The 80,786-nt window shown below is 45.0% G+C and carries 61 protein-coding genes (1 of these 61 only partly in view); 11 read left to right on the forward strand and 50 right to left on the reverse strand.

Features of this window, described 5'->3' with window-relative positions; translation table 11 throughout:
* A protein-coding gene (locus OEV42_01545) for a transporter substrate-binding protein (GenBank protein MDH3972938.1) crosses the window boundary here: on the reverse strand, positions 1-3,763 show its 5' portion. Its footprint begins 2,219 nt before the window's first position; only the first 3,763 of its 5,982 coding nucleotides appear in the window; its start codon is at positions 3,761-3,763; the stop codon falls past the left edge of the window.
* Between the two features lie 79 nt (positions 3,764-3,842).
* Complete coding sequence (locus OEV42_01550; protein ID MDH3972939.1) at positions 3,843-6,629, reverse strand: transporter substrate-binding domain-containing protein; 2,787 nt, start codon at positions 6,627-6,629, stop codon at positions 3,843-3,845.
* 147 nt (positions 6,630-6,776) lie between these two features.
* On the opposite strand from OEV42_01550, the gene OEV42_01555 reads away from it, so the two are divergent.
* Positions 6,777-6,950, forward strand: a complete 174-nt coding sequence (locus OEV42_01555) for a hypothetical protein (GenBank protein MDH3972940.1) — start codon at positions 6,777-6,779, stop codon at positions 6,948-6,950.
* 350 nt (positions 6,951-7,300) lie between these two features.
* Here OEV42_01555 and OEV42_01560 read toward each other — a convergent pair whose 3' ends face one another.
* The 5 genes from OEV42_01560 to OEV42_01580 all read right to left on the reverse strand — a co-directional run bounded on the left by OEV42_01560 (position 7,301) and on the right by OEV42_01580 (position 11,927).
* Complete coding sequence (locus OEV42_01560; protein MDH3972941.1) at positions 7,301-7,675, reverse strand: response regulator; 375 nt, start codon at positions 7,673-7,675, stop codon at positions 7,301-7,303.
* 1 nt (position 7,676) lies between these two features.
* The gene (locus tag OEV42_01565) at positions 7,677-8,846 is read right to left on the reverse strand and encodes a response regulator (GenBank protein ID MDH3972942.1); all 1,170 of its coding nucleotides are present in this window, start codon (positions 8,844-8,846) and stop codon (positions 7,677-7,679) included.
* A gap of 178 nt (positions 8,847-9,024) precedes the next feature.
* On the reverse strand, positions 9,025-9,249 hold the full coding sequence (locus OEV42_01570; GenBank protein MDH3972943.1) for a hypothetical protein: 225 nt from the start codon (positions 9,247-9,249) through the stop codon (positions 9,025-9,027).
* Positions 9,250-9,254: 5 nt separating this feature from the next.
* Positions 9,255-9,515, reverse strand: a complete 261-nt coding sequence (locus OEV42_01575) for a response regulator (protein MDH3972944.1) — start codon at positions 9,513-9,515, stop codon at positions 9,255-9,257.
* Between the two features lie 552 nt (positions 9,516-10,067).
* Positions 10,068-11,927 (reverse strand): ATP-binding protein, encoded by a 1,860-nt coding sequence (locus OEV42_01580; GenBank protein ID MDH3972945.1) that lies wholly within the window; start codon positions 11,925-11,927, stop codon positions 10,068-10,070.
* Between the two features lie 123 nt (positions 11,928-12,050).
* Between OEV42_01580 and OEV42_01585 the strand changes: the two genes are divergently transcribed.
* A complete protein-coding gene (locus OEV42_01585; protein ID MDH3972946.1) occupies positions 12,051-12,203 on the forward strand; it encodes a hypothetical protein in 153 nt (50 codons plus the stop codon).
* A 484-nt stretch (positions 12,204-12,687) separates the two neighbouring features.
* Here OEV42_01585 and OEV42_01590 read toward each other — a convergent pair whose 3' ends face one another.
* The 6 genes from OEV42_01590 to OEV42_01615 all read right to left on the reverse strand — a co-directional run bounded on the left by OEV42_01590 (position 12,688) and on the right by OEV42_01615 (position 31,500).
* The gene (locus OEV42_01590) at positions 12,688-13,647 is read right to left on the reverse strand and encodes an ABC transporter substrate-binding protein (protein ID MDH3972947.1); all 960 of its coding nucleotides are present in this window, start codon (positions 13,645-13,647) and stop codon (positions 12,688-12,690) included.
* Between the two features lie 227 nt (positions 13,648-13,874).
* Complete coding sequence (locus OEV42_01595) at positions 13,875-16,385, reverse strand: ATP-binding protein (protein MDH3972948.1); 2,511 nt, start codon at positions 16,383-16,385, stop codon at positions 13,875-13,877.
* 381 nt (positions 16,386-16,766) lie between these two features.
* Positions 16,767-21,434, reverse strand: coding sequence for a transporter substrate-binding domain-containing protein (locus tag OEV42_01600; GenBank protein MDH3972949.1), 4,668 nt, complete (start codon positions 21,432-21,434; stop codon positions 16,767-16,769).
* Positions 21,431-27,376 (reverse strand): AAA family ATPase, encoded by a 5,946-nt coding sequence (locus OEV42_01605; GenBank protein MDH3972950.1) that lies wholly within the window; start codon positions 27,374-27,376, stop codon positions 21,431-21,433. Before OEV42_01605 ends, OEV42_01600 begins: the two co-directional genes overlap by 4 nt.
* The gene (locus tag OEV42_01610) at positions 27,363-31,169 is read right to left on the reverse strand and encodes a transporter substrate-binding domain-containing protein (GenBank protein MDH3972951.1); all 3,807 of its coding nucleotides are present in this window, start codon (positions 31,167-31,169) and stop codon (positions 27,363-27,365) included. Before OEV42_01610 ends, OEV42_01605 begins: the two co-directional genes overlap by 14 nt.
* Complete coding sequence (locus OEV42_01615) at positions 31,162-31,500, reverse strand: hypothetical protein (GenBank protein MDH3972952.1); 339 nt, start codon at positions 31,498-31,500, stop codon at positions 31,162-31,164. The genes OEV42_01610 and OEV42_01615 overlap by 8 nt, the downstream gene beginning before the upstream one ends.
* 9 nt (positions 31,501-31,509) lie before the next feature.
* On the opposite strand from OEV42_01615, the gene OEV42_01620 reads away from it, so the two are divergent.
* Positions 31,510-31,638 (forward strand): hypothetical protein, encoded by a 129-nt coding sequence (locus tag OEV42_01620; GenBank protein ID MDH3972953.1) that lies wholly within the window; start codon positions 31,510-31,512, stop codon positions 31,636-31,638.
* Between the two features lie 149 nt (positions 31,639-31,787).
* On the opposite strand, the gene OEV42_01625 is transcribed toward OEV42_01620, so the two are convergent.
* The 3 genes from OEV42_01625 to OEV42_01635 all read right to left on the reverse strand — a co-directional run bounded on the left by OEV42_01625 (position 31,788) and on the right by OEV42_01635 (position 37,112).
* On the reverse strand, positions 31,788-33,086 hold the full coding sequence (locus OEV42_01625) for a porin (GenBank protein MDH3972954.1): 1,299 nt from the start codon (positions 33,084-33,086) through the stop codon (positions 31,788-31,790).
* Positions 33,083-33,631 carry a cytochrome c gene (locus OEV42_01630; protein ID MDH3972955.1) on the reverse strand — a complete coding sequence of 183 codons (549 nt, stop codon included), beginning with the start codon at positions 33,629-33,631 and terminating at the stop codon, positions 33,083-33,085. Before OEV42_01630 ends, OEV42_01625 begins: the two co-directional genes overlap by 4 nt.
* A gap of 532 nt (positions 33,632-34,163) precedes the next feature.
* Entirely contained in the window at positions 34,164-37,112 is a 2,949-nt protein-coding gene (locus OEV42_01635; GenBank protein ID MDH3972956.1) for a YfiR/HmsC family protein, read from the reverse strand.
* A 555-nt stretch (positions 37,113-37,667) separates the two neighbouring features.
* On the opposite strand from OEV42_01635, the gene OEV42_01640 reads away from it, so the two are divergent.
* On the forward strand, positions 37,668-39,680 hold the full coding sequence (locus OEV42_01640) for a TonB-dependent receptor plug domain-containing protein (GenBank protein ID MDH3972957.1): 2,013 nt from the start codon (positions 37,668-37,670) through the stop codon (positions 39,678-39,680).
* A gap of 446 nt (positions 39,681-40,126) precedes the next feature.
* On the opposite strand, the gene OEV42_01645 is transcribed toward OEV42_01640, so the two are convergent.
* Positions 40,127-41,452 carry a hydantoinase/carbamoylase family amidase gene (locus OEV42_01645; protein ID MDH3972958.1) on the reverse strand — a complete coding sequence of 442 codons (1,326 nt, stop codon included), beginning with the start codon at positions 41,450-41,452 and terminating at the stop codon, positions 40,127-40,129.
* A 255-nt stretch (positions 41,453-41,707) separates the two neighbouring features.
* On the opposite strand from OEV42_01645, the gene dinB reads away from it, so the two are divergent.
* From dinB to OEV42_01670, 5 genes are all read left to right on the forward strand, one after another.
* Complete coding sequence (gene dinB, locus OEV42_01650; protein MDH3972959.1) at positions 41,708-42,853, forward strand: DNA polymerase IV; 1,146 nt, start codon at positions 41,708-41,710, stop codon at positions 42,851-42,853.
* Between the two features lie 144 nt (positions 42,854-42,997).
* Complete coding sequence (locus OEV42_01655; protein MDH3972960.1) at positions 42,998-43,939, forward strand: hypothetical protein; 942 nt, start codon at positions 42,998-43,000, stop codon at positions 43,937-43,939.
* Positions 43,940-44,141: 202 nt separating this feature from the next.
* Positions 44,142-44,525: a hypothetical protein gene (locus tag OEV42_01660; GenBank protein MDH3972961.1), complete on the forward strand. Its 384-nt coding sequence runs from the start codon at positions 44,142-44,144 to the stop codon at positions 44,523-44,525.
* Positions 44,509-45,255, forward strand: a complete 747-nt coding sequence (locus OEV42_01665; protein ID MDH3972962.1) for a hypothetical protein — start codon at positions 44,509-44,511, stop codon at positions 45,253-45,255. Before OEV42_01660 ends, OEV42_01665 begins: the two co-directional genes overlap by 17 nt.
* 43 nt (positions 45,256-45,298) lie before the next feature.
* A complete protein-coding gene (locus OEV42_01670) occupies positions 45,299-46,468 on the forward strand; it encodes a hypothetical protein (GenBank protein MDH3972963.1) in 1,170 nt (389 codons plus the stop codon).
* A gap of 160 nt (positions 46,469-46,628) precedes the next feature.
* On the opposite strand, the gene OEV42_01675 is transcribed toward OEV42_01670, so the two are convergent.
* From OEV42_01675 to dnaE, 22 genes are all read right to left on the reverse strand, one after another.
* Positions 46,629-48,287, reverse strand: a complete 1,659-nt coding sequence (locus OEV42_01675; GenBank protein MDH3972964.1) for an FAD-binding protein — start codon at positions 48,285-48,287, stop codon at positions 46,629-46,631.
* A gap of 29 nt (positions 48,288-48,316) precedes the next feature.
* On the reverse strand, positions 48,317-49,105 hold the full coding sequence (locus OEV42_01680) for a 4Fe-4S dicluster domain-containing protein (GenBank protein MDH3972965.1): 789 nt from the start codon (positions 49,103-49,105) through the stop codon (positions 48,317-48,319).
* A gap of 20 nt (positions 49,106-49,125) precedes the next feature.
* Positions 49,126-49,959 (reverse strand): FAD/NAD(P)-binding protein, encoded by an 834-nt coding sequence (locus OEV42_01685; protein ID MDH3972966.1) that lies wholly within the window; start codon positions 49,957-49,959, stop codon positions 49,126-49,128.
* A gap of 14 nt (positions 49,960-49,973) precedes the next feature.
* Positions 49,974-50,999: a 4Fe-4S dicluster domain-containing protein gene (locus tag OEV42_01690; protein ID MDH3972967.1), complete on the reverse strand. Its 1,026-nt coding sequence runs from the start codon at positions 50,997-50,999 to the stop codon at positions 49,974-49,976.
* 18 nt (positions 51,000-51,017) lie between these two features.
* Entirely contained in the window at positions 51,018-51,914 is an 897-nt protein-coding gene (locus OEV42_01695; GenBank protein MDH3972968.1) for a 4Fe-4S dicluster domain-containing protein, read from the reverse strand.
* Positions 51,886-52,371, reverse strand: a complete 486-nt coding sequence (locus OEV42_01700) for a hydrogenase iron-sulfur subunit (protein ID MDH3972969.1) — start codon at positions 52,369-52,371, stop codon at positions 51,886-51,888. Before OEV42_01700 ends, OEV42_01695 begins: the two co-directional genes overlap by 29 nt.
* Positions 52,372-52,432: 61 nt before the next feature.
* Complete coding sequence (locus tag OEV42_01705) at positions 52,433-54,406, reverse strand: CoB--CoM heterodisulfide reductase iron-sulfur subunit A family protein (protein MDH3972970.1); 1,974 nt, start codon at positions 54,404-54,406, stop codon at positions 52,433-52,435.
* A 10-nt stretch (positions 54,407-54,416) separates the two neighbouring features.
* The gene (locus tag OEV42_01710; protein ID MDH3972971.1) at positions 54,417-55,307 is read right to left on the reverse strand and encodes a CoB--CoM heterodisulfide reductase iron-sulfur subunit B family protein; all 891 of its coding nucleotides are present in this window, start codon (positions 55,305-55,307) and stop codon (positions 54,417-54,419) included.
* A gap of 8 nt (positions 55,308-55,315) precedes the next feature.
* Entirely contained in the window at positions 55,316-55,723 is a 408-nt protein-coding gene (locus tag OEV42_01715; GenBank protein MDH3972972.1) for a 4Fe-4S dicluster domain-containing protein, read from the reverse strand.
* Between the two features lie 2 nt (positions 55,724-55,725).
* A complete protein-coding gene (locus OEV42_01720; GenBank protein MDH3972973.1) occupies positions 55,726-56,283 on the reverse strand; it encodes a Fe-S-containing hydro-lyase in 558 nt (185 codons plus the stop codon).
* Positions 56,283-57,122 (reverse strand): fumarate hydratase, encoded by an 840-nt coding sequence (locus tag OEV42_01725; GenBank protein ID MDH3972974.1) that lies wholly within the window; start codon positions 57,120-57,122, stop codon positions 56,283-56,285. The genes OEV42_01720 and OEV42_01725 overlap by 1 nt, the downstream gene beginning before the upstream one ends.
* A complete protein-coding gene (mdh, locus tag OEV42_01730; protein MDH3972975.1) occupies positions 57,122-58,051 on the reverse strand; it encodes a malate dehydrogenase in 930 nt (309 codons plus the stop codon). The genes OEV42_01725 and mdh overlap by 1 nt, the downstream gene beginning before the upstream one ends.
* Positions 58,052-58,240: 189 nt before the next feature.
* The gene (locus OEV42_01735) at positions 58,241-58,687 is read right to left on the reverse strand and encodes a hypothetical protein (protein ID MDH3972976.1); all 447 of its coding nucleotides are present in this window, start codon (positions 58,685-58,687) and stop codon (positions 58,241-58,243) included.
* On the reverse strand, positions 58,674-59,147 hold the full coding sequence (locus tag OEV42_01740) for a hypothetical protein (protein ID MDH3972977.1): 474 nt from the start codon (positions 59,145-59,147) through the stop codon (positions 58,674-58,676). Before OEV42_01740 ends, OEV42_01735 begins: the two co-directional genes overlap by 14 nt.
* Positions 59,148-59,312: 165 nt before the next feature.
* Complete coding sequence (locus OEV42_01745) at positions 59,313-60,245, reverse strand: hypothetical protein (protein ID MDH3972978.1); 933 nt, start codon at positions 60,243-60,245, stop codon at positions 59,313-59,315.
* 20 nt (positions 60,246-60,265) lie between these two features.
* Positions 60,266-60,643, reverse strand: coding sequence for a hypothetical protein (locus OEV42_01750; protein ID MDH3972979.1), 378 nt, complete (start codon positions 60,641-60,643; stop codon positions 60,266-60,268).
* A gap of 402 nt (positions 60,644-61,045) precedes the next feature.
* Positions 61,046-62,506, reverse strand: a complete 1,461-nt coding sequence (locus OEV42_01755; protein MDH3972980.1) for an ATP-binding protein — start codon at positions 62,504-62,506, stop codon at positions 61,046-61,048.
* 125 nt (positions 62,507-62,631) lie between these two features.
* Positions 62,632-62,871 (reverse strand): hypothetical protein, encoded by a 240-nt coding sequence (locus tag OEV42_01760; GenBank protein ID MDH3972981.1) that lies wholly within the window; start codon positions 62,869-62,871, stop codon positions 62,632-62,634.
* A gap of 12 nt (positions 62,872-62,883) precedes the next feature.
* The gene (locus OEV42_01765; GenBank protein ID MDH3972982.1) at positions 62,884-63,375 is read right to left on the reverse strand and encodes a PilZ domain-containing protein; all 492 of its coding nucleotides are present in this window, start codon (positions 63,373-63,375) and stop codon (positions 62,884-62,886) included.
* Positions 63,375-64,859 (reverse strand): cysteine--tRNA ligase, encoded by a 1,485-nt coding sequence (gene cysS / locus OEV42_01770; protein ID MDH3972983.1) that lies wholly within the window; start codon positions 64,857-64,859, stop codon positions 63,375-63,377. The genes OEV42_01765 and cysS overlap by 1 nt, the downstream gene beginning before the upstream one ends.
* Before the next feature lie 2 nt (positions 64,860-64,861).
* On the reverse strand, positions 64,862-65,815 hold the full coding sequence (locus OEV42_01775) for an acetyl-CoA carboxylase carboxyltransferase subunit alpha (protein MDH3972984.1): 954 nt from the start codon (positions 65,813-65,815) through the stop codon (positions 64,862-64,864).
* 11 nt (positions 65,816-65,826) lie between these two features.
* Entirely contained in the window at positions 65,827-69,303 is a 3,477-nt protein-coding gene (dnaE, locus tag OEV42_01780) for a DNA polymerase III subunit alpha (GenBank protein MDH3972985.1), read from the reverse strand.
* A 121-nt stretch (positions 69,304-69,424) separates the two neighbouring features.
* On the opposite strand from dnaE, the gene trmL reads away from it, so the two are divergent.
* Positions 69,425-69,892, forward strand: coding sequence for a tRNA (uridine(34)/cytosine(34)/5-carboxymethylaminomethyluridine(34)-2'-O)-methyltransferase TrmL (gene trmL / locus OEV42_01785; GenBank protein MDH3972986.1), 468 nt, complete (start codon positions 69,425-69,427; stop codon positions 69,890-69,892).
* Here trmL and OEV42_01790 read toward each other — a convergent pair.
* From OEV42_01790 to pheA, 10 genes are all read right to left on the reverse strand, one after another.
* Positions 69,870-70,151 (reverse strand): integration host factor subunit beta, encoded by a 282-nt coding sequence (locus tag OEV42_01790; protein MDH3972987.1) that lies wholly within the window; start codon positions 70,149-70,151, stop codon positions 69,870-69,872. The two genes, trmL and OEV42_01790, sit on opposite strands and share 23 nt — an antisense overlap.
* A gap of 32 nt (positions 70,152-70,183) precedes the next feature.
* Positions 70,184-70,957, reverse strand: coding sequence for a signal peptide peptidase SppA (gene sppA / locus OEV42_01795; GenBank protein ID MDH3972988.1), 774 nt, complete (start codon positions 70,955-70,957; stop codon positions 70,184-70,186).
* Positions 70,958-71,064: 107 nt separating this feature from the next.
* Positions 71,065-72,792, reverse strand: coding sequence for a 30S ribosomal protein S1 (locus tag OEV42_01800; GenBank protein MDH3972989.1), 1,728 nt, complete (start codon positions 72,790-72,792; stop codon positions 71,065-71,067).
* A gap of 69 nt (positions 72,793-72,861) precedes the next feature.
* On the reverse strand, positions 72,862-73,704 hold the full coding sequence (gene ispH, locus OEV42_01805; GenBank protein MDH3972990.1) for a 4-hydroxy-3-methylbut-2-enyl diphosphate reductase: 843 nt from the start codon (positions 73,702-73,704) through the stop codon (positions 72,862-72,864).
* A gap of 18 nt (positions 73,705-73,722) precedes the next feature.
* Positions 73,723-74,394, reverse strand: coding sequence for a (d)CMP kinase (cmk, locus tag OEV42_01810; protein ID MDH3972991.1), 672 nt, complete (start codon positions 74,392-74,394; stop codon positions 73,723-73,725).
* Positions 74,394-75,698, reverse strand: a complete 1,305-nt coding sequence (aroA, locus tag OEV42_01815; GenBank protein MDH3972992.1) for a 3-phosphoshikimate 1-carboxyvinyltransferase — start codon at positions 75,696-75,698, stop codon at positions 74,394-74,396. The genes cmk and aroA overlap by 1 nt, the downstream gene beginning before the upstream one ends.
* On the reverse strand, positions 75,695-76,558 hold the full coding sequence (locus tag OEV42_01820) for a prephenate dehydrogenase/arogenate dehydrogenase family protein (protein ID MDH3972993.1): 864 nt from the start codon (positions 76,556-76,558) through the stop codon (positions 75,695-75,697). The genes aroA and OEV42_01820 overlap by 4 nt, the downstream gene beginning before the upstream one ends.
* A gap of 34 nt (positions 76,559-76,592) precedes the next feature.
* Positions 76,593-77,606, reverse strand: a complete 1,014-nt coding sequence (gene aroF, locus OEV42_01825) for a 3-deoxy-7-phosphoheptulonate synthase (GenBank protein ID MDH3972994.1) — start codon at positions 77,604-77,606, stop codon at positions 76,593-76,595.
* 164 nt (positions 77,607-77,770) lie between these two features.
* Positions 77,771-78,865: a histidinol-phosphate transaminase gene (gene hisC / locus OEV42_01830; GenBank protein ID MDH3972995.1), complete on the reverse strand. Its 1,095-nt coding sequence runs from the start codon at positions 78,863-78,865 to the stop codon at positions 77,771-77,773.
* Positions 78,865-79,944, reverse strand: coding sequence for a prephenate dehydratase (gene pheA / locus OEV42_01835; GenBank protein ID MDH3972996.1), 1,080 nt, complete (start codon positions 79,942-79,944; stop codon positions 78,865-78,867). Before pheA ends, hisC begins: the two co-directional genes overlap by 1 nt.
* A 158-nt stretch (positions 79,945-80,102) precedes the next feature.
* Here pheA and OEV42_01840 point away from each other — a divergent pair, with 158 nt between their 5' ends.
* Entirely contained in the window at positions 80,103-80,324 is a 222-nt protein-coding gene (locus tag OEV42_01840) for a (2Fe-2S)-binding protein (protein MDH3972997.1), read from the forward strand.
* 200 nt (positions 80,325-80,524) lie between these two features.
* Here OEV42_01840 and OEV42_01845 read toward each other — a convergent pair.
* Positions 80,525-80,786: hypothetical protein (locus OEV42_01845; protein MDH3972998.1), on the reverse strand; the 262-nt coding region annotated here is incomplete at its 5' end.

Below are 80,786 nucleotides of genomic sequence, written 5' to 3' on the forward strand. Positions count from 1 at the left end.
CAAGAGTGTTTGTGGACCAGGTCTGTAGCAATATGGTTTCCTGGTCATCGGCCAGAAAATGATAAAAACCGATGTTACTTCCCGTCAGTTCTTCCACTTCATCAAGAAACTTTCGAAGCAATTCTATGACTGAATGAGTTGAGGCATACTCAATAAGCCGCAATTGAGCAGCCTGCACTTTATCCTCGCGTATGCGTTCCGTTATGTCTCTGAAAGTCCCTTCCAGGGCAACGGGTTCATTTTCCTCGTTGTAAATGAGATGGATATTGCATTCAGTAACAATAACCACCCCATCCTTTTGTTTGAAGTTTAAGTTGTAAGCTTTAACAGTGCCTTCTTCTATTAGGCGGCTCTTTATTTTTTTACGTTCTTCAGGTTCGGCGTAAATATCCCTGGCAACATTCATTCCTTTAAGCTCGGTAATATCGTCATAGTTCAACATTTTTACGGCAGCGGGATTGACTTCGAGAATAGTCCCTTCCATATCGGCCAGCATATAGCCGTCTTCCATTGTCTCAAAGATTCGACGATACTTCTCTTCACTTTCACGGAGCGCCGCTTCCGCCATAATTTTCCTGGTTATATCCGTCGACACTCCCGTCAGTCCCTCTATATTGCCGTCAGCATCATAGAGCGGTTCCAGGATTGTATCGAAATATGACGGTTTATCACCGGTAGTAAATGGTACAATTTGCTCTGTCCCTTTCCCGCTATGGAGTACTTCCTGCTTCAATTTCATCAACGATTCGGCATCTTCCGCCGGAATGAGTTCAAAATCAGTTTTTCCAAGCACATTTTCCGGCGTAAAATCGGCGGCGGGATTATAAACCCATGTATATTTCAAGTCCATATCCTGAGTGAAAACGGTAATATTTGAATTACGGAGGGACAACCTGAAGCGCTCTTCACTTTTTTGCAGCTCCCACCCTGAAATTTTTCGTTCCAGCACAGCGGCTGCCCGTACGGCGACGATCTGTAATATAGTTTCCACCAATGTTCGATTTTCCAGGGGGCCGCATCCCATGACGGCAATTAAGCCGATGGGTTGATTTTTTGAATCCCAGAGCGGGATTCCTGCGTAGCTCTCTGCCTTCATTTTATGAAGGATTTCATCGAGGGGGAATAATGTTTTAATGTCTCTGCCATAATAGCAGAGCTTTTTTCCGAAAACATTTTCACATGGCGTGTGTTTCAGTTCATATTCAATATTGGTCGTTAATTTTCCATGAGCATACAAGGCGATAGTCTGCGCCACTTGAGGATTTTTTAAGGTATCGACAAAGGCATATTCCACATTGAGGGTTTTCGAAAGATATTCCACCAGTGATTCGAGAAAAACCTCACGCCCTTCTTCCCACCCTTTTTGGGCAACAAAGTACAAGGTGTCTTCAATGAGTTTTCGTTCTGTTCTGTTTTCTACAACGGCAAGGACTCTATCAACCTCACCTTTTTCATTATAGAGAGGCGTTGCATAATAATGCTGAAGCTCATTGTTAATATTTAAGTCAAAAGTAACAATCTCACCGGCAAAGGTTTTCTCATATTGCTCACGAAGAAAGGTTGCATGTTCGCCAAAAATATCCTCAAGCTTTAAGCCGATGAAATCCCCGGGATCCAGATTACGCTTGAAGAACTCCCGGCCAGATGTATAGCCGACAGTGAAATCTTTTTCTATAATGGAAAGGTAAGCGGGGTAATTTTCTGAAATGCTGCGGAGAAGTTTTTCACTATCCTGCAATGCCGTTTCCACCTTTTTACGGTCGCTAATGTCGGATTGTATGGATACATAAACTTCACCGTATTTCTTATGACTGAGGGTAGAAATGACAACGAAGCACCAAAAAGGGGAGCCATCTTTCCTGATGTTTAAAACCTCACCTCGCCAAAGACCGTCCTCTTTCAATGCATTCTCTATGTCCAGTGCTGTCTTAAGAGGATCTTCACTGGAAGGATCATTGATAATGGAGACATGTTTACCTATGATCTCATCGGCTTCATATCCGAAGATCTCCAAAAATTTTGGATTAGCGTAACGAATGGTAAGGTCCTCTTTACTAACAAGATAGACTCCTTCACCAATGTTTTTAATTATCTTGTCATAGAGGCGTAACTCATCCTCAACATCTTTGCGGTCCTTAATCTCCAATTCAAGTTCTTTTTCCACCAGCTTTTGCTCGGTAATGTCTGGAAACACCACAATCGCAGCGGTACGCTCTCCCTTATCGTTTAAAATGGGGGTCGCCTCGGCAAGGACCCAACGTTCCTCACCATCTGCACGGCGAATAATGAATTCGTCTCGCGAAGATTCACCGTGGAGAATCGCCCTGGCCAGTGGCAATTGGGCCGGGTCATAAGGGCTTCCATCACCATGATAGATCTTCCATTTATCGGAGTAATCCTCGATGGGGATGTCCATCAAGGAATCTCTCGAACCACCGGGAATGCCGAGGGCGGCTGAGTTTGCCATAATCAATCTTCCATCGGGCATGGCGGCGATGGCAATACCGGCAGGTGTTTTTTCCAGGGCGGCTTCAAGAAATGCCTGAGTTTTGGCAAGTTCCTCTTTGGCCATCTTCCTTTCAATGATCTCATCTTCGAGTGTGCTTGCATAATGGACTGATTGGGGAAACTGTCGAAGTACTTCCTTGATCATCGGTTTTGCCGCCGGGGGCAGTTCCTCGACACCGAACCAGGGTTTGGGCTCAATAGGCGCTTTACTTCGCCAAATGACATCGAACAAGCCGTCTTTCCGTGCACACCCGATGAGCGCCGGATTTTTCAAATGGTGGTTCTTTTCAATCCGGATCTCTCCGGCGGGACTCATGTAATGCTGTCCCGGCAGGCTCTTTATCAGGTCATGAGGGTTGAAGCTGCCCGTCGCTTCAACAGCGTTGCGCCATAACCAGACCTGGCTATAGGCCCTTACAATGGGGTCAGAGCTATGCCGGTCACTGCCCAATCGATGTTGATAACGCTTAATGAAGGCCCTGTTTTCCGGAGTATCCAGGGTTTGGAAATAGCTCCAGCAGGCGAAATGACCTTCACCCTCCGTTGCAATTGCCTGCTGTTCTCCCTCGGCAATGCTGAAGGACATGACCGGCACTTCTTCGGCTCCTATACCTGCTTTGTAAAGCTGACGGAAAAAGGCATAATTGCTGTCTCCATTGAGGGTATTAAAAATCACATGGGGCCGTAAGCTGCCGATTTCCTCTACCATAGACGAGAAATCCTGCCGGCCGAGGGGTACATATCGGTCAGCCAAAAGGGTGCCTCCGCTTTCTTCCACCATACCGGCGATAAACAGGTTGGCCGTACGGGGAAAGACGTAGTCCGAACCAATGAGCAGGCAGCGCCGCTTGCCCTTTTGCAACATCCAGTTCACTGCCGGTTCTATCTGCTGGTTGAGGCAGCTTCCCGTATAAACGATGTTTGGACTCTCCTCCAGCCCCTCGTACTGCACAGGATACCAGAGCAAGGCACCGGCGGCCTCTACCAGGGGCTTGACGGCCTTGCGTGAGGCAGAGGTCCAGCATCCGAAAAGGGTAGTTACCTTATCCTCTGAGAGAAGCTTTCTCGTCCGTTCTTCGAATACAAGCGGACGAGAGGCCCCATCTTCGATAATTGGTTTGACCTCATGTCCGAGCACACCGCCTTGCTCATTGATCTCGTCAATGGCCATGACGGCTGCATCGACGAGGGGTGACTCGCTTGCCGCCATAGTTCCCTGCAAGGAATGGAGAATGCCTACCTTAATTACTGCCATTTAGAATACCCTCTTTTTATCATATGTCCCTATGCGGTTATTTTGAGGAGTAAAAAAATCAACTGTCCCCCCCGGCTATTCACTGTTTTCCACCGAGCAGTTCCAGAATCCGGTCAAAACGAAACTCCTTTACAAGCGCCTGCAGCCCGCAGGCGATTCCGGGGCGCTTACGGCGGATGCGCTCGATCACTTGATCCATAGCTGAAATATCCAGCTTGTGCGCCGTATCTCTTAATATCTTCCTCAGATCAGAGGGCAACTCGGCCAACATGTGTGAAGTAAGGATGATTTCCCTTTCCTCCGCCTTGACTTCCTCTTCCTTTTCATAAGTATAGCGCACCCCCAACTGCTGCGCCATGGTATGGAAGATCTCACAAGCCTGGAAGGGCTTGTGCACTACCTCGTCACAACCTGCTTCCAGGATGACTTTACGCTGTTCATTGTAAGCGCTGGCAGTAATGGCAATGATCTTCACCTCGTCACCACCGGCCATGGATCGGATCTTTGCCGTCGCCTCATAGCCATCCATTACGGGCATACGCATGTCCATCCAGATTAAGTGGGGTCGCCACTGATCGAAGAGAGTGACAGCCTCTTCGCCATTTTCCGCCTCCTTTACCTGGAAACCTGCCTGGAGGAGCAGGCTGCCGAGAAGCAGCCGGTTGTCCCTGTTATCTTCAACAACCAGGATGCGCTGCTCAGGCTGTCCGGGTTCCAGTCCCGGCACGGCCGGTTGGACCGCATGTATACGGGCGGCCGCTGCCGCTTCCCCCAGGGCCACCGGCAATTCAACGCAAAAGAGTGAACCCTTGCCGGGCTTGCTGGTAACACTTATCTTACCGCCCATCAGTTCCACAAAGGATTTACTGATGGCCAGGCCCAGCCCACTGCCCTTGAGATCGGTTCCGGCCTTCCCTGCCTGAACAAAGGGTTCAAAGATACGTTCTATCTGCTCCGCATCGATACCCTGACCACTGTCCTCTACCTCAAGGCGCAACATGACCATGGCGCTGCTACCGGCAACAGGCAAAGTGCCGGCACGCAGCCATAGGCCACCTTTGCCGGCGTATGTGACGGCATTATCGAGCAGGTTGATAAGGATCTGACGCAGCTTGCCCATGTCGGCCTTGATGTATTGCGCCAACCCGGGATCAAGCTCCAGATTAAAGTGCAGTCCGGCGCTCCCGGCGCGCAGCGCCATCATTTGCCCTATATCCTTCAGCATGAGCGGCAGGTCGAATACCAATCGTTCCTGCTCCACATGACCCGCCTCTATTTTAGAAAGATCCAGCACATCATTGATCATATTCAACAAGTGTTCACCGCTGCGGTTGATGATAAATAGTTTATCCTTCTGGTCACCGCCGGCCTGGCATTCCCGCACCAGCATTTCAGAGAAACCGAGAATGGCGTTGAGGGGGGTACGGAGTTCGTGGGACATATTGGCCAGGAAAACACTCTTTGCCCGGTTGGCCGATTCCGCTTCGTTTTTTGCTTCCCGCAGTTGATTTTCCAGCTTCTTGAAGTGATCGATATCGACATGGGCGCCAACCAAACGGGTCGGATTGCCGCCGGCATCGCGGGCTACCACCTTGCCCCGATCGAGAATCCACTTGTAACGGCCATCCTTGCAACGCATCCGAAATTCGACGCTGTAAGGTTCATCACTGGCGTTAATATGCTCTTTTGTTTCGGCAAGTGTCCTTTTCAAATCATCGGGATGTATCATGTCCAGCCAGACGGTCTGACTGTCATTGGCGGAAAAATCTTCAGGTTTATAACCGAGCATATGAAAATAGGTGGGACTGCAATAGGTCTGGTCCGTCACAATGGCCCAATCCCGGATTCCATCCCTGGTGGCGTTAAAGACATAATCCAAACGCTCTTGTTGTGCCTTCAGTACCGCTTCCACCTGTCTTCGTTTGTTCACCTCTCCCGACAAACGGCGATTCCAGTAGAGAAATACAGACAACACAATGGCGGCAGCCAGCAGCGATTGCCACAACAGGGTGTAATCCACACCATGCTCATAGCGTATAGTCATCCAGCGGTTGATGATGGCCTCTCCTTCCTCTTTCTTTATAAAGTCGAGCGCCTTTTGCAGGATGCCCGCCAGGAGCGGCCAGTCACCACGAACGGCCATGGTCTGATTATTGGCATAGGGCGTCTCACCGACAACGTGCACCTCGTAAAGCCCGAGCTTATGGATGTAGTAGCCGGCGCTAAAAGCGTTGCCGATAAAAGCCTGTGCCTTGCCCCTTGTCAGCATCTTGAAAGCATCGGGGATAGTCTTTACGGGCACAAGATTAATTCCGGGATAGTCCCGCCTGAGCCACTCCTCAATTGCGTAGCCTGACATAACAGCGACGTCTTTGCCATGGAGGGCCCCGGGTTCGCCCATATAGGCAACTTCCCTTGAACTGTAAATGTGGATGGGCATGGAAACATAGGGTTCGGTAAAGAGGAAATAGTTCTCGCGCTCTGCTGTGCGCGCCAGGGACGCAAACATATCCAGTTCCCTGTTCTTTACAGCCTCCACCATCTCTTTCCAGCTTAATCCTCGAGGAATCTCGAATCGCACGCCAAGTAAATCTTCCAAACGATGGAGATAGTCCATGGACATTCCCTGCAGATTTCCCTCTTTATCAAGAAATTCCACAGGCGCCCAGTTGGGGTCAATGACCACCTTGATAACGGGATGTGCTTTGAGCCAGCCTCTTTCCTCCTCGGTAAGGTCAACCTGTGGAGCTTTGGAGAGATTAATTGAAACAGGTTCTGCGCCAAAGATATCTCCCGTCATCACGGGAATGAACAGTATCACCAGTGTGATTAACGAGATAATCCCCTTCACTTTTGATATCCTCAATAAGGGTTCCCCTTGATAAGTGATATGCCGGCCACCCCACCGCAAGCAGTGAAGAATAAATGCAAAAACCGGGAGGAATGCACCCCTCAGGCCTTCAATTTCCTTTACCTTGAGTCTCTTAATTTGTTGGAAGCCCCTTAGGGATTCATGGACAGGGCCGTTGCCGCCCCTATGACCGGTTCGGCAGGAATTAATATTGTCCCTCACCACCCATGGGATGTTCCCGGTAAACCTGAAAAGACAGAGGGCAACCCAAAGGGAGCACAGCGCCACCATAGCTTGATAAAAAGGGAAAAAAAACAGCAGGCCCGATACAGCTAAAAGAAATGTCCAATTCTGACGCCGAATCATTGAGGGAAAAACCCTTTTGAATTAAAGTTAGGGCTATTTTTCCTGCAAACCGCAAGTATAAAAGTATGCGGCCCATAGCGAGAAGGGGGGGGACTCTTCTGACTTCCCCCTTATTTAATAGTATATCATGTATTGCGGGAGGGGGAGAAAGAGGAAATCATTTTTATCTCTTGAGATAGTTACAACCTGGAATCTCTCCGCCTAAAAAAATGCCGAAGGTTCGGGAAAGCACAGGTTTAGCAGGAACATTTCATAAGTGAGCATTCTGTGAAATACAGGAGTTTGCATTGGAAACTATGGTCAAAGCGCCCTTTTCCTCTTTAATGAGCCATCTCTTTTTCGATAATTTCCATTAATCTTTTTATTGTAACCGGCTTTGCAACCAATTGATAAGCTCCCAATTCTTCAATACGCTTTATTGTTGCATCATCACCATATCCGGAGATAAAAATGATTTTTATCTTATTATCGATTTCAAGAATTTCCTTTGCCGCTTCAACGCCATCTATTCCGAGGCCAAGACAGATGTCCATGAGGATAAGATGGGGACCCTTTTCTTTTACAGCCTCTATCGCCTTTTCACCCGATTCTACCGGTTCAAAAACATGATAACCACTTTTTTCGAGGTTACTCTTATAGAGCATGGCAATCATTATTTCATCTTCAACAATCAGCACTTTATTCCCTTTGCCCATATCAAACCCTTATTTTATAATCTTTTTCCTTAAATGTAATTTCATAAGCCGTCCCCGCTGAACGGACGATTTCAATATTACCCTGCAACTGTTTTTCTACTATGGAAGATGCAATTTTAAGGCCATAAGAATCCACGTGCTTAAGGTCAAATCCCTGAGGCATGCCAATACCGTTATCAGCAATGGTAATTTTGATCATATCATCTTTCTCCCTGCTAACGGCAACACTGACGGATCCTGCCCTCCCCCCGGGAAAAGCGTACATTAATGCATTTGCCAGCAGTTCATTTATAACAAGTCCGCAGGGAATTGCCGAGTCAATATTCAAAGGGATCTCTGAAAGATCAAAATGAAAAGAAATATTATTATTAAGGGATGAATATCTCTCTTGCATATTAATGGAAAGCTCCCTGATAAACTGACCCAGCTCAATGAGAAAAAGGCTTTTCGACTTGTAAAGCATGTCATGAACAAGCGCCATGGACATGATCCTGCTTTCCGTCTTCTTAAGTATATTTGAAAGTATGTCATCGTCAATAAACTGCGATTGCAACTCCAGCATACCGCAGATCACCTGCATATTATTCTTCGTTCTATGAAAAACTTCTCTTAAAAGCGCATTTTTTTCACCCAAAGCATTGGTGACTTCTTCCTCTGCCTTTTTCCTCTCCTCTATTTCGGACTTGAGGGCCTCGTTTGTTTCAGTGAGAGCCTTCGTCCGGTCAGCAACTATCTGCTCCAGGTCTGCATTGGTTTTTTTCAACTGCTTTTGAAGAAAATGAATGGTAAGATGGGCATTTACCCGCGCCACAACCTCTTCCTGGTGAATCGGTTTTGGAATATAATCGACGGCTCCCACTTCAAAGCCCAGAAGCCTGTCTTTCAAATCCTCCAGGATGGTGACGAAGATGACAGGCACATGCCGGCTCCGCTCATCGGCTTTCAATACCCGGCAAACCTCGAAACCATTGCAGTCAGGCATGCGAATATCGAGGAGTATCAGGTCAGGCAGCTTCTGCTTTACAGCCTGAAGGGCAAGTTCCCCGTTGACGGCCCCCCTCACATGATACCCCTCTTCTCTCAACATATCGATAAGCGTATGAAGGTCGGAAGGTGTATCATCAACAACGATGATGTCAGCCTCTTCTTTCAGGCTATCGTTTTTTTCCACCTTCATCTCCTCTTATTTTTACTACTCTTTTCTCTTTCTGACTTTTCATACTCACCCTTACTGTAATATTGTAACAAATACATATCTCATAGAAAAGAAAAGGCTCAAAATTCTACCTGTCTCGATGAAAGGCAAAGAAACATTTTTATCCGGCAGCGCAGCGCTGCATAATCAGGGGCTAACTATTCCTGTCATTCATCATTTTATTAAGTCTCTCCAGCGCTTTTGTTCGCTCTTCCAGGGCTTCCTCCAGGGCTTTTATATCTTCCCGCATCCGGTGAAGGGTAACATGGGTCTTTACCTTTGCCGGGACTTCTTGAGCCTCTACCGGTTTGCTAATGTAATCAACACCTCCCGCTTTAAAAGCGTTAGCCTTGTCTTTCATATCTTCCAGGGCACTCACAAAAATCACCGGAATTTTTTTTTATCTCCTTTCAGGCGACGGTAAACTTCAAATCCATCCATTACGGGCATACGTATATCGAGAAGGATCAAATCGGGCAGGCATTGCGACGCCGCCTGAAGCGCAAGTTCCCCATTAACGGCCCCTCTCACATGACAACCTTCATTGCGCAATATGTTCATCACTGTCTGCAGGTTTTCAGGAACGTCGTCTACAACAAGAATTTCAGCCTCTTCTATCAAATGGGGTCGTTTTTTTGCAGCCAACTTTCAACCTCCTGTAATTCACTCCTATATTATGCAATAGAATCTGAAAAAGTATTCCCCACTTCCTAATGATTTCTCTCTTTTTTCAGCTTAATAGCCTCATTTTAACTTATTTACAAGCCCACTGCTTGCCGCAGGGTGGCAATTAGATTTCCCCCTTTAGCAAAGGGGGAACAAGGGGGATTTTCTAATTGGCAGACACTCAAATCCCCCCCTCGCCCCCTCTTTGAGCGCCCAGACCCTTTTTCCAATGAGTTCTTCCATTTTTCCGGTTTTCGTGAAGAGTGACTTTCGAGTAAAGATATAAAATCAGGCGCCTGTCGTGCTGAGTTCGTCGAATCGCTTATCCCATTTGAGCAGCAGCCTGAAAAGTTTAAACCTGGAAACCATGCCCGGCTGCATTGTCCGGTTAGGAAATTGTACTGCTGTTCCTCCCCTTTCAAGGGGGAGGTCAGGAGGGGGATGGGTTATTCTTTTTCATACCATTTCCATGTTAAGCCACCTCCACCCCAACCCTCTGCCCTCAAGGGTCTCCATGCCCCTTGAATCTGATTAATCATTATTTTCTCTCTCTCCCAGCAGCTCCAATATCCTCTCAAAATGAAACTCTTTCGCCAGCAACTGAAGCCCATCGGCGATCTCGGGGCGCTTACTTCGGATTTCTTTGATCACGTCATCGGTGGCTGAAATGTCAAGGTTATGTGCAGCCTCCCTCAAGGCCTGCCTTAGTTCATCAGGCAGCTCGGTCAACAGTTCCGAAGTCAGCGTAACTTCCGGCTCGCCCGGCTCTCTTTCCACCTCCTCTTCATAAATATATCGCACACCCAACTGCTTCTCCATTGCGTCAAAAATTTCGTGGCTCTTGAATGGCTTATAAACCATATCATCACAGCCCGTTTCAAGAATGTTCTCACGCTGCTCCTTGAAGGCGCTGGCAGTAATAGCAACAATCTTCACCTTATCGCCTTTCGGCATAGAGCGAATTTTTTCTATGGCTTCATAACCATCCATAACAGGCAAACGCATGTCCATCCAGATGAAATGTGGCTGCCACTGCTCAAAAAGGCTAATAGCCTCTTCTCCATTCCCGGCTTCCCTGATTTCAAAACCTGCCTGCTCCAGCAGACCGCTCAGTAACAATCGGTTTTCAATATTATCTTCAACAACCAGGATGCGCCACTCAGCTTGTCCCGGCGCCAGTCCTGATACGGCCGGTTTGACCACCTCTATGGCTCCTGTCTTTGCTGTATCCGCCAGTGCTACAGGCAGTTGGACACGAAATAGCGCCCCTTTACCGACCTTACTTTCTACGCTGATCTCGCCACCCATGAGTTCAATGAATGATCTGGTGATGGCCAGCCCCAGGCCGGAGCCACTGGTAGCCATCGGAGATTGACCGGCCTGGATGAAAGGCTCGAAGATATTTTGCAGTTGCTCTGATGGGATACCCGGCCCACTGTCTTGCACCTCCATTTGAAGAGTAACCCTGTCATTATCACCCCATATTGATTGCGTTCGGGCACAGAGGGAGAAGCCACCCTCCCTGGTAAACTTAACGGCGTTTCCCAGCAGGTTGATAAGGATTTGACGCAGTTTTCCTATGTCGGCCTTGATGTATCGGACCAATGCCGGATCGAGCTCCAATTGGAAGCGCAGTCCGGCAGACTTAGCCCGCACCCCGAATATGCGGCTGATTTCCTCCATCATTTGCGGCAGATCAAATGCCGACCTTTCAAGTTCCATACGTCCCGCCTCAATCTTTGAGAGGTCCAGAACGTCGTTGATCATGGACAGCAGATGCTCACCGCTTCGATTGATGACGGCAAGCTTCTCCTGTTGATCAGCGCTGGTGTCCCTATCTCTTCCCAACATCTCTGAGAAACCGAGAATAGCGTTGAGCGGAGTGCGCAGTTCGTGTGACATATTGGCCAGAAAGACGCTCTTGGCACGATTGGCGCTCTCGGCGTCGGTCTTGGCCAGTTCCAGCTCCAGTTCCGCGCTCCGCCGCCCGGTAAGATCGTTGAACACTAGCAGACTGCGATCAGACTGGAGTGCCATGTGGAGCTCGACAAAACGCACCTGGCCGTCCCGGCAAGAGACCTCAGCCGTAAGCGGTTCGATACGGTCCAGACCTTGGGCGTGCGCCTTCTCTATTGCTTCGGCCCAACGACGCTGCACCTCCTTCCTGTAATCCGGGTCAGGACAGACCCTTGGCCACAAGATAGCCATACTTGGAACCTCATAGACAGTATAACCAAAGAGTTCCGTAAACCTGCGGTTTATCGACATGACAGCGCTTTCCGGCAGCGGGCTGATGACCAGCATGGGCAAAGGCGATGTCTCCACCAGGCCCCGAAAGCGGGCCTCGCTTTCCAGCAGTGACCGGCGTTCAGTCATAATCTGTCTTCGCATCTCGTTTAGCACATCACCCAGGCGGGCTAACTCGCCCCTGCCCTGCAACCGGGAGCGGGCCTCCCAATCGCCCTTGCCGAGTCTTGAGGTAACCTCCTCCAGGTGCCTCAGCGGCCGGAATAATTGACGTTTCAGCAGGAAGCCCAAAAGCAGGCCGGCAAGAAAGAAGGTGAGCAGCCAACGCAAGAGGTTTTGAAGGCTGAACAGGTTCTGCCAGCTGGCGGCCTTGAGTTGTCCCATATCAACCTCGAGAAAAAGCAGGCCCCGGCGAAGTGAGCGCAGTTCATCCGGATCGGGCGGTAGAGAAATGGGAGCATAGCCCCGTACGGATTGCCGTTTTTGGCCGATTCCGATGACGGTGCGGTTACCATCGGTGGCCTTGCGGAAGAGCTCAGGATCAAAAAAGGGATTAGTCTCAGTCATGGACCGCCCCTGGTCGAGCAGATTGGTAGAAGCGAGAACTGTGCCCCTGTCATCAATCACAGCGAGCTGTCGAATCAGGACCTGCGTACCGCGCGCTGCGACTGAAAGCCGTAACTCCCTGATGCGTTCGGTCATGAGCAACTGTGAGTAATCCCGCGCCAGGGCATAGCACATTTCACGCACATAGATAGTCTGATTACGCTCAATGTCTTTTGTGCGAACTACGGCGTATTCGTAAAGGCGGTCAAGCAACAGCGCCAGAGCGAAAATGGAAACCGCCGCCAGGATCAGGTTCCTGCGCAACGGTCGCGTTTGCATCGGATCAGTCATGTAATTCTTAATTTTCGGGAAGCCAGCTATTGTCGAAAAAACCATCGACGGCCACGGGTTTTTGCAGCATGCCTTGCTTCAACATGAGGTCAACCAATTTCCGGGTCGAATGGGCAAGATCCGGCGACTCGCCTTTCAGCAGACGCCGGTTATCGTCCAGGCCGGGTATGTGCAATCCCTCATAGGCGGCAACGATGGCTTTGGCCGAGATACCTTCTCGTGCGGTCATCTTTTCTGCCGCTTCGAGGGGCCGGTCATTGATGTATTTAACGGCAGAAAAATGCCCATCAATAAGCTGTGCGAGCATATCACCATGTCGTTTAGAGACGTCGGAGCGGGTCACCAACACATCGACGATACGGTCCGGGATAAGTCTGCTGTCAAATAGTACCCTGGCGCCGGCGTTTAGCAGTTGGGTGCGTACGGGCTCAAAGGTAACGACAGCATCCACTTCACCTGTCTCGTAAGCGTGCTGATGCTGGTCAATAGTGAGGTGTACCAGGCTCACGTCGGAGATGGTAAGCCCGGCAGCCTCCAGTGCGCCGTGCAACAGCACAGCGCCGACGGCGCTGCTCTCAACACCCACCTTCTTGCCGCGCAAATCAGCCAGGCTTTTGATACCCGGCCGGCTGAGCAGCACATCGGCGCCTCGCGAAAAATCCATGACCAGCACCACCTTGATATCAAAGCCGTCCTCCTTGACCGACAGGGCCTCATCCAGGGTCAGCGCAGCGGCCTCGAGCATACCCGAACGCAGCGCCCTCTGTACTTCGGTTGCGTTGTTCATGGTCACCATACGAATTGGAAGGTCGTCGTAATAACCCATGGACTGGGCCAGATAGAGGGGCTCGTATCCAAGCCAAATGTTGGTACCTACCCGAAAGGGCTCGGGCGGCGAAGTGCAGACTGTTAATACCAGCAGCAGGGGGGCGAGCAATACCCACCTCAATCCACTATAACCTTTCATAGGCACCTCCCGTTCGATACAATTCCTGAGTATGTAAAAGAATTAAGTTCAACACACGTTTCCCCTACTATAAGTGTAACAAAGAAATTACGGCTGGCAAATCATCAAGCGCTTTCTTTTCTTGTAAACTCAATCACTTGCATTGATGAATAGTTCAAAATTCCGGGATGAAAAATTTTCATTTCAATACCCTGTACCCTGTCTTCTATTTACGAAAAAATAAAAACTCATTCTCTCTCACCCAGCAACTCCAGTACCTTCTCAAAACGGAATTCCTTCACCAGAAGCAACAGCCCCCTGGCAATCTCCGGTTGTTTGTTGCCTATACGCACGATCACGTCATTAACGGCTGAAATATCGAGGTTGTGAGCAGTCTCCTTTAATACCGACCTCAGTTCTTCAGGCAGGTCAGCCAAGATGTCTGAAGTGAGAGTTATTTCCGGCTCAGCCGCTTCTTTTTCCAGCTCCTCTTCATAAATATACCGCACACCTAACTGCTCTGCCATGGCATCGAAAATCTCGTGGCTCTTGAATGGCTTATAGACCACGTCGTCACAGCCTGTATCAAGAATATTCTTACGCTGTTCTTTAAAAGCACTCGCCGTGAGCGCCACGATCTTCACCTTATCACCTCCGGGCAAAGAGCGTATCTTTGATGTTGCCTGGTATCCATCCATGACAGGCATACGCATGTCCATCCAGATAAAGTGAGGCTGCCACTGTTCAAAGAGATGAACGGCCTCCTCACCATTCTCTGATGTCCTCAATTCAAAGCCCGCCTGTTCCAACAGGCTGCTCAGCAAGAGCCGGTTTTCAATGTTGTCTTCAACAACGAGGATACGCCACCTGTTCTGTCCGGGCTGCAGCCCTGATACGGCAGGTTTGACCGCCTCCATAACTCCCACCTCTGAGGCATCGGCCAGGGCCACCGGCAGCTTAACGCTAAACAGCGAACCTTCACCGGGCTTGCTCTCGACACTGATCTCACCTCCCATAAGCTCGACGAAGGACTTTGTAATGGCCAGCCCCAGCCCCGTGCCGTCGGCAGCTTCAGGAGATTTTCCGGCCTGAACGAAGGCTTCAAAAATATGTTCCTCTTGTTCCGGTGCAATACCCGGCCCGCTGTCCTCTACCTCCAATTGCAGGGTGACCATAGGGGGATCGTCGGCCATGGGCAGAGTGCGGGCACGCAGAACAACAACACCCTCTTTGGTGAACTTGACTGCATTGCCCAGCAGGTTGATGACAATCTGTCGCAGTTTGCCGGCGTCGGCCTTGATAAATTGGGGCAAATTCGGACTTTTTTCCAAATCAAAGCGCAGCCCGGCACTCTCAGCGCGCACCTCGAACATACGGCCCATATCCTCCAGCATACGGGGCAGGTCGAAAACTGATTCTTCCAACTCAACCCGCCCCGCCTCGATCTTGGAGAGGTCCAGCACGTCGTTGATCATGCTCAGCAGGTGTTCGCCACTACGGTTGATGATGGCGACCTTCTCCTGTACCGGCGCCGGGGTGTCACGGTCACGCCCGATCATCCCGGAGAAGCCGAGGATGGCGTTGAGTGGGGTACGTAGTTCGTGGGACATGTTGGCCAGGAAGAGACTCTTTGCCCGGTTGGCCGATTCCGAGGCTTCTTTGGCCTTTCGTAAAGATTCCTCAGCCTGCTTTCGTTCCGTAATGTCCCGAACAGCGGCGACTTTGCATCGTCGGTTTTTATAGGGTATTTGTTTAGTATGTATTTCAATGGGGAATTCCAGTCCATCTTTCCGTACGCCCTGTACTTCATAGGGTTCCTCATAACCCTCTAAAATGCGCCCGGTGGCAATCTCCCACGATTCGGCGGTCAACAGAATGCGTACGTCTTTCCCTATTAGTTCAGCCGGCTTATAGCCAAACAACAAAACTGCCGATTGATTGACTTCAATAATCAAATTCTGGTCGTAAATTAAAATGCCTTCAAAGGATGATTCCGAGAGGCCTCGAAAACGAGATTCACTTTTTTTAAGCTCTTTAGTGCGGTCATCGACGAGATCCTCCAAGTGCTCCCTGTATTTATCCAGTTCTTTTTTTGCCAGGTTTATCTGTGTAACACGAACTCTCTCATTGAGAAATAAATAGAGCATATACGCCACCATCATCGAAATTAAGAATCCGGCAACGAGAGAGATAGGGCCAACCAGGCTCTTACTATCAGAAATAAATGTATCCGATGGAGCAATAACCAACCGCCAGTTAGCATCATAAAAACTCAAATCCGTTTCATATTCCCATGAAGAGTTCTTTACATAACTGACGGGGTCCCTGCGATATATCACTTCATTGTTTTCAAATAGAGTGATGCTTAGATCTTTTGCAAGTTGTTTTCCCAACACCGTATCAAGTAATACCTTGACCTTAAAAGACCCACCAATAAACCCGCCAAAAGTATGATCGAAATAAATGGGGAAAAACACAATAAACGCTTTTCCTCCTTGCACCAGCTCAATAACAGGGGTGACTCTTGGAATTCCATCATCTCTAATGCTTAGCAAGGTATTGCGCCTCTTTGGTTCAAACCCCATATCCAGATTAATGGCTTTTTCATTTCCTTTTATGGGCCTGATCCAACGAAGAATAAGGTTGGGATCGACCCATCCCAAGGCTTGGTGTACCGGGTAGTCCTTCAAATGGAGCTGCATATCATGCACCCATTTTTCCTCATTAGGTTCTCCATCAAATCCCCATTGATGCCCCATTCTTCTTAAAGCTGACAGCTGAGGTTCTAAATAACCCAGAATTTCTACTTTTATTTTTTCACCATTTAAAGCAATTTTTTCCTCGAAATTTATTTCGTCTTGTATGACTAAATATCTCCAAAAGAAAAGGCTTAGAAGAAACACACTTGCCCCTAAAAGGATCGGCAATATAAAGATGCCTTTACTTTTAACTCCCTCTATGAGTGAGTCTGCCCGGGTTTCCCGGTGAAACCGGGGATTATTTGGCGGCCGCTTCATTGACATAACAATAACCCTGTAATTTTGACATCCCATAGCAACGGAAGGTATCGCTGAATAAAAACTGCAAAAAAGGCATAAAGGAAGCACCCCTGTTTCTGATTCGTCGTGAAATATTTCTATTCAATCATCACTCCTCCCCGACTTTCCCAACAGCTCCAGTATCTTCTCAAAGCGGAATTCCTTCACCAACCTCTGTAAACCATTGGCAATCTCAGGTTGATTTTTACGAATGCGTGCAAGTACATCATTGGTGGCTGATATATGCAGGTTATGTGCAGCTTCTCTCAATGCCTGCCTTAGTTCTTCAGGCAGGTGAGCCAACATTTCGGAAGTGAGGGGAACCCCGGGCTCAGCCATTTCTACTTGCGGCTCCTCTTCATAAATATAACGCACACCCAACTGCTGTTCCATGGCGTCGAAGATTTCATGGCTTATAAAAGGCTTATACATTACCTCGTCACAGCCGGCATCAATAATACTCTTACGCTGCTCCTTGAAGGCGCTGGCAGTTAACGCCACGATCTTCACCTTATCCCCACCGGGCAGGGATCGTATCTTTGCCGTTGCCCGGTAACCATCCATGACAGGCATGCGCATATCCATCCAGATGAAGTGAGGGCGCCACTGTTCAAATAGAGCGACGGCCTCTTCGCCGTTTTCCGCTGCCCTCATTTCAAAGCCCGCCTGCTCCAGCAGACTGCTCAGCAAGAGCCGGTTCTCAATGTTGTCTTCAACAACCAGGATACGCCACTCACCTTGTCCGGGTGCCAGTGCTGATACGGCAGCTTTGGCCGCCTCAATGACTCCCGCCTCTGAGGCATCGGCCAGGGCCACCGGCAGTTCGACGCGAAACAGCGCCCCTTGACCAGGCTCGCTTTCTACGTTGATCTCGCCGCCCATAAGATCAATGAAGGACTTTGTAATGGCCAGCCCCAGCCCCGTTCCGCTGGTAGCTTTTGGAGATCGTCCGGCCTGGACGAAGGGCTCGAAGATGTATTTCAGCTGCTCGGGCGCTATACCCGGTCCGCTGTCCTCCACCTCCAGTTGCAGAGTAACCCTTTGGGGTTCATCTGTTATTGTTTGTGTTCGGGCACGCAGGGCGAAACCACCTTTATCAGTAAACTTCACTGCATTACCGAGGAGGTTAATGAGAATCTGCCGCAGCTTGCCCACGTCGGTCTTTATGTAGTGGACCAATGCCGGGTCAAGCTTCAGTTCGAAGCGCAGCCCGGCGCTCTCGGCACGCATCTCGAACATGCTGCCCAGATCCTCCAGCATCTGCGGCAGATTGAATACTAATTTTTCCAGATCAACCCTTCCGGCTTCGATCTTGGAGAGGTCGAGCACATCGTTGATCATTATCAGCAGATGCGCGCCGCTGCGCTTAATAATGTTGAGCTTTTCCTTTTGAGTTTCAGTGGTCTGACTATCGCGTCCGAGCATATCGGAAAAGCCGAGGATGGCGTTGAGCGGAGTACGCAGTTCATGAGACATGTTGGTCAGGAAAGCGCTCTTGGCCTGATTGGCAGCTTCAGCAGCCTCCTTTGCCTCAGTCAACTCTTCCGTTCGCTCTTTTACCAAATCCTCCAGGTGCTCGCGATAGCTGCTAAGCTCCTCTTCGCTAATCTTACGCTCAAGTTCAGCAGCGGCGCGTATGGCAACCACCTGCAGTACGGATTCCATTAATTTGACTTCTCTTAAGGGTTTGGTGTCCATTAATGCAATGAGTCCGATTGCTTCTCCGGCAGAATCCCATAAAGGGACGCCGATATAACTCTCTGCATTCATTTCGTCGAGCAGTTTGTCATTGGGAAAGAGAGAGCGGATATCTTTAGGATAGCTGCACAAGCGCTTCCCCATCACATTTTCACAGGGCGTGTATTTCAAGGGGTATTCAATATTCTCTGTAATTTTGCCACCGGCATAAAGGGCCATGGTGAGCGCAGTCTCATGTTCCGTCAATTTGTCTATAAAGGCATAGGCCACCCCAAAGGACTCTGCCAGATAGGTCACGAGCGATTGAAAGAAATCCTCTTTCGTTACGCTCCATCCACGTTGAGCGGTAAAGTAAAGCGTTTCTTCTATACGCTTGTGCTCAGTTATATCCTGTACTGTACCAATACCCCTTAAGGGGCTCCCTTCTTTATCAAACTTAAGTTCAACCCTTTCATTGACCCATTTGACCTTGTCATCTATTGTAATACGGTGTTCTATATTGTAAGGCTCACCACCAAGGGCAGCCTGCCATGAACGATCGACGAAGGCCTTATCGTCAGGATGCACATGTTCAAGAAATTTTTCATAAGTGAGGGCTGTGCCTTTGGTCACACCAAAGATTCGATAAGTCTCATCGGACCATAGCAAGTTATTGTTGGGAATATCCAGGTTCCAACTGCCCAGATGGGCAATGGCCTGTGCCTTATTGAGGCTCCTTTCACTTTGCCGGAGTTGGGCAGTGCGCCCTTCTACCGTACGTTTCAAACTCAGGTTCCAGAATATAACGAGGCTGAATCCAACCAGAACCAGAGCCAGTATCTTCCACATCAGGCTGTAGTCAAAGTCTTTCTCGTAGCGGATTGTCATCCATTTGTTGTTAATCTCATCGTGTTTTTCGCTAGGAATAGCCTCAACAACTTTATTAAGGATACCCAACATCTCCGGCCAGTCGCTTCTTGCGGCAAACCTGATTTCGTCTGCAGGTACACCCGCTGCAGCCGCAATCTTTAGATTTACTATATGCTCCTTGTTGATCATGTAGCTGGAAGTCAGGGCATCCCCGATATAGGCATCGACATAGTTGTTTGAAAGGGCTTTAAGTCCCTCCAATACGGAATCTGTCGGTACAAGACCAATTTTTGGCTCATTTCCCACTAGATACCTATGCATAACAATATCCCGAATAACTGCTGCTTTTTTACCGTGCAACCAGCTCATTCCAACAATAATGGGTGCGTCCTGCCGTGTGATAATGACGTATGGCACCGTAAACAGTGCTTCACTAAAGCGTGCATATTCTTTCCGTTCGGAGGAAGCAAAAGCCATGAATAAATCGATCTCCCTGTTTTTTGCAGCAGCAAGCATTTCAGGAAATGACAGGGGAATGAACTCAAAATCAACTCCTGTGTATTCCCTCAGGATTTGAAAATAATCAACGAGCATTCCCATAGGTTTGCCCTTTTTATCGACTGCGGACAGCGGAAGTGAGTGGGAGGATAGTCCGATACGCACTACCGGATGCGCATTCAACCATTTTTTCTCTTTTTCACTCAGAACAAGCTGTGCGGTTCCCTGCTTCTTTTTGATGTGTGTCCATTCGTTGGCAATGGCATTGAGCCTGGCCTGGCCGATTCTATCCAGTGCTTTGTTCATAATAGAGACGAGTTCAGGCCAATCACGCCTTATGGTTGCGACTCCGTCGGCACTATATTGCTTTGAAAAGTAGACGGGCTTTATGCCTACAAGCATCTGTTTTCCAATGAGGTAATTATGATAACTCAGTCCATAGGCGACATGGGCCTTTCCTCTGAGTACCAGTGTCAACATCTCCTCAGCAGAGTCCGCCTCGATGATTTCTATCTCGTCTTTATAGGGAGCCAAGGCCTTTTCGACGACATAAATACCCTTGAGTACGGCGACCCTTTTGCCGATAAGGTCTTTTTCGCTGTTAATATTAAAGGTAGTATCGGTCCTGGCGAAGATTGCAGGTGTCCCTTTGGCAAGTGTCTTTGAATGAGGAAATCCCATTGATTTTGCCAAAGAAGGGGCGGCAACAAGCAGGCCATCGATCTTTCCCTGCTTTGCCTTTTTAATCGTTGCCGGCCATGCATCGATTTCAATATTTACCTTGAGCCCTGTTAATTTTTCAAGCTCTTCATAAATATCTGTGAGAAGGCCTGAAAGTGTTCCGTCTTCGGCCTCGATAATCAGGGGCTCAATCTCCGGGGTGAATCCAAGCGTTATTTGGGGGTGGGATTTAAGCCAGGCCTGCTCCTCCTGCGTCAGGGTCACCTGTGGCGATATATAATCGGGGATCTCGACACCAAACCAGCGCTCACGGGTCTGGTAATAGAAGCTGGACTTATCCTGCCGCCATATACGCAGATGGGATTCTATTCGGGTGAGAACGTGGGCATGCTTCCCCTTGGGTGCAGCAAAGTGAAACTTCATTGGGCTGAACCGAATGGGACTCCTTTCGATGGAATAGTTTGCCTCATTAGAGTATCCGTAAATGCTATTCACTACACCCGCAACGACACGACCTTCCTCGATGGCAGATAAAACCTGGCGATAATCGTCCATCTCCAACACATTGACGGTGATCCCGAGTTCATCGCAAAGTTTAAGGAAATTGATGCCATTAATGCCGTCTTTGAGAACAGCCACTTTCCGCCCTGCCAGTTCGGGGATGCGGGTAATTTTCTCCCCCTCCTTCACATAGAGCTGCCCCCACATGGTGAGGACATGTTCCTTTGGAAAATCGAGGGAGGCATCACGTTCCCTGGTATAGCCAATGCTTGTAATGAGATCGATATCGCCGCTTAGTATCCGCTCGAACCCCTCGGCCCAGCTTCCCATAACGAATTCAAGTTCCCAGCCTTCCTGACGTGCAATCTCCCGCAGCAGATCGGGATAAATCCCCTGAGCAAGGCCATTTTCATCCTGGAAGACGATGGGCTTATTGTCGAAAATACCCACTTTAAGGGTGATATTGTCCCTGGCAGACACAAGGCCCGGCATGACAATTTGGAAGAACAGCGCCAGAACAAAAAGATAGATATGAATTTTCATTTCAACAGCTCCAGTATTTTCTCAAAGCGGAACTCCTTCAACAGAAGCAGCAGCCCCCTGGCTATGTCCGGTTGTTTGTTGCCGATAAGCTCGATGACGTCATTAGTGGCTGAAATATCGAGGTTGTGCGCCGCTTCCCTCAATGCCTGCCTCAGTTCTTCAGGCAACTGGGCCAATATTTCTGAAGTAAGAGTGATTTCCGGCATAGCAGGTTCTTTCATCTCCTCTTCATAAGTATATCGCACACCTAACTGCTGTTCCATAGCGTCGAAAATCTCATGGCTCTTGAATGGCTTATAGACAACATGGTCACAGCCTGTATCAAGAATATTCTTTCGCTGATCTTTGAAAGCGCTGGCAGTGAGCGCCACGATCTTCACCTTATCCCCACCGGGCAGGGAGCGGATCTTCGCCGTTGCCCGGTAGCCATCCATGACGGGCATGCGCATATCCATCCAGATGAAGTGAGGCTGCCATTGTGCAAAAAGGGCAACGCCCTCTGCGCCGTTTTCCGCTTCCCTGATATGAAAGCCAACCCCTTGGAGCAAACTGCTCAGCAACAGCCGATTATCAATGTTGTCTTCAACCACCATGACGCGCCACTGGGGTTGTCCCGGCTCCAGTCCTGATACTGCGGATTTGGCCGCCTCCATCACTCCAACCTCAGCGGCGTCGGCCAGAGCCACCGGCAGTTGAACACGGAACAGCGCCCCTTCTCCGGGCTTACTTTCTACACTGATTTCACCACCTATAAGCTCTACGAAAGATTTTGTAATGGCCAGACCGAGCCCCGTACCCTCCGTCGAGGCTGGAGAGCGCCCGGCCTGGACAAAGGGTTCGAAAATACGCTCTATGCGCTCTGCGGCGATGCCCGGCCCGCTGTCCTCAACTTCTATCTGTAAATTATGCATGTCGGGACTATCAGCCATGGGCAGAGTCCGGATACGCAGAGCGATACCTCCTTCCTGAGTGAACTTTACTGCATTGCCCAGCAGATTTATGAGGATCTGGCGCAGCTTGCCGGAGTCAGTCTTAATGAAATGAGTCAATTTCGGATCGGTCTCCAGCACGAAGTACAGCCCGGCGCCTTCGGCGCGAACCTCAAACATCCTAGCTATATCAGCCAGCATTTGCTGCAGATCAAAGGCCATCGGTTCAAGCTCTAAACGTCCCGCTTCGATCTTGGAGAGATCGAGCACATCGTTGATCATATTCAGCAGGTGTTCGCCACTACGTTTGATAATACTAAGCTTCTCCTGTTGGTCGGTAGGCGCATTTTGATCACGCCTCATCATTTCGGAAAAACCGAGAATAGCATTTAGCGGTGTACGCAGTTCGTGGGACATATTAGCCAGAAACACGCTCTTGGCCCGGTTGGCGGCATCTGCTGCTTCTTTAGCCAGCTTTAATGATTCTTCCGCCTCTTTACGTAGAGTAATGTCTCTAACAGCTGAGAAAATATAATCTTTACCTTTAAAAGGAACTAATCTGGCATTAACTTCAACCGGGAGTTTTGATCCATCTTTTCGCATCTGAACAGCCTCAAAGACTGCGTAACCTTTCTCTATAAGATTTTTCATAGCTCCCATCACAACTTCCCTGGCAATTTCAGGATCGTCTAATTCAAGGGGCGAAATTTTTAACATTTCCTCAATGGAATAGCCCAACTTCTTGCACCAGGGCGGATTAACATGTAAAAATGGTTCTGGTGAGCCATCGGGCTTAAAACCATGTACCATTAAGCCATCACCCACATTTTCGAAGACCACACGAAACCAATGCTCACTTTCAGCTAATTCTTTAGAACGTTCTTTCACCTTTTCTTCTAAATTTGCATATAGCTTTGCGTTGTCCAGGGCCATTGCCATTTGCGAAGAGAGCAAATTAAGCAGTTCCACCCGTTCAGGGGTAAAAGCCCCTGTGGTCAGCTTGTTTTCCAGATATAAAATGCCACTGACTTTACCCTGGTTGATTAGGGGTGTGCACAAGACGGATTTCGACTGAGGTTGTTGAATTGTGAGATCATCGGTAAAACCACCCTCCGTGGCGGCGTTATTCAGGACCACACTTTCCTTGCTGCGGGCTACGTAATGAATGATACCGGGGGAGACCTCCTCACGCGCTTCCACGTTGAGCGACTGCAGCACCTGCACCTCGCCTTGGTCGATATCACTTTCGGCTTCGATGACCCAATTACCCTCCTTCTCCAAAATCAGGAACCCTTGTTGCGCCCCTGCATTTTGAATAACAATTTGCATCATCTTGGTCATTAGCTTATCTAATACAATTTCTCTGGCAATGGTTTGTGATGCCTTGATGACCGTATCCAGATCAAGAGGTGTTTGCCGCTCATCAGTTACTCCTTCCGTCTCAAAAAGTTTTGGGTATTTAGCTACCAAATATTTTAGTTTGCCTTTAGCCCCCCATTGTCGGTAACAGTTATAGGCTTTTTTCATATACAGAGATGCAATATCCTCATGCTTTTTTCCAAGCCAGAACCTTGCCGCAAGTTCGTTGGCCAATGCCTCATCATTAATAAAACCCATTTTTTGGGCGCCTTGGATTGCCTGATCGTAATGATACAAAGCCTTATCGGTTTCATCTGCCACCCTGGCTTTTTCGGCCATAATTAAGTCGTACTTATGTTGGAAGGTGGACGGAACAAATTCAGCCCAGATTTCAAACCAATGCAAGGCCTTGTCTACCCAGTCCATCGTATCATTACTTTTTTCCGGTATAGTGCATAACCGCAGCTTTGCAAGTGAAAGGTAAAGGTAATACATTGATATGGTGAAGGAACCGGGGTTGGCATTTATGAAATAATCTACTTCATGAGCATATTTGACTAAAGCTTTGTCCCGGTCAAAGTGATAGACCAATATTAGCTTTTGAAGCAAGAAGTTGTGCCTGCCGAAGGTATCCTTTGCAGAGATAGCGTTCGGCAACCATTCGCTTTCATCAAAATAGGCGCCCTTTAATTCATCAGGTTTTGAGGAAAGCTCTATAAAGTTTTCAGCGGATTGTTGATAAAGCGAAAGCCAGTTCAGCGTTGCTTTCTGGCCCGTATGACTCAGGCTGTTCGTAAACCAGGATATTTGACTTTGATACAGATCAAGATTCATACCTGCAGCAAAGGCCGTAAAGGCAAAGAGAATCGCTCCATAGGAACCGTAGAGTAAATCACCGTCCTCAAAACCTGTATGATAAGTGGTCTTTGCCAGTTCAATGCTCTCTTGAATCGGTCTAACCCAGGGAGAATTAAATGTTAGCAACATCATTCCTTTTGTTCGGCATTTCGCCGTAATGGGATTATCCAGCATATTGCGGGTTGCCTGAAGCAGATTTTTGTTAAATTGGATTAAGCTGATAGCCTCATCTGCGGGGGTTTCAGGAGTAATTGAAGCGCATATCAATTCGCAAACATTTCCAAAAAAATGTGGCGACCAGGAATTCAGGCCATTCTCAAGTGTAGAAATTGCGCCGAGATATACGAGGATAGGAAAGAGAGAGGGATCAACGAAATAAGATGTTGACATCTCGGAAACAATAATCGAGCAGGTGGCCGAAGCTCTCTCGTCGGTCATTTTTTCCAATTCTTGTATTCGCTTTATGGGATCGTCGGTCAGTAAGCTCAGAAGTTTGTCGTATAAATTTTGAATGTCTTCATCTGAAGGAGGCCTGGGAACCTTGATATTGAGATCCTTCAAAAGGTCTAAACCTATTTCTAGTGCTTCAGCAAATCTATATTGCGAAGTTTCCGCTTCGATTTGGGTCATACATATGCCCAATTGATCATTGAAGCTTTTTGCATTCGAGCGAATCAGTTCAAGAATATGCGGGATCTGGTCGTAGTGCCCGGTCAAAGAGGCGAGTTCCCCATTTTCATTATGAAGCGATAAGGTCAACTCATAGTCATTTTGCCAGCTCTTTGATTCAAGTAAGCCAATCCCTGTCTCCGCATACTTTTTTGCACTGGTAAAAGCAGATGCGGCCTTTGCCTTCCGAGCTGCCATTAAGTTTTGCTCAGCCAATTTAGTGCGCTCCCCAGGCTCGGTTATCAATTCCACCACATAATTTAGCTGATTAACAATATCAAAAATCCGATCTTGCGTGGATGGATAGTCTTGTAATAATCTGCCTATTTGCAAATGGAATGACTTTAACTCTTTCTCAGGGATCAATGAATAGGCAGCCTGCTGTACGCGGTCGTGAGCAAATTTATAGTGATCATCAATCGTAGATACAATGCCCTCCCGCAAGGCCGGTCCAAGCCATTCTTTAACTACTTGTTCAGGTTTGTTGACTATGATCAACAGCGTAGCCATATCAAATCGGTTGCCGATACACGCCGCCAATTTTATCGTTTCAACTGTGTTGAAAGGTAGCTTCTGCAATTTACCTGTCATTAAATCAACGACGTTTTCTGTAATGTCCATTGCTTTCAGGACATTCATATCCCATTGCCATTGCCTGGAGTTTGAGTCAAAATTCAACACTCCTTCATCATCCAGGGTATGCATTAACTGATGGGTGAAAAATGCATTACCGCCGGTTTTGGAATAAACCAGCTTTGCCAATGGAGCGCTATATTTCCGGTTGCAATGTAGTGTATCAGCAATAAGCGCACTCACATCATTTGCGGTAAGGTTTTGAAGGCTCATGCGTTTCAGGTTGACTTCAGCTCGCTCTAGCTCTGTTATACTCATGGTCAGCGGATGGGATGCATTCACTTCGTTATCGCGGTATGCGCCAATGATTAGAAAAAAAGCCAGATCAGGATCAGAAAGTAATACCTTCTGCAAGTTTAACGAAGCTGAATCGATCCATTGTAAATCGTCTAAAAAGATCACAAGAGGATGATCTTTTTGAGCCATGACCCTGACAAAGCTTTGGAACACATAATTAAAACGATTCTGCGCTTCTTGCCCGCCTAATTCTGCTACGTCAGGCTGTGGCCCGATAACCCGTTCAAGGTTGGGTATAACATCAGCTAACACTTTACCGTTTAGTCCCACAGCTTTTAGTATAGTCGCTTTCCAGGTTTTGAGCTGAGCTTCATTTTCCATCAGAAGATAGTCTATCAAACTGCTGAAGGCCTGACCCCAGGCAAAGTAAGGGACATTTCGCTGATACTGGTCAAACTTACCTTTGATAAAATATCCACGTTTTCCGGTGATTGGCTTCTGTACCTCGTGGATCAACGCACTCTTACCGATGCCGGCATAACCGGCCACCAGAAAAAGTTCGACCGTCCCGTCAGAGATTCTTGTAAAAGAGTCGAGCAAGGATTTTACTTCAGCTTCTCTGCCATATAGCTTCTGCGGGATCTGGAATATGCCTGTATAATCTGACAAGCCTAATTCAAATCCTTCGATAGCTCCACTCTTCTCTAACTGATCGACGCATACTTTCAAATCATGCTGTAATCCAAAAGCAGACTGGTAGCGGTCTTCGGCATTTTTCTCCAGCAGCCGCATAACAATGGCCGAAATCTGTTTTGGAACTTCGCTTCTGCTTTCGTGAGGCGGCTGCGGCCTTTTTGCAATATGGCTGTGAATCATCTTCAGCGGGTCTTCTGAAATGAAGGGGGCTTCCCCCGTTAATAGTTCATAGAAGGTCACACCCAGAGAATACAGATCGGTACGGTAATCGACGAAACGGTTCATGCGGCCCGTTTGTTCCGGTGATATATAGGGCAGGCGTGCCGCGCTGAACAAAGATATTCCGGCGCCCATTGCCGAAGGGTTCATCAGTGAAGCCTTTAGGTTGTCCGCCTTCCAGTTGATATTGCCGGGACGGATATCTCCGTGGATAACTTCTTTTTTGTGTAAATCATCGAGAGTTGCGGAAATAGAAACAGCAAAAGAAAGGAATTCTTTTAACGGCATTGGTGAGGTGCCTGGAAATTTTTTATTTTTATCACTCATATCACTGTTTTCCACCCAGCAGTTCCAGTATTTTCTCAAAGCGGAATTCCTTCACCAGAAGCAGCAGCCCCCCGGCTATGTCCGGTTGTTTATTGCCGATACGGTCGATGACGTCATTAACGTCTGAAATATCGAGGTTGTGCGCAGCCTCCCCCAAAGCCTGCCTCAGTTCTTCAGGCAATTCAGCCAACATTTCTGAAGTAAGAGTGATCTCAGGCTCAGCCTTTTCTACTTGCGGCCTTTCTTCGTAGATATACCGCACACCGAGGTGCTCAGCCATTGCATCGAAAATCTCATGGCTCTTGAATGGCTTATAGACTACATGGTCGCAACCTGCCTCCATAATTTTCTTACGCTGTTCTTTCAAAGCGCCGGCTGTAATAGCAATAATCTTTACTTTATCGCCCTCAGGCAAAGACCGAATCGCTGCGGTGGCTTTGAAACCATCCATAACAGGCATACGCATATCCATCCATATTAAATGAGGATGCCATTCTTTAAAATGGGCAATCGCTTCTTCACCATTGGCTGCATTTCTCGTTTTAAATCCGGCCTCTTCCAGTATGCCGCCAAGCAAAAGCCGGTTTTCAATATTATCCTCTGCAATGAGAATACGCCATTCAGGCTGTCCCGCTTCGAGTCCCGCTACCAAAGTTTTATCCACCTCAAGGCTGCTCACGTCTGCCGCTTCCGCCAGGCTTACAGGCAGTTCAACAGAAAATCGTGCCCCTTCGCCGGATTTGCTCTCAACAGAAATCCTTCCATTCATCAGTTCTATAAAGGATTTGCTAATGGCCAGACCCAATCCAGTGCCTTTAGGCGAGGTACGGGTTTCATCAATTTGAAAAAAAGGCTCAAAAATTCGCTCTATCTGCGCCTCAGGGATACCGGGACCACTATCCGCTACGTCCAATTGTAAGGTGCACCGGGCAGGACTATGGGCTTCAGGCAAAGAACGGGCACTCAGTGAAAAGCTGCCTTTTGCCGTGAAGTTCACTGCGTTGCCCAGCAAGTTAATAAGAACCTGGCGCAGTTTACCTATATCGGCCCTGATATAGCGTACCAGCGCCGGATCAATGTCCAGATTAAAAAGCAAACCTGCACTTTGGGCACGTATTTCAAACATTTGACCGATTTCCGACAACATGGCATGAAGGTCGAAGGGAGAGTTCTCTATCTCCACCTTGCCTGCCTCTATTTTGGAAAGATCCAGAACGTCATTGATCATATCCAGCAAGTGCTCTCCACTGCGTCTGATTATATGAAGTTTTTCTTTTTGAGAAGCCTTGATATGAGAGTCATAACCCAGCATTTCGGAAAAGCCGAGGATGGCATTGAGCGGTGTACGAAGCTCATGGGACATATTGGCCAGGAAAGTGCTTTTGGCCTGATTAGCGGCTTCGGCTTCTTCCTTGGCAATGAGCAGTTCCCTTTCGACTCTTTTCTTTTCCGTAATATCAAGCGACGCAAGAACAAGGCCCGTCACCTTATTTTCTTCATCAAAAACAGGAACTTTGCGGCTGTAAAAAGTATGCACCCTTCCATCGGGAGCGGGTACTTCCTCTTCCTGAAAGTTTTCCTTGCCTTCCTTTATCAGTTTTTCATCAAATTCCCTGATTTTGGCAGCTGCATGAGGAGGGAAAATATCTGCATCGACCTTCCCTATGGCAGCTTCCCTTTTCACGCCTGTCACCTCTTCAAAATTGCGATTTACCAGCAAATGACGTCCATCACGATCTTTCATAACCAAAACAACGGGAACCGTATCGATAACCATTTGCAGGAGTTGCTCACTTTGCTTCAGCGCCCCTTCCACCTTCCTGCGGTCAGTGATATCCTGCATGGAGACGACGGCCCCCAGTTTCCTCCCCTTTTCATCGATCATGGCCTGGCCACTTGCCACAACAGTGCGTTTGGTCCCTTCCCGTGAGGTAATAACCATCTCCTGGTTTTTCACCCTTTCACCTCGAAAGGCCCGATAAAGAGGAACCTCCTCTGTCGACATGGGAGTGACGCCATCAGCCAGAAAAAGATCGTAATGGCTTGCCCACTCATCAGGAGGTAAGCTTTCTACATCTATTCCGTGGAAAGTACGTGAAGCACGATTAAAGAGTGCAAGAAGACCTTCATCATCACAGGCTACAATCCCATCCTGTATGTTCTCTAAAACTGCCTCCACAAAGATTCTTTGCCTGTTAAGTTCCGCCTCGGCAAAACGCCGCTGTTTCACCTCCCGTCGCAGGGACCAGGACCAGAGCAGGGCTGCCGTTAGCACTAAAAGAAATCCCGTACTAACTATTGCAGTGTATTTGAGGATCGTCTCTCTCGAAACGCCTCTGGGATCGACCAGTCCAAACCATTTGTCATAAAGTTCATCATATTTGCCACTGGCTTTAACGATACTAAGCCCCAGCTTAAGTTTTTCCAGAAGTTCCGCATTGCCTTCCCGAACTGCAAAGCCGTAGCCCCGTCCATAGACGTTAAAGCCTGGCCCCCTGGTAACAATGTTATTCAATCCCATTTCCTTAACTTCCAGCAAACCTGTTAAACGTGGAAGAAAAGCCAGGTCTCCCTCACCTGAGGCCAGCAGGCGCAATGCTTCCGCTACTGACTTAACTGCCAGCAAGTCTTGTGTTATCCCTTGCTCAAAAAGATAGTCATGGGTGGCATCGGCCCGCATAACGATTATCCTCTTTCCATACAAATCCTTTTCCCTGACAATCCCTTCATCCCCTTTGCGTATAAAAGCCACTGCATCAGATGTGGTATAAGGCGCCGTAAAGTCGAATACCTTTTCCCGTTCTTCCGAATAGGAGACTAACGGCAGGGCGTCAATTTCACCTTTTTCCAGAGCAGTACGCACTTCTTCCCATGAGCCTACGCGGAATCGCACTTTCAGCCCCATTACCTGGGCTACCGCCTTGAAGAGGTCCACGCTAAATCCATGGGCTTCACCTTTTTTATTGACCAGGGCAAAGGGAGGGTAATCGAGTTCGCTTCCAACCAGTAAAGTTTTCTCCCCAACAAGGTCGCCTGGAATGATCTCTAATTGAAAATTGTGTCCCATCATCTGCTGACTTGTTCTTAGAACCAACCCTTTCTTTTCTCTAAAGTCCGGTGAATTATAGACTGTCTGGTGGCCATCTCTAATTCTTATGGCAATTCCCTGATGCATTCGAAAGGGGCTTTCAGGACCAAAGACAGATTCTGCTCTGAAGACCAGTTCGAAGGCTCCCTCTTTAGCGTGTGGAATCATGAGGGAGTAGCCCATTTTGCCCTGGATGATGACAAATGGACTTGAAAGAACGGGCTTACCGCTCGATAAAGCATCCTCAAGGGCAGCTTTAGGACCGGAAAGGCCTATTTTTAAACCGATGACTCTCCGGTTCGGTTCCAGCGGTGATACATAACGGATGCGTTGGCTGCCATCGATATAATTGATGGTTTGTAAAAAAGGGTTAGCTCTGTTCAAATGGGATACCTTTTTTATGTGTTCATCCTGGCTCCCGGGAATACGGTCTCCATAGGTACTGATGATGTCTGAAATACTTAAGCCAAGACGGTCTTCAAGATTGTTAAAGAGGTAGCCGGCCTCCTCACGGGCAATGTGGGGATTCCTGTCAAGCCAGGCTTTTTCATCGGCTGTCAACGAGTTTTCTGACGGCTCGGAACCCCTGTCTCCATACAAAAAGGAAGGTAAAGAAAAGAAAATTAATGCAGCAACAGTTATTGTTACCCTTAATTGATAGATAGTAAGCCGGCATCGGCCCTTCTTCACTTTAGCGAAATCATGACTCTTTTTAATCATTATTTTTCCTTAATTCATCCAACATTAACAGAATCCGGTCAAAACTAAATTCTTTTGCCAATACCTGTAATCCCTCAGCAATATGGGGGTAATTAGTGCGGATCCGACCTATCACTTCATCAGTGGTTGAAATATCGAGGTTGTACGCAGCCTCCCTCAATGCCTGCTTCAGTTCTTCAGGTAATTCTGCCAACATGTCGGGTGTGAGAGTGATTTCCGGCATAGCAGATTCTTTCTTCTCCTCTTTATAAGTATATCGTACAGCTTCGGGTAATGAACGTATTTTTACCGAAGCCTCGTAGCCATAGGTCACCGTCATGTGCATATCCATCGGGATGAAATGGGGCTGCCATTACTGAAACTGCCCGACGGCCTGCTCGCCCTTTTCAGCCTTTTAGAGCCTGAAGATAAAATGAACAGGCCGGGAAATGATGTCGCTATGATGGTGTGGAATCCGGGTTTCATTTAACAACTAATCCATATTCTTCCCATTAATCAAAAACTGAGAGATTAAAGGGGCAAGTACCGGAATGCCTTCACGCAACGGAATCAAAAGGGAAGGAAAAGCAATTTATAATGGACGAGGTACAGGAAAGATCACTGCTGCCCCGTCGTCATTCAGAAGTCATAGCGCATACGAAACTGCACACGGTCAAGCTCTCCATCCTGTCCGTTTTCCAGCTCCCGTTCGGCATGGACATACTCCATGCCGTACAATACATTGTCAACTGTGGTGAAAATAATATTCATATGCAGGGAATAAGCCTCTTTGTCCACTGTTGCGGGAACGATATTGAGGTCGTTATCGGCATGAACGTAAGCATATGCCAGGTTGGAACGAATGTTGTCACTCCACCAGTGTTGATAGGAAATATGTGCATTGACGATTGTCTGCAGCTTAATTTGCCCCTGTGAATCAATAGCGCCGTCATTATAAGTATTCCCCGCTACATATCGTCCGATGGCATCGCCGTAGGCAATGCCCAATCTGAGATTATCCACACCGAAAGTATTCAAACGCCCCGATGCATAAAGGCCATATCCCCATACATGATCTTCCACGCCTGCCACCAGGGCGCCGTCACTGCGGATCTCGCGAAATAAGCCCGACAGGGAGGCCTCACCCCAATCGCCACGCAAGGTTAACCTGCTTGCAATGTCCGGGTAGCGGTCATCATCGGGAGTTAGCTGAATTCCCGATGTATTGGTAAGCGTCGTTTCCGCCTGTTCCAGCGCTATCCGAAAATCTCCACTTTGAAAGGCTTGCGTAAAACGAATCTGTGGCTGGCGCGCAAAAACATCTGTCGCCGGGAGAACAAATGTATCCGGGTTGCCTGTACCATGGAAGGTGGAGTTTGTCTGGCCCATGGTCAGTTGGCCTATCTCGAGATAAGCGTGTCGCAGGCGTATATTGTGCGAATTGCTGATCTTTTCATTGCCGCTGGAACCCCAGAAATCAACTTCGATGAGAGAAGCTAAATATCCTTCTATCGTCGGTATTCGTGATTTCAGCCAGATTCGGCTGTCGCGGCCATGAAAGTTAAACTGCCCCCTTTCGCCGCTACTATCAAGAGGGACAGCTCCGGGCCAAACAGAGAGATCACCGGAATTACCGCCACCCGGTCCTCCAACACTGGGCCGGTTATAGAGGGCGTCAAACTGTACACGCCCGCCGACAGTCAGAAAGGATCTGATACTATTGTCGGATTTTATCCCGGACTGCTCTTTTTCAAGTTCCTCTATACGTTGATTTTGCTGTTCCAGCTTTTGCCTGAGAAGCTCTATCTCCCTGTCGACATCCTTTGCAATGGCCGTGGTATTTAGATAAAAAAGGGCTAAAAGGGCCGGAAAGCATATTCTGCTGATAGAGCTCAGGTAATATGGCATGGAGTGTCGTTTTTCGGCATATATTTTCATATGAGATCCTTTAGCTCTTTGCTTTCTTTACTCATGTCACGAAACTGATCGTGGCAAGCATTGCAGGCGTTAATCATTTTTCCTGTCACCATTCTGAGCGATGCCGGATCTTCCGACCTTATGGCCTCTTTTACTATCCGGGCCCGCCGGTCAAGATCAGCGGCAAGTTTCTCAAAGTAAAGTTGATTCTTCTCATCAAGATTGAGGTTATTTTTTATATAGTCGGGGTTCTTGATTGTCGACGCCATTTCGGTAAGGAGTGTTGCTATCTGTTTAGCGTTTCGCAGGCGGATGCGGTCCCGCTCGAGCTCACTGTAGAGCCGTTCGAAAACAAGATGTTCCATCTCATGCATTAAAAGCTCCAGCCTTTTGCTTTGTACCTTGTGCAATGAGGCCGGACCCATATTAGAAAGCCGTGGCAAGGTTTCTTTCGGCTTGGAGGGTGTACAGGCCGTTGCTAACGACAGACTGCATACAATTATCAATGCGGGCTTTATGAGACGGAAATATTTGAGTAAGACAGGTATTTTCAAGATTAAGGGCATTTTTTAAACCTCTTTATTTAGTTTTCATCCAGAAAGGGTGCTTTTCCGCAATCTCTGCGTCAATCTTCGGTTTTGCTTGTGCGACGTACAGCAGTACGACTCGGCGAAACCCTTGATTTCCTTGACCTTGCAAAAAATCCCGCCTTTCTGAATTGAAAACAAAGTTTGATTTATTATAATTTCTGGATTGACACTATTTATATTTTTTGAAAATCAGAAATAACCGTCTGGGAGCCTGCCGGACTTAGGGCAAATCTACTGCGAAAAAGCCCTTTTCAAGAAAAATGGAAACTATAAAAAAGGTGCCCATTCCTCACTTTGCTTTCAACGCTTATATCCCTTATTTTAAGTGTAACAAAGGAATAGCTGATAGCAATGGTTTCCAGGGTTAATATCTAAATCACAGAGTCGCTGTGTTTGGTTATTATAGGGAAACTGTCTAATTGTCAGCCGCTCAAATCCCCCCTCTCCCCATAGTCGTCAGGCTAAGAAGTAAATTCAAAAAGTACCAAATACCGCACTTCTGTCGGCCTTATTGCACCTTCTTCTTCAATTTAATCGCTTCATTACAAAGATCAATCATAATATCGAAGCGAAAGGCCGACAGCAGGGAACCAAGCCCATTTGCAGCTTCGGGCATAAGCTTTTTTAACTCAATAATTAGCTTCTCCATCGCTTCATCATCAAAGTCTTTTGCCGCCTTATGAAGTGATTCCAGTTGATCTAAAGGCAAAGCCGACAAAATTTCAGGCGTCAGTTCCTTATGAGATAGGGCAGGCACTTGGCCCTCTTCCTCATAAAGATACTTGACAGCGAGCAGCTTCTCCATCATGTGGAAGATTTCTTCAGGCTGGAAGGGTTTCCATAGTATTTCATCACATCCGGCATTTAAAATTTTCCCCCTCTGTTCTTTAAATGCGCTTGCCGTAATAGCAGCGATCTTTACCTCATGGCCTCCCGCCATGTCCCGTATTTTAGAGGTCGCCTCATATCCGTCCATAACGGGCATGCGCATATCCATCCAGATAAAATGGGGATGCCACTGCCTGAAAATCTCAAGGGCCTCTTTCCCGTTTACGGCTTCACGTATAGAAAAGCCCACGTCTTTAAGCAGTGTTGTAAGGAGCAAGAGATTTTCCGGATCATCTTCCACCACCAGAATACGATAAGACGCTTGCCCCGGCACAAGTCCCGTCACATTTCCAGCGGGAACAATCGTGACAGCCGGCTCTTCTACATGGGCTTTTTCCAGAGGCAGCCCCACTTTGAAAAGGGAACCCTGCCCTTTTTTGCTTTCAACACTCACTTCCCCTCCCATATTTTTAATAAATGAATTGCTTATAGCAAGCCCCAGGCCTGTTCCTTTTACATTACCGCGCCTTTCGCCTGCCTGGATAAAGGGTTCGAAGATACGGCCAAGCATTTCCTCTTCAATACCGTATCCCGTATCTTCCACTTCCAGTGAGAGCCGGCAGAATGAAGGACGATCAATTAATGGCTCTGTTTTAGCACGCAGGGTCACCCCTCCCCTGTCGGTAAACTTAATAGCATTTGCCAGCAAATTGATAAGCACCTGCCTAATTTTACCTGCATCCCCTTTGACAAATCGCTCCCTTAGTGAATCTTTTTCAAGGGAGAAGGTAACTGACTTTTCCATCACTTTGGGGCGGATCATGTCACTCACGTCGTCAAGGAGGCTTTCCACATTAAAAGGCCTCATCTCAAGCTCCGTTTTACCTGCTTCAATCTTGGAGAGATCAAGAATATCATTGATCATGGCAAGAAGATGTTCTCCGCTCCGATTGATAATTCCAACCTGTTCCCGTTGCTTTTCCGTTACTGCGGCATCGCGGGCCATCATTTGTGAAAAGCCTAAAATAGCATTGAGGGGAGTACGCAGTTCATGGCTCATATTGGCAAGAAAAATCGACTTTGCCCGATTGGCCAGATCGGCCTCTTCCTTGGCCGCTTTGAGTTCTTCTTCTACCATTTTCAGGGGAGTAATATCCTGTACGGAGCCAATAGAACGCGAAGGACTGCCGTCTTCTGCATATTCAGTACGACCCAGTTCTCGCACGAACTTAATGCGGTCGTCTTTCATGAGTAATCGATGGACCAATTCATAGGGCTTCTTTCTTTCAACTGAAGAGGTGTAGGCCCTGCTAACCATATGCCGGTCCTCGGGGTGAACAACGTCAATAAAGGCTTCATAAGAGTTGTCAAAAGTCTTTTCGTCAATTTCAAAGATACGATAAGCTTCATCGGACCAGTCAAGTTTATCTGTCTTCAGGTTCAATTCCCATTGACCCAGACTGGCAATGTGCTGCGCTTCTTTAAGCTTTCGCTCACTTTCAATAAGCAGGGCGTTAGTGCGTGTTCTCATACGATAGCTCTGGAAGATGGTTATGGCCAGACCGGCAATGAGTAAAACAACGGCCATGAGGGCATAGAGAAAGTTTTGCTGCATTGAAATAGTATCTGTTTGCCTGGCTAAAACTTCCTCCTGCTCGTCAATGGTTTTTTCCTGTCTCTCTATTTTCTCACCCTGCTCCTCCAATATTGTCGAGCGGGCCTCGATTTCCTTCTCTTGTTTACTGAGGGCTTCTTCACGTGTACGTATCCGCTCCGTCAGTTCTTCATATTTCCTGTGTTCACTTTCAACAAGCGCCTTCTGATCATTGATAATATCTTGCTGTTGTTCATTTTTCCGCATCAATAGATCATACTCTTTATGACCTTCCTCTATAATCGCTTCCTGTTCCTTCGTTTTCTTCACGGCCTCCTGAAGAGCGGCCTTTTCTATATCTACCGCTTCCTTAAGGGCGCCCCTTTCCTGACGGATTTCTTTCATCTTCTCTTCCAGTTCCATTCTTTCGCGCTGAAGGGCATTGATTCGTTCATCCTGTTCATTCAAAGAAAGTTGGGCTTTCCTGTAGAGCTCGGCTACGTCGATCTCTGTTCCGCCGAGAAGGATAATATCGGGATTTATTCCCAGATTCTGGTTGAGAATATTGGCCTTGTTGATCTCGAAGCGAACCCCCTTTTCCTCCGTTTCAAAAAGGTTGATCATAATAATACGCTTGTTGGCTACACTGTCCGAAACGAGCAGGACGTTTCGCCCCTGAGCTTCTTTGAAAATCCGGGGGTAGTCCCCGGCCTTGTCAGCGGAAAGATAAATGAGATGGGCGTCGGCCGGCACATCGCTTCTTGTGGAACGTGTCACCTTTATTGGCTTACCATGAAGTTTTTTGATTTTGGCAACGCCTTTCAGGGAATCATAAATACTGCGGCTGTCATCGATGATATGGATGCGGTAGGTTTTTATATTGGCCTGATTGGCCCATTGGATGTTCTCGGCCAGCCGGAAAAGGTATACGGAAACCAGGTTGGAGCGTGAGGGTACTGCTGTGCCCAGAGGTTGGGCGAAGGAAATGAGCAAAGAAATAACTACAAAAATTTTCAGATAGAGCTGTGAAGACATTATAGGCGGCTCTTTTAAAAGGTTTGCCTTTTTACTTTCCCCAGGCTGTGGAAATATTATTAACAAACTCCTTATCAAGTCGGGGAATCTTTTACACTCCCCTCCTATTTTAGGAGGGGTTGGGGGTGGTAAAAGCTCCACCCCATAAAAAAACCAATTATTGAAGAGCAGCTGATTATTCAACCACCCCTTAAGCCCTTTATGCCCTCTGGGTGCTCCTTATCAAGGCGGGGAATATTAAACCTCTACAGGGAGGGGTTATGAAAAAATGCACAGTCACAAGCTTTATGCCTGGCTTATTGTTTCAATATACAAACAGGAACGAATCCGGATTTTCTATTTATGTTTAATTATATCATTTTTTTCCTCATTGCCGCCCACTTGACAAATCTATTGCTATAAGTTTTATTTATATATACAGACTTTTTCATGACTGTAATTAATCAATCACCCGCCGCAAGCAGCGGGGTATGAGCGCGGAGACTACGTTCCCGCTTTATCCCGAACCGGGGGGAATGCACCCGCCAGGGATTCAATAAGAAGTTTATCTAAAACATGAGCAACTATACAATTATCTGCACAATTCTTTTGTTACTGCTTATTGGACCGATTACAGGCAACGCCCGGGAGGACTTGCTTGATTTGAGCCTTGAAGAATTGGGTAAAGTAACCTTTACTACCTCAAGCCGGATCAAGGTGCCCTTCGATGAAACCATCGGTACAGCCTATTCCATAGACAGGAAAACCATCAGGAAGCGTAATTACCAGAGCCTCAAGGACCTGCTCGAACATATCCCCGGTTTTGTCGTATTGCACCGCGACATCCAGTACGTGGCAGGGGTACGCGGCCTGAACGCCAATGACAACCAGAAGCTCACCCTCATGGTCAACGGCTATGAGATTATCGGCATCAATGAACCTGATTTTCTTAACGGACCCATCAACCTGGACGAGGTGGAAAAAGTGGAAGTAATCGTCGGCCCCTCCTCCTTTTTCGAAGCGGCAAACACCCTGGTGGCAACAGTCAATGTCATCACCCGCAAGGTTGACGGCACGAGTTTATCGGTAACTACAGGCAGCGATGTTGATTATCGCGGCACAGTGGCAGCAGGAAAGGAGTGGCAAGAGGACAAACAGATGAGCACCTTGCTGACTATGGAGCGTAGAATCGGATTCAGCGCTTTTGATGAAAAGATTGAAGATGCCGGTCTGCAAGGTACAAAAGGGCATTCCTGGGTAGCGGCATCGGAGCGCCAGTACCACTTTGTCACCCGGGGTCGCTACAAAGGATGGTCGGGCCAGTTGCAGGCCTATGAAAGCAAACGGCCGCATATTTCCGCCAGAGGCGGTTATGTTATCTCCTCCAGCACTGCTGCACATGACCGGCATCTTTCCGTAGTCGAACAGATCTACTCCGCCAGCCTCCGCAATGAACAGAAGTGGAGCAGCGCTTTAATAAGCCATGCCATTCTGAGGGCAGCGTCGAGGACTGAAACCAAAGACCCGGAAACAGGCGGAGATGGTGAATTGAAGTCCCGTGACTACAATCTTGAACTTGGCGGAATCTATTCGGGCAAAACCCACATCATACAAACGGGTGTGCAAGCTTCCCATGACGACTATGTAACATTCAGAAGTGATGATGGCGATACATTTCTCGACGGTTCAGCCAATGCGCTTGGATTCTATTTCTCCGACACATGGGAGGCATCGGAAAAGCTAAAAACGGTTCTCGGCCTGCGTGCCGACCGGAATACGGTCCTGCCCGGTCACGACTGGTTTCCCGGTGGAAGGGCTGCTCTCGTCTATAAGGCAACTGATAACTGGACAAGCAAGTTAATGTATAACCATGTAGTCAAAATGCCTGCGCCAATGGCCAGCCGGATGGAGCTTTGGGGCGCTAACAACGCCGGCCCCACCACCCCTGCCTGGGCTCAGCAAAACGATACGGCTGATATGCCCGAACGGCTGAGTACCCTGGAGTGGCAAAATATCCTCTATTTCAGCGGCCGCAAGGGAAGGAGCTCATTCACCCTTTATTATCAGTACCTGCAGGACTTTATCTCCTGGGGAGGCCCCTGGACTAACCTGAGCGATTACAAGGGATGGGGTGCGGAAGGAGACGTGCGGTACAGACCAAAGGAAGGAATGGACAACTGGCTCAATTTCAGTTGGCTCGATTCTACTTTCGATGCCGATAACCCCGATGTTGAAAGACACATTCTCGTTGATGACGACCACCGCATGATCGGTTCTCCAAGACTGACCGTCAACGCGGGAACGACCATCACAACTGCCGAAAATGTTTTCCTCTCTCCATCTGCCAGATATATGACGGCACAAAGCGCTTACGACGTTCAGCGTAATAAGTTCAAAACCATTAACAACCGCTATTATTTTGATGTCGGCCTCTTGTGGAATAAAGCCTTTTCCATCGAAAATACGGCTCTCAGGCTTCGGATCAGAAATGTTTTGGACAATCGGGACCATATTTCCGGAAGCTGGCTGAAAGGCGAATATGAACCAAGGGGAATTAACGGGAATATCTCTTTGGACTTTGAATTTTAGAGAGATACTTAACATAAAGCTGGTAATTAGCACTTATAGAAACCCTATTTCCCCCTCTTAACAAACCCTGGCGGGAAATGGATAACTGCTATGGGCAAATGCTCATTTATTCACCTGCCTTTTCACCACACATCTCTTCTTCTATTACCTTCATTAATTTTTTTATGGATACGGGTTTTGAAACGATGAGATGATTTCCTAAATTTTCAATACCTTTTACCCTTCTTTCCGGCAGGCTTTTTAACTTGTCGTGAAAGGCTCTTCCATAGTATCAAGCTTGTCTAAAAGAAGCGCACCGAGCATAGAAACCTCATTTAGACCTTAACGAAATTTTCTATTGATACTGCTTCAGCGCCATGGTCCTTATGTCCGGTGTGGTGATTTTCAGGCGCATAGGCCGCAGACAGCAGGGATAAAAAGACGATAGAAAGTTTTATGGAAAATAATTACTCCATGGCCAGCTTAAGCAAGGTTTTTGCCAGAACAATTGCACCTTTGGCAATTTGATCGGGCCTTGAGTATTCATCGGGAGAATGACTTTTGCCATTACGGCAGGGGATAAAAATGAGTCCCGAAGGAATTAAGGATCCGTCACTTCTTTTCTGTTCGGCAATGACGGCCGCATCATGCCAGGCGCCGCTTACCATTTCAAGAAAAGAGGCCCCTGTTTCGCGGCAGGATTTTTCAATAGATTCCCTGATTTCCATATGCAGGGAATCTATACCGGGCGTAAAAGACAATTCCTCAATGTGAGTTTCAACACCCATTTCTTTTGCTTTTTTCTCTATAAGCAGCCTGGCATTTTTACAATATTCATTCATATTTTCATTGCAGCTTCTTACTTCGAATGAGAAATAAGCAAATCCACTCACTTTGGATATGGCATTTTTATAAACTTCTCCATACTTGTCATTGAGATCATTAATACTGTTGATGACGCCCATGGTCTGAACAAGATCCATCCCTTTATTCAAATGCTCCTGTGCCAGTTCATGGAGGGCGACAAGAATATAACCAAGTGCCAGGTTTGTATCTTTTCTATATTCACTGCCCATAGGCGTTGCTCCCGAATGATCGAATTCACCCATCAAATGTACAAGATAGCGCGCAGGTCCCCTGACGCCGCTTACAATACCAATGTCTTTACTCTTAACTTCAAGGAAGTTACCCTGCTCAATATGGAGTTCCACATAGGCTGATATGGAATCTATTTCTTCCTGTGACAGCGCAGGAACGCCTTTTTTTATACACTCTGAATCGACGCCGCACCTGTGCATCCACTCCTCCAGCGTGTGCCCTTTATAACTCGCTTTAAGGGCCGGCCCATGGAGACAACCGAAAGCCCCCCTGCTTCCCATTGAGGCATAACCGAAAGCGGCCGACTCTTCTCCACGCCAGACCCTTAATCGGAGTCCCTTTTTTAACACTTCTGAAGAACGATGCAACATAATTATAGCTTCGAGACCGGCAACGATACCTGCCAGTCCATCATAATTGCCGCCAAAAGGGACTGTATCAGCATGGGACCCCGTCTCAACGTATTCATTATAATTACCGGGTGTTTCAACAATAAGGTTGCCAATTCCGTCGCATCGGGTCAGCAGTCCTGCGCCTTTTGCCGCCTGAGCAATATATTCTATGACCGATGTCTCTTCAACAGAATAGGCTGTTCGTATATAACCGGCTTCTCTCGTTGAACCGGCAACGCCGATTTTATCGAGTTTCCTGTAATGTCTTTCTATCGATGCAGGTGAAATATTTAGCGCTGCCATTCTTTCGCCATCTCTCCTTTTCCCCCTTTCTTTTTATAGCATATGAACCCCTTTTGTTGAACGAAAAAGGGTAACAATAAAAAGGATAATTTTATAAACCTCTATGGATATCATTTTCTACCTTCATATATTCTCCTAAAAGAGCCGTTGGTTCATGGCTTCCGGTAAAAGCGCCTGATTCCACAGCGCTTCAAAAAAAGTCCCCCCTTTACTGCAGATGAAGCCGGGATTTTTTTGAAAGCGCCCTTAAACAATATGTTACACTATAGATTCATGCCCGACTGTTCAGAGATCGCCCACCGTTCCAGGAGAATGAAAAAAACAAAAAAAATTATACATATCGATATGGATGCCTTCTTTGCCTCAGTCGAAGAGAGAGACCGACCTGAACTTAAAGGCAAAGCCCTTATTGTCGGAGGCGACCCTCAAAGCCGCGGAGTCGTTGCTGCCTGCTCTTATGAAGCGAGAAAGTATGGCATTCACTCGGCCATGCCCTGCTCAAGAGCCTATAAACTCTGCCCTGACGCTGTGTTTTTAAGGCCACGGTTCGATGCCTATAAGGAAGTATCCAATGAAATAAGGAATATTTTTTTCGAATACACCGATCTGGTTGAGCCCTTATCACTTGATGAAGCCTATCTCGATGTAACGGTAAACAAAAAAGCGATTACAAGCGCAACAGAGATTGCCGGAGAAATAAAGAAAAAAATAGTGGAAAAAACAGGAGGGTTGACGGCTTCAGCCGGTGTTTCATTCAACAAATTTCTTGCTAAAGTGGCTTCCGACTATCGAAAACCAGACGGACTTACCGTTATTACACCTGAAAAAGCGCCCGCCTTTATTGATAATCTCCCCGTTGGCAGAATCTTTGGCGTGGGAAAAGTAACTGAAAAAAAGATGCATCATATGGGCATAAAAACCGGAGCTCATCTCAAAAAGCTGGATAAAGAAAAACTTATATCACTCTTTGGCAAATCAGGAGGATATTTCTATAAAATCGTCCATGGTAACGATGACAGGCCCGTCGTGACTCACTGGGTACGAAAGTCAGTGGGGAAAGAAACAACCCTTAAAGAAGATATAATTGATGTTAATGTAATGGGTGATGTTCTTAAGGTACTTGCAGAAAAAATTGAGAAATATCTAAAGCCCCGGGAACGCACTGCCAGGACAATTACTCTTAAGGTTAAGTACTTTGATTTCAAACAGGTGACACGAAGTATAACTGTCAATGAAGCCATTACCGGGGCCGGCCCTATGATGGATCTAATTATGCCCTTACTTGCTTCCACAGAGGCAGGAGAAAAAAAGGTGAGGCTTCTCGGTATGAGCATTTCTAATTTTACCGATGACGGGAGGGATAGTCCGGAAACAGGGCAACTGGCTTTTCCATTTTATTAACAGGATTTATACGAAGATAGACAGAAATCCATTGTCCTTAATAAATAAACCCCTTACTTCGAATAGAACAAGAAATAGTGAAATGTTAATCTTCTTGTTATTATTATATCGAACCTTTATGCCTTTTTATTTTCCAGATGAATTATGAAGCGCCTCATCTCCTCATTCATTCTCCTTATTTTCTCTCCCCTCTTTGCCTTTGCTGAAGAAAGTAATGCGGCGGGAGACAAATCAACAAATAATTTTAAACGTTATACCATAGAATATGAATTGGACGCTTATTACTCAAATACGGGACTCTATGTCAACCTTACCGACTCGCCTGTTCCGGATGCAGGCGACATGACGGAATTAGCGGTTTATAAAAAACTCTTTTACAGTTCCCTTCTTCCCCGATTTTTTGTTGTTGAGGCCTCCCTTTTCCCCATGCCCGTAACGGGTGTCTTTATCAGAAAAAATGATGAGGATTTTTACAACAGGGCCCGTATTAATAGAAACGTCAATCTCGTTAAAGCCGTTACCGCAGGATTTGAAGAACCTTACGCTTTTAATTTGTTTCTCGGAAATGTACTCAAATTTACTCGCCCCGGTGAAAAAGGAAAAAAAGGCAATTTTGGTTACATGGGCTACCTTTTAAGTGTGGGAGATTATCATATTAGAGATAATGAATTGATCTTCGATAAATGGGCTGAGCTGGAATGGAAAGTAAAAGGTGACCAGAAGTTCGAAAGTTACAAGCTAAGCTGGAGTTACCGCATTGGGGCCAAGTTCCACGATCATAAAGACATAAAAGATGTTCTTTATATTGCTCTGAGACGAAGCCGCCTTGATTACAAGGCTTCGGCCGGATCCATTATTGACAATAGCGGGATTGAGTACAGGTATGATATAGACATGAATAGTCTGAGCCCTGTAAGGCACTACTTTATTGTAGATAAAAAACTTCCCTGGAAAGAAAAACATTTAGCTGCCTCCATTGCGCTTGGCTTTATATGGGAAGGCAGCAGAAAATATACGGGCGCCCTGGAAAGAAAAGATAGAAAAGGGGACTTACAGTTTATTATCAGACCAAATATTCATTTTTAGTGACTGCCGCACTTTATTTCAATAAATATTTACTCATAATATTATCTCTAAATCATTAAAACTAAACTACTTTTTTTATGGATCTTCCTATCAGGATCACATTTATTTCATTTGAAGTATTGAATACTAAAAGAATCCTTTTAAATTAAGATTTCTTTTGTTATTATCGGTTAACAATTCAAATTATTTTACAATGATTGATATGAAAAAGTTATCTCATTTATTAATTTTATTGTTTATCCTTCTTTTCTTAACCGATAATTCCGCCACAGCGGCAACAACAGGACAATATGGCGATGTCATTCTCAATAAAAATGCTGCTTCCATGAGGGAAGTTGGCGTCAAGGATGTCTTGTTTCCCCACACGTTCCATCGAATTAGATTTAAATGCAAGGTCTGCCATAATGATATTTTTGTCATGAAGGCCGGAGCCAATGAAATCAACATGAACGTCATTATGGAGGGCGAGATGTGCGGTAAATGCCATAATGGAATCATAGCCTGGGAACCTATCGAGTGTGAAAAATGTCATTCAATGAGACCCGGCTATACGGGAGGTGTAGTACAAAATGCAAAGAGGAAATAAAGTAAAAAATACCGCCTTTAGAAACACTTATAAGGCTTTATTTTTTTTATTTATTTTTTCTATTCCTCTTTCTGTTATGTCCTGCACAAAGCCCCTTGCAAGTTCGAAAAAGCTCGTCTTTACACCTCCCCCTGCTGAAGCTGAACTCATTGGAGGAAAAGATAAAAAAAACATTATTGACCAACGCTTTCTCCCAAAAGACAAATATGGTCTTGTTGACTGGAAAGAAGTTATTAACAGGAACCTCATCAACCCTGCTTCATCTTTAGACCCCGATGAAGCGGCCGGCAAAGAGGAAGAGACAGCCGACTTTGTTATTATCTGGTCAAGCACCATTAAACCGTCCCTGTCATTTTCTCCCATCGTAAAAACCATTCCTATCGGTGGAAATAATTACAAGTTCGAGATGGGAATCGATTTCCAGAGAATACTCGAAAGAATAATATTCAGTAAAGAATCGCCACTTGGCAAAACAAATCCAAAAGGTATTGACTTTATACTGAAACCTAAAGTCGGACTCATGGCCGATGCCTACTTCCCACATAATATCCACACTTACTGGCTTGATTGTAAAAACTGTCATCCATCAATATTTCCCATTAAGGACTCTCAATTGGTTAGAGTCTCAATGACTGAAATATTTAAGGGGGAGTTTTGTGGCAAGTGCCACGGCAAGGTGGCGTTTCCAGTGACCGATTGCGGGCGTTGTCACCTGGAGAACCTGTTATAAATTATAATGACTTTTTTTCTTTTCTTTATGGAGGGTTGATCTGATGAATATTTTTCTGTCTCGTTTTTTGTTATCTCTTATCTTCTTAATTGCTCTTTGTGGCAATTTATTTGCCGAATCAAGCCCTTTTAGAGAAAACTTCACAGCAAAGTATAAGGCTTTAAAGTTTGAGGAGCTTGCGCTTCTTGTCAAGAAAAACAAGGACATCTTACCTTCCGAAATTCTAGCCATGATAATAGAAGCCGATTCTCCGGAAATGGCTTTTGAAGATAAAATCAATCTGCTTGATATTGCAAACACGATGGCATACATGTTTACAAACTGGCATGGATCAAACAAGGAGGTTGAAAAGTATCTAAAAGTAATAGTTCAAATGATTTCAAAAGAGGTAGCGAAGGAGAATGCACGGGTTGCCAAACTGATGAAATGGAAAAAACAGGAAGCCTTTCTTGGCAACTTTGTTATGAAAAAAAATATGAAAGCCATGCAAAAAAAAGGTTTGGCGCCTGTTCTTTACCCTCACTGGACGCATCGCATATGGTTTGAATGCAAGGTCTGCCATGAAGACATTTTTACAATGAAACGATGGAGCAATAATCTCTCTCATAATGCCTTCAAGGAGGGCAAAACCTGTGGAACATGCCATGATGGCAAACTCGCCTTTCATACCGAAAAAGATTGTATAAATTGCCATGTTGCAGGTAAAGCCGAATCAGCACACCTCTATAAAACTGATGCTGTTAACCACGATAAGATCAAAAAAGTAGCAGAGAAGGTCGGTTCAAAATGGTATCCCGAAAAACTAAAAGACGGTAAATTGCCACTTGATAAATTTGGTTTTATTAACTGGGCCGAGTTGGTTAAGGGCAAGTATTTCACCCCTCTGCCTTCACTGAGTAATGAGGTAAAAGAAGAGACAAGGGACAACAAAATTCTCTTTGAAAGCAGAAGCAGGGTAGTAAAAAACGTTCTTTTTGATCATGGCATTCATTCCGACCTGATAAAATGTTCCGTCTGTCATCCTGCCATATTCATAGATAAAGTAGGCGCCAATAATATGAAGATGACCTTTCTTGCCGCCGGTCAGTTCTGCGGTCGCTGCCATGGGAAGGTCTCCTTCCCGATTAAAGACTGCAAAAGATGTCATAATGTAGCTAAAACAGAAACACCGGAGGGTGTACTTATTCATGAGAACAAAGCAAAACAGGGCTAAGGAATTAGCTCTGCCGTAAACAGCGGCTTTTAAGAAACAGGACAACCACCCCTTCTTATCCCGGAAAAGTGCAAACAGCGCTGCTGTCTGAAATTTAAGGCAATAACAAAAAAAGCCGGTCTCTGGAGACCGGCTTTAAAATCAACAAAGCTTAATCTTTTTAGATATTCATTTGTGACCACTGCCTGTTTTTAACTTCTTCCGGCGCATAGTCAGGTAGAACCATTGGACCAACCGGCGCTTCTTTTATTCCCGCCTTATCCAAATCTTTTTCAAAGGTTTCAACATGCTTTAGATTAAGCTTACCCTGTTTAACGCTCTTTGCATGTTCTGAAGCGGCAATTCCTGCCCTACGGCCAAAGACTAAAATGTCAAGCAGTGAGTTACCCATCAGTCTGTTTCTTCCATGAACACCACCGGTTACCTCTCCCGCACTGTAGAATCCGGGAAGTGTCGTATCTCCCTTATCCATAATATGAATTCCGCCATTCTGATAGTGCAGTGTCGGATAAATTAACATAGGTACCTTACTGATATCGATTCCATGTCTGATAAACTGAATATATTTGGCTGGAAGTTCTTTTCTAACGGTTCCTTCTCCATGAAGTTCATCGATCATTGGAGAATCAAGCCATACACCTACCCTGCCTATGGGAGTCATTACCCCTTTGCCAATATCAAGGCATTCCCTGATAATACAGGAAGATTCAATGTCCCGAGGTTCCAAAGGAAAACAGAACTGTTCACCTTCTACATTAAGAAGCTGAGCACCAAGGCCTCTTACCTTTTCAGTAATAAGAAGTCCAACATTCTGCTCGGGGTAAACAGCACCGGTTGGATGATACTGAGTTGAATCCATAAGAACGTTCTTTACACCTGCCCTGTATGCCATAACAAGTCCATCAGCAGTAGCTCCATAGTGATTAGTACAGGCAAAACCCTGAATATGAAGCCTTCCTCCACCACCGGTTGCCATAACAACAGACTTAGCCTTAACGGTAATAAATTCCTTAGTTTCCAGATTGAATAAAATAGCACCGGAGCAATTTCCCTTGTCATCAAGAATCAGTTCTATTGCCGGAGCAAACTCGATAACTTTAATATCCTGAGACCTGTTCCTTGCTTCATCTCTAACTACACGCATGATCTCAGCACCGGTCATATCTCCAGCCGAGTGCATTCTTTTTCTTGATGTACCACCACCATGGCGAGCGCGTAACCTTCCGTCTGACTCTTTATCAAACATGACTCCCAGACCTTCAAGCCAGCTCAAAATAAGTGGCGCATCATTAGTCAGTGCTCCCACAAGCTTCGGCTCATTGGTAAAGTGCCCGCCGCCGATAACGTCAAGGTAGTGATAGTAAGGCGAATCCGGCTCCTGTGTAGCTCCCTGAATCCCCCCCTCTGCCATTACTGTATTTGAATCGCCATGCCTCAATTTTGTCGCAATAACAACCTTGCATCCCGCTTCCTGAGCCATGAGTGCAGCCGCTGTTCCGGCTCCACCGCCGCCAATAACCAGAACATCGGTCTCAATATCACAGGATGAAAGATCGACGTTCTTTACATTAACACGACTTTTTGATTCAAGTATATTAACAACTTCTTCAGGAAGAAAATCACCCTTATTTGGGCCTACTTTAACTGTACGTTTTCCTTCAGGCTTATAATCGGGGTGATATTTATCAAGCCACTCTTTCCGTTGATCGAGAGTTAAAGCAGGAAAGTTATCACCCTTTCTGGCTTTAGCTACCCTCTCAGGTCTCGTCTTTTCAACGGCAGCTATCAGTTTTTTTAGTTCTTCAGGATATCCTGACATGGCAAATCTCCTTATAAAATCTCAATATATTAGAGGCGACTTTTATCTTCAGGCATCCATTCGCCCGGTTTAGCAAGATCGGGTTCCCTCTCTCTTTCAAGATAAAGTTTCTTGAGAGAATCTTCATCAAGGGTAGCAAGTTCATCCAGCATAGGTACGTACTTTTCAGCATTTACATCTTCAACCCTGCTTTTCATATGCGCTGCTGCAGGCGTAAGAATTTTTGCATGAAGCCTTCTAGCCATGAGAGCTGCATTAGGCTGTGAAATCTGTGCAGGGCAACGGCTGGCACATAAACCGCAAAGAATACAATCAAAGGATTTGTGAGCAGCTTTGCTAATGTTACCCTGCTTCATTGCAGCGATATAACCCATAACGTCGATATCCATGGGACACGTTCTTGTGCAGGTAGCACAACCGACACATTTAAAAACTTCAGGATAATGTGTTCTTATAATTTCTTCAGGACTACCTTCAAGACCTTCAATGTCATAAGCTGATCGCTTCATAGGAAAGAAAGGCAATTGAGTAATAATCATATTTGCTTCAGCAACCGTTTGACATGCTAAACCGGTTTTCAGCTTATAATCACCTTCAAATCGATAGAAAAAGCCACAAGCCCCACAGATTCCACCACGACAGCCACATCCTCTTGTATACTGATAACCTGCATACTCTACCGCTTTCATCACGGTCAGCGTCTCGGGAATCATATATTCCTTCCCCATTATAACAAGGGGAATCTTTTTTGCACCTTCCGGCAGGATTGTTTTGTCACCGCAGGCGATAGCAGGCTTTATTTTCTTATCTTTTCCCATCTAATCCTCCAATAAATACTCTAAAAATCATTCGGCATTGCAGCTATCTCTGCCGCCGTAAAAACCGGTCCGTCTTTACAAACATAAATATTGCCAACATTGCAGCGTCCGCATTTACCCAAACCGCACTTCATCCTGTTTTCAAGGGTCGATATGACCTGATCCTCTGTAAAACCGAGCTTTTCCAGTGATTGAAGTGAAAATTTAATCATTATGGGTGGTCCGCATACAATGGCTATGGTATTCTCGCTCGATGGATTCGTCTCTTCCAAAACTGTCGGTACAAAGCCAACCTTCCCTTTCCATTCCGGTGTTTCACCACCAGGATCGACAGTTGTAACCATCTTTACATCTTTTCGTTCTTCCCAGTGTTTTAATTCTTCCTTATAAACAAGGTCGGCTACCGATCTTGCACCGTAAACGATTGTAATGTCGCCGAAATCTTCACGTTGGTCAAGAACGGTCCAGATAACGGAACGAAGTGGAGGAAGAGCAATACCACCGGCAACGAATATCAGGTTTTTACCCTTCCATTGGTCAACGGGAAAAGTATTGCCATAAGGTCCCCTGAACCCGATAGTATCACCTATTTCTAACCTGGAAAGTGCCTCAGTAACCTTACCAACTTTTCTAAAGGTACACTGTATATATCCCTTTCTCGTATCTGCTGAAGCAATGCAGAATGTTGACTCCCCATGGCCAAAGGCGGAATATTCACCAAACTGACCGGTCTTGAATTCAAAACTATCCCGCATTTTTTCATCTTTAAATACAAGTTGAAAGGTTTTAACATCGGGAGTTTCTACGGTTATATCCTCTATGGTCATGAGGTGTGGAACGTAAAGATTGTGCATCTGAAATTTCTCCTTTAAACCGACATCTCTGAGATTTCCGTCATTGCTTCCGTAATGTCCACATTAACAGGACAAACCCTTATACATCGACCACATCCTACACAGCCCTTCTTTTCAAACCTGTCAGGATAGATCTTGAACTTACAGCTAAACCTGTTTCTCCATCTTTGCGACTGATGCTCTCTCGGATTATGGCCTGATGCATGAAGCGTAAAATGATCAAACTGACATCCATCCCAGTTTTTAACTCTTTTGCCTTGATCACCGTATGGTTCGTCAACAAGATCAAAGCAGTGACAGGTTGGGCAAACAAAGGTGCATCCGCCACAGCCGACACATTTGGCAGCCAGATCATCCCAAACCTTATGTTCGAAGTTTTTAGGATCATCGAGCCATGCCTTAATTTTGTCAATGCTCACACCCAGATCGGCTACCTCAGCAATAGGTTCTATTTCAGTAGCCTCATTTCCTTCTAGAAAAATGTCACTGTACCTGGCAACAAGAGCTTCCCCTTCTTCTGTAACTACTTCAGCTAAATAACCGCCCTCTTTTGTCTTTTTAAGAAGGATATCACTCCCCTCAGTTCCATCAGGGGCATAACCTACAGAAGTACAGAAACAACTTTCATCAGCATTATTACATGCAACAGAAATGATGGTTACCTTCTTCTTACGCTCAGTAAAAAGGTTGTCTATGTAATCCCAGGTAAAAACACTGTTTAATGAAATTACAGCAGCTGCATCACAAGGCCTCACGCCCAGAAGTACAGTCTCCTTAATGGTGGGCTTTTCAGGCTCAACATGAACATTCGTGCCATCGAGCTTATATCTCATGACAGTCTCATGTTGTGGAAAGAAAGCATCTTTAGGAGAGTACCTTCCAATTATTTCATCAAGGTCAAGTTGAGACACTTGAGAAACCTCATCATATATCACCATTCCGGCTTCGTTCTTTTTAGGTCCTACGACTCTCGTATCAGCGGCATTCATCGCTTCAACAAGTTTTTTCAGGCCATCTTCTTTCAGCAGCTTAAGTGTCATTATATCTTCTCCGTAAAACTACCTGATAAAATCTTCTTTATCGTCTTCCTTGAAGGAGACAAAAGGTGGTATCTCTTCAGTCTGGTATCCTGCTCTATACCCCTCAAAGGCTTCGTAATTGAGCTTGGACATTTCCTGGTTAATAACATTCAAAGGTATTTCAGCGGGACAGGACCTGTCACATTCGCCGCAGAAGGTACATCTGCCCGACAAATCCATTGCACGCTTAATATTCCATGCGTAGTTTCCTCTGGAATGGGCGCTTGTTTCGATCCACTGTGGTCTGTTCTTCTCGGTAATACAAACATCACAATAACAAAGGGGGCAAACCTTTTTGCAGGCATAACATTTAATGCACCTGTCAAAGTGCTCCATCCAGTAGTTCCACTTTTCACTTTGAGATAATCCCCTGACTCTATCAACCTCATCATAAATACCACCGGTCATTGGTTCTAGGGCATTAGATTCCACTCCCTCGCCAAATAGATGATCAAAGTCGGTAGGCGTATTTACATCGCAAGTGATACATTTTATCGATTTCTCATCATCGCTAAGAGTGTTTCCGTCGTAAACAACTTCCTTATCGACAACACCATCACAGGTAACTCCCAGAATTAGGATATCTTCTCTTTTAAACTGGTTCTCCTGGATGAGAACGTTAATAGTCTTAATGTCGCAACCCTTTGCAACAATGGCTACTTTCCCTTTTTTCATAAAATCAAACTTGCGTGTAAGATATATAACAAGATTGTTGACGCAGGCAGGTGTAAATATCAGTTTTTCACACTCTTCCGGTGTATAGGCAAAATAAGGCTTTGTCTTACCCTTCTTGGTTCCGGCAGCGTAACCAATAATCGTGGTCACATCACCACTTTGTAGAAGTTCCTTAGCCTTGCTGCGCAAAGATTCCATCATACTCCTCTATCCTCTCGTTAATTCTCTGGAATTCATCATATGGGCCAAGTTCCTTTGTTTTTTCAGAAACATCATTTACAACATCAACCCATTTGACAGCCTCAGCCGCAGAAATCCAGGAGAAGTGAAGCCTTCTCATATCAATCCCACTAAACTCTAGAAGGTCTCTAAAAGCAGTCCACCTTCTTCTGGCATGAAAGTTACCTGTATTGTAGTGACAATCACCGGGGTGACAACCGGATACAAGAATCGAATCAGCACCTCTTTCAAATGCTTTAATCAGGAACAGCGGATCAATTCTTCCAGTGCATGGAAGCTTAATAACCCTTACCGACGCATCATAGGTCTTTCTGCTCGTTCCTGCAAGATCAGCACCTCCATAGGTACACCAGTTACAGACGTAAGCAATGATTCTCGGCTTCCATTCCTTTTCTGTTTTTTTGCTTTCTTCAGACATACATTCCCTCTAACAGTTTTCAATACTAAGCCGTTTTACAGCTTTGGTAGTTTTATGCTTTTTAGGCCGCCAGTGAGTTAATTTCTGCAAATATCTGCGAATCCAAAAAGCCTCTAAGCTCAATTGTTTTTGATCTGCATGCAGCATTGCATAGCCCACATCCCATACATACACCGGGATTCACCTCGGCAACTTCTTTAATAAGGTTGCCATCCCTATCTTTTATTTCCTTCGATGTAATCGCTCCATAGGGACAAATATTCAAACAATCAAAACATGCGATACAATTAGCCTCATTAACCTCTGCTGTAATAGGTTCTCTTTGTAGAGTTTCCTGAGAAAGAAGACCAAGAACCTTTGATGCAGCAGCCGAGCCCTGAGCAACACTTTCAGGGACGTCTTTCGGCCCTTGACATGCACCAGCAAGGAAAATTCCCGCCGTATTTGTTTCAACAGGTCTCAGTTTTGGATGAGACTCAGAATAGAATTGATATTTATCGTAAGAAATACCTAGAGTCTGAGCTAGTTTATCAGCGCCTTTTCTGGCCGTCATAGCTGTTGCAAGAACGACCATATCGGCTTCTATTGTGAGTGGCTTTCCGCTAATTGTATCAGCGCCCTTAACAATGAGCTTACCCTCTCTTTCATATACTCTCGAAACTCTCCCTCTATGATACTGAGCACCATCCTCTTCTATTGCACGTCTTACAAACTCTTCATAGTTTTTTCCACCAGCTCTGATATCCATATAGAAGACATGGGCTTTACCATGATGAACCTTATGTCTATAAAGCATGGTATGTTTAGCTGAGTACATACAGCAAATTTTTGAACAGTAACTGACGCCTTTACTCTCATCTCTTGACCCGACACACTGGATAAATACGACCGTTTCGGGAACCTTTCCATCAGAAGGCCTCTGAATTTCGCCTGCCGTATATCCGGCAGCACTAGCCATTCTTTCAAAGGTTAGACCATCAATTACATCTTTAAATTTTCCATAACCGTACTCTCCAAACTTATCGAGAGGCATGGTATCATAACCGGTAGCTACAACTATGGCGCCTACATCTTCATAGATAATCTCATCTTTTTGTTCAAAGTCGATACATTTAGGTCCACACACTTTTTCACAGACCCGGCACTTTCCAGTCTTGTAATAAATACAGCTATCCCTGTCAATAACAGGAACATTTGGAACAGCCTGAGGAAAGGGAACAGAGATGGATTTAGTCATACCCAAACCCATCTCAAATGGATTGGGAACTTTTTTAGGACATTTTTCGATGCATATACCGCATCCGGTACATTCATCTTCTATAACACTTTTTGCTTTTTTTCTAATGCGTAATCTGAAGTTGCCAACAAATCCATCAAGCGCTTCAACTTCAGCATAGGTATAAATCTTGATGTTCGGATTGAGAGAGGCCTCTACCATTTTTGGCGTCATAATGCACTGTGAACAATCGAGCGTAGGAAAGGTCTCTGAAAGCTGAATCATATGCCCACCGAGGGAGCTGGACTTTTCAACAATAACAACTTCAGTTCCTGATGCAGCAATGTCAAGAGCTGCCTGGATTCCGGCAATTCCACCGCCAACAATGAGTGCCCTTTTGGTAACAGGCATAGTAATCTTTTCTAATTCTTCATTGTTCCTGACTTTCTCAATCATCTTTTTGGTCAGGTCAAGCGACTTTACCGTCCCTTCAGCCTTGTCAGGGTGAACCCATGAGCATTGCTCCCTGATGTTTGCCATTTCAACTTTAAATGCGTTAAGACCTGCCGCCTCAGAAGCGTTTCGGAAGGTTTTTTCATGCATATGAGGTGAGCAAGCCGCAATGACAACACTATCGAGTTTATTTTCTTCTATAATCTCCTTCAGCTTCCCCTGCCCCGGTGCGGAGCACATGAACTTGTAATCTTCCGTATAGACAACACCGGGTTGATTTTTCATCTCTTCCGCGACTTTTACAACATCAACCGTCGCAGATATATTAGTTCCACAATGACAAACAAATACACCTGTTCTAGACATATTCTCTCCTTTACACGAACCCTTTTTCTTTTAAAAGAGGTAACGGACTTATACTGTTTGAATCAAAGGAAATGCTATTAATATCTTTTCCAAGAGCAATACTTAAAAGCTGAGTGAAGTAAATAATGGGCATTTCATCGAGATCACCAAAGTGGGACTTCTGTTTAACCTGGTTTCCATCGAGATTGAACTGACATAAGGGGCAGGTTGTTGCAATAATATCAGCACCAGCGGCGACTGCAGATTCAACAACACCAAAAGAACAGTTGGCAACATTTTCAGGATTAGTCATTGCACTGTAAGAGCCGCAACATTCACCCTTATGACTAAAATCAACAACTTCACAACCGAGAGTTTCAAGAAGACCCTCAAATATTGTCGGAGAATAAGGATCATCAAGGCCAACTTCATTATGTGGTCTCAAAAGAAAACATCCATAATATGGAGCTACTTTTAATCCCTTCAACTGAGTAGTTACCTTTTCTTTAACCTTATCGTAGCCAATCTCATCTCTTAATACTTCGAGATAATGAAGGACATTGGTATCCCCTTTGTAATCTGTTTCCAACAGGGAGTTTACAGTATCGAGCTTATTATTATCATTGTTAAATGCATAGTTAGTCCTCTTCAGGACGTTGTAGCAAACGGCGCAGAGAGTAGTCAACTTATCTTCGTTGCCCTCTTTAGTTCCTTCTTCTTTCGCATTTATGAGTACATTAGCAGGACCGGCATAACCCATGGAACTATTGTCAGTAAGTGGCAATGAAGCACCGCAGCAATTCCAATCGGTCAGTTCAACCATTGAAAAACCGAGAGCCTGGGCCGAATATTCAGCACATTGCTGAAGGTCCTTTGCATTCGTATTTAATGTACATCCGGGATAGTATGGAATATTCATCATAACACCTTTTATGGTACGTACTTTCTAAAACCGCTCACGATTGCCTGCTGCGGTGCATTTTTAACAAAATTGACAGGAAGCTTTTCGATGACTTCATCCCTGTTTCCACTGCGCATATCTTCCATCCTGAGTGCTTCCATAACGGCACCGGGATTACAAAACTTGGGACACCTGCTTCCACAAACAAGACAACCGACACAATCCCACCTGGAAGTCGCTTTTTTCAAATCATCGGACAATTCTAACTGCATATACCTCATAACCATTGAAGGAGGTAGATCCATCTTCTCAGCCATAGGGCAACCAGCCGTACATTTACCGCACTGGTAACACTTGCTTACATCTTCCCCACTGAGCTCTTCAATTTGTGCAATGTATTCGTCTTTTGCTACTTCATGGTGACCGTCAGCACTCATCCTTAATCCCTCCTGTAGGAGTCAACTCCCTTTTTGTAAAGATCTTCTCCGGTCACATCATTAGCAACTAACACGGGAAAATCCTCTACTTCAAGTCTGAAAATAGCCTCAGGACCCAAATCTTCATAGGCTACAAGTTCTTTACTTATAATTCTTTTTGCTATAAGCGCAGCCGCTCCACCAACAGCTGCAAAATAAACAGCCTTATGCTTTTTCATTGAATCTACAACTTCGGCTGACCTTGATCCTTTTCCTATCATCCCTTTGAGACCGACTTCAATCAATCTGGGTGTATAGGCATCCATCCTGTAACTCGTTGTTGGTCCGGCAGAACCTATTGGTTTACCCGGCTTGGCCGGTGCAGGACCCACATAATATATGATCTGTCCCTTTGGATCAAAAGGAAGTTCTTTTCCTTCATCTAAAAGCTCCACGAGGCGTTTATGTGCAGCATCCCTGCCTGTATAAATAACACCGGTAAGTGATACTTTATCACCAACTTTCAGAGATTCCACATCGGCATCACTAAGAGGTGTAGTCAGCTTCTTCATTCCTTCCATCAGATGACAACCTCCTTATGACGAGCAGCATGGCATTGAATATTAACAGCGACGGGAAGAGAAGCGATATGGCAGGGATGACTTTCTACCTGAACAGAAAGCGCAGTCACTCTTCCGCCGAACCCCATGGGACCTATACCAAGATCACCGATGAGTCCTTCAAGGTCTTCTTCAAGCTTCGCATCTTCAGGGACTGAACTCCTCTCACCTACGTGGCGAAGAAGCGCTTTTTTTGCAAGATAGGGCGCCTTTTCAAAGGTACCACCAAGTCCAACGCCCACTATAATAGGAGGACATGGATTGGGTCCTGCCTTTTTTACGGCATCGACAACAAAATCTTTAACACCTTCAATACCGTCAGAAGGTTTAAGCATTTTGAGAGAACTCATATTTTCACTTCCACCACCTTTGGGAGCAAAAGTAACCTTCAGTTTGTCACCGGGAACGATTTCGATATGAATGATGGCAGGCGTATTATCTTTGGTATTTACACGATTGATAGGATGAGAAACGATTGACTTTCTAAGAAACCCCTCTTCATAGCCCTGTCTTACACCTTCATTAATGGCAGAGTAAATATCACCGTCAATATGCAAGTCTCTCCCAAGTTCCAGGAAGAATACGGCGAAGCCCGTATCCTGGCACATGGGCGATCTTTCTTCTCTGGCTATACGTGAATTTTCTAAGAGTTGTTCAAGAACGGCTTTCCCGGCATGGGACTCTTCTCTTTCAAGACCATTCCTGAATGCATCGAGCACATCATCACCCAAATCAAAGTTGGCTGACATGCACATTTCTTTTACAAGGGGGGTAATATCAGAAGCTGTTATTGTTCTCATCAGACGTTTAACTTCTCCACATTTCTCTTAACATCATCCAGGGAATGATCAAGTGCTTTTTTCTCATCGTCACTAAGTTCTATCTCAATGACCTTTTCTACTCCATTTTTACCGAGCAGAACAGGAACACCCATATAGTAACCATCAATATGATACTCACCTTCGAGATAAGCCGCACAGGGAAGAATTCTCTTTTTATCCTTTATTATGGCTTCAGCCATCTCAACAGCAGAAGCGGAAGGGGCATAATATGCGCTACCTGTTTTAAGAAGCGCTACAATTTCACCACCGCCTTTTCTGGTACGCTCATTGATTGCTTCAATCTTATCGGCAGGTAAGAGTTCTGTAATTGGGATTCCGGCCACCGTAGAATATCTTGGGAGAGGAACCATCGTGTCACCATGACCACCAAGAACAAAAGCAGTAACGTCTTCTACGGACACACCGAGTTCCATAGCGATAAAGGTTCTCATACGTGCGGAATCAAGCACGCCAGCCATACCAATGACTCTGTTTTTTGGAAAACCGCTCACTTTTTTTGCAACATAAACCATAGCATCAAGAGGATTAGTTACCATAATGATGGTACAATTTGGTGAATACTTGACAATCTCCTCTGTAATCCCCTTAATGATACCTGCATTAGTGGCTAAAAGATCATCACGGCTCATACCCGGCTTTCGTGCAAGTCCTGCCGTAATTATTACGACATCCGACTCCGCTGTTTCTTCATAACCATTAGTACCAACAATAATGGAATCAAAACCTTCAACAGGGCCCGTTTCCGCCAGATCGAGACCGACGCCCTGCGGAAGACCGTCCGCTATATCGACAAGAACTACGTCGCCAAGCTCCTTGGTCGCAGCCCATAGTGCGCAGTGCGCTCCTACATGGCCTGCACCGACGACAGTAATCTTTTTCCTACCCATTTCAGTGCCTCCTAAAATAAAGATCTAAAACCGTAGATGTGTTATTATTTCCGAGAGAAAAAAAGAATGTATACTGTATACAATTATCCGGGGGGTGTCAAGGAGATTCATTACGGGAAAAAACCTAAATAAGCAAAGTCTTTTTTTATAAATAATATCTATTAAAGCATCAGGTTCTGTTGCACCAGACTATTTCCACTTTGCTACTCTTCTGGGATAAAATACATATTTATATTTGTATCCACCGGGAAAGGAAACAACATGCTCATAGGCGGCTTCCATAATGTAAGGCTGTTCTTCTTCTTCTCTGTATATTCTCAGTCCATCTTCAAAGTCTTCATCCGGGTATAGCTTAATTCTAATGTCATTCAGTTGAATCAGGGTTACTCTCCTCACTTCAGGCACACTTGCAGTTTTCAAATGAGCAACCTCTTTTCTGAATATTTCTTTTACTTGCTGATATCTTACAAGCGGTATAGCCATTTTAACGCCAATATACGCTACAGCAAGCAAAACCAGAATTAAAACGATTCCACCGAGCGTTAATTCACCTTTATTCGACTTTAAGTATTTCATGTCAAAATTATTATCATCTTTATTAATGATAGTCAACTTTAAAGTCTTAATATTCTTCAAAAATAAGAACTAAACCACAATCAGGGCATTCTTTAACGCCTTCCGGCGCATGATATCCACATGCCGGACAATTTTCTTCTTCAACAGGGTTTACATCATTGCTTTCAGGATGTGTTGATAAATAATATTCATTTAAACACTTTTCTGCACTTTCAAGGTCATTTTTAGCAATAAACAATAATGATGTGGAGCTGCAGTTACCAGGCTTGCACCCCGGCGCTAAACTGATGCAACTCTCAATACCCTTATCAAGCAGGACACGTCTTAATTCTTTGAGCCACGGACCGTTTCCTTCCTTGACAGGAACTATTTCGCCACCTGATTCCTGGTAAAAGCGCTCTTTTTCTTCGTTTTCCTTCTCTATTTCCAGAAAATCTTTGAGAGGAACATGGCAATCTGCACAGGAATCGACATGAGAAAAATATTCAGCGCCACACTGAGGACATAACCTGGTTTGCATAATTCATTACCTTCCTTTAAATTTCTTATTTCTTCTAACAAAAAAAAAGGAATAACACAATAGGTAAATTGAATTACCGGTTGAAAGGAGGGAGCAGTATCAGAAAAAAACGGCGACTGCCAACGCTAAGTGGCAGTCACCGCATAAATTGAATTGATGTACTGATTATTGGAGACCAATATGACAGTTTTTACAATGTGTCAAATCCCAACTCGACAAAGGAGAGTCTTTATCACCACTGTGACACTTACCACAAAAATCACCGTTCATATTCTTGACCATCGTAATATCATTGGTTCCCGCAATCGGTATAAATATTGAGGGATGGCAATCACTGCACGCCATATTGTCACGTTGATGAGCAGAATGTGAAAATTGTGCAGGTGGAATATGAGCCTGGTCTCTTCTTCTTTGATATCGGTTAAAAATGATTATATCCATAGTTTCCTGAGCTATCTCCTGAGGCGGCACGACAACGCCTCTGGTAATCATATCTTCTGTGGGCTCAATCTTTTTGGACCGGGTATGGCATCTTTTGCAGTCAGCCAGCGGAAAAGCCGTTTTTCCATGGCATCTTCCACACCATTTTCCCGCAACGATCTCCGGCATCAAAACCCTGTTAGCTCCAGCCTGCATCTGGAAAATAGGGCCTCCTGCCGTATCATGACAGCTTTCACAGGAAAGCCACCAGGAATGGACTTGATGAGGGAAGATGACATCATTCATAAAATCACTTTTTGTCTGGAAAAGCACTTTTGAATCAATAACCAATTCATCATCGGGAGTCCATTCAGGATCCAAACTGCCCTTGGGTTCAATCTTCTTTTCATTTACCAGCTTTACCCAATCGGCGAGACCGAAACGATCCCTGGGAAAATTAAGTTCCGAAATACTTGCAGGCTTCCAGTCAAGAAAGCCGGCACTGAGTGTAGAAGGAAGCGTCGGTGCCTTTGATTTTTCAGAGGAAGCGAGTTCTTTTTCCCCTGTTGCAGGATCACTCTTCTCTTTTTCGGCAGCCCCAAGTGGTAAGCTGGAAAAAAGAATTAAAGAAATAATTGAAATAACCCGGAAAAAACATCTATTATTTTTTTTATACATAATAAGCCTCAAAATGAAGGTTATTTTAATTTTTTAGAACTCTGCTTTGCACCGGGAGCCCATCCTTCAACCTGACTATGACATCTGTCACAATAAAGGGGCTCCCAGGCAATAATCCCGTTATGGCAGGCGCCACATTTTTCACCATTCATAATCATATTCATATCGATATTGTTTGCGCCGGCTTTCAATATGAATATATCTTCATGACAAACCTTGCACTTATACCTGATTCTATGAAACCAGTGAGGAAAAAGTACGTCCTTGACACCTGCCTTTCTCATGCTGGAAGCAGATCTGTTCATGATAATGTCGCCATATTCAGCATTGACCGGTATGACATTAACGATAGATAGCGCAGCAATCAAACAAAGAACCATTACTACTTTGCTAAACATAGTCTTCTCCAATTCTCTAATTATATTTGGGGGTTCTTTAGCACTTAACAAGAATAAGTTCCCCTTTTAATGAAACTCAGTTTTGCAACACTGATTGAGATAAGACTGCTTTAAAAAGGGTTCAAAAAAAATTGGATTTTGATTTAAAACAAAAGAAGGGAATCTCTAATCATCGGGGGGATAATGTAAGGCGTCTGGAAAGTCAGGTTCAAGGCAAAAATTGCGGACTATAACAAGTCTGCCTGTAAAAATTGCATGCCGGAATGTCGCTTTTTTGAAGCTGCACATGCCGTTCATAAATGGCAACGGGCGCCCTTAAATGTCAAGACAATAAGCGATGAGAAGAACCGTTTAATCTAAAAGGTTAAATAATTTGATTATGAAATTACTCTGATCTTATAATTAATTACCGCTAAATCGTTGGAGTTCCACCGAAAAAGTACTCCCTTTTCCCGGGTCACTGGAGATGTCGATATTTCCATTCATCGCTTCCATCAGGTTCTTGCAGATAACAAGACCGATACCAAGGCCCTCTACACCACTATTTTCAGCGCCAACACGTTCAAAGGGCTGAAAAAGATCCTTTACCTGTTTATCATCCAGCCCATGGCCTGAATCAAAAATACTAATTCTGACGTTGTCATTCTTTTTGATATTAACCGTTATTTCAACCCTTCCATTTTCACGGTTATATTTAATAGCATTTGACAGAAGATTTATAATTACCTGTTTCAAACTTTTTTTATCTGCAAAAACATAAATATTTTTTTCCTTTTCTTCATAAGAAACAGTAATATTTTTTCCTTCGGCAAGCGGATTTATCAGCCGGCATGAGGCTGAAATTATCTCGTGAACAGATACAGGTTCAATATCCAGTTTCAAACAGCCCGATTCGATTTTAGACAGGTCAAGCACTTCATTGATGAGCGCGAGCAGATGACTTCCCGCTCCCGTAATTTCCTTGCAATAATCCTTTTCTGTTTCTGTTTTTAAATTAGAATTCAGTAATTGACCAAATCCCATAATTGCATTGAGAGGCGTTCTTAATTCATGGCTCATTTTGGAAAGAAATTCTGTTTTTGCCTGACTTGCTTTCTCTACTCTCCCCTTTTCACGTTCAAGCTGAAAAGTTCTCAGTCTTACAGCTTCTTCCAGAACTAAAGACTGTTTCCTGTGTCTGGCTATCATAGATACGAGGCCACCAACACAAAAGAAAGCAAGGATTGAATATAGAGCAGCAGTAATCTGAAGATCGTCTTTTGTAGAATTTATAACTGAATCGAGAGGAACCGTTATATCAAGAACCCCTCTAACATCATTTATTTTCCAGGCTCTATTCGGTGAATCCGGGTGTTGGTTATGACAATCGATACAGCTTTCTCTCATCCTGTCGGCAACAGCATAGCGCAAAACCTTATACCCCTTTTTGCCTTCAAATTGATAAAAGGGCTGATCCGGATCTTTATTTAAGGCCTTCCATGCTTTTCGGGAGAAATCATCCTTAAGACCTCCACCCTCCTTCCTCCATGGAAAAGGATAAGGACTATAAAGACGAGCCGTTGCACCCGAACCGATTTCACCTATTTTTTGACCAAGGAGGATACTAAGCGTTGCAGGGAGAGGTATGGCTCTCTCTTTTCTGTAGTAATCATGAGTAACCTCCAGACCAAAAGATTCTGCCGCTTTAACTACTTCTGAAGAATATAAGGTTCTGAATGCTATAATAGAATCACTATATAATTTGGCGTAATTAAGGCTCGATTTTTCTACCACATTCGATTGGAGCACCTTGACGTGCCATATCATGCCTGATGCAATGACGGTAAAAAAAAGAAAAATAAATATGGCTGTGCGGATTTTCATATTGGCGAGAACTCAATTTATCTAAAATAGCTGAGGTAAAACTAAAAACCCGGAAAGAACAGGACAAAGACTTGTATTTTTTTAACGCATGTAAAAAGCAGGAGGAATATCAATTATTGTCAAATCTACTTTCTCACTTTTTTCACAAAACGCTCTATCCCCCTTGAAATATCTGATATAACTTCCCTACCTCTTTCCCTGACAATCTTGTTTGCTTCCAAAACTACCCTTTCAGCCCCGGAATCGAGTGTATTTTCATCTATTCCACTTTTTCCCTCTTTTGAAAGCTTGTATTTTATAACAGACCTGGCCAGATCTTTTTCTCTATTTTCAATCCACTTTTTTGCTTTATCAAAATTACTCATAATATCCTCGATTCAAATCCACCTGAGACCGGCTAAAACTTTTTCAACCCGGGAAAAACACCATACTATCTCTGCTTTTTTGTCACTAACCTGAAGCTCATCGATAGTAACCTTAACCCTGGTCCCTGCCGCCAGATTGGGTCCCTTATAATTAATGCCAAGCCCTCCGGCAGAGATATCACTAGTTTCACCATAAATAAGCGAGTTTTTATCACTCTCCCCTTCTATCAACTTAAGTATACACCTTTTCTTTATCTTAAAACGTACATGAACTCTTAAATTGACGGGATTCTTTTTTTCTTCTTCTCTCCCCTCTTCGTACTCTTTCCTGGATATTGCCTTAACCATGGTAATAGCATAACCGAGTTCGCCGATCGTCATACCAGGCTCTCCCTCAAGCATATCAAAGAGATGCACTGAATTATCTGCCTTTAGATACCGGATTATCTGAAAATTCTTTTCAGCTCTTCTGTGCCCTGTTTCGATGACGACCTTGTAAAACATCAAATCTTAATTTCCCAGCTTGTCCCCTCCGGTCCATCCTTTAGGATCACCCCCATCCTCTGTAGTTTATCTCTTATTTCATCAGATTTTTGCCAGTTTTTTGCCTCTCTCGCTCTTATCCTCTCCGTAACAAGGACTTTTACTTCTTCCTCATCAATTTTTTGCCCCTCACTTCTTTTCTGCCGGATTTTTTTGAAGAATTGTTCAGGTTCATGGCCAAGAATCCCCATTACCTCTCCAAGCGTTTCAAATCTTCTTTTTCCCTCTTCCAGAATTTCAACAGCCTTTGCTGTTCTTCTAAAATCATGAGAATTGATCCAGCGGTTTATGGCCCTTACCGTATCAAAGATAGCGGCAATGGCTGCGGCTGAGTTAAAATCATCATCCATAGCTTCAGTAAATCTTTCCACCAGGGAATGGATGAGCTCTTCCGCTTCGCCATCATAATCGTCTCCTTCTCTGGGCCCTGATCCTTCATGGCCGGCACTGCCATCGATAATGGAATTCATCGTCTTAAGTGTCGTATAGATCTTTTCAAGGGCTCTTTCCGTTTCTTTCAGATTGCGGTCCGAATAATCGATAGGGCTTCTATAGTGCGTTGTAAGCAGAAAGAAACGAAGCACTTCCGGTTCATAAAGCTTAAGTATATCTCTTATGGTAAAAAAATTACCGAGTGACTTGGACATTTTTTCTTCGTTAACATTAACAAAACCGTTATGAAGCCAATATTTGGCAAAGGGTTTGCCACTGGCGCCTTCCGACTGGGCTACTTCATTTTCATGATGCGGAAAAATAAGGTCTTTTCCTCCACCATGGATATCAAAACTCTTCCCAAGGTGCTTGCAACTCATGGCTGAACATTCTATATGCCAACCGGGGCGGCCTTTTCCCCAGGGCGATTCCCACCAGGGCTCGCCTTCCTTGCTTGACTTCCAGAGCGCAAAATCGAGGGGATTTTTCTTCCTCTCATCCACATCGACTCTCGCACCGGAAATAAGGTCTTCCGTCTTTCTGCCCGACAGTTTTCCATATTCACTAAAGCTCTCAACAAGGTAATAAACATCACCATCAATAACATAGGCATGCCCCTTTTTGATAAGATCTTCGATAATGTGAATGATTTCATCAATATGTTCTGTAGCCTTCGGTTCACAGGTAGGAGGTTTGTTACCAATATCGAGCATGTCATCATGGAAACTCTTTATGTAGCGTCTTGTAATTTCACTATAATGAACACCCTCTTCGTTGGCTCTTTTAATAATTTTGTCATCAATATCAGTAATGTTCCTCACATACGTTACATGATAACCCTTAAATAGAAGATATCTGAATATCATATCAAAAACAATACTCGCTCTTGCATGTCCCATATGACAAACATCATATACGGTAGGACCGCAAACATACATGCCCACCCTATTTTCTTCCATGGGGACAAAGGTCTCTTTTTTCTTTTTTAAGGTATTGTAAATTCTAAGTGTCATTTTTATCCTTTAAAATGGCCAAGTTGTCTGAACTTGTTATAACGTCTTTCAAGCAGTTCATCTACAGAGAGACACTCCAGGTCTTTCATTGCAGCCAGGATATTCTCTTCCAGAAATAAAGCCGCCTGCTTATGATCACGGTGAGCGCCCCCAACCGGTTCGGGGATAACATTATCAATGACCCCCAGATCTTTCAGGTTTGCAGCGGTAATTTTGAGAGCCTCAGCGGCGTCGCCTGCCTTTTCTCCACTTTTCCAGAGAATAGCGGCACAACCTTCAGGTGAAATAACAGAATAAATGGAATTTTCCATCATCTGCACACTGTCTCCCACTCCAAGAGCAAGCGCGCCACCACTGCCACCTTCACCGATGACAATGCAAATAATGGGTACCTTAAGCATAGACATTTCTCTTAAATTCCTGGCAATGGCTTCTCCCTGTCCTCTTTCTTCAGCACCTATTCCCGGATAAGCGCCCGGTGTATCGATGAAAGTTATTATCGGTTTATTGAACCTTTCCGCCATTTCCATCACCCGCAGCGCTTTCCTGTATCCTTCCGGGTTGGGCATTCCAAAATTCCTGTAGATCTTTTCATTGGTATTCCTCCCCTTCTGGTGACCAATAACGAAGACCGTTTTGCCCTTGAGCTTTCCCATTCCTGCCACGATGGCAGGGTCATCCTTGAAATTTCTGTCTCCATGAAGTTCCATAAAATCATCAAAAAGAAGATCAATATAGTCAAGTGAGTAGGGACGGTTTGGATGACGGGAGAGTTGCGTTCTCTGAAGACTCGACATATTGGAAAAGATGTTTTTCCTTAACTTATCAGCCTTTTTTTCAAGTTTTTTTAATTCTGAATCGGCTTCGCTGCTTTCGCCTGCCAATAACTTTAATTCTTCAATCTTCTTTTCCAGCTCTATGAGCGGTTTTTCAAATTCCAGTGCCTGAATATTCACATTAAACTCCATTATTGAAAAGTAACTACCTTATATCCGAAAAGTTTCTCCACATCTCTTAACATTTCATCACTGGGGCTGATCCCGTGCCCTTCAGACAATGAAATAACGGTCTCACTCCTGTTAGGAATGACGACATGAATGAAGGGTGTGCAAGTACCTTTATGCATAGCTATAATTTCTTTAAGCTGATGAATTTGTTCTTTTTCAAGTCCCGGGGTAGTTAACCTGAAATGAACGCTTTTTGTCTTTGTTTCTCTCACTTCCTTCAGGGGCGTCACCTCGGAAGCAATCAATTTCACACTATCTTCACCAACATCTGTTCTCCCTTTAAAGAGCAAGGGTTCTTCACTTTTTAGATGATAGGAAGATTCTTTAAATGTTTCCGGAAAGACAACAGCCTCTATGGTTCCTTTCATATCCTCAAGAGTTACAAAAGCCATTTTATCCCCTTTTTTAGTCACCATTTCCTTAATAGCAGCAACAATACCGCAAATACTGACTTCCGTACCATCAGATACATCACAGATATTTACCGTATCGGCGGTGGCATAGCGTTCCATATCTGCACTACAACTCGCTAAAGGATGCCCCGTTATGTAAAAGCCGAGACTTTCTTTCTCAAAAGTAAGCAATTCATTTTCAGGCCATTCTTCCAGGTCAGGCAGGGCAGTATGGGTGTGCGTCTCGCGCTCCTGGGCCTGAAAAGCACCAAACATATTTGACTGACCACTCAGCCTGTCTTTCTGTAAAACTTGTGCACCCTCCATGGCCTCTTCCAGAACATTGATCATTTGCGACCTTTTTGCGCCTGTCTTATCAAATGCTCCACACTTGACAAGGCTTTCAATAACCCGCTTATTGACCTTTCTAAGATCAACATTTTCACAAAATTCAAAAATGGAATCAAATTTACCATTTTTTTCCCTTGCCTCGATAATTGCATCGATAGCTGCCGACCCTACATTTTTTACACCCCCCAATCCAAATCGGATGGCTTCTCCCACGACAGAGAAGAATTTCATACTGCTGTTTATTTCAGGAGGAAGCACCTCTATTCCCATATCCCTGCATTCATTGATATTTTTCAGCACTTTATCCGTATTTTCCATATCTTCGGTAAGGAGCGCAGCCATAAACTCGACAGGATAATGAGCCTTCAAATAGGCGGTTCGATATGATACAAGGGCATAAGCGGCACTGTGCGACTTATTAAAACCATATTCGGCAAATTTGGCCATAAGATCAAAGACCTTCTCCGCCTTATTAATATTAACCTTATTAGCCTTGGCTCCTTCAAGGAATTTTTCCTTCTGCTTGGCCATTTCCTCGGCCTTCTTTTTACCCATTGCTCTACGAAGAATATCGGCGTCACCAAGTGTAAAACCTGCCAAAACAGAAGCGATCTTCATGACCTGCTCCTGATATACGATTACGCCGTATGTATCCTTAAGAATCGGTTCCAGTTGCGGCAGATCATAGATAATATCCGTTTTTCCATGTTTCCTTTTTATAAAATCATCAACCATGCCGCTGCCGAGAGGACCGGGCCTGTAGAGAGCCACAAGAGCAATGATGTCTTCAAAAGTGCTCGGTTTCATCTTGACAAGCAGTTCCTTCATACCGGAACTTTCAAGCTGGAAAACACCTGTCGTCCCACCCAATGTGAGAAGCTCATAAGTTTTCAAATCATCCATGGGCAGGTCATCAATATCAAAGTCAGGGTTCTTGCCGGACCGGATAAGATTTACAGCACCTTCAATAACAGTAAGCGTCTTTAGTCCAAGAAAATCAAATTTAATCAACCCGATTTTTTCAACATCATTCATTGTAAACTGGGTCGTAATACTGCCACCTTTTTGATCTTTATAAAGGGGAAGGTATTCTACGAGAGGAAGATTTGAAATAACGACGCCAGCTGCATGGGTTGAGGCATGTCTCGTCAAGCCCTCCAATACCCTTGCCGTATCGAGAAGGTTTTTATAGAGGGGATTTTCATCCATCGCTTCCTGGAGCTTCGGCTCCTGGCGGATGGCCTCATCGAGTTTAATATTTAAGGCATTAGGTACAAGTTTGGCCAATTTATCTACTTCACCATAAGGTACAGCCATTGCCCTGCCCACATCTCTGATGACAGCCTTTGCCTGCATAGTACCGAAGGTTATGATCTGAGCTACATTTTCTTTTCCATACTTGTCGCTTACATACCTGATAACTTCATCCCTGCCGTTAATGCAAAAATCGATATCAATATCAGGCATGGAGACCCTTTCAGGGTTAAGAAACCTTTCAAATAGAAGGTCATAGGGGATGGGGTCAATGTCTGTTATTTTAAGGGCATAGGCCACGAGAGATCCGGCGGCTGAGCCTCTCCCCGGTCCAACGGGGATGTCTCTATCTTTGGCATAGCGTATAAAATCGGAAACAATGAGAAAGTAACCGGGGAAGCCCATGCTGTTAATAATCTCTAATTCTTCTTCCAGCCTCTCCCTGTAGACACTCTCCATCTGACTGTGTCTTTCAGCATCTTTTTCTTTCATCCTGTCAAGAATAGCATCAAGTCCCCGCCGGGATTCATCACAGAGGTAGTCCTTGAGTTCCATCTTTTGGGGAGCTTCAAAGCGGGGAAAGTGGTATTCACCGAATTTCATTTCCAGGTTACACCGTTCCGCAATTTCTATGCTTGATTTAATCGCATCCGGAGCGTATGAAAAGGCAGACTTCATCTCTTCGGCCGACTTTAAATAAAAATCATCGCCCGTAAATTTCATCCTCTGTTCATCTTTAATGGTCTTGCCCGTTTGTATACAGAGCAGAAGTTCATGCGCTCTGGCATCTTCCCTGTTGAGATAGTGACAGTCATTGGTTGCAACGACGGGAAGCCCTATTTCTTTCGATATTTCTAGAATGCCCGCATTCACTCTTTTCTGGTCGGAAATGGAATTTTCCTGCAACTCAAGGTAGAAACGGTCCTTATCAAAAATTGATGAATACTCTTTTGCCATTTCTATCGCTTCTTCCTGCCGTCCTCTGTTTATTAAGTGAGGGATCTGGCCATGGAGACAGGCGCTTAATGCAATAAGCCCTTCATTATGCGCCTTAAGAATTTCCAGATCTATTCGTGGCCTGTAATAAAAACCTTCCAGATGACCTGCTGAAACAAGCTTACAGAGGTTAGTATAACCTTTCTGGTTTTTTACCAGTAAAATGAGATGATAAGAAGAGTCGGAAGCCCCTCTGGCGCCGCTCTTATCAAACCTGCTTTTGGGGGCAATGTAAACTTCACAACCGATTATCGGTTTAATGCCATATTTTTGCGCTTTCTGATAGAAATCGACGGCACCATAGAGATTGCCATGGTCAGTCATGGCAATTGCAGGCATTTTATACTTTCTTGCCTTTTCAAAAAGGGGATCGAGCCTTATTGCGCCGTCAAGTAAACTGAACTGGGTATGAAGATGAAGGTGTACAAAATCACTGTGGTGCATTCTTTCTCACCATGTTATAATTGTTTTTTTGACATTTAACAGGAACAAACAGCTGCTTTTTTTATGATTTAAATCAACAAAGAATCATATCATAGAGGCCAGCCATTTTAAAGGAATTTCATTGAATATAGTGCTTGTAGAACCGCAGATTCCTCAAAATACAGGAAACATTGCGAGGTTATGTGCAGCAACGGGAACCCCCTTGCATCTGGTGGGAAAGCTCGGATTCAGAACTGATGACAAGTCTCTCAGGCGCGCGGGCCTGGACTACTGGAAATTACTCGATATTTCTTATCATAACAATTTTGAGGATTTTGAGAAGAAACCTCTCCATGGCAATTACTATTTCTTATCGACAAAAGGGGGGAAAAACTATAGTGAAATTTCTTACAGAAAAGGTGATTATCTGATTTTCGGTTCAGAGACTAAAGGATTACCTTCAAACATAATGGAAAGGTTTAAAGGTAGTACGATGAGAATCCCCATGATCAGGGAAGCAAGAAGCCTGAATCTTTCATCTTCGGTAAGTATCGTACTTTACGAAGCGCTCAGACAAAATGCCTTTATTAATTATCAGCCCTGTCTTTAAGTTCTTTTCCGGGCTTAAAAAAAACCGCCTTCTTTTCAGGCACTCTCACTTTTTCGCCGGTCTTTGGATTTCTTCCAATTCTTTCTCTCCTGGAAATAACTTTAAAACTGCCGAGGCCCCTGATTTCAATTTTATCTCCATTATTTAATGCATTAGACATATCCTGAAAGAGAATATTAACGATTAATTCGGCGTCTTTTTTACTTAGCGTGTCGGCAAGTCTCCCGGACAATTTATCAATCAACTGACTCTTTGTCATATCATACCTCCTCTTAATGTTATATATGACATTTATAATGGGGCTAAATACATTAACTGCGGCATCATGAGTTGTTCATATATTTTACTGGTGGAAGAACTGCCCAGGATATACTCGATCAATCCTTTTTTCTTCTCAGAATACACAACTTTCGGCTCACCTTCAATACCAGCCATTTCCGCCACTTCATCGATTGAATCCTGGAGTGTGCCTAACTGATCAACCAATCCGTAATCAAGCGCCTGCTCACCGGAAAAAATCCTCCCGTCAGCAACCTTAATAACATCGGCTTCATCCATTCCACGTCCCTCAACAATAGCCGACACAAATTGTCTGTGCACATTGCCTATAACACTTTGAAGCAGTCCCTTTTCTTCAGTCGTCATTTCTCTCACAGGAGAGCCGATGTCCTTGAATTTACCACTTTTTACCACGTAATTTTTAACACCTACCTTCTCAAAAAGCCCTTCAACATTTGAAAAGTCCATAATTACGCCAATACTGCCTGTTAAGGTGCCGGGGTTAGAAATAATTTTTTCTGTCGCACTGGCTATATAGTAGCCACCTGAGGCAGCAATTGATGAAAGCGAAGCAACTACCTTTTTTTCTTTTCTCAGCTTAATGAGTTCACTGTAGATCTCCTGGGACGGCGCAACACCACCGCCGGGAGAGTTGATACGAATAATGACACCTTTAACTCTATCATTTTTTCTCGCTTTGCTGATCTGGTCGACAACTTCCTTTGATTGGACAATGACCCCTTCAATTTCAATAATTTCGACCCTTTCGCCAAGCGCCAGTGACACAGTGCCTTCACTGGTGACGGATCTAAAAAGATAGATCAGAAAAAAACAAAAAAGAATCAGAAAGAAAACAAAGAAGGCAATTAAAGGATGCTTTTTAAGAATATTCCTCAATCCTCTTCTTTACCATCCCCTTTAAGTTTATCTTTCAGGAGGTCACCAAAAGTGGCATTTTGATCACCCTGGTTTTTTACATATTCTTTAATAGTCTTCTTTTCCTGGCTCATTTCATAAGCCTTGATGGAAAGAGCAATGCGCCTCTCCTGTTTGTTAACACGCACCACTTCGGCATGAACTTCATCACCAATATTGAAAATTTCCTTAGGGTTTCCATCACCTTTGCTCCCAAAGTCACTCTGGCGGATGAGACCTTCAACACCTTCGGCGATTTCCAGAAAGATGCCGAAATCCGTAATACTCGTCACCTTACCTGATACAACGGTGCCTTTCTTGAAATTTTTTCTGGCACTGTCCCATGGATTTTCCTCAAGCTGTTTCACACCGAGAGAAAATTTCTCATTTTCCCTGTCAATTGCAAGAACTACCGCTTCAACATCATCGCCTTCTTTAAAAAGCTCGGAGGGGTCTTTAACCTTTTTGGTCCAGGACAGGTCCGACACGTGAACCATTCCATCAATTCCTTCTTCAAAACCTATAAAGATACCGAAATCGGTCACACTCTTTACCGTGCCCGACACTTTGCTGCCGACAGGGTAATTTGATTCTATAATATCCCAGGGATTGGGCTCAATCTGCTTGAGACCCAGAGAAACTCTCCTGCTCTCCGTATCAATATCGAGGACAACGACTTCAACTTCATCTCCCACCTTAACGATCTGTGAGGGATGTTTGATCTTTTTAGTCCATGACATTTCAGAAACGTGTACCAATCCTTCAAAGCCATCTTCAAGCTGTACAAAAGCGCCATAATCCATCAAGCTGACGACCTTGCCGTTCACCTTGCTGCCAATGGGGTACTTTTCAACAGCAGCCGTCCAGGGATCGGGCATGGTCTGCTTAAGTCCCAGTGTAAGCCTGACCTTTTCCCTGTCAAACTTTAAAACCTTAACATCAACTTCATCACCTACATTTAAAACTTCAGAAGGATGATTGACCCTGCCCCAGGAAATGTCGGTAATATGAAGCAAGCCATCAATTCCACCAACATCGAGAAATGCGCCGTAATTTGTAATATTTTTCACAATACCTTTTACGCTGACACCCTCTTCAATATTTTCAAGCGCTTCCTTTTTCTTGCCTTCTCTCTCTTCTTCGAGAATAACTCTTCTTGAAACGACGATATTGTTTTTTCCCCTGTCTACGCTGAGCACTCTAAAATCAAAAACCTTTCCCACGAGACTGGCCATGTCCCTAACAGGCCTCAAATCTACCTGGGATCCCGGCAAAAAAGCTTTAACACCTTTTATATCGACAAAGTAGCCGCCTTTTATGACATCTGTAATTCTACCCCTGATAGTAGCGCCACTTTTGCTTGCTTCCTCAACATCAATCCATATCTTCATGGCAAGGGCCCGTTGTCTTGAAAGAACCGGCTTGCCTTCCTTATCTTCACGTTTTACAATAAAGACCTGAACTTCATCACCAGGTTTTACTTCCACGTTGCCGTCTTCATCGAGAAATTCGGAAACTTCAATGGTTCCTTCCGACTTATAGCCAATATCAACAACAACATAATCCTGATTAAGGTCTACAATGGTACCTTTAACAACTTCTCCTTCCTTAAGCCCTTTCAGGCTTTCTTCAAAGAGGTCTGCAAAGCTGTCCTCTCCAGACTGCTCTTTTTCTTTTTCATCGGTACCGTTAAATTCGTTATACATTAGAAATTGCTCTCCCAAATTTTTTGTAATCCTCTTTATAACACAGATATTTATATATTACAATTCTTTTTAAAGGCATAATTCTTCTACCTTTTTTCTCACCTCTTCTATTGCCTCCGATGGTGTCGATGCTCCCGCAGTTATTCCGATCATATCAAAATTCCTCACCCATTCTTCCCTGATTTCCAGGGCAGACTCTATATGATGTGTGTTAGGCTGTATTTCAAGGCAAAGCGACGTTAACCTTTTAGTATTTGCACTGTTGTAACCACCGATAACAATCATACAATCGACTTTTTTAGCGAGGTCAACAGATTCCTCCTGCCTCACCTCCGTTGCATCACATATGGTATTGCAAACGTTGATATCTTCCGCCTTTTCCATACAGACATCAACTATTTTATTAAAATTTTCAAGTGATTGTGTTGTCTGTGCAACAATACCGAGTTTTTTTTGTTTTGAGATCTTTTTTACCTCATCAACCGTTCCGGCAACAATGACCTCCCCCCTGACGTAACTGACAATCCCCCGAACTTCAGGATGTTTCCCATCGCCTACTATTAATACAGTATAGCCTTCATTTGAAAGTTTTTCCGCCATTTTTTGAGCTTTTTTGACAAAAGGACAGGTTGCATCAAGAACATTAAGATCCCTGTTCCTCACCTTTTCCATTACATCGGAAGAAACGCCGTGCGACCGGATAATTACCGTTCCCCCGTTGATATCATCGAGCTCTTTCTTTGCCTTTACCCCTTCTTTTTCAAGATTATTAACAACCTGAGGATTATGAATAATAGGACCCAATGTATAAAGGTCTTCCTTATATGCTTTGGATGCATCAAAAGCAATTTTAGTGGCCCTTTCTACACCAAAGCAAAAACCTGCATTTTGAGTAACAATAATTTTTGTCAATGTTAACCTCTGTAACTACTATATTTTACTATTAATAATATGTTCAATCTTTTCTACAACTTCATCCGGTGAAAGGCCCGTTGTATCGATGCAGATAGCATCATCCGCTTTTTTTAGCGGCGCCTGGGCCCTCTCACTATCTGCCTTGTCTCTTCTTGCAAGATCAGCCAGCGTTTCCTCTTCACTGACCTTATTGTCGTGCTTTTCCTTAAGTTCAAGATATCGTCTCTTCCCTCTCACTTCCAGATCGGCATCGATAAAAAATTTAAAATGGGCATCAGGAAAAACAACGGTACCGATATCCCTTCCATCCATTATAATACCATATTCCGCTGCCATTTCTCTTTGCAGAGTTACCATGGCATCTCTTACGGAAGGAACAGCCGATACAATGGAAGTAAGCATGGAAACTTCCGGCTCTCTGATGAGAGTCGTTACGTCCCTCCCGTCGAGAAAGGTATGATTAAGACCCTCAATTCTTTTAAACCTGATTTGGGCATTTCTTGCCAACACACCCAGGGATTCTTCATCTTCAGGACTAATCAAGGACTCTTTCGACTTCAATGCAATGGCCCTGTACATAGCTCCGGTATCGATATATACGAGCCCCAGCTTTTCTGCCAGCATCTTACTGACGGTGCTTTTACCGGCGCCTGAAGGACCATCTACGGCAATGATCAGCTTTAACATTAGCACCTTAAGCCCCCCCCCCTTAAAAACTCAAGTAGATCAAAAAAGCCAGGAAAGGAGACGTTAACACAATCGCTGCCGTTTATCAGGGTTTCACCGGTCGCTATAAGGCCTGCCACAGCCATAGACATGGCAATTCTATGGTCACCGTGACCGGCAACAGAAGCACCCATTACCTGTTCTGAACCATCAATAACAAAACCGTCTTCCAGTTCTTCAATAGAAATACCGAGTTTTTTAAGTTCCAACGTCATGGCAGAGATGCGGTCACACTCTTTTACCCTCAATTCCTTCGCATCGGTCACTTTTGTCCGGCCTTCGGCAAAAGCGGCGGCAACGGCAAGAAGGGGAATTTCGTCAATTGCCCTTGGAATCACATCACCACCCACCTCTACAGCTTTAAGTTTACTGGAAGAAACTATAATATCGGCCACCGGCTCCCCGGCAACGTCTCTTTCCTTTTCATACTTAATGTCCCCACCCATTTCTCTAAGAATATCCACAATTCCTGTTCTTGTCGGATTGATGCCCACGTTTTTTAGTTCAATTTGCGAACCTTCAATAATCAGGGCAGCGACAATAAAAAAAGCGGCGGAAGAAATATCACCGGGAACAGTCACGTCAGCAGAACCTAGTTCAACGCCTCCTTCAATCTCAAATCCATTATTATCAAGCACGGCACACCTTGCTCCCATGGCATGAAGCATTCTTTCCGTATGATCTCTCGACAAGGACGGTTCATAAACCCTTGTTATTCCCCGGGCTCTAAGTCCAGCCAGTATGATTGACGATTTAACCTGGGCGCTTGCAATGGGTGAATGATAGTCAATTCCCTTAAGAGCGGCGCCGTTAATAGCGAGAGGGAGCTTTTCTCCCCCTTCCCTTCCCCAAATGCGCGCGCCCATTTGTGAAAGGGGATCAACGACCCTTTTCATGGGTCTTTTACGCAGATAGTTGTCTCCCGTAATAACGGTAAAAAAATCCTGGCCGGCAAAGAGCCCCGTCAGAAGCCTCGTCGTTGTTCCCGAATTTCCCGCATCGATCACATCCCGGGGCTCCTTAAGACCATTTAAGCCCACACCCTGAACAACAATCTCTTCCTTTGAATAATCAATCTCCACACCTGCGCTTCTCATGGCATTTAAAGTGCTGATGCAATCTTCACCTTCCAGAAAGTTGGTTATTCTCGACTTTCCCCGCCCAATAGCCGAGAGCATGAGGGCTCTGTGAGAAATCGATTTATCACCGGGAACAGCAATAGTCCCCTTAAGAGCCTTTGCGCTCTTTATTAAGCTATCCGTCATATAGAGTCCCTGGCCCTCTTGGAACACTCAAAATTCTCCATCAAGCCCTGATGATCATCACCATTTATCATGGCTTTAATGCTTTCAAGTTCCGTCATATAAGCATCGATCAGTTCGAGAAGGGCCCCTTTGTTCATAAAACAAATATCCCGCCACATTTCGGGACTGCTCGATGCAATACGGGTAAAATCACGAAATCCACCGGCAGAGTATTTTAGAATGCTTTCATCAAAATCCTTAACACCATCTACTGTATTGACAAGCGCATAGGCAACAATATGGGGAAGGTGACTGATAGCGGCAAGAATTTTATCATGGGACTCAACATCCATAACAGCAACCCTGGCGCCTGTCAGTTCCCACATTTTTTTGACGGTCTCAAGGGCGCTTTCATCAGAAAACAGAGAGGGCGTAAGAATACAACGGCTGCCTCTGTAAAGCTCTGCAAAAGCAGCGTCAGCGCCTGACTTTTCCGTGCCGGCAATGGGATGCCCCCCAATAAAAGAAAGACGACTATCAAGTATCATATCTACATCTCTTACAATATCCCCCTTAACACTTCCTACATCGGTAATAATGGCCCCATCCTTCATATATTGCTGACCTCTCTGTACAACACTGGCAATAGAGCCGACAGGTATGGCAACGACAATAACATCGGCATCTGCCAGGCCTTCCTTGAGAGATTGCGTATAGTTATCGATAATTCCGAGTTCCTTTGCCTTTTGCAGATTCTCAAGTCCCCTCCCGATACCGATGACTTCCCCCACTTCACCTTTTTCCTTAAGAATCATTGCGAGTGAACCACCCATTAGTCCTACGCCTATGACGGCAAGTTTGTTAATTAATGGTTTTTCCATATTTCACTCTCTTCTCTCCTTAAATAATGCAATCTTAAAAATCCCTGTCCACAGCTTCTGCAATACGTGATAACCCTTTCATTAAGCGGTCAAACTTCTTCGGTTTCAGCGATTGCCCCCCGTCACAGAGGGCCTCTTCCGGATTGGCATGGGCTTCTATCATCAGTCCATCCGTTCCTGCGGCAATGGCGGCCCTCGCCATGGGTGCAACGAGGTCCCACCTGCCGACGGCATGGCTGGGATCAACAACAATCGGAAGATGACTGAGTTCCCTCAAAACAGGGATGGCGCTGAGATCAAGGGTATTTCTCGTCGCCGTTTCATAGGTCCTGATACCTCTTTCGCAGAGTATGATATTCCTGTTGCCCTGTGAAGCGATATATTCAGCGGACATAAGAAACTCCTTAATGGTTCCGCTAAGGGCTCTTTTGAGAAGTACCGGTTTTTTAGTAGCACCAACCTCCTTTAAAAGCCTGAAGTTCTGCATGTTTCGAGCACCTATCTGGATAATATCGGCATAGTCAATTAGAAGATCCATATCTCTGGGATCCATAATCTCCGTAATAACAGGAAGGCCCGTTTCATCACCGGCATGGCGAAGATATTTGAGTCCCTCTTCACCGAGACCCTGGAAATCATAAGGTGACGTTCTCGGTTTAAAAGCGCCTCCCCTCAAAATTGTCGCTCCCGATTTTTTTACCTCTTTTGCAATCTCAACAAGAATGGTCCGGTTTTCAATTGAACAGGGCCCTGCAATGACCTGAATCTTTTTTCCACCGATTTTTACGCCTTTAACGTCAATAACACTGTTTTCCGGCTGAAACTCCCTGCTTACCAGTTTATAGGGCTTCATTATAGGCATTACCTTTTCTACACCTGGAAATGCCTCTAAGGGTGTTGTTACAAGGGCCGATTCATCGCCTATGGCTCCTATAATTCTCCTTTCCGTCCCCTCGGAAAGATGAACGGAAAGACCGGAATCCTTCACTTTTTTAACAATATGATCGACCTGCTCTTTCGTAGCATCGGGCCTTAAAACGATAATCACTTAAAATGACCTCCCATTTTTATACCTGAATTCTGCAAGCGGGCCGGGGACAGAGGCCGGCAAAGCAGGTGCAGCTAGCTGCATTGAGCATGAAAATCGTAAAGTCAACACAGCCTATGTACCTGAATTGACAGGCGAATCCCGGATTACTTGCAGAATTCAGGTTATATACAATCCCTAAAACCTGTTATAAATTTTTTATTTTCTTCCATGAGACCTACCGTTACCCGTATATGGCTTTCAAGACCGTAACCGCTCATGGATCTGACGATAACGCCTTTCTTAAGGAGTCTTTCACAAAAGACATCGCTATCTTTACCCGTATCTATAAGAAGAAAGTTTGCGTAACTCTCTACATAAGAAACGCCCATATTATGGAGCATTGAAGTAAGATAAGCCATCCCCTCCCCGTTTACCTGGAGACTTCTTTTCAGGTGCTCTTCATCATCAACAGCGGCCTGCGCTGCGGCAAGTGCAATGGAATTAACGTTAAAGGGCTGGCGAACTCTTTCAAGAATGGATATAATTTCCCTGGAAGCAACCCCGTATCCGATTCTAAGCCCCGCAAGACCAAAAGCCTTTGAAAATGTCCGCAGCACTATTACGTTTTGCCTCTCTTTAACATATCCCAGTGATTCCCCATAATCAGGGAAAGTCTCTGCATATTCACAGTAGGCCTCATCCATGACGATTAAAATATTTTCCGGTACGGAATTAATGAATGATTCCAGTTCATTCCTGTCGACAATAGTTCCCGTCGGATTATTGGGATTGGCGATAAAAACAACCCTCGTTTTTTCAGTCACTTTTGCCGCCATCCCTTTCAAATCATGCACATAGCCTGTAAGTGGAACAGGAACAGGCTGCGCTCCCGTGGCCCTGGTAATTGACTGATAAACAATAAATGCAGGATCCCCCATAATAGCTTCATCACCTTTTCTAATAAAAGCCCTGCAAATGAGTTCAATGATTTCGTTGGAACCATTACCGAGAATAATGTTTTCAGAATTTACATCATGTTTTTCTGATAGCCTTTTCTTCAGGTAATAACCGCCACCATCGGGATAGATATGAATACTCTTTAATACCTTTTTAGCGGCTTCAAGCGCTTTAGGTGAAGGGCCTAAGGGGCATTCGTTTGAGGCGAGTTTAACAGAACCGCTTATTCCATATTCTCTCTCTACTTCATCAACAGGTTTGCCCGGAGGATAAGGAACAAGGTCCTTTATGTATTGCGGAACATGGGAAAGAAGGTGCATCAGGGCATCCTCATTTTAGGGTAAGATCCCAACACCTTAAGCTGGCGGCACTTTGATTTTAACTCGGAAAGGGATTTATCAACCTCTTCTTCCTCAATATGACCATCCATATCGAGGAAGAATATGTATTCCCAGGCCTTTTTCTTTAAAGGCCTCGACTCAATTTTAGTGAGGTTTACACCATAACGTGAAAAGGGCTCGAGCATCTTGTAAAGAATTCCCGGTTCGTCTTTAACAGAAAGAAGAATGGATGTTTTATCAAATCCGCTTCTTTTTGATTCCACATTGCCGATCACCAGAAAACGTGTCACATTATTAAGGTTATCTTCTATTCTTGCTTCGACAACTCTCAGATCGTAAACGTTTGCCGCATTTTTGCTGGCTATCGCCGCAATGGAAGGATCTTCAACAGCCATTTCGGCTGCAAGGGCAGTACTGGCCACATCGAGAACAGGAATAGACGGCGCATTACCGGCGAGCCACTTCCTGCATTGAGCAATAGGCTGGGGATGAGAATAGATCTTCTTGATGTCTTCAATCTTGCCTGATTGATTAATAAGACAGTGAGATACAGGGAGAAAAATTTCACCACATATTTTGGAATTAAACTCGGTAAACCTGTCGAGCGTATGCGTGACCATCCCTTCATTGGAATTTTCAACGGGAATGACACCGAAGTCTACCCTCCCCTTCTCTACTTCATCAAAAACATCGCTGATATTTTTCTGGGAAATAAACTTTGCCGAACTGCCGAAGTACAGGAGGCAGGCAGAATGTGTAAAGGTTGCGCTGGGACCGAGATATCCCACCTTAAGCGGTTCTTCAAGAGACAGGGAAGCAGACATGATCTCCCTGTAAATAATCTTTAAAGCCTGGTTTGGAAAGGGGCCTTTATTGGATTCGAGAATTTTTTCGATAACCTCCCTTTCCCTGCTGGGCACGTAAAACTCCTTCCCCTGGGCCTTTTTTATCCTGCCCACTTCCTGAGCCTGCCCGGCCCTTTCATTGAGAAGTTCTACTATGTCAACATCAATCTCATCTATCCTGTCTCTTAATTTCTTGAGGTCACTATCGGACAAAGATCTTCCTCCATGATTTATCGAATTTTGTGTAAGTGACTAATTGTATGAGAATAAAAGGAAATTGTAAACCATTTTGTTCTCTTCAGCTTTTCTTTATACTATTGTAAAATCGATCTTTTTTGAACCCTTTTAATGAAAATATTATCGATAGAAGCATGGAAAATATAGATGATAAAAATCAGCAGATAATTGAAAACTTCAAGGTCATATGTCTTTGCAAAAGTATTAAAAAGGGGACCATTATAAAGGCTGTCCAGTCAGGATGCACAACTCTCGAAATGGTAAATGCCAAACTCGGCAGCGGAAGTGGTGATTGTCAGGGAGAAAGATGCCAGGACAAGATCAGGGAGATTGTTGAAAAGATAGTCGGCAAATAATACAGACTAAGTAAGACAGTCTGAATATAAAAAAAGCCTCCCCTTATATTGCAAAGGGGAGGCGGAGAGTTGATCAAGAGTATACCTTTCTGCAGCTCATTTAAATCCAATTAATATTGGAAGAAACATCCAGATACCTTACCTGCACTGATATTTCCAGCAGGTTCTTTTCATCAGTGATAATACTTATTTCTTCCATATTATTGGTCAATCATTTTACCCTGAATTGTCGCTATATCTCCAAACATGGCCAGAGTCGCCTCAATCTGGGCCATACGAAGCTTCATCATTTCCATCTCACCAAGTCTTTCTTCCATAGCAACATTTTTAGCCTTAAGTGAAGCGTTCTCCGCCTTCAGTGCCTTGATCGCTTCGACAATTGCAGGCATGAGGCGTGCGTAATCGACGGCCTTGTACCCGTCTTTCCCTGTATATACCAGTTCAGGATAAACTGCTTCCACT

The sequence above is a fragment of the Deltaproteobacteria bacterium genome (assembly GCA_029860075.1).
Taxonomy (GTDB): Bacteria; Desulfobacterota; JADFVX01; order JADFVX01; family JADFVX01; genus JAOUBX01.

Coding starts and splice junctions, on each gene's coding strand:
- OEV42_01690 (MDH3972967.1), bottom strand. CDS start 50,999: ATGACACTTAAGCTGCTGAAAGAAGATGGCCTGAAAAAACTTGTTGAA.
- OEV42_01625 (MDH3972954.1), bottom strand. CDS start 33,086: ATGAAAATATATGCCGAAAAACGACACTCCATGCCATATTACCTGAGC.
- OEV42_01750 (MDH3972979.1), bottom strand. CDS start 60,643: ATGTTTAGCAAAGTAGTAATGGTTCTTTGTTTGATTGCTGCGCTATCT.
- OEV42_01655 (MDH3972960.1), top strand. CDS start 42,998: ATGAAGCGCCTCATCTCCTCATTCATTCTCCTTATTTTCTCTCCCCTC.
- OEV42_01610 (MDH3972951.1), bottom strand. CDS start 31,169: ATGATTAAAAAGAGTCATGATTTCGCTAAAGTGAAGAAGGGCCGATGC.
- OEV42_01660 (MDH3972961.1), top strand. CDS start 44,142: ATGAAAAAGTTATCTCATTTATTAATTTTATTGTTTATCCTTCTTTTC.
- OEV42_01665 (MDH3972962.1), top strand. CDS start 44,509: ATGCAAAGAGGAAATAAAGTAAAAAATACCGCCTTTAGAAACACTTAT.
- OEV42_01715 (MDH3972972.1), bottom strand. CDS start 55,723: ATGAGTGCTGACGGTCACCATGAAGTAGCAAAAGACGAATACATTGCA.
- OEV42_01645 (MDH3972958.1), bottom strand. CDS start 41,452: ATGGCAGCGCTAAATATTTCACCTGCATCGATAGAAAGACATTACAGG.
- OEV42_01600 (MDH3972949.1), bottom strand. CDS start 21,434: ATGAAAATTCATATCTATCTTTTTGTTCTGGCGCTGTTCTTCCAAATT.
- OEV42_01555 (MDH3972940.1), top strand. CDS start 6,777: ATGGACAGGGCCGTTGCCGCCCCTATGACCGGTTCGGCAGGAATTAAT.
- cmk (MDH3972991.1), bottom strand. CDS start 74,394: ATGTTAAAGCTGATCATTGCCGTAGATGGTCCTTCAGGCGCCGGTAAA.
- OEV42_01840 (MDH3972997.1), top strand. CDS start 80,103: ATGGAAAATATAGATGATAAAAATCAGCAGATAATTGAAAACTTCAAG.
- OEV42_01580 (MDH3972945.1), bottom strand. CDS start 11,927: ATGCGAAGACAGATTATGACTGAACGCCGGTCACTGCTGGAAAGCGAG.
- cysS (MDH3972983.1), bottom strand. CDS start 64,859: ATGACACTTAGAATTTACAATACCTTAAAAAAGAAAAAAGAGACCTTT.
- aroA (MDH3972992.1), bottom strand. CDS start 75,698: ATGACGGATAGCTTAATAAAGAGCGCAAAGGCTCTTAAGGGGACTATT.
- OEV42_01710 (MDH3972971.1), bottom strand. CDS start 55,307: ATGATGAATATTCCATACTATCCCGGATGTACATTAAATACGAATGCA.
- hisC (MDH3972995.1), bottom strand. CDS start 78,865: ATGCACCTTCTTTCCCATGTTCCGCAATACATAAAGGACCTTGTTCCT.
- OEV42_01745 (MDH3972978.1), bottom strand. CDS start 60,245: ATGTATAAAAAAAATAATAGATGTTTTTTCCGGGTTATTTCAATTATT.
- OEV42_01590 (MDH3972947.1), bottom strand. CDS start 13,647: ATGAAAGGTTATAGTGGATTGAGGTGGGTATTGCTCGCCCCCCTGCTG.
- OEV42_01635 (MDH3972956.1), bottom strand. CDS start 37,112: ATGTCTTCACAGCTCTATCTGAAAATTTTTGTAGTTATTTCTTTGCTC.
- dnaE (MDH3972985.1), bottom strand. CDS start 69,303: ATGCACCACAGTGATTTTGTACACCTTCATCTTCATACCCAGTTCAGT.
- OEV42_01755 (MDH3972980.1), bottom strand. CDS start 62,506: ATGAAAATCCGCACAGCCATATTTATTTTTCTTTTTTTTACCGTCATT.
- OEV42_01620 (MDH3972953.1), top strand. CDS start 31,510: ATGGGGCTGCCATTACTGAAACTGCCCGACGGCCTGCTCGCCCTTTTC.
- OEV42_01765 (MDH3972982.1), bottom strand. CDS start 63,375: ATGTTTTACAAGGTCGTCATCGAAACAGGGCACAGAAGAGCTGAAAAG.
- OEV42_01670 (MDH3972963.1), top strand. CDS start 45,299: ATGAATATTTTTCTGTCTCGTTTTTTGTTATCTCTTATCTTCTTAATT.
- OEV42_01615 (MDH3972952.1), bottom strand. CDS start 31,500: ATGGATATGCACATGACGGTGACCTATGGCTACGAGGCTTCGGTAAAA.
- OEV42_01680 (MDH3972965.1), bottom strand. CDS start 49,105: ATGGGAAAAGATAAGAAAATAAAGCCTGCTATCGCCTGCGGTGACAAA.
- OEV42_01640 (MDH3972957.1), top strand. CDS start 37,668: ATGAGCAACTATACAATTATCTGCACAATTCTTTTGTTACTGCTTATT.
- OEV42_01630 (MDH3972955.1), bottom strand. CDS start 33,631: ATGCCCTTAATCTTGAAAATACCTGTCTTACTCAAATATTTCCGTCTC.
- OEV42_01560 (MDH3972941.1), bottom strand. CDS start 7,675: ATGGGCAAAGGGAATAAAGTGCTGATTGTTGAAGATGAAATAATGATT.
- OEV42_01725 (MDH3972974.1), bottom strand. CDS start 57,122: ATGAGAACAATAACAGCTTCTGATATTACCCCCCTTGTAAAAGAAATG.
- OEV42_01800 (MDH3972989.1), bottom strand. CDS start 72,792: ATGTATAACGAATTTAACGGTACCGATGAAAAAGAAAAAGAGCAGTCT.
- OEV42_01760 (MDH3972981.1), bottom strand. CDS start 62,871: ATGAGTAATTTTGATAAAGCAAAAAAGTGGATTGAAAATAGAGAAAAA.
- OEV42_01705 (MDH3972970.1), bottom strand. CDS start 54,406: ATGTCTAGAACAGGTGTATTTGTTTGTCATTGTGGAACTAATATATCT.
- OEV42_01790 (MDH3972987.1), bottom strand. CDS start 70,151: ATGACAAAGAGTCAGTTGATTGATAAATTGTCCGGGAGACTTGCCGAC.
- OEV42_01595 (MDH3972948.1), bottom strand. CDS start 16,385: ATGGGGCATCAATGGGGATTTGATGGAGAACCTAATGAGGAAAAATGG.
- OEV42_01820 (MDH3972993.1), bottom strand. CDS start 76,558: ATGGAAAAACCATTAATTAACAAACTTGCCGTCATAGGCGTAGGACTA.
- OEV42_01675 (MDH3972964.1), bottom strand. CDS start 48,287: ATGTCAGGATATCCTGAAGAACTAAAAAAACTGATAGCTGCCGTTGAA.
- OEV42_01695 (MDH3972968.1), bottom strand. CDS start 51,914: ATGATGGAATCTTTGCGCAGCAAGGCTAAGGAACTTCTACAAAGTGGT.
- dinB (MDH3972959.1), top strand. CDS start 41,708: ATGTTACACTATAGATTCATGCCCGACTGTTCAGAGATCGCCCACCGT.
- mdh (MDH3972975.1), bottom strand. CDS start 58,051: ATGGGTAGGAAAAAGATTACTGTCGTCGGTGCAGGCCATGTAGGAGCG.
- OEV42_01685 (MDH3972966.1), bottom strand. CDS start 49,959: ATGCACAATCTTTACGTTCCACACCTCATGACCATAGAGGATATAACC.
- OEV42_01700 (MDH3972969.1), bottom strand. CDS start 52,371: ATGTCTGAAGAAAGCAAAAAAACAGAAAAGGAATGGAAGCCGAGAATC.
- OEV42_01740 (MDH3972977.1), bottom strand. CDS start 59,147: ATGCAAACCAGGTTATGTCCTCAGTGTGGCGCTGAATATTTTTCTCAT.
- OEV42_01720 (MDH3972973.1), bottom strand. CDS start 56,283: ATGGAAGGAATGAAGAAGCTGACTACACCTCTTAGTGATGCCGATGTG.